The organism is Sphingobacterium sp. LZ11T8 (assembly GCF_024261425.1).
GTDB lineage: Bacteria > Bacteroidota > Bacteroidia > Sphingobacteriales > Sphingobacteriaceae > Sphingobacterium.
On the sequence record NZ_JANBZY010000005.1, the window covers coordinates 1 to 115,343 of the forward strand.

Here is a 115,343-nt window from a genome sequence, read left to right on the forward strand (position 1 = left end):
CATATCGCAGCTGTTGGAAAAACCATCAGCTGGGCAACCTTTGGCCCAAAGCAAGGGAAAGGGAAAGGAAAAACAACCATAGAGGCAAATAATCAAGAAAAAATTTGGAATACAACATAGAAGGGGCATATCGCATACGCCCGCCACAAGCAGGCACATATGATGGAGATCAATAAGCCTCTTCCAAATCACTTCGATTCCTTCATTAAGCATCAAAAAAAATGGTTTCCTCATCTTGCGATTTCGGAATGATTGGCATCCTAAAAAACAACAATAGATTCTTCGCTGCGATCTGAATCCCTCTCTGGGAATATTTGATTCTGAACGATTAGTGAAGAACCTGTTCGCCAATGATGTCATTTTCTATTTAGTTCCGAGATTCTTCGTGCCTACTAATGACATTTTGGTAGAACTGTGTTTCTAGCTATTCAGGCGCATATCTATTTATCAAAGGAATATTTTTATACGCCATATATCCCCAGCGGGGATAAATTATTTTAGCATGGATGGGAACAATATAGGGTTTATGCAAAAACGATGTTCGATTAATCGAACATCGTTTTTGCGCGACTTCCAGGCTAACGTGCCATGTCTGCTAAAATAATGGAACCCCAAAAGGGGTTCTATATTTAAAAAATAAAAGAGCTAATTTATTTTCATCGCCAACATGCTGTCATCACCTTCCAATAAATTTAGCTCAAATTTTTACTTCTCAGATGGCCGCGGAAATGAAACGCTTGCCTTTTCCACAAATATTCCACCCCCCTGGGGGTTCTTGTATCCTCAAACAACCCACCTCCTCTGGAGCTAGTATTTCTCTTTCTCAAAACCCTGTTACCTTGCTATTTATAATGATTCAAAATAACAAAAAGCCGAGCTATCCGGTTGTCCCTCACTTTTTTTATTGACATAAATTGTTATTTTTGCTAGACTACTAATAGCAATAAACTAAAGATATGGAAGGATTAGCAGGGCAAAGTGCACCTATAGATTATATTCCTATATTAATTCAATTGGCTGTGGCCGTTGGTTTCGGTGTTACAACAATTATCGGCACCCATTTAATTGGTCCAAAAGTGCGTACAGAGAATAAATTGAGCGCTTTTGAGTCTGGGGTTGAGGTTGTAGGGAATGCTAGGCAGCCGTTTTCCATCAAATATTTCTTGGTAGCAATCTTGTTCGTCATCTTTGATATCGAGGTGATCTTTATGTATCCATGGGCAGTTAATTTCCGTGAATTTGGCGTGCAGGGGTTGATTGAGATGTTTGTATTCATGGGCTTATTGCTTTTAGGGTTTATTTATGTCATAAAGAAGAAGGCATTGGATTGGGACTAACCTTTGGTTAATTCCTTGAAGATCACTTTAATAAACAAAGAGATGAGTAATATAACCTTATCAGATGCGCCTCCAGGTGTAGAAGGAGCAGGATTTTTTGCAACAACATTGGATAAAGCCATAGGCTTGGCGAGAGCCAACTCCTTATGGCCATTGCCATTTGCAACCTCCTGCTGTGGAATTGAGTTCATGGCAACGATGGGATCTACCTATGATTTAGCGCGATTTGGTGCTGAGCGTCCAAGTTTTTCACCGAGACAGGCGGATATGTTGCTTGTGATGGGAACCATTGCCAAGAAAATGGCTCCAGTATTGAAGCAGGTTTATGTGCAGATGGCCGAACCACGTTGGGTTATCGCTGTCGGAGCATGTGCTTCTAGTGGGGGTATTTTTGATACCTATTCCGTTTTGCAAGGGATTGATGAGATCATTCCGGTAGATGTTTATGTCCCTGGATGCCCTCCGCGTCCTGAAGCAATCTTAGATGGAGTGCTTAGGCTTCAAGATATTGTAAAGAACGAGTCTTTGAACAGAAGAAATACGCCTGAATATAAGGCTTTGTTAGAAAAGTACGGAATTGCAACAGATAATGGATAAGTTGACTAATCAAATGGTTATTGATAGTCTGAACGCTAAATTCGGAGAATCAGTAAACCATATATCAGAACCTAAAGGACTTCTAACAGTCGAAACCGATAAGGAAAATATCATAGAGCTGCTTTCGACCATCAAGAATGATGAGGCGATGCAGTTTATCTATTTGACTGATATTACGGCAGTCCACTATCCGGAGCGTGAAAAGCCTTTCGCTGTTGTGTACCATGTCCATAGTTTAGTTCATAATGTCCGCATTCGGATCAAGGTTTTCTTGGAAAAGGAAAATCCGAGCATTCCAAGTGCTACCGTTCTTTGGAATGGGGCGAATTGGATGGAACGTGAAACTTATGATTTCTTTGGGATCAATTTTGAAGGCCACCCAGACTTAAGGAGAATCCTTAACATGGATGACCTGGAAGTTTTCCCAATGCGTAAGGAATACCCGCTGGAAGATCCAAACCGTGTAGACAAAAAGGATTTTTATTTTGGACGTTAAGAGAGGATGTCATGAGTAAATCGATTTCAAGAATATCACATAATGCACCAGTCTTTGATGATAATGATCCTCAAGATGACTTGGTAACCCTAAATATTGGTCCTACCCACCCTGCAACGCATGGTGTGTTTCAAAATGTTGTGCAGATTGATGGTGAACGTATCGTCAGTGGTGTTTCCACCATTGGCTATATCCACCGTGCATTCGAAAAAATTGCAGAGCATAGACCTTTCTATCAAATTACACCTTTAACAGACCGCCTGAACTACTGTTCATCGCCTATCAACAATATGGGTTGGCACATGACCGTAGAGAAACTCTTGGATATTGAGATTCCAAAACGCGTTCAATATATGCGTGTCATTGTGATGGAGTTGGCGAGGATTGCAGACCACATTATCTGTAATGGTATTTTGGGGGTTGATACAGGAGCCTTTTCAGGATTCCTGTACGTAATGCAGGAGCGTGAGTTCATCTATGAAATCTATGAAGAGATCTGTGGCGCCCGTCTGACGACCAATATTGGTCGTATCGGTGGGTTTGAACGTGATTTCAACGAAGTGGCTTTTGAAAAGATCAGAGAGTTCTTAAAGAGATTCCCGCCAGTTTTGAGGGAGTTCCAAGAGTTGTTTGACAGAAATAGAATTTTTATCGAGCGTACCTCCAACGTAGCCGCGGTTACCCCAGAGGAAGCATTAAGTTATAGCTGGTCAGGTCCTATCTTACGCGCAACAGGCGTGGATTATGATGTGAGAGCGCATTCACCGTACTGTTCATACGAGGAATTTGATTTTGATATTCCAGTAGGGACAAACGGCGATGTTTACGATCGATTTATGGTCAGGAATGAGGAGATGTGGCAATCTCTTCGAATCATCGAGCAGGCCTTGGAGAAAATAGACAAAGATCCGAAAGGCATTTTCCATGCGGATGTTCCTGATTTTTACCTGCCACCAAAAGAGCAAGTATATACAAGTATGGAGGCCTTGATCTATCACTTTAAGATTGTGATGGGAGAATGGGATGCTCCAAAGGCTGAGGTTTACCATGCCGTAGAGGGAGCAAATGGTGAATTAGGTTTCTATATGGTTCATGACGGCGGAAGAACTCCGTATCGTTTACATTTTAGAAGACCATCATTCATCAATTATCAGATGTTTGCCCCGATGAGTAGCGGAATGTTGATTTCAGATGCGATTATCAATATGAGTAGTTTAAACGTAATAGCTGGTGAATTAGATGCTTAGTGTTAAAGAAAATATGATTGTCGAGTTTTCGACAGAACTTTTGGGGAAATTCTCCGAAGTGGTAAGTCGTTATCCAGAAGGTAAACAGAAATCAGCTTTATTGCCTATCCTTCACCTTGTGCAGGAAGAATATGGCTGGTTAAGCGTGGATGCCATGGAAAAAGTGGCGACCTTCTTAAGCATAGAGCCAATTGAAGTGTTTGAAGTAGCGACATTCTATACCATGTATTTCTTACAACCGCAAGGTAAGTTTGTCCTGGAGGTTTGCCGAACGGGTCCATGCTGCCTAGTAGGAGCAGAAAAGATCATGGCTCATCTTGAGGAAAGGTTAGGCGTAAAAGAAGGCGAAGTAACTGCCGACGGGATGTTTTCATGGCGTGGCGTCGAGTGTTTGGCGGCATGTGGATTTGGCCCGGTCCTTCAGATCGGTCCAAGCTATACCTTCTATGAGAACCTGACAGCAGAGAGTGTCGATCAATTGATCGGCGATTTAAAGAATAAATCAAAAAGCGAGGCTTAGTAATATGGGACGTAAGTTATTATTAGAACATATCAATGTGCCAGGAATCAACACCTTCGCTGTTTATCGGGAGAAGGGTGGTTACCGAGCTGTAGAGAAAGCCTTGAAGAGCATGTCTCCTGAGGATGTCGTGGAAGAGGTGAAGAAATCAGGTCTTCGTGGCCGTGGTGGAGCAGGGTTCCCTACAGGCATGAAATGGAGCTTTTTGGCGAAGCCAGAAGGTGTTCCACGTTATTTGGTCTGCAATGGGGATGAGTCGGAGCCGGGAACATTCAAGGACCGTTACTTAATGACCTATATTCCGCATGCTTTAATAGAAGGAATGATCGTTTCCAGCTATGCATTAGGTGCGCATACATCATATATCTATATCCGTGGCGAGATGATGCCTCAAATCCGTATTATGGAGAAGGCCATCGAAGAAGCAAAAGCGGCTGGATTTTTAGGTAAAAATATCTTAGGGACAGGTTACGACCTAGAGATCTATGTACAACCAGGAGGTGGTGCCTATATCTGTGGCGAGGAAACTGCCCTGTTGGAATCCCTTGAGGGAAAAAGAGGTAATCCTAGGATTAAACCTCCATTTCCAGCTGTTGCCGGTCTATATGGCTGTCCGACGGTGGTAAACAACGTGGAATCCATTGCAGCTACGGTACCAATTGTCAACGACGGTGGTGAGGAGTATGCAAAAATTGGAATTGAAAGAAGTACGGGAACTAAATTGATTTCAGCTTCAGGCAATATTGCAAAGCCTGGTGTTTATGAAATTGAGATGGGGCTTCCAGTAGAAGAGTTTATTTTCTCTGATGAATATTGTGGAGGTATGGCAAATGGAAAGCGATTGAAGGCCGTTGTTGCCGGAGGATCGTCCGTTCCTATCCTTCCAGCAAACCTGATCGTAAAAACCATGAAAGGCGAACCGCGCCTGATGACCTATGAGTCATTGGCAGATGGCGGTTTTGTCAGTGGTACCGCAATGGGTTCCGGCGGTTTTATCGTTTTTGATGAGGATCAATGTATTGTGAGGAATACCTATAACTATACACGTTTTTACCGTCATGAGAGCTGTGGACAATGTTCACCATGTCGTGAAGGTACGGGCTGGATGGAAAAGATCCTGAACAAGATTGAGACGGGTCATGGCGATATGTCGGACATCGACCTATTGTGGCAAGTGCAACAAAAGATTGAAGGCAATACCATCTGTCCACTTGGTGATGCAGCAGCATGGCCTGTTGCAGCGGCAATCCGTCACTTTAGGGATGAATTTGAGTGGCATATCCTTCATCCAGAAGAAGCCCAGAAGAGAAACTACGGTTTAGCACATTATGCAGATCCATTGGTTCCAGTAACGGAATAATTAGGGTCATTTTAACAAAAAGCAACAATGGCAGAAGAAGTTCAAAATTTTAAAGTAACGATAGACGGAATAACAATTGAAGTTGCTCCGGGTACTACGATATTAAATGCTGCTAGGCAGATTGGTGGGGAGATCGTACCTCCGGCGATGTGCTATTATTCTAAGCTGGAAGGTACAGGCGGGAAATGCCGTACCTGCTTGGTGAAAGTAAGCAAAGGATCAGAAAAGGATCCAAGACCAATGCCTAAGCTGGTTGCATCATGCCGTACAACGGTCATGGACGGAATGGAGGTGCTGAATATTACCTCTCCAGATGTCGTGGATGCAAGAAAGGCGGTCGTGGAGATGTTATTGATCAACCACCCGTTAGATTGCCCGGTCTGTGACCAGGCAGGCGAGTGTAAGCTTCAGGACTTGAGCTATGAGCACGGTGCTGAGAAGACCAGATATGAATTTGAGCGCAGGACATTTGAGCGAATTGATATTGGTGAAAAGATCCAGCTGCACATGAACCGATGCATTTTATGCTATCGCTGTGTATATGTTGCGAATCAATTGACAAATAAAAGGGAACATGGGATTTTGTTCCGTGGAGACCATGCAGAAATTTCAACCTATATCCACGAGGCCTTAGATCATGATTTCATTGGGAATGTGATCGATGTATGTCCAGTTGGAGCATTGACAGACAAGACATTCAGGTTTAAGAACAGGGTTTGGTTTACCAAGCCGGTGGATGCGCACCGCGATTGTCCAAAATGTTCTGGCAAGGTTACATTGTGGTACAAAGGACCCGATGTGATCCGAGTGACAGGAAGAAAGGATGAGTATAATGAGGTTGATGAGTTTATCTGTGATACCTGTAGGTTTGAGACCAAACGTACGGATGAGTGGATTTTAGAGGAGCCGACCAAGATCAGCTATCAATCGGTTATTGCTTCCAACCACTACCATCAATTTGATCCTCCAAGTGTCATCAAGGACAATCCTGTATTGCAGGAAGCCAATGTGGAGCAGTTAGCAAGATCTGAAAAATTAAAATAGAAAATAGGGAAGATGGAAACGGCCTTTATTTTAGAGAAATTAATCTTAGTTGTCATCATATTCGTGGTTACCTTGGTCATTGCCATGTATTCCACGTTAGCTGAGCGTAAGATTGCGGGTTTTATGCAGGATCGCCACGGTCCGGATAGAGCTGGAGCATTTGGTATCTTACAGCCTTTATGTGATGGTGGTAAATTCTTTTTCAAAGAAGAAATCATTCCTGCGGGAGCACATAAAACCTTATTTATTTTAGGGCCGACCATAGCCATTATTACAGCCTGTATCAGTTCGGCGGTAATTCCTTGGGGGCAAACCTTGACCATTGGTGACAAAGCGATCAGCTTACAGGTTGCCGATGTGAATATTGGAGTGCTTTACATCTTTGGGGTTATTGCTCTTGGTGTTTATGGGATCATGCTTGGTGGATGGGCATCGAACAACAAGTTCTCGTTAATGGGAGCTATTCGTGCGGCTTCACAAAGTATCAGTTATGAGATTGCCATGGGACTTTCCTTGATCGCCTTATTAATGGTGACCGGAACGCTATCCATTGGAGAGATCGTAGCACAACAATCAGGATTTGTAAACTGGAATATCTGGGTTCAGCCTCTTGGATTCCTGATCTTTATGACCTGTGCATTTGCGGAATGTAACCGTGTACCATTTGACTTGCCAGAATGTGAGACTGAATTGGTTGGGGGATACCATACGGAATATTCATCCATGAAATTGGGTCTTTATATGTTCTCTGAGTACATCAATATGTTCGTGTCCTCTTCATTGATGGCAGCCTTGTATTTCGGGGGCTATAATTTTCCATTTATGTATGATCTAGGTCTTTCAGAAAACTGGATCACTATCATTGGAGTATTGGTATTCTTTGCGAAGATATTTGGTTTCATCTTCTTCTTTATGTGGGTAAGATGGACCTTGCCGCGTTTCAGATATGACCAGTTGATGAATTTAGGCTGGAAAATGTTGATTCCATTGGCCATTGCCAATATCGTTTTGACAGGAATCATTACCATTGTTAAAGATACTTACTTTTAATCGGGAGAGATATGCAGTCGTTATCAAATAGAAAAAAAGTATTAGAACAGAAGCCGATGAACTTTTGGGAGCGCATTTATTTGCCTGCTATCGCCAAAGGTTTATCGATTACCATAAGACACTTCTTCAAGAAGATCCCTACGATCAAGTATCCGGAGGAGATCAGGCCTTATTCAAAGAACTTTAGGGGACAACATTCCTTAAAGCGTGATGAACAGGGAAGGGAGCGTTGTACAGCTTGTGGCCTATGTGCCTTGTCTTGTCCTGCAGAAGCCATTACGATGACTGCTGGAGAGCGCCAGAAAGGGGAGGAGAACCTGTACAGGGAAGAGAAATATGCAGTTGTTTATGAAATCAACATGTTGCGTTGTATCTTTTGTGGACTATGTGAAGAAGCATGTCCGAAAGAGGCGATCTATCTAGACGGGAAACATGTTACTGCAGATTATTTACGCAAGGATTTCATTTACGGTAAAGACAAATTGTTGGAACCAAAGTTTGATATCACCAAATTATCTCAAAATCAGCAAGCATAACCTATGACCATATTTTATTTTGTAGCGTTTCTATCGATATTCTTTGCGTTGATGACCATCTTCACGAAGAATCCTGTACATAGTGTACTCTACTTAGTTATTACGTTTTTCACCTTTACCGTGCATTACATTCTATTGAATGCGCAGTTTTTGGCCGTAGTTAATTTTATTGTTTACATGGGGGCGATCATGGTCTTATTCCTGTTTGTCCTGATGTTGTTGAACCTGAACAAAGATTCCGAGCCTATGAAATCCCATCTCGTAAAATTTATGGGAGCAATTGCTGGGATGTGCCTATTGGCAGTGTTCCTAGGTGCATTTAGGGTGCTGGAAACCAATAATGAGTTTGTAAAGAGCCATGAGGATATAGGTCTGGTAAAGAACTTGGGTAAAGTATTGTTCAAGGACTTTTTGTTGCCCTTTGAACTGTCCTCTATATTATTGTTAACAGCCATGGTCGGAGCAGTCTTATTGGCAAAGAAAGAAACACGAGCGAAACAAAATGGGTAGTTTAATTGAAAATATGCAGGGTATTCCCCTGAATCATTATTTGATATTCTGTAGCATCATCTTCGTGATCGGTGTTATTGGGGTATTGATTCGCCGAAATGTCATTATTATCATGATGTCGATCGAGCTGATGCTTAATTCGGTGAATTTATTGTTGGCTGCGTTCTCGGCATACCGTGGGGACCCAAGCGGACAGGTTTTTGTGTTTTTTATTATGGCTTTGGCTGCGGCAGAGGTTGCGGTCGGACTAGCGATAATTATTATGGTTTATAGGAATACCAAATCAGTGGATATTGATTCCCTGAATAAACTGAGGTGGTAAAAATAGATAAGAATTTTAGAGAGAATTGTATATGAAAGAATTCATTTGGATGCTCCCCTTACTTCCTTTATTAGGGTTTCTAATGATTGGATTGCTGAGAAAAAGCACACCAAGACCATTGATTTCAATAATTGGATGTGGAACAATCCTCATTTCATTTTTACTAAGCTGTGGTATATTCAAGGAAGTTTATGATGCAAGGCAAGCTGGTGGTGACGGTGTTATTTTCCAAGAAGTATATAACTGGTTTACAGTAGGAAATTTTAGTTTCAATATAAGTTTTTTGGTTGACCCATTGAGTTCAATCATGTTATTGATCATTACCGGAGTAGGATTTTTGATCCATCTATACTCTGTTGGTTATATGGCAAATGATGAAGGTTTTGGCAAATACTTTTCGTATTTGAACCTGTTTATCTTCTTTATGTTGCTATTGGTATTAGGATCCAATTACCTTGTCATGTTCATTGGCTGGGAAGGTGTTGGATTGTGTTCTTATTTATTGATTGGCTTCTGGTTCAAGAACAGCAATTATGCTAAGGCAGCGAAAAAAGCTTTTGTCATGAACCGTATCGGTGATTTGGGATTCTTGATCGCCATGTTCTTTATCTTGGTCAATTTTGGGTCGTTGGAGTTTCAAGCGGTATTCCCTGCAGCAGGTCAATTGGCCATGGGTGACTCGACCCTATTGGTCATTACCTTATTGTTATTTGTAGCAGCCACAGGTAAATCGGCCCAGATTCCATTATTTACTTGGTTACCAGACGCGATGGCTGGTCCGACACCGGTTTCGGCCTTGATCCACGCTGCAACGATGGTAACTGCGGGTATCTATATGATTGCTCGTTCAAATATCATGTTCACATTATCTCCTGTTACCATGGAGATCATTGCGATCATCGGTGTGGCAACGGCTTTAGTGGCAGCATTTATTGCCATTACCCAAAATGATATCAAGAAGGTTTTAGCCTATTCAACGGTGTCGCAATTGGGATATATGTTTTTGGGATTAGGTGTAGGTGCCTTTACAGGCGCATTTTTCCATGTATTGACCCATGCCTTTTTCAAAGCATTATTGTTCTTGGGTGCAGGTTCTGTAATCCATGCAATGAGCGAGGAACAAGATATGCGAAAAATGGGTGGTCTAAAGAAATACCTACCTATCACGTATGCAACGATGTTGATCGGTACGATAGCTATTTCTGGGATTCCACCATTGTCGGGTTTCTTTTCAAAAGATGAAATCCTTGCCCATGCATTTGTGGCGAGTCCAATTTTTTGGGCATTAGGTTTTATTGGGGCTTTATGTACGGCGTTCTATATGTTCAGGTTGTTGTATCTGACGTTCTTCGGGGAATTCCGCGGAACAGAGAGCCAGAAACATCATCTACACGAATCGCCAAGTTCAATGACCATTCCACTGATCGTACTTGCCGTACTTTCGGTTCTAGGTGGATTGATCAATGTTCCAGAGGCACTACACGGCGGAGCATGGTTGGCTAACTTCCTGAGTCCAGTATTTACCCAAACCAACCAGGTTGTAGAGCCGTTCCACTTATCGCATAGTACAGAGTTTATCTTAATGGGTGCATCCGCATTGGGTGCAATTATCATGGCTTTTGTTGCTTACAATAAGTACATCAAAAAATCAGATATTCCTCAGGCAGATGGTTCAGCCGAACAAGGCGGACTATATAACCTATCTTACCATAAAATGTACATTGATCAATTGTATGATACATTATTTGTTCGTCCGTTGAATGGATTGTCCAAATTCTTGCATACCGTTGTTGAGAAGTCAGGTATCGATGGTTTGGTCAATGGAATTGGTGAATTGTTTGTTTCTTCAGGGAAAGGCATTCGTCAAATCCAGAGTGGGAATGTTGGGTTTTATATATTTATGATGGTGATCGGAGTTATTGCTTTCATGCTTTATGGATTATTTACAATCTAGATCAGAATTTAGGAATCAATGGACAACCTTTTTATACTGCTAATTTTACCTGTAATAAGTGCTATTATTTTAGCCTTTATCAAGAACAGCTCTGCTAAATGGGCTGCATTGGTCTTGTCACTTATTCAATTAGGCTTAACAATTCCTTTCGTCTGTAATTTTGTGCCTGATGCGAGCATTCAGTTTTCGCAAAGCTGGAACTGGATTTCAAGCTTAGGGATTCAATTCCAGATCGGTTTGGATGGTATTAGCCTTCCTATGTTGATCTTAACCAACGGCTTGGTCCCTTTAATTATCTTGGCAAGTTTTGGCCATGAGCAAAAGGGTGGATTCTATGGTTTAGTTTCCTTTATGCAAGCTGGATTGGTATTGGTGTTTATCTCTTTGGATGCTTTTTCATTCTATGTTGGGTGGGAAGCTGCCTTGATCCCAATCTACTTTATCTGTGCATTGTGGGGAGATGGAAACCGTATCAAAATAAACTTGAAATTTTTTGTTTATACCTTCTTCGGAAGTTTACTGATGTTAATTGCGATTATCTATTTATATCAGCAAACCGGAGGGAAGGATATGTCATGGGCGACCTTGACTAAACTGGATCTTACAGATGCAGCCCAACGTTGGGTTTTCTGGGCATTCTTTATTGCTTTTGCAATCAAGATCCCTTTATTTCCATTCCATTCATGGCAACCCGATACCTATACACATGCTTCCGTAACTGGAACCATGCTTTTGTCAGGTATCATGTTGAAGATGGGTCTGTTTGGTCTATTGCGTTGGTTATTGCCATTGGCACCGGAAGCGGTTTCTAGATATGGCAATGTTGCCTTGATCATGGGAATCATCGGTGTCGTTTATGGAGCGATCATCGCATTCAAGATGAAAGATGCTAAACGCTTGATCGCTTACTCTTCCATTTCTCACGTAGGTCTTATTGCTGCAGGTATTTTCTCCTTGACACAGGAGGGAATGCAGGGGGCGATTCTTCAGATGATCAACCACGGTATTTCAGTTGTCGGACTGTTCTTTGTTATCGACGTTATTCAGCGTAGAACAGGAACAAGGGATCTAGCTGATTTAGGCGGATTGGCAACGAGAATGCCTTTCCTAGCGGTGACTTTCTTGGTCATCATCATGGGTGCGATAGGATTACCACTAACAAATGGTTTCATTGGTGAATTCTTGTTGTTGAAGGGTATCTTTGGTGCGACAGGAAGCGGCGTTTGGTATGCTGTGATCGGTGGTACAACCTTGATTTTTGGAGCGGTGTACATGCTTCGTCTTTATCAAAAAACCATGTTGGGCCAGATCAACGACAACCATGTTCAAGTAAAAGATATTGCTGGATATGAGGTGATCTTATTATCGATCATTGTCATTCTAGTTATTTTAATAGGTGTCCTTCCGAATGGTTTATTGCATCTTTCAGAGGCATCAGTTTCACAGTTATTACAACAAATTAAATAGTACAAGTTTAAAGATATATTATGGGTGCGATTATTACGCTTTCTTTGTTAGGTATTCTGCTTTTGTATTTAGGCTTGTACAAAGCTAAAAATGCATTACTGCCTGTTAGTATATTAGGCTTGTTGGTTGCCTTTGGATTTGAGGCCTATTATTGGAACGTCCAGGCTGAGCCTTTATATAGAGGAATGGTTATTTTTGATCATTTTTCTCTTTCTTTTTCGATGCTATGTATAGCATTGACCATTCTGATCCTGTTATTGTCGAAAGAGTACTTTAAGTCCATTTCCGATAATATCGCAGAATACTATTCGTTGATCTTATTCTCCTTAACGGGTGCCATTTTAGTTTGTTCATACCATAATTTTGCCATGTTATTTATTGGCCTTGAGATTATGTCGGTGGCCTTGTATATCTTGGCTGGTATCAGAAGGACGGATAAGGCATCAAATGAATCTTCCTTGAAATATTTCTTGATGGGGGCTTTCTCAACGGGTTTCTTGTTGTTCGGTATAACCCTGTTATACGGATCGACCGGATCTTTTGATTTGGCTGTAATCAAACAATATATTATTGATAATCCAACGGGTATTTCTCCAATGTTCTATGGTGGTATCTTATTGTTGTTGGTTGGGTTATGTTTCAAAGTTGGTGCTGCACCATTCCATTTCTGGACTCCAGATGTTTATGATGGTGCACCGATCCTGATTACGATCTTTATGAGTACCGTAGTGAAGATTGCTTCATTCGCTGGTTTCCTTAAATTGTTTAGCACAGTCTTGGTTCCTTTGAACGAATTCTGGACTCCGGTTCTATTGACCGTAGTGATCATTACCCTCTTTATTGGAAACGTGACTGCTTTGATGCAGACAAGCTATAAGCGCATGTTGGCATACTCTAGTATTTCACATGCTGGATATATGCTTTTTGCCATCCTTTCCATTGGGCCCAATTCTACTTCCGGTATATTAACTTATTCAGCTGCTTACGGATTGGCTTCGATTATTTCCTTTGGCGCTTTGATATTGGTGAAACGCCAGGCTGGATCTGATAGTTTTGAATCCTTCAATGGTTTAGGAAAAAGAAATCCATGGTTAGCTTTCTGTATCACGATTTCCATGCTTTCATTAGCTGGTATTCCTTTGACTGCAGGTTTTATCGGTAAGTTCATGATGTTCTCTAATGTTATGAATGATTACCATACCGTATTATTGGTATTAGCCGCAATCAATGCTGCTGTAGGTGTGTATTACTATTTGAGAGTGGTGGTACATATGTACTTCATGAGCTCGAAGGAAGATACAACAGTAAGCATGCCGATCAATTTCCAGATTGTATTTGTGCTTTCCGTAATCCTGACATTTGTGTTGGGAATCTATCCAGATGCATTGATTTGGTTCGCGAAATAGACATTAGACAATAGGCATGAAACCTAGATAAAGGTTTTGGATGTTTTATTGAAGATATAAAGAACAAAGGTCAGGATTGAAAATATCCTGACCTTTTGTTTTGATGTGTAGTTGTTAAAATCATTTTAGGCTTTGCTGTTCCAAAATTCGTCTTCCCACGCCATTTCGCTTATTGGATGATCATGTTTTAAGTTGATGTATTCCATTTGTTCATCCGTTGCTATGCTTTGGATCAAAGGGAAGAGATGCCTTTCTTCCATCCTGATATGGGACTCTAGCTTTTCTTCGATTCGGTTTAATGATTTGACCGTGTGAGGCTCATTCAATATTAACCTTTTTATTGCCCTATGCTCAGAAATGGCATCGGTTGCAAGTTTGTTTTCAGAACCTAGGATAGGAAAGACATATTCTTCTTCGATATCGAAATGATGGGAGATCTGTTGATGCCAAGCATTGATCAAATAATTTCCAATTCGCTCAGGAGCGATATTTAGTTCTAAGCCGCGTCTTATTTTCCAACATATCAATAGCGAGAAATGATGTTCTTTACTAAGAGGTCTTAATGCTGGATGTCTTTTCAAAGGTTTAGTTTCCATAGTTCCAGTTTTAATGGTTATTCTGTAGGAATTAAGGCATCCAGATAATCCGGATGCCTATTTCAAGATGAACTCTTGGCTACAGATTAATTAATTTAATGACAGGGAAGCTGGTCCAAATTCTTCAAAATGGATTGCTTCAGTGTCCACTCCTGCATCTTTCAGGAATTCGTAATGTTTGCGGATAAATCCTGCTGGGCCACATAAATAGTAATTGGCACCATTTAGCAAGACCTTATCCTGAATCTCTTCAAGATTGACAACGCCTGAGGTTGCATCTGCGGTTTCTTTTTCTAATTGTTCATAGAACAAATGATTCTGTAAGGCTGGGTTGATAGCAGAAAGTTCCTGTAATCTGTCTTTAAAAGCATGAACCTGCTCGTTTCTACATCCATGAACCCATACAATAGGTTGGGTACTGTTCTTATTTAGAATCAATTCCTCTAGCATTGCCAATAGGGGAGTCTGTCCGATCCCACCACTGATAAATACCTGTGGATTGTCGGTTTCCTTTTGGTTCAAGACAAAATTCCCCGACGGAGAACTAAGTTCGATCTTGTCGCCTACTTGGATATGGTCGTGTAGTCTATTGCTGATCATGCCATCTGGGTGTTGACTTCCTTTTTCCTTCTTTACAGAGATACGGTAATACTTGCCATTCGATGAACTTGAAATACTATATTGACGCGGTTGGATCAGGTTTAATTCAGGCAAGAATAACCTAACACTGATGTACTGGCCAGGTAAGTGGGCAGCGATGTCGCCATGATCGGTTGGATAGAGATAGAAAGAAGTGATCTCTTCTGATTCCAGCACTTTTTCCCTGACTTCAAAAGGTCTCCAACCGGTCCATCCCCCCGGTCTGTTTACTTTTGCTTTGTAAAGTGAAGTTTCATGGCCACTCATGATATCTGCCAATTGGTTATAGGCAATGGTCCATGCTTCCAATAACTTATCAGAGGCAGCTTCTCCTAATACTTCTTTTATCGAAGATATAAGATGATTTCCTACAATCTGATAATGTTCTGGACGGATGTCTAAACTGGTATGTTTGTGACCAATATGGTCCACAACTCCTAAAAGGACGGACGGATTTTCAATGTTTTCAGCATAAGCCAAGACTGCCATGGCTAAAGCGGTTTGCTGTTTCCCTGATTGTTGGTTTCCCATGTTAAAGACATGCTTAAGTTCAGGGTTGTGCTTAAACATACGGTCGTAGAAATAGCTTGTTAATAACACTCCGTTCTCTCTCAATACTGGTACTGTCGCTTTAATTAATGCTATTTGATGCTCTGTCATTACGTTGATTGTTTTCTAGTTTTTTAGTTTAAATGGAATTAATTTAAACAAAGATAAAAAGAATAAAAGAGGTTTTTATCCTTTATTAAGTTTTTGACATAAGGATGTTGCAAAGGAGGGAGGATAAAGAATAGGGTTTATTGTCAATTTTTATCCCTAATTTTGAAGAATGGGTATGTTTTCAAAGTCAGCGGAGTATGCCATTCGAGCCGTCTTTTATATTGCTAAGTCCACGCACCTAGGCAAAAAAGTTGGTATAAAAGAGATTGCCAGCAATATCCAATCACCTGAGCCCTTTTTGGGGAAAATCCTTCAGGAGTTGAGTAAAGGTGGTATTGTGAAATCTGTAAAAGGTCCGAACGGCGGATTTTATCTGACTGAAGTAGAGATGAATAAGAAGCTATCGGAGGTGGTGAAAGCAATCGATGGGGATGATATTTTTATTGGTTGCGGAATGGGTTTGCCGCAATGTTCTGAAGAACATCCATGTCCTTTGCACAATGAATTTAAAGCCATTCGGTCGGAACTGACTAGGATGCTTAACAGCATTACTCTGGGTCAGTTTAATGATGAGCTCATTTTGGGGAGCTTAAAACTTAACCGCGTTGATAAGAATTAATATTAAATTCATAGGTCTACAACATATTTTGACTCCTTTTTTCGTTTAATAATTTGAACTTTCACAACAAATTGTATCTTTATAAAGTTCAGGTTTTATTATGAGAAGTGTCCCTTTCTTCTATTTTTTGTGCGCATTTGTATTAGTTTTTTGCTTAACGGTTAACCTTTCGTTGGCCCAATCTGTCATTTCCGGAAAAGTATTGGATAAGGATAATAAGCAGGCCATTGCAGGCGCGACCATTCTGGACCTAACTACCAAAAAAGCAACTTCAGCAGATAATAATGGGAACTTTAGTTTGAGTTTGGAGTCCAGATCCAAACAGATTGAAATCCGTGCGATGGGCTTCAAGACTTTGATTGCCAATATTCCTGATTCACTATCTAATCTCGTTTTTGAATTGGTTCATGATGCCAACAAAATTGAGGCGGTTTCTATCAGCCATAAGTCTAAATATAGGAACAAGAACAATAAGGCTGTTGAACTGATAGACCTGGTCATTCGACATAAGCATCAAAATAGGTTATCTGGAAAGGATAGTTTAGAGTTTGATCAGTATGATAAGCTTAAATTCGGGTTCATAGATCCAAAGGTTTCCAATAAGCAAGGAATGTTGGGTTTGAACTTTTTGTTCAGGAATATCGATAGTACCAGTTATGAAGGTAAAAAGCTGCTTTCTCTGTATTTAGAAGAGAGTAATGCCAAAGTCTATGGAAAAAAGGACCCATCGAAGTTTAAAAAGATAATTACCTCTCACCGAAAGACTGAATTTGACCAACGCTATATCAACAATCCGAATATCCAGGAGTTCCTGAACTATATGTTCCAGCAGGTCGATGTTTATGATGAAAGTATCTATATCCTGAACAAACAGTTCTTGAGTCCCATTGCCGACAACGGAAAGTTGTTTTATAAGTATTACATAACAGATACCATCTTCAATGATGAAGGGTATTTTATCCAATTGAAGTTTGAACCAAGAAATAAAACGGACCTTTTGTTCAATGGTATATTACAGGTCAGTATGGATGGGACCTATGCTGTTAAGAAAGCAAACCTCAAGATCAATGAGGAAACCAATCTAAACTGGGTAAAGGAGGGTGAAATTGCTTTTCATTATCAGAAGGATCAATCTGGTGTGATGCTAATGGACAGCACAAGGACTTTTCTGGCTTTTGGTATCCGTAAAGGTGAGACGATCTTTGCTGATCGGGTTAGTATCAACAACAATTATCATTTAGGAACGAAATTCCCGAATGATGTCTTTTCAGGTCCACCGACGGAAATCTTGCCTCAAGCAAATATTACCATTCCCAACAGGCCTATTGCATTGAATAATGCGGAACAGAATACCTACCGGAATATTGAAACCCTAAACCAGAAGAAAAGCTTTAAGACGATATTGGCCGTAGGTTATCTTTTGTCCCAAGGGTTTTATAACCTGGGGATGTTTGAAATCGGTCCATTGGAATATCTGTATAGTCAAAACAATATCGAAGGGAACCGATTCAGGATAGGGGGGAGAAGTACGCAAGCCCTGACGGACAAGGCCTATTTTGAAGGTTATGTGGCCTATGGACTGGATGATACCCGATTGAAATATTTTTTAAGATCCGCAGTTTCTTTAAATGGAAGTTCTGTGGTAACTTTTCCAGCCCATTATTTAGAAGGGTCGATCCAGAATGATATCATGGAGCCTGGTCAACAGATTGGTTTCTTAAAAGGCGATAGTTTCTTCAGGTCAATCCGGAAGAATAGGCCTACAAAATGGTTTGATACGAGGGCTTATCAACTGCAACATGTAATTGAGTTTGGCAACCACTTTAGTGTCACCACAGGCATAACTCATAGAAATCAAAATACGGTCGGCGACTTACGCTTAATTAATTCTGGAAATCCAGATTTATTGTTGACCCATATCCAAAGCAATGAGGCACATGTGGATTTGCGATGGGCACCATTTGAGAAATTCTATTATCGCAACTTAAATAGGAAGACCATTATTGAAAAACATCCGGTTTTCAATCTGACCTATACCCATAGTCTGGATGGTTTCTGGAATACGACCTATGCCTATGATAAACTGACTGCTGCTGCATCCAAGCGTTTCTTCTTGAATCAACTTGGTTTTGCAGATCTAAGGGTAGTCGGTGGTAAAATTTGGGGAACACTTCCATATACCATGTTGGAATTGCCGAATGTTAAACAGCGCGAGGACCGTCATGAAATTGATTTTGATATGATGAACCCGATGGAGTTTGTGGCTGATAAGTATGTAAAGGTTGGAGTCTATCATCAGTTGCAAGGTTTCCTGTTCAATAAGATTCCCTTGATCAAGAAGTTGAATTTGCGTGAGGTCTGGGGAGCCCAGATGTTCTATGGCAAGCTAAGTGACCAAAATAACCCGTATATTAGTAATAATGTGGTTGAATTCGACCATAATAAGGAAGGTGAGATATTGACGAATGTTCCAAACGGTCAACCCTATTGGGAAGGTACAGTGGGCATTGACAATATCTTAAATGTGTTGAAGGTTGAATATGTGAGAAGATTGACCTACAATGGCCTTCCAAATGTCAGGAATGAACGCGTAAGATTTTCCATCAATATTAATTTCTAATATGAGCTATCAAAATATTACCCTCGAAATCAAGAACAAGACAGCATTAATTACCATTAATCGCGAAAGCAAATTAAATGCTTTGAATCGAGATACGATTGCTGAATTAAAGGATGCAGTGAGTCAGGCTGAAGCTGATGAATCCGTTAGAGGGCTGATCTTAACTGGCGCTGGACAAAAGGCCTTTGTTGCTGGAGCGGATATTCAGGAGTTTCTGGGAAAAAGCAAAGAGGAAGCACAGGCTATGTCGCAATTTGGGCATGAGCTGATGAATAAAATAGCGAATCTGTCAAAGCCAGTTATTGCTGCAATCAATGGTTTTGCATTGGGTGGAGGATTGGAATTGGCATTATGCTGCCACATTCGGATCGCTGCGGCTTCTGCAAAAATGGGACTTCCCGAAGTTTCTTTGGGGTTGATTCCTGGTTATGGAGGTACCCAGCGCCTAACTGACCTAGTTGGAAAGGGAAAGGCTTTAGAAATGATCCTAACTGGTGATATGATAGATGCCCAAGATGCCTATCAATGGGGATTGGTTAATAAAGTTGTAGAACTATATGAGTTGGAAGAAACTGCTCAAAACATCTTGGATAAGATATATTCCCGCTCGAAATCAGCGGTCGCTGTTGCTATTCAAACTGTGAACAGTGCTTTGGATAAGCAGCAGGATGGCTATAAAGTTGAAATCGATAATTTTGGAATATGCTTCGGTTCCGAAGACTTTAAGGAAGGCGTGAATGCTTTTTTAGAGAAGAGAAAGCCGAATTTTTAAGAAATCCATTGCTCTAAGAAAATATTAAATAAGCCCGTCCAATTCTGGACGGGCTTATTATTGTTTAATACCCTGGGTTTTGAGTAAGATTTGGTTCTACTTTAAGGGAACTTTCATGGAAAGGCCATAAGTATTGATTATGTGCTCATTTTCTGGTAATCTGACAGCAATTTCTTACGGCATTGGGAACAATTTATCAAGGATTTCCTCATCTAAAAAAACTATAAATCAAATGGATTGGAAGAAACTATTTTAAGTCCTTGATGCTGATTAGATCCCCTTACAGATTGTGAAATAGAAGAATTACTGAAAAATTTTAAAGAAGTTTCTAAACCAAATCAATAATTTGTTGTTATCTTATTTTAAAATCAATTATGAGCAACAACGATGTTTTTTCGCAGAAGGAACGTAATGTGATCATCCTAATTATTGTCGTTGTATTAGGAGGAATTATATTATATGCTACTTCGGGAATATTTGGGGCATTTTTAGGGACCATGGTCATGTATACCCTATTTAGGAACCTAAATATCTTCCTGATCGAGAAATGGCATTGGCCTAAGCCGGTATCTTCCATTTTTATCATTATCCTTTCCATCTTTATCATCGTCTTACCTTTTGTAGGGATAGGAAAGATGCTTTTTGATAAAGCTATCGAACTGCAACAGAATCCACAGTGGGTGAAAAAGATCATGGATGCCATCAACCATTTTGTGGGAGATAAGCTCGGACAGCCTGATCTGATTGAAAAGCAACTGGAAGCAAGTTCAACCTATTTAGGAGGACTGCTGACTTCTGCCTTGAGTGGTGCGGCTAATGTATTCCTGGAGATCACGGTGATGTATTTCCTGCTGTATTTCCTGTTTGTCAATTATAAGGGCTTTGAGGGCGGATTGGTTCATTATCTTCCTTTTGATGATGAAAATGCGGTCACTTTTGGGGAGGAATTGAAAAACATTACCTACTCGAACATTATCGGGCAAACGATCATTGCCATCATACAGGGGGCATTTTTGGCAGTAGGATTTTGGATATTCGGAGCAAGGGATCCCTTATTTTGGGGCGTAATATGTGCCATCCTCTCTTTTATTCCACTTTTGGGACCTCCGTTGATATTTGTGCCTGCGGCAGTCATTTTATTGGCCGATGGACATAATTGGCAGGGGATAGGATTACTGGCTTGGGGATTCGGATTAGTGATCAATATCGATAATGTACTACGATTGGTGATCGCCAAGAAACTAGGGGATATCCATCCGATCATTACCGTTGTCGGTGTGATTATCGGGTTGCCTTTATTTGGATTGATCGGCTTGGTTTACGGACCATTGTTGTTGGCCTATTTCTTAATTGCCGTTAGGATCTATAAATCAAATAAAAGGCTCTCCTTGAAACAGGATTTATTGCAGGATGGTCAGACATAGTATTTAGTAGTAAGTAATTAGTATTTAGACCGGTGTCCTTCCTTAAATAGGGTTGAACTATTCAACGACGTAGCCTAACATATATTCATTAAATCTTTCATAGAATACATCAAAGGTTCTCGTCGAATCATCCTTGCTGAGGATCACTTTCATGACGCCTTGCTGTGTATAATGAAAGGGCTCTATGCTAATGTTATGGTAGAATGATACCCCTTTATTGCCTTGTAGCTTATAGACCGCTTCCTTGGCACACCAGCACGCATATAATTGATCGACCGCTTGTTCCTCTTCGATAAAAGCCAGTTCTTCAGGTTTCAGAAATTTGTTTTTTATCCTGACCACTTTTTCCTTTACAATTTCTAGGTCGATTCCACAGGCGCCAGCAGAACTCAACATGACCCCTGCATAGTCAAAGGAGTGGGTCAATGAAATTTCGTAAGGAAAGTCTGGTAAATAGGGTTTCCCATTGGCATCGGAAGGACAACTGATATAGTCAGGTGTCTGCAATAGATAGCGCAGGAGAACTCTGGTTGCCAGCCAGTGTAAGCTTCGTTTTCCCTTTGCCAGACTTCTAAGTTTTGCAAGTTCAGATTCATCAAGCTGCAGCATGGCAACCAATTCCTCTTCAGTTTCTTCAATTTTCCACAAGGCAATGCGACTGTGCGCATCCAATTCTTTGAGATATGCTAAAGCCATAATCAAATTTAGTGTTTAGTAACTAGTATTTAGCTTTAGATATGTTTTTTATTTATTTTTAATGTATTTTTGAATCCTGCTAATCAGCAGTAGTTTAGCTTCAGAATATGATATTATCAGATAAGAGAATTTTAGAAGAAATCGATAAGGGAATGATCGTAATTGAACCTTTCGACAGAAAATGTTTGGGAACAAATTCATACGATGTTCATTTAGGCAAATATTTAGCAAGGTACAAGGATGAGGTTCTAGATGCGAAGAAACATAATGAGATCGAACATTTTGAGATTCCAACTGAAGGCTATGTTCTCCAACCGGGAACCTTGTATTTAGGGGTGACCTTAGAATATACCGAAAGCCACGGGCATGTCCCTTTCTTGGAAGGGAAATCAAGCACAGGCCGTTTAGGGATTGATATCCACGCAACAGCAGGAAAAGGCGATGTAGGTTTTTGCAATACTTGGACTTTGGAGATTTCCGTGGCACAGCCAGTCCGAGTATATGCAGGAATGCCGATCGGGCAATTGATCTACTTCGTTGTGGAAGGTGATATCGAAACCATGTACAACAGTAAGGGAAATGCGAAATACAATAACAAAACCATTCGCCCTGTTGAGAGTATGATGTGGAAAAACGCTTTTTAAGCAATTATTATAGAAATACAAAAAGGGTTGGAATCATGATTCCAACCCTTTTTTATATTCTCAATTTCAAAGTCTTTATTAACCTCCAAATTCCATCAGGTACGATTTCAGGAATTCATCCAGATCTCCATCCAGCACGGCCTGTGTATTTGAGGTTTCCGTGTTGGTCCTTAAATCCTTGATCAATTTATAGGGATGCAGGACATAGTTACGGATTTGGGAACCCCATTCAATCTTTTTCTTAGATCCTTCAATGGCTGCGGTTGCTTCCTGGCGTTTTCTCATTTCAATTTCATACAATTGAGATTTCAATAAACGCATCGCATTTTCCTTGTTCTGCAATTGCGACCTTGACTCTTGGTTCTTGATAATGATCCCGGTAGGTTTATGGTGTAACCTCACTGCAGTCTCCACCTTATTCACGTTCTGACCGCCGGCACCTCCTGAACGGAAGGTATCCCAATCGATTTCAGAATCCTTCACTTCGATTTCGATATTGTCATCTACCAAGGGGTATACATATACCGATGCAAAAGAAGTATGTCTCTTGGCATTGGAGTCGAAAGGGGAGATTCTGACCAAACGATGTACGCCATTTTCACCTTTTAGGTATCCATAGGAAAAATTACCAGAAAACTGTAGGGTCACTGTCTTTATCCCGGCCACATCACCTTCTTGATAATCCTGCTCCGTTACCTTACAGCCATGTTTTTCGCCCCACATGATATACATCCGCATCAGCATGGCCGCCCAATCACAGGATTCAGTACCACCAGCACCGGCTGTGATTTGCAAAATAGCATCCAACTGGTCCTCTTCGGCACTAAGCATGTTCTTGAATTCCAATTCTTCGATTTCTGACAGCGCAATCTGATATTGATCTTCTAATTCCTTTTCAGAAGCGTCTCCGCTTTGAAAGAATTCATATAAAACACCGGTGTCTTCAACAGCAGCAAATACATGATCGAATTGATCGGTCCAGATTTTATGGTTTTTGATGGAATGTAAGACTTTTTCTGCGGCTTTGGGATCATCCCAAAAGTCGGGTTGCAGGGTGATTTGGGTTTCACGCTCTATCTCTTCCTTTTTGACATCAATGTCAAAGATGCCTCCTCAGGGAAGTAATTCTGTCCCTCAAGTCTTGAATTTGTTCTTTGGTCATAAGAACAAAGATAAAATAAAATTAAGGATAGAATAGGCTGTATTCCTTATATTTGAACAAAAGTAAAGATATATGTTACCAAAAATTGATTTCACAACAACCCAAGCCTTCAAATATTTAGCCGATCATTTTATAACCATCAACGAATCCAGCATCAAAGAACTTTTTGCTAATGATCCGGAGCGTTTCGATAAGTTTTCCATCTATTTGGGCGATATCCTATTGGATTATTCTAAAAACCGCATAAATGAGGAAACTATGGCATTGTTGATTCAATTGGCGCGCGAGTGCAAATTGAAAGATGCAATCGAAGCCATGTTCAACGGCGAGAAAATTAATGAAACAGAAAAACGTGCGGTATTGCATACGGCATTGAGAAATAGATCTGGCAAGCCTGTCTTTACTGAAGGAAAGGATGTAATGCCTGATATCCAAGCTGTCTTGGAAAGGATGAAAGACTTTTCAGGACGTGTTATTTCAGGAGACTGGAAAGGATTTACTGGAAAAGAGATCACGGATGTAGTGAACATCGGAATAGGTGGTTCTGATCTTGGTCCAGTGATGGTCACAGAGGGACTTAAAGCATATAAGACTAGATTGAACATGCATTTTGTTTCGAATGTAGATGCAACCCAAATTGCTGAAACCCTAAAAGAACTAGATCCTGAGACGACTTTATTCCTGATTGCATCAAAGACCTTTACTACCCAGGAGACCATGGCAAATGCAAATTCTGCCAAGGAATGGTTCTTGAAGGCAGGTGCAAAAGAGGCCGATGTTGCCAAGCACTTTGCAGCCTTGAGTACCAACGAGTCTGGCGTATCAGCATTTGGTATTGATACCAAGAATATGTTCGAATTCTGGGATTGGGTAGGCGGTAGATACTCTTTATGGTCCGCTATTGGACTATCGATCTGTTTAGCGATAGGTTTTGATAAGTTCGAGGAACTATTGACAGGAGCATACGAAGCGGATGAGCATTTCAGAAATGCCGAATTTGAAGAAAACATCCCAGTTATCATGGCTTTATTGGGCATATGGTACAATAACTTCTTCGAGGCGGAAAGCAGTGCCATTCTTCCATACGACCAATATTTACATCGTTTTGCAGCTTATTTCCAACAGGGAGATATGGAAAGCAATGGGAAATATATCGATCGCAACGGCAAGCGAGTTGATTATGAAACCGGACCTATCATTTGGGGAGAACCTGGAACCAATGGTCAGCATGCCTTTTATCAACTGATCCATCAAGGAACCAAATTGATCCCTTGTGATTTTATAGCACCAGCTATTTCACATAATCCATTGGCTAAGCATCATCAAATGTTGCTTTCCAACTTTTTTGCACAGACTGAAGCTTTGATGAATGGAAAATCAGAAGAAGAGGTTGTTGCTGAATTGAAAAAAGCAGGCAAATCAGAAGCTGAAATCAAGGAACTGACTCCTTTCAAAGTCTTTGAGGGCAATCGTCCGACCAATTCATTCTTGATTAAAGAAATTACACCTAAGACCTTAGGGGCACTGATCGCGCTTTATGAACATAAGATCTTTGTTCAAGGTATTATCTGGAATATCTTCAGTTTTGATCAATGGGGAGTGGAGCTAGGAAAACAATTGGCAAATAAAATCCTTCCAGAGTTAGAGGGAAATGCTGCAGTGGAATCTCATGATTCATCCACAAACGGATTGATCAATCAATACAAAAACTGGAGAGCATAGGTTTTACGGACGTAGGTCCTTACATGGATTGAATGTCTGATACCATATAAAAATTTGATAGCCTGAGTATAGCTCAGGCTATTTTTTTGCGGTCTGCATATGTTCAATTGAGATTGTCGCATTCTAAAAGTATATGAATGCCCCCCTTATACTGACTTATTAGGCTACATTTTCTTCCTTTTGACAAATTTTGCCGTACTTTGGGATTACCTAATTAATAACTAAATAATTACTATGAAATTCAAGGAACAAACCATTTGTCGTTTCAGGAAATTAGCCTTTTTAGTACTGTCCACTGGGATTGCTTATGCTCCAGTGCAAGCTCAACGCATGGGACCAACTACAGTAAAAGCAGTTGATCCCATTGTAGAACAGATTGTGAAAGAGGCAACCAATAATTCTGAACTGGAAACTTTAGCTTTTGAATTACTGGATGTTGTAGGGCCAAGATTGGTTGGTACTCCTCAAATGACCAATGCCAATGAATGGGCATTGAAAACTTTCCAACGCTGGGGAATCTCGGCAAAAAATCAACAATTTGGAGAGTGGCACGGCTGGGAACGAGGTATTTCCCATATTGACATGACCCATCCAAGACAGAAAACCTTAGCAGGTACTCAATTAGCTTGGAGTCCAACTACCAAAGGTAAAGCGATCGAAGCGGAGGTCATTGCATTACCCGATTTCAAAGATTCACTTTCATTCAGGTCTTGGTTACCACAGGTAAAAGGTAAATACGTCATGGTATCCATGCCCCAGCCAACAGGTAGGCCAGATGCCAACTGGAAAGAATATGCAACTCCTGAATCCTATGCCAAGATGCAAAGACAGAGAGATTCAATTGGTGCCATTTGGAACAAACGTATCAAAGCAACTGGATTAGCTCCTAACTCCATTCCATCTGTTCTAGAAGATGCAGGTGCCGTTGGTGTTCTGAGCAGCTATTGGTCTGGTGAGTTTGGTGCTAACAAGATTTTCGGTGCTAGGACCCACAAAGCTCCTTCATTGGATATCTCTTTGGAAGATTATGGAATGTTGTACCGTTTGGCTGAAAAAGGCTATGCGCCTAAAATCAAAGTAGAGACTTCTTCTAAACATTTAGGAAATGTTCCTTCATTCAATACCATCGCTGAAATTAAAGGTTCTGAGTTTCCAAATGAATATGTAATCTTATCTGCCCATTTAGACTCTTGGGAAGGTGGGTCAGGTGCAACCGATAATGGTACAGGGACTATTGCCATGATGGAAGTAGCTCGTGTATTGAAAAAAGTTCTCCCTAATCCTAAGCGTACGATTCTTATTGGATTGTGGGGCAGCGAAGAGCAAGGCTTAAATGGATCACGTTCATTTGTCTTGGATAACCCTGAGGTCATCGAAAAAACCCAAGCGGTATTCAATTTAGACAATGGTACAGGTCGTGTTGCCAACATCAATGGTTCAGGCTTTGTACATGCCTATGATTTTATGGGACGCTGGTTAGATGCCGTTCCTAGTGAAATTACAAAAGATATCAAGACACAATTCCCTGGCTCTCCAGGAGGCGGTGGTTCCGACCACTCATCCTTTGTAGCAGCAGGTGTACCGGGCTTTATGCTGAGCTCCCTATCATGGGGCTATTTCAGCAATACATGGCACACCAATCTGGATACCTACGATAAATTGGTATTTGATGACCTATTGTCCAATGTTATCCTTACTGCGGTGTTGACCTATAAAGCTACTGAAGAACCTCAATTGGTGAACAGAGAAAAAAGGGTATTGCCAGCGGATGCCAGTGGAAAACCAGCTTCATGGCCAGCAATTCGCCAACCTAGAAGGTCTGGTGTAGGGTATTAAGAGACATAAGACAATAGTCATAAGACATTAGACCTGTTTGAGTGTTTAGGTGGGTTTATATCTTATTTAAGCTAGGGTTTTACGCCGTTCACCCAGCTAAGATAGAACAAGATTATCATCCATCTAGAAAGCTGTCCAATATTGCTAGGGGCGAATCACATTCGCCCGCCGGATAAAGGTAATATGGGCGTTAATGGAATAGGTTACTGAATAGTTGGTTTAGCGCAGGCTATTCCATTTTTCAGTAACCTATTTTTTATTGGATAACTTGCATCCTCATTAACAGAGTATCGCATTTGTGCGACATGAAAAGAATGCCTTGTTGTCGGTGGTACCTTTCCATAAGATCACCTCCTTTTGATGGGATGAACTTTTAAAAGCATTTTAATGCCAATCCCATCGCACAGGTCAACGGCTTTCTTTCCATTTTTCCGCCAAGGAAATGAGCCGGAAGCTAAAGGACTTCCTCCGGAAGGATGATTTTTGTATTGAGAAACCTCCAACGGGGGTGAAATGTTTGTAGAAATTAGATGTTTGTAATGGCGAACCCACAGCGTGGGTGAAATGTTTTTCTATACCTTTCTGTGTCACCCTGAGGGCTTGCCGAAGGGTCTCGGAACTATCCATACTTAACTTGAAATAGTTTGTTCATCTTACGATTCACAATGACAACATTCCAATAAAAAAAACAAAAAATAGATTCTTCGCTTCGCTTCTGAATCCCTCTCTGGAAACTTCCAATTCTTTACGATAAGTGAAGAATCTGTACGGTTCTTTTCTCCACAATGCTGTCTTCGTCCATCGAAGATAGAGAACCTGTACGCCAATACAATCTGGGATATTTCTGATTTTGATTTTATGTTTCTCCGAGATGCTTCGGATGAACCTTAGCATGACAAGTCTGTTAGAACTGCGGTTCTACCCATTGATGCCCAGATTTATTTATTAGAAGAATATTCTTTTGCAGGAGATGTTGGGCCTGTTTCAATAGCATATATTCTTTTATTTTGTTTAGGGTCTTTAATTATTACTATTATCCGCCATACATCCCCAGCGGGGATGAATTATTTTAGCATGAATGGTATTAAACAATATAGGGTTAATGCAAAAACGATGTTCGATTAATCGAACATCGTTTTTGCGCGACTTACAGGCTAAGGTGCTATGTCTGCTAAAATAATGGAACCCCAAAAGGGGTTCTATACTTAAAAAAATATAAGAGCTAATTTATTTCATTGCCAACTTGCTGTCATCACCTTTCGATAAATTTTGTTCAAATTTTTTATTCGCAGCATAACACGAGAAACCTTTCTGTTCATAGTTAAAACAAGACCAAAGATTAGATATCTTATAAAAAAAGCAGCCGTGACATTCAATGTCCCGGCTGCTTTTTGATTTATTTTCTTAGACCAGAGTCTTATGTCTACCTACTTCTTAAGCCTAATATAATCGGTCAACACATTCGCGCTTTCATCAAGTACAAAATCGTAGTCCAATTTAGGCTGCGGCTGGCCTTCTTTCCAAAGAGGCTCGCCTAAGAAAGAAAGTTGCTTATTGATACGTTCGCGTTGTTTCAATCTGCTTTTTTCGCGTTCCGCTTTCAGTTTATCCTCATTTAGAGAAATTGCAGGCATGGTTTCATTTTTACTGAACTCTGCGATGTCTTCCAGTAAGAAAGAATAAGCAGGAGATTTTTGCATACGTTTCTTATGGATATCTTCTAATTGAGCACTGATATCAGTCAAAGAACCAATCTTCGAGAATTTGGTCGGTTTGATCTGATCCCAAGGCAATGCCGACGGTTCTGAACTTTCTCCAAATTTCTCTGCAGAATATTGCGTAGGGAATATGACGTCTGGATCAACACCTTTATGTTGCGTACTGCTACCGGTTACACGGTAGAATTTACCCATGGTAATATTAATCTGTCCAAATTCTGGAGCACCATTCGGGGTATCAGGATCTGCTTCACCTGAAGCTTTGATTAAAAGCTTGTTGGTTGCGCTGATAAAACGTGACATATCCACCGCATTTTGAACGGTTCCTTTTCCGTAACTAGTAGAACCAAGGATAATACCTCTACCGTAATCTTGGATGGCACCAGCGAAAATCTCAGATGCAGATGCAGAGAACCTGTTGATGATCACACCAAATGGTCCTTCCCATGCCAAACCTGTTTCCTGATCGCTATCTACCTGAACACGGTTTCTGGTGTCCCTTACCTGTACTACCGGACCTTGATCGATAAACAAGCCTGTCAATTCAATTGCTTCCTGCAGTGAACCACCACCATTGTTTCTTAAGTCCATCAATACAGCATCTACGCCATCTTGTTTTAAGCTGTCCAATAACAACCTAACATCTCTTGTGGTACTCTTATAGTCCTTATCTCCACGACGAACCGCTTCAAAGTCTATGTAGAATTTAGGAAGATTGATCACACCAATTTTGTATGTTTTACCATCTTCACCTTTAATGTTCCTGATTTCGCGCTTAGCAGACTCTTCTGCAAGGATGATTTTCTCACGGGTCAGTTTTACGATTTTTGGGGCCGCTGACAATTCTGCTCCAGCTGGAAGGATTTTCAAACGAACAACCGTTCCTTTTTTACCCTTTATCTTCGCAACCGCAGCATCCAGTCTCCAGCCAATGATATCTTCAAACTCGCCGTCATTGCCTTGTGCAACAGCTACGATTCGGTCATTGATATGAAGGGATTTGTCCTTGAATGCAGGTCCACCGGCAATAATCTGCTTGATGGTCACCATTTCATTCTCCATTTGCAGCTGTGCTCCAATTCCTTCTAATGTATTCGACATGCTTTCATTGAATGCTTGAGCGAACGAAGGATTGTAGTAAGTCGTATGGGGATCAACAGCATCTGTTAACGCCGTCATGATCATTTGGAAAGCATCATTCGAATTGGTTTTCTTGGCTTGAGAGATCAAGTTATTGTACCTGTTGCGTAGGGTTTCCTTGTTTTTTTCTTCATCTACCTTAGCAGAATCACCTGCAGTCAGTCTTAGGTTCAATAGATCATACTTAACACGTTTTCTCCACTGGTCTTTCAATTCCGCTTCTGAGGTAAACCAATCTTGTTTCTCGCGGAAGCTGGTGTAGGTTTCATCCTTAGTGAAGTCATGTTTCGCATCGATCTGCTCCAAGGCAAAGTTCATGCACTGTAAATATCTGTTTGTGTATTTATTGAAGATATAGAATGCACTGGAAAGGTCACCCTCTCTAAAATCTTGGCTGATGCTGTTCTTAAATTGTTGAAATTCGTCAATATCTGATTTCAACATGTAATTCTTCCCTTGATCGATACCTTCCAACAGGTTGTTGAAGACGATGTTAGAAAGGGAATCGCCCATAGGGACTTTTTTATAGCTGAAATTCTCCAATAAATTGGCTACTTCCTTAGCAATGATTTCATGTTGCGTAGTAGGCTTTAATTCTAAGCCTTCTTGGTCCAGGTTGATGCGTGGTTTTGCTCCACATGCCACAACCGATATTAACGCAAGACAGAAAATGAGATGTTTAAACATATATGTATAGTTCTTGAATTTGTTCATTAATTGTTCTATCAGGAAATTGCTCTTTTCAAATAGTAAGCGAGTATTTTATTAGCGCTAAATTTAGTTAAAAATTAAGTCAATGTTAGGATGACAACGTAAAATATTCATTTCAATTGTTGTTTCCCAGCCATTTTAAGGTTTATTAACTTTTACCGAGATTGCCCTTTGACGGGGGATTTTAGAACAGTTCGTTTCTTAATCTCCAATAACTCGAAAGTTCCTGTTCGGCATCTTCAAAGTTACCCATCATCAAATAGATATCTCCTAATTTATCCGCAATGGCCAGTTGTAAAACCTTGTTGTTTTCTACATCTGCCAATGTTTTTGCCTTTTCAAATTCCAATTGTGCGACTTTATAGTTTTGTTGGATGTACTTGGAAAAAGCTAACATATACTCAATCTCAGGCAATTCGTTGTCAATCTTTCTCAAGTTAGCAAGATCCTTGGCCTGGATTAAAAACCATTGAGCCTCGGTATGCTTATTTTGCAGCTGATAGATTTTTGCCAGATTAATCAAAGCATATACTTTGCCAAAATGGTTTTTTGTCCTGTTATACAAAGGGAAAGCACGTCTGATAATCGTGTTCTCCGCATCGAGATATTTCTTTTGATAGGCTTGTACCAATGCGATACGGACCAATGTGTTTGCCTGATCTACCTGTTCCTTTTTCTCCACGGCAGATTGCAGAAATGTTTCCTGCATGGCCGCTGCCTCTGAAAGATTTCCATTGAATAGATATGCATTTGCTAGATTATGTTCCAGGACAAATTTTTCTCCTGAGCCCGATGATCTTGCTGCATTTAGGCCTCTGGTCAATAGAGCGATCGCCTTATTGATATCGCCTTTTTTCAGGAGATCAAAGGCATACTCATTGGCCATCCCTGCAGCCAAAGGTAAGTTCCTGTTGTTTTCAAGTTTTGTGATCAGGTTATTCCAATCCTGCTCCGTTGCTGGGAATGGATTGAAGCTCTGTTTCAGATACGAAGCGTTTGAAGTAGGCTTGTAATCTTCAATGATGGACTGATACTCCAATTGACGCGAAATGGAATCAAAGAATCCTTTTTTCTCTTTATAAGAGTCAACCAATTCCTCTTCCTTTGTCCTTGGAGGAGGGAGTACATATACTTTAGGTCCGATTCCGGCAAATGAACTGTCATATTTTGTAACAAATCCAGACGGGTCTAAAGGTTTATTATTGGTTTGAGCCTTTAAGCTTACTGTTGATATAATTAAGCCGAAAGCTAAGATAACACGCACTTTATCAATCATTCGCAAATTCATTTTTTTCAAAAGTATTAAATAATTTGAAATATAAGATAAATGGTTAGTACCAGAAAGGTAGAATAATTACTAAAAAATGTTAAAATTTTCCGTTAACGGAACTCATTTCTGGGCAAGTGTTCAAATCATAGATGAAATGCCACATTCCTAATGCCAATTCATATTTACATTGGCTTTACTCTGAAAAATCAATAGCTTTGTGAATTATGGTTACTAGAGTACCTTTGGCAGAAAGGATGCGTCCCAAAAGTCTTGCTGAATATGTCGGGCAAAAGCATATTATAGGCGAGGGGGCTGTGTTGTGGAACGCCATTGAACAAAAGTCCATTCCTTCCATGATTTTCTGGGGACCTCCAGGAGTCGGCAAAACAACATTGGCATTATTGGTCGCTAAGTCTTTGGACAGGCCTTTTTATAGTCTCAGTGCTATACAGTCTGGCGTGAAAGACGTGCGTGAAGTAATTGACAAAGCAGAACAGATGCGTCAATTCAATCAAGAACAACCCATTCTCTTCATCGATGAAATCCATCGCTTTTCCAAATCACAGCAGGATTCACTGCTGGGAGCCGTGGAAAGAGGAACGGTTACCTTGATTGGAGCTACCACGGAAAACCCTTCTTTTGAGGTGATTTCCGCACTGTTATCTCGTTGTCAGGTCTATGTTTTGCAAGAGTTGACTAAGGAGGAGCTGATCCAGATCATTGAATTGGCATTGAACCAAGATGAATTCCTGAAGGATGAAAAGATCTCCATAAAGGAATATGATGCCATGTTGCAGCTTTCTGGTGGAGATGCCAGGAAACTTCTGAACATCTTAGAGCTTGTAAGCCAGGCTGCATCTCATGGGAAACAGGAAATAACGAATGAATTTGTTGCCAAACATGTTCAACAGAACAGGGTGCGATATGATAAATCTGGAGAACAGCATTACGATATCATTTCGGCATTCATAAAATCGATTCGTGGGAGTGACCCGAATGCTGCGGTCTATTGGTTGGCCCGGATGATCGAAGGGGGTGAGGACCCTAAATTTATTGCCCGAAGGCTTTTGATATTAGCCTCTGAGGATGTGGGAAATGCGAATCCGAACGCCTTGCTGCTGGCGAATAATTGTTTTCAGGCTGTTAACGTAATCGGATGGCCAGAATCAAGAATCATTTTGTCGCAAACAGTTATCTATTTGGCTTGTTCTGCAAAAAGTAATGCTTCATACGAAGCTATCAACAAAGCTCAGGCAATCGTGCGCAAATCAGGAGATCTATCGGTGCCGCTGCATCTGAGGAATGCGCCGACCAAGTTGATGAAAGAGCTGAATTACGGAACAGAGTATATGTATGCCCATGCTTATAGCGGAAATTTTGTCGATCAGGAATATATGCCAGAAGGCCTACATGAAGCAAAAATGTATGAGCCCGGTAAGAATCCTGCCGAAGAGAAACTAAGACTTTCACTTCGAGATAAATGGAAAGGAAAATATGGGTATTGAGTTTAATTTTTTTTACTTTTATATAAATGTCTAAAACATTTACAACTATAGACTTTGAGCTAGCCACGGCAAAATACAACAGTGTGTGTGCCGTTGGTATAGTAGACGTTGTTGACGGCGAGATCGTAAGTGAATTCTACAGTTTGGTACAACCACCACAGAACAAGTATATGTGGCAAACTTCAAGGGTTCATGGGATTAAACCAAAACATACGGCTGAGGCTCCGACCTTTATTGACCTGTTTCCAAGTATAAAAGAATTGTTGGTTTCCAAACATATGGTTGCACATGATGAATTGTTAGATCGTTCCGTATTGAAGGAAACGATGAATTTCTATAACCTTCCATTCGAGGAGCTTGGTCTAGACCCAGTTTGGGAATGTACCAGCAAGATCTATCGATCCTTAGGTTTTGAACGAACTAAATTAAGTATCTGTTGTGATTTAATGGGTGTGGAATTAAAGCATCATGATGCATTGTCTGATGCCAGAGCTACTGCCGAATTGTATCTTAAAGTAGACGATGCAATTGAAATGAAAAAATTAGGATAATAATGGGGAAAATAATAAATGTAATATTATCTGGTGGTGTAGGCTCAAGATTATGGCCTTTGTCCAGGAAATCTAAACCAAAGCAGTACCTGCCGATATTCGAAGGTAAGACTTTGTTTGAATGGACGCTAGCCAGAAATCAGGAAATTGCATCCAAGGTGATCTTGGTAGGGTCGGCATTGAACAAAACGATCGCGGAGCCTTACTTGAAAGATTATAACCATGATATCATTGCAGAAGCGGCTCCTCGGAATACAGCTGCAGCAATAGCCTTTGCTGCCTTCCACGCGGATCCGGACGATATATTGATCGTTACGCCTTCAGATCATTTGATCGAAGGGCTGAAAAACTATCGCGAAGCAATCAATCAGGGCATTATGTATGCCCAAGAAGGATTTATCGCAACTTTCGGAATTGTTCCAACCAGACCGGAGACCGGTTACGGATATATTGAGCATGAAGGCAATACCGTGCTTTCATTCCGGGAGAAACCCAATGAAGATACCGCAAAGGACTTTCTGAAAAAAGGGAACTTCCTTTGGAACTCAGGGATCTTCTGTTTCAAGGCAGGGGTTTATTTGGAAGAATTGATGCGCTTTGAACCCAAGCTGTACAATGCTGCAGAGGTAGCATTTGAATATGCAGAAGACTTGGTTCTTGACGAAGCACATTCGAAATTGATTCCTTCTAAAAGTATTGACTATGCAGTAATGGAACGAAGTGACCTGATCAAGGTCGTTCCGGCAAGGTTTGAGTGGTCCGATATGGGAGCATTCGATTCCTTATATGAGTATTTTAAAAGCAAAGGACATCCAGTGGACGAGAATGGCAATATTGTTGTAGGTACTAATAAACATACAGTTTTTGTAGGTTTAACTAATTGTATGTTAGTTAGTACTGAGGATGCGGTTCTAGTTTTGGATAGAAATAGAGCGCAGGATGTGAAGCAGGTTTATGAACAGTTAGAAAAAGACAATTCTGCGTTAATTTAAGATGTTTTGTAGCAAATAAGATTTATTGAACGTATACATTAAACCTTATGGAATAACAGGACATCTAATATAAAATTAGAAACCTAATTACCAAACAACTAATATTTTGAGAAGCTATGGGATTTTGGAGTAATTTATTTGGGGGAAGTAAAAATGACCAACCTGCGTACCTGGACCAATTGGCTTGGGTAGGCTGGGATATTCACAATCATATTCTACCTGGGATTGATGATGGAAGTCCAAGTGTTGAAGAGTCTATCACTTTGATCAATGGATTGAAAGCCTTAGGTATTCATAACAGTGTGTCTACACCGCACGTTATGGCAGGAGTACATAACAATACGCCTGAGACCATCAAAGGAGCGCACGGCAAATTAACCGAACATTTGCAGGCTAATGCTGTGGATTTTAAACTGAACTTTAGTGCTGAGTATATGATCGATGACCAAATCGATCAGTGGATTCAAGCGGATAAGTTATGTTTGATTGCTGATAAGTACATGTTAATTGAAATGTCTTACCTATCGGAGTCAAAAGCATTATTTAACGTTATTAAAGATATCCAAGATAGGGGTTATCAGCCCATTCTTGCCCATCCTGAACGATATAACTATTACCACAACAATTTCAAGATCTTTGAGGAAATCAAACAGGCAGGATGTTACCTGCAATTGAATTTACTTTCCATCAGTAAATACTACGGTGAAAATGTAAAAACTTGTGCTTTGACCCTGATCCGTGCCGGAATGTATGATTTTGTAGGCACCGATATGCACCATACGCGACACTTAGAAGCTTTGAAAGCTGTAGTTTCAAAATATGATACCAAAGAATTGTTGAAAGGAAATCCTATCAAGAATCATAAATTATTTGAATCAAAAAGTGAAAAAAAAACGGCGTAATCTATTTGGTGAAATAGCGCAGTTTATTTAATAATATTGGAAGCGGGCATCCTGAAGGTTGCCCGCTTCTGTTTTTAGCCATCCATTTTTATCACTTTACTTGCTGAAGAGAAATCTTAAAAATTGGAACTATCTTCTAGGTTTTGCTTTGACCTTATTCGAGACATATTCGAGAAATCCGAACTGGATAGAATTCTTCTCGAACATGCCTCGAATGAATCTCGAATAAGGTCAGAATAATTGCTAGTATGAAACAGGATCCAAAGGATTGGAGGATGGGTCAAGAACTGGGAATGAACCAGAATGTGGAGAAAGAGAGGATGGACCAAGAATATTTGGCATTTATTTACTAGAAAGGACTTACGCGTGGTTAATAAGAACTCGTATCCGTAAAACCTTCAGCTTATTAAAGAATGCACAGCAATATTTCGTTTAGAGAATAAGAAAGCCCAACTGTTTTGATTTCTTTGCCGGATTCTTTTAGCCAAACAACTACAAAAAATATTTAAAAGATGCCCTAAATGCTAAATGTTGCAGATGTTAAGGAACTTTGCACTTATTGAGTTCTAGTTACACAAAATTATGGCTAAATTATACTCAGTAACTAAGTCAAGTAATTAAGAATTTAATTGTTAACCATATATGAAAGATAAGAACAAAGAGGTAAAAGATCCTAAACACCATGATTATAATCCTGGTCCTCGCGTAGGCATAACATTTTCAACCTTTGATCTTTTGCATGCAGGCCATATCATGATGTTGGCTGAGGCAAAACGTCAATGTGATTATTTAATCTGTGGTTTACAGATGGACCCTACTTTAGACCGACCTGAAAAGAATGCGCCAACGCAGACCGTGGTGGAACGCTATATTCAATTGAGAGGTTGTGTTTCAGTGGATGAGATTGTTCCTTATTCAACCGAACAGGATTTAGAGGATATTTTAAGGTCCTTTAAATTGGATGTGAGGATCGTAGGTGATGAATATAAGGACAGAGACTTTACGGGAAGGAAATATTGTGAGGAGAAAGGGATTGAGCTTTATTTTAACAGTAGAGATCATAGGTTTTCGAGTAGCGGCCTGAGAAAGATCGTGGCGGATAAGGAAAACCAAAGGAATGGGCATAAGTAAGGGCTAAACGTTGAGCGATTTTATTGGAAGCTGATCGTGGTAAATGCCTAAGAAGATATTTAGCTTAAAAATTTTAAAGATAGAACTCCAGCGGAGCTCTGTTATTTAATAAAATAGGGAAAGCTTAGTATTAGCAAAAAAACGATGTTCGATCAATAGAACATCGTTTTTTCGCTACCCACATTTTTTCTTGATTTTTTAAAATTATCCAAGCTCCCTAGTCAGGTTTATCGTAATTCAAGATATTCTTTAGGGAAATTAGGATTTCTGGTCGGATGCACAGTCCTATAAAACATGTCATTGGTAATTTATAGCTGAACGATTGAGAAAATTGAATTGTATGAATAATCAAATTTATGTAGTTCGAATTTTTTGGTTAGGATGAAATTGAGGTTGGGATTAAATGCTGACCTTTAAAGTAAAAATAGAAAAAACTGGAATATCACCCCGAAAAAAGGATTGGTTAGCTTATTTTTCACAGTCTGATCAGGGTGTTTGAAAGTATAATAATTTAATTTTTGGTAAAAACCATTTTTAACTGATTAATAATTAGCATTTCAACTACAATTTAAATGAATTTGAAATTCACTATTATCAGTAACTGGTTTTATTTATTTAATTTGTAGCATGAATAAAACAATTCTTATCACTGGAGGCGCAGGTTTTATAGGTTCTCATGTAGTTAGGCACTTTGTGCTTAAATATCCTGAATATCAGATCGTGAATTTGGATGCATTAACCTATGCAGGAAATTTGGAGAATCTGGTGGATATTGAGGATCAGCCTAATTATACTTTTGTGAAAGCTGATATTCGTGATGAGAAGGCTTTGGAAGAGATATTTTCTTCATTTAGACCAGATTCAGTAATCCATTTAGCGGCAGAATCCCATGTGGACCGATCGATTACCGACCCGATGGCATTTGTAAATACGAATGTGATAGGTACAGTTAATCTTTTGAACGCTGCCAAAAACATCTGGAAGGACAGTTTTGAAGGGAAAAGATTCCATCATGTTTCAACAGATGAGGTTTTTGGGGCATTAGGAGATACTGGATTTTTTACTGAAGAAACCAGTTATGATCCCCATTCCCCTTATTCGGCTTCAAAAGCAGCATCGGATCATTTTGTAAGGGCATACCAAGATACTTATGGGATGCCGGTAGTGATTACAAACTGTTCAAACAATTATGGTCCAAACCATTTTCCCGAAAAATTAATTCCTCTCTGTATCTTAAACATTATCAATAACAGACCTTTACCAATTTATGGAGATGGTAAATATACCCGGGATTGGTTGTTTGTAATTGATCATGCACGAGCAATCGATACCGTATTCCATGAAGGTAAAAATGGGCAATCCTATAATGTGGGAGGTTTTAATGAATGGAAGAACATTGATTTAGTGAAGGAGCTTTGCAAGCAAATGGATGAGAAATTAGGGCGTGAACCGGGAACTTCGGAAAAGTTGATCCAATTTGTAAAGGATCGTCCTGGTCATGATTTGAGATATGCAATTGATGCAAATAAGATTAAGAATGAATTGGGTTGGGAGCCTAGTGTAACTTTTGAACAAGGATTATCAAAAACAATCGACTGGTTTTTAGATAATCAATCTTGGTTAGAAAAGGTCGCTTCAGGAGACTACCAGAATTATTATGATAAACATTACAGTGGTATTTAATCCTGTCTTGTTGAGAAAGTGAAATTATATTTATGAATGCCGTAGAAACTGGTCTTAAGGACTGCTATATTTTAGATCCTCGTGTTTTTGGTGACAACAGAGGGTATTTTTTTGAGAGTTACAATCAGGCTGTTTTTAAGGAACTGACTGGGTTGGATGTAAATTTTGTTCAGGATAACCAATCTTTTTCTTCAAAAGCTGTTTTGCGTGGTCTTCATGCACAGGCAGGGGAATTCGCCCAAGCAAAATTAGTCAGGGTCCTGCAGGGAGAGGTATTGGATGTTGCCGTTGACGCGAGACCAGATTCTGAAACCTTTGGGCAGCATTTCTCCGTTTTATTGTCAGCTGAAAACAAAAGGCAGCTATTTGTACCTAGAGGGTTTTTGCACGGATTTATAGTGCTGTCAGAAACCGCAGAGTTCTTTTATAAATGCGATAATTTATACAATAAGGCTGCTGAATGGGGCGTGTCGTATAAAGATGAACAATTGAATATTGATTGGAAGCTACCTGTGGATGAGCTTATTGTTTCAGAAAAAGATCAAGTGCTACCTTCCTTTAAGGATGCGGTTGCTCAATTGTTTTTAAAATAGGAGTTCAATGAAAGCCAGCAAAATATTGGTCACGGGAAGTTCAGGACAGTTAGGTTCAGAGCTTAAGGATATTTGGCCTTCTAATGAATCGGTTGAAATGATTTTCTTAGATCGCCAAGGACTGGATTTAGCTCAACCTGAATTGGTCCAATCTATTTTGGAGACCTACCGGCCAGATACAATAATACATTCCGCGGCGTTTACTGCAGTTGATTTAGCTGAGACCGAGGTTGATTTGGCTAATAAGGTCAATCATCTTTCGACCTTAGAAATTGCAAGATATGCAGAGAGCAATGGTTGTAAATTAATCTATATTTCCACGGATTATGTTTTTCAGGGAAATGTAGATCAAGCTTTGGATGAGAATTATCCTACAGATCCGATCAATGTATATGGAGATACCAAGCGCAAGGGAGAATTGGCCATTGAGCTTCATTGTCCCGATGCAATCATTATTCGAACTGCTTGGGTCTATTCAACCTTTGGGAAAAACTTTGTGAAAACGATGTTGAACCTGATGAATAGCAGGGATGAAATCAGTGTTGTTTCCGATCAGATTGGTACCCCAACTTATGCCCGAGACTTAGCAGAATTGATAAAACACATCGTTGAGTCTGGAAATTGGGTGCCTGGGATTTATCATTATTCGAATGAAGGGAGAATCAGTTGGTATGACTTTGCAGTCAAAATAAGAGATACTTGCGATCTTGATTGTAGGATCAATCCGATTCCAAGTTCTAGTTTTCCAACACCCGCTAAGCGACCACATTTTTCACTTTTAAATAAGGAAAAGGTCAGAAGGACCTTTGGAGTGGATGTCCCGAAATGGGAGAATAGCCTGGAAAAAATGTTAGGAAAACTTTCCGCTCAATAAAGAATATAACATTAAAAATTTAAAAATATGAAAGGAATAATTTTAGCTGGAGGTTCTGGGACAAGATTGCACCCGCTTACACAGGTTGTTTCGAAGCAATTGTTGCCAGTGTATGACAAGCCAATGATTTACTATCCATTATCCGTTTTGATGTTGGCAGGAATCAGAGAAGTTTTAATTATTTCAACCCCTCAGGATCTTCCGAATTTCGAAAGGTTATTTGGAGATGGCAATCAATTGGGGATTTCAATCAGTTATGCAGAACAGCCTTCGCCAGATGGACTTGCTCAAGCGTTTATCATTGGAGAGGAATTTATCGGCAGTGATGATGTTTGCTTAATCCTGGGAGACAACATTTTTTATGGAGCTGGTTTGCAACAGCAGCTTCAGGAAGCCAGAGCCAAGGTAGAGGAGCAAAATGCGGCAGTTGTATTCGGGTATTATGTAGATGATCCTGAGCGTTATGGTGTGGCTGCTTTTGATGAATCTGGTAGGGTTTACGATATCGAAGAAAAGCCGAAAGAGCCAAAATCGAATTACGCCATTGTAGGCCTTTATTTTTATCCTAACTCTGTCATCGAGATCGCTAAGAATGTGAAACCTTCGGATAGGGGTGAGCTTGAGATTACTACGGTAAACCAAGAATATTTGAACCAAGACATTTTACAACTTCAACTTTTAGGACGTGGATTTGCATGGCTTGACACTGGAACCCATGAATCACTTTCTGAAGCAACAGAATTTATTAAAACTATCGAAAAAAGGACTTCCTTAAAGGTTGCCTGTTTGGAAGAAATTGCCCTGTCTAAAGGCTATATAGAAAAGGAAACTCTATATAACCGTGTAAAAGACCTAAAGGGTGTGTATTTTGATTATTTAAAGAAAATAAGCAAGTAAGGGGTTCTATTTGAATTTTTTATTTTTCGCTGAATTACCACATTTCAATAAAGGATAAAATCCATTATCGATATGTGGTAATTTTCGTTAGGGGGAATATGAAAGCTTGTTATTTATCTTAAATTTTCCCGAGATTTAAGCTGATGATTTTCAAGCCAAGAACGTTAACCGTTTCCTCCTTATTTCTACTGCTTTTATTGAGTTTCTCAAGTGGCATTACTATGGCTCAATCGCAAAGAGCGAAGGATTTTGCCGAATTGGAGCGGGTATTGAAAATTGATGCCAATTTCAGGAAGGACACGCTTGCATTGATCAATCGGTTGGATTCAGTGAAGATGCTTGCCGAAGGAAAAAGAAGCATTCCTCTGAAATGGGCTTATTATATGTTGATGGCTGATGGTTTTTCGATAGCCTTTGACCGAGTAAATGATCGAAGCAATCATTTTTTTGAGAAGGCCAGTGAACTGATCGAGCCTACAAATGAGTATGAGCTCAAGCAAATGGGCTTAATTCGTCAAGGCTACTATTACTATGTTTACAGGAAGATTAGGGAGGCTTTTCCCTATTTCCTGCAAGCCAATGATCTAAAGGAAGAGGTCAATGTTAACAGAATACCTAGGTTGGCCTATCATTATGGATTTGTTGCCAATTTCTACAGTTATATAGGAGATCAAAAGAGAGCCGCAGAATACCTGAAACTAGCTTTGCCCCATACAGAACCCCTGAGCCGTAACCGGATCGATATGGTCAATGCCATTGGGGTTTATTATAAAAAGGATTCTTTAAATAGGGAAGCCAATGATTATTATAATCAGGCCTTGCATATAGCCAAACTGGCCAAGGACTCTGTCTGGATCGGAATTATCTCTGGTAACCTGGCCGATATTGAATGGGAAGCAGGTAGACGAGAGAAGGCTATTGAATTGGTAAAAAAGAATATTGAATATTCCATGAAGTTCAAGGAGCCATTGGATGCCATGAGGGCTAACCTTATCCTTGCTGAAATGTATTGCAAGCAAAAAGACTATAATAAGGCGGCAGAACATGTGGCAAAAGGACTGGACCTTATGGAGGACAAGCCTTATTTCCTGAGATTTAAGACGGATGCCAATAAGATCCTTGCTGAAATATCAAAAGGCAAGGGCGATTCACAAAGTGAACTGTATTACCTGAATCAATATTTACTTTTTAAGGACAGTCTGGATGAAAACTTGGGCTATGAGAATTTGCAGCGGGTTTCTTGGCAATGGGAAGCGGAAAAATATCAACAGTCCATTGAAAACTCAGAACTGAAGAGAAAACAGGTCAATCAAACCTATTTTTATGTGATTACCTTCTTTGCATTGCTCTTTGTGATCATCCTGCTCCTGGTAAACCGTTCAAAGAACAAGATTATGTTCAAGAACGCTGAGCTTGAACGAGAACAATTGGAATTATCCTATGAAAAGCAATTGGTGGATCGAGAATTGGTCATCCTGAACCATTCCCTGCAGGATTTTACTTCCACCATCAAACAAAATGACCTTACCATACAGCGCCTTCGAAACGAGGTTATACAAAACCTCGATCACTTTCCAGATAGACAGGAAATCTTCAATGACAGTTTAAATAAGATGCTGGAGAATCATGTGATGACGGAGGAACGCTGGTTGAAATTCAACCATATTTTTGATCGGGTCTATCCCGGATATCTGGCTAGTGAAAAGGAAGCCTATCCTAAACTTACGGAGTATGACTTCCGCTTAATTTCGTTGATGAAGCTTGGTTTGAACAATAGGAGCATGGCTGATTTACTTGGTATTACCTTGGAAGGGGTGAAGAAAGCCAAGCAGCGATTGAAAAAGAAAATGGAAGCGGAGTAGTTTATTATTAAATTGTTAATTCTTTCCTTAAATTATTATATTCTTGATATTACGGAAATCGTTGAGTACTTTTGTTGCTCACTTTCTATGATATGTTAGATTCGTTAATCACGTCAAAGACCCGATTAAAACTCCTGATCAAGTTTTTCGTAAGCTCGACCAATAAGGGATATTTGAGGGGCATTGCTGAAGAATTTAATGAATCAACCAACTCAATCCGAAAGGAGCTCAATCAGCTTTCTGATGCCGGATACCTGATCAAATCCCAGGAGAACAATAAAATCTATTATCGTGCGAATGTAGAGCATCCTCTTTTCCAGAGTTTGCAGAACTTGGTGCGTACGTTTCTGGGGATTGACCAAGCGATCGACCATGTCCTGGAAAGGACAGGTGATGTGGAGCAGGTAGCTTTGTTGGGGGACTATGCAAATGGAGTTGATTCGGGTGTTATTGAAATATTGATAACTGGAAAGGATATTGATTCGGCATATTTATTGCAGGTTAGCGGCAAAACCGAGAAGCTGTTGGGCAAAAAGATCAAAATATATCTTGAAAAGCCAAAAGAAGTGAATCAGCAGATAATTTTATATCAGAAAGAAAATTGAAAACTGTAAATTGGTGTAGGCCAATTATTACTCGGTAATTCAACAATGGAAATCAAAAAGATTGCATGTATAGGAGCAGGATATGTTGGGGGTCCAACCATGTCGGTTATTGCTCAGAAAAATCCAAATGTACAAGTTACAGTCGTTGACTTAAATGCAGCGCGTATTGAGGCTTGGAATTCAGATAATTTAGAGGATCTTCCAGTTTATGAGCCTGGGTTGGATGCGGTAGTGGCTGAAGCCAGAGGCCGTAATCTGTTTTTCTCGACTGAAATTGAAAAAGCCATCTCTGAGGCTGATATGATCTTTATTTCCGTGAATACCCCTACAAAAACGTACGGGAAAGGAAAGGGACAAGCTGCCGATTTGAAATTTATAGAGCTATGTGCCAGACAGATAGCGGATGTGGCAACAACATCTAAAATCATTGTTGAAAAATCAACTATTCCTGTTAGAACTGCTGCTACCATCAAAAGTATATTGGACCATACTGGTAAAGGTGTTCAGTTCCATGTTTTGTCGAACCCTGAGTTTTTAGCTGAAGGAACGGCTATTCCAGATTTGCATAATCCGGATAGGATTTTGATCGGCGGAGAAGATCCGGAAGCTATCAATGCCTTGAAGTCTATATATGAAGCTTGGGTGCCTTCTGAAAGGATAATCAGTACCAATCTTTGGTCTTCTGAACTTTCCAAATTGGTAGCCAATGCCTTTTTAGCGCAACGAGTTTCATCGATCAATTCGATTTCGGAACTATGTGAGGTGACAGGAGCGAATGTGGACGAGGTTGCACATGCCATAGGACAAGATTCCAGGATTGGTTCAAAGTTTTTGAAGGCATCTGTAGGTTTTGGGGGATCTTGTTTCCAGAAAGACCTGTTAAACTTAGTTTATATCGCTCGTTCCTATAATTTGAACGAAGTCGCTGATTACTGGGAACAAGTGATCTTGATAAACGACCATCAAAAGACAAGATTTGCAGAAAAGATCATCCGATCGATGTATAATACGGTTAATGGCAAGAAAATTGCTTTCCTCGGATGGGCTTTCAAGAAAAACACTAATGATACAAGAGAATCAGCCGCCATATATGTTGCAGACCATCTATTGGATGAACAAGCCCAAATCGTAGTCTATGATCCTAAAGTGCAAGAAAATCAAATCTATAAGGATTTGGATTACTTGGCTACAAGGTCAAATGATGAAAACAAGGAGCTGTTGTCCGTTGTGGAAGATCCATATGAAGCTGCTAAAGATGCCCATGGTCTTGCTATTCTTACGGAATGGGACGAATTCAAGGATTTGGACTGGAAAAGAATCAAGGATTCAATGAAAAAACCTGCCTTTGTATTTGATGGCAGGAAGCTTTTGAACAGAAAGCAGATTGAAAGCCTGGGATTTGTGTACTATGCTATAGGTGAATAAGCAAAAAATCATTAACCATATATGAAAGAGAAGATTAAAGAGGTAAAAGAAGTTAAACATCAGGATTATAATCCTGGTCCTCGCGTAGGTATAACATTTTCAACATTTGATCTATTGCATGCCGGACATATCATGATGTTGGCAGAAGCAAAACGTCAATGTGATTATCTGATCTGTGGTTTGCAAATGGATCCAACATTGGACCGCCCTGAAAAGAATGCGCCTACTCAAACTGTTGTTGAGCGCTATATTCAATTAAGAGGTTGTGTTTCAGTGGATGAGATTGTTCCTTACTCAACCGAGCAGGATTTAGAGGATATATTGAGGTCCTTTAAACTGGATGTGAGGATTGTTGGGGATGAATATAAGGATAGAGACTTTACGGGAAGGAAATATTGTGAGGAGAAAGGGATTGAGCTTTATTTTAACAGTAGAGATCATAGATTTTCGAGTAGTGGCTTGAGGAAGATTGTTGCGGAGAAAGAAAATCAGAAGAACGGAAAAAGTAAATAATCTCGAAAAGGAATAACTCAGCGAGGAAAATGAAAAAAGAGGCAAATCTTGAAAACGCTCTTGATCGAGTAAAAATTGCAATAATAGGTCTTGGTTATGTAGGACTTCCTCTTGCTATTGAATTTGCCAAAAAGTATAAAGTTGTTGGGTTTGATATTGATAAGGGAAGAATAGAAGAGCTAAAAAAGGGGAAAGATAGGACCCAGGAGGTTAATGAGAGTGATTTATTAGGAATTTTAAACCAAGATTCTAATGATTTTGGGATAGGATTAGATTTTTCTTCATTAGTTGAAAATATTAATGAATGTAATACTTTTATAGTAACAGTACCTACCCCGATTGATTCTTTTAAGCTCCCTGACCTAAGTTTTCTAAGGAAAGCTTCTGAAATGGTAGGGTCAGTTTTGAAATCAGGTGATATTGTTATTTATGAATCCACCGTATATCCGGGCTGTACCGAAGAAGAATGTGTTCCAATATTAGAGAAAATCTCAGGATTGAAATTTAATCAGGATTTCTTTGTGGGTTATTCACCAGAGCGCATTAACCCGGGGGATAAAATCAGGACTTTACCTCAGATACAAAAAGTTACTTCAGGCTCTACCCCTGAAATAGCCAATCGTGTGGATGATCTGTATCGTTCCATCATCTTGGCTGGTACTCATAAAGCTCCATCGATCAAAATCGCTGAAGCCTCTAAAGCCATCGAAAATGCTCAACGTGATGTAAATATTTCATTTGTAAATGAATTGGCGCTGATATTCGATAGGCTTGGTATCGATACCAATGATGTGATAGAAGCTGCTGGAACGAAATGGAATTTCTTGAAATATAAACCAGGATTGGTAGGAGGACATTGTATTGGGGTCGATCCCTATTACTTGACCTACAAGGCTCAATCAGTTGGGTACCATCCGCAGGTTATTTTGTCAGGAAGAAGAGTTAATGATAATATGGGGTCCTTTATTGCAAATAAAGTAGTGAAGATGATGATCCAAAAGGATATTCCTGTAAAGAACTCCAAGGCTTTGATTTTAGGAATTACATTCAAGGAGAATTGCCCTGATATTAGGAATACGAGGGTTGTGGACATTTATGAGGAGTTGGTTTCGTATGGGGTGAAGGTAGATGTTTGTGATCCTTGGGCGGATAAAGAAGAGGTGAAGAGGGTTTATGGGATTGAGTGTTTGGAAGAAGTTAGTTATAGTAGGTACTCTGCTATAATTTTGGCAGTTGCGCATAATGAATTTCTAAATTTGAATTTTGGGAATATAATAGATGATAAAGGAATAATATTTGACAGTAAATCTTGTTTAAAACGAGATATAGTTGATAGTAGATTGTAAAACAGCAAATATATATATGAAAAGGAATCTAATTGTGTTTGGAACACGTCCTGAAGCTATCAAAATGGCTCCCTTGGTAAAAGCATTTCAAAGTCAAACAGATTTTGATACTAGGGTATGTGTGACTGCACAACATCGTGAAATGTTAGATCAAGTACTTGAGTTCTTCGACATCAAACCTGACTATGATTTGAATCTAATGAAACCAAATCAGAATCTATATACGTTGACTGCAGATATTATTACAGAATTAAAACCTGTTTTGGAGGATTTCAAACCTGATTATGTTTATGTTCATGGTGATACCACAACCACTATGGCAAGTAGTATAGCAGCTTTTTATTCAGGAGCTCAAGTCTGTCATGTTGAGGCTGGACTAAGAACCCACAATAAAAGATCACCTTTTCCAGAAGAGATCAATAGACAGGTGGCTGGTCGTATATGTGATTTTCACTTTGCGCCAACTGAGGCTTCTAAGGAAAACCTTCTGCGAGAAAACATTCAAGAAAAAGACATTTTAGTTACCGGTAATACAGTAATAGATGCTCTTTTTGATAGTTCAGAAAGGGTGAAAGACCTAGATAACGCTGAAATTGAACAATTGAAAGGTATCGTTGATACCAGCAAAAAGTTAATTTTAGTGACTGGACATAGAAGGGAAAATCATGGACAGGGATTTATTAATATCTGTGAGGCTTTAAAGGAAATTGCATTAACAAATCCTGATGTTCAAATAATCTATCCAGTTCATTTAAATCCGAATGTTAAGAAGCCAGTTTATGAGATCCTATCTGGAGTTGATAATATTCAATTAATTGATCCTTTGGCATACCCAGCCTTTGTCTGGTTAATGAATCAATCTTATTTGATTATTACTGATTCTGGAGGTGTTCAAGAAGAGGCACCTAGTTTAGGTAAACCAGTTTTGGTAATGAGAGATACAACTGAACGACCGGAAGCCGTGGATGCAGGAACCGTTATCTTGGTAGGTACCGATAAAAATAAAATCGTTTCTGAAGCGCAGAGTTTGATCGAAGATACAACTAGGTATAAGGAAATGTCAGGACTTCACAATCCATATGGAGATGGAAAGGCCTGTGAAAGAATTGTTAAATTTATTTTAAATCAATAGAATTATAACTTTCAATCGAAATTCTAATTACTTTTGCTGCACAGAAAAACTAATTATTAATTTTTATTGAAAGTTAAAAAATGAAACCAAGAAAACAATTTTTACATTTTCTATTTCTAGTGATATTTTTTACAGCCACTAGTTGTAAAAAGGAGTTTAAAGTTGAGGAAATCCCGCCGGTTACAGGGTTTTGGGAATTAAATGGTAAAAGTAGTATTGATTTAAGTAAACAGTTTGATATTGTAATTTATGGAGGGACCCCTGCTGGAATAATGGGTGCTATTGAAGGAGTTAGAAGTGGAAAAAATGTGCTCCTTATTAATCACACAGAAGGGGCATTGGGGGGAATGTTAACTAATGGCCTTGGAAATACTGATGTTTTGCACCCAGAAATTTTAGGGGGATTGTCAAGAGAATTTTTCAAAAGAATAAAGGATTATTACTCAAATCAAAGTAATTGGTTTGTTAAAAATTCACCAAAATATGGATGGGATCCAAGTCTAGTTGATATAATGGTGAGATTTGAACCTCGAGCAGCCCAAACGGTTTTTAAAGATTTAATTATGACACATTCTCTCCCTATTCTACATAAAGAACGAATAAAGTTAAAAAATGGGGTTGGGAAAAGAAATGGAATTATCGAATGGATTGAAATGGAATCTGGTAAACGTGTGAAAGGCAAAGTTTTTATTGATGCATCATATGAAGGTGATCTAATGGCTGGTGCTAAAGTTTCATATATTGTAGGTCGGGAAGCTAATTCAGTTTATGGAGAAAGTTTTAATGGCATATATGTGGCGGATAATACCAATCGAAATCAAATTCCGGATGGCGTAAAAATTAACGTTTCCAATTTTTCTTCAATACCATTTGGTACTAGAGGAGGGGGAGACTCAAAGGTTCAAGCTTATTGTTATAGGATGTGTTTAACAGATGTAGCCGATAATATGGTGAAAATCGAAAAACCACACGATTATGATGAATCTAATTATGAGTTACTTTTTAAGTATTTAGAAAAACACAATGGTACAGATTTCTTTGATTTAAGCTTGATACCGAATAGAAAAACAGATTCAAATAATTCTGGCCCTGTGTCAACTGATTTTGTTGGCGCGAATTATCAATATCCTGAAGGTGATTATGTTTTAAGGGAAGAAATAAGACGAAAGCATAAAAGTTATCAATTAGGATTAATGTGGACTCTGCAAAATCACCCCGCTGTCCCTGGGAAAATTAAAAATCATTGTATAAGATGGGGATTGGCAAAGGATGAATTTAGTGAGAACAATAATTGGCCATTGCAATTATATATTAGGGAAGCGAGAAGGATGGTTGGTAGTTATATTATGACGGAACATAATTGTAATAATTCAGTAGATGCACCATATTCGATAGGCTTAGCTGATTATCCAATGGATTCTCACATAGTACAACGATTTACTAATGAATTTGGCCATATAAAAAATGAAGGTCAGATAATGGCTAGAGTCCCAAATCCATACAAAATAGATTTTCGATCTTTAATCCCTAAAGAAAATGAATGTAAAAATTTGATTGTTCCGGTTTGTCTTTCAGCTTCTCATATTGCATATGGTTCAATTCGAATGGAACCAATCTATATGACATTGGGACAGGTTTCTACTATTATTGCTATTAATTCAATATTAGAGAAAAAGCCAGTTCAAAAAATTGATTATATAAAACTTAAAGAATCAATGTTAAAAAGAGGCATGGTGTATTAAATTATTGAATGGAAGAATCTTCAAAAAAAATAGCTAAAAACGCTGCATTCTTATATATAAGGATGTTTTTTATAATGGGAATCACCTTATATACGTCCAGAGTAATTATTCAGGCTTTAGGAATTTCTGATTTTGGTATTTATAATATCGTTGGTGGAATTGTAGCTATGGTTGGATTTATTAATGGGGCTATGGCTGCAGGAACACAGAGATTTCTTTCATTCGATATAGGAAATGGAGATGAGGAGAAATTAAAGTTAACCTTCAATACTGCAATAATAATCCATTTATTTATTGGTGCAATAGTCTTATTAATTGGGGAAACAGTAGGTTTATGGTATATAAATAATATATTGGTTTTCCCTAAGGAAAGGATTCTTGCGGTAAATTTTGTTTATCAATTTTCACTTTTCACTTTATTTGTTAATATTACTCAAGTTCCATATAATGCTTTAATATTGGCCAAAGAAAGGATGAATATATTTGCATATTTTTCCATTATAGAAGTTATCTTAAAGTTAGTAATAGCATTTTCAATTTTGTTTATTGATTTTGACAAATTAATTATTTACTCATTATTTATTCTTATCGCCTCAATAATTGTACGGATTTCTTATCAAATTTATTCTGAAAGTAATTTTTTAGAATCAAAAATTAAAATAATCTACAATAAGAGTAAGTTTTTTGAAATTTTGACGTTTTCAGGATGGAATATTTTTGGAGCAATATCCTTAGTTGCGAAAAACCAAGGTGTAAATATGATTTTAAACTTATTTTTTGGCACCGTAGTTAATGCAGCATATGGATTAGTTATGCAGGTTAATTCTGCAGTTCTTCAATTTGTAAATAGTTTTCAGGCAGCAATTAATCCACAAATCATTCAAAGTTATGCCAATGATAATAAACAAAAATCTTTGAAACTAATATTTTGGGGTTCAAAATTATCCTTTTTTGTCATGCTTATTATCGTTGTGCCTCTTATGGTTCACACAAATTTGCTTCTTAGCATGTGGTTAGGTCCAAATATACCTCAATTTACGGTGACATTTTTAAAGTTGAGTATGATTTCTGTTTTGATTGATTGTATTTCAGGGCCATTAATGACAGGTGTCTTAGCAGTAGGATTGATGAGAAATTACCATATTATTATCGGCGGCTTTAATATGATTATTCCTGTTTTATCTTATTGGTTGTTATCTATAGGTTATTCTGCTGACATTGTGTTTTTATTAATGATTTCATTTAGTTTATTATCATTAATTTTTCGAGTATTCTTTATTAAAAGATATTACAATTTTGAGCTTAAAAAATTCTTATTTGAAGTTATTTTGCCAATTATTTCAGGGATAATTTTAGTGTTTCTTATATTATATATTTTAGCCTCTTTATTTGATGTGAATAATTTTTCATTATTTATTATATGGTATTTTCTATTCCTATTGCTATACTTCTTTGGATTGTTTTTTGTAGGACTAGAAAGGGAAATGCAAAATACCTTAATTTTTACAATGAAAAAATTTATAAAACGATAATTGAGAAGAAAATATGTTTAGTTTAATATATAATAAAATCCAAAAAGTTGTTTTAAACAGGAATCTAAAACATTTAAAATCTTTTGGTATCAATAATGACATTTCAATTGGATGTAGATTTTTATTTCCTGAAAATATTCAATTAGGAAGTAATATTTATATTGGCCCAAATGCAGAAGTTAATGGATTGGGTGGAATAATAATCAAAGATGGAGTTATTATTGGACCCAACTTAATAATACATTCTGCCAATCATAATTATAAAGATTCCAAGTATTTACCTTATGATGAATTATTTGAGTTTAGGAAAGTAATAATAAATGAAAATGTCTGGATTGGAGGAAATGTAATTGTTGTTCCTGGTGCTGAAATAGGAGAAGGGTGTATAGTTGGAGCTGGAACAGTGGTTTCTGGTAAAATACCGCCTTTATCAATAATTGTTGGGAATCCGTGTAAGATAATTAAACAAAGAGATTCTGAACACTATTTTAAACTTAAAAATAATAATCAGATTTATATGAAGTATAAGAAGGAAAATCTGATCATAAAATAAAACTTTTAATATGAAAATTGGAATAAAAGGAGCATATGGGGAAACAAACTTTGGTGATGATTTGTTAATGCGGGTTTTTGAGGATTATTTCATTAAAGAATTTCCAGAGGACGAATTGAACTTTGAAGGTGAGTTTCAACCATATGTTTCAGAATTGTTAAAAAAGGGAACTTATTTGAACCCGAATTTTGATGCTGATTTATTGGTTTATGGAGGGGGAACACAATTTTTTTCCTTTTCAGAACAAAAACCGATTACCTTAAAAAGTAGGTTTATCTCTCTCTTAAAAAATCCCAAAAGGTTAATTGAAAAGCTTAATGAAAAACCCATAAAGCATAATATTCCAAAAGCATTCCTAGGATTTGGAATTGGTCCTTTTTTCTCAGAAGATAGTTCTCAGCAACTCGCCAAGCAAAAGGTATCTGAAGCGAAATTCGTGGGAGTAAGAGATAATGTTTCTCTCTCTTATTGCAAGAAATGGGATGTTAAAGCGACTTTAGGTGCAGATGTTGTTTTTTCTTCCTACTTCAAAGTTCCTGAATATTCAAAAACGAATAGGCAGAAGAAAAAGATCGGGATAATAGTCAGGGATTGGAAATGGGAGTCTTCTGGTGCTAATTATATTAATAAGTTAAAAGAAATATATTATGAGAATTCCACAGATTTAGATCTTGAGTTCATTGTGTTTGCACCCTTAAAAGATAAGTATTGGATGGATGAGCTGAAAGATGAGAAAATCCAAATATGGAATCCTGAAAAACATAGCATTGATGAGTTTTTGGCTATACTTAATAATTATGACGGATTTATCAGTGCTCGATATCATGGAGCAATTATTGGAGTCTTATTAAACAAACCAGTAATATGTATCGAAATAGAACCTAAATTAAGAATTCTGACTGAACAAGTTAAAGAGCTGTTATTATGGGGAAAACCATTTAATAAAGAAAACTTATATGATCAATTGAATAAACTTGATTATTCAATTGATTATTCAGCTTCTATCAGCGTTCTTCGTTCACTTGCAGACGATATGTTAATTCAATTTAAGCATTTAATCAATGGAAAATAAAGAATTCAAGCCTAAGGTTCTGGTTTTAGCGCCTTTTCCTAACGAGCAAAATTCTAATGATGGCTTTATTCAACGGGTAAGCAAAATGGACCGATTCATGGAAAACTATGATCGTGTATATATACAAACTTCCTTAAAATCTTTTTTTAAAAAAAGCCGCATTCAATATGATGAATCAATCGTTGCGTATAAGATTAATTTGATTCTACATTGGCCAATTTTATTAAAATATGCATTGAATGTAAAATTAATTTATGCTCATACTATATTTAATTTATTATGGTTGAAATATTTTTTTAAATTCATTAAAGCACCAATCATTTTAGATGTTCATGGCACAGTCCCTGAAGAAATAAAAATGACCGGTAACATTAGTAGAGCCGAAAAATTTGACTCCATAGAAAAAGAATGTTTTAATAAAATTGATACAGCTATTTATGTTACTGATGCAATGGCTGTGCATTTTTCAAATAAATACCCTGGATTTAATTTTAATAATATTATTTACGGAATTATTCCAGATCATATTGACAATAAGAATAAACAGATACCTTTGAATGAATTATCTAATTTGAAAACTAAATTAGGAATTAAAGAAGATGATACTGTTGTTATTTATAGCGGGGGCTTACATATTTGGCAAAATATAGATGAAATGCTTACAAACATTAAAGCTAAAGTTAATGATGAAAATATTGTCTATATTTTTTTAGTTAGTGATCGTGATGCGATGAATAAGAAAATTCAATCAATGGATTTAAAAGATAAGCGAATTATCCTTGATTCTGTGCATTCATCTGAATTAAAATATTATTATTCAATTAGCCATTATGGCTTTGTATTGAGAGATGATATAGTTGTAAATAGAGTAGCAAATCCAACCAAACTTATCGAATATTTGTTTTTTGGCCTAACTCCAATTGTAAAGTTGGTTGAAATTGGGGATTTCAATAGTTATGGCTACCAATATATTACTTCGGAAGACTTTATTAATAACAAGCTTTCAAACAATAAATCCCCACATAATGAAGAAGTTGTGGAGAAAATTTTTTCTTCATATGATGATCATGAAGTTTCAAAATTATTTGAAAAAATCAAGAGATGAAGGTAGTTGCGTTTTATGGTGGTAATATTACTAATCTTGCAGGTACGGAACGAGCTATGTTCTCAGTGGCCAATGGATTAGCGGAAACGGGTAATTATAAAGTTATTATCATTTCAACGATTGGCATTCGAGAAGATGTTAAATATAATCTTCATCCGTCAATTGATGTAGTTTGTCTAAATATCAACAATTATAAAAAACAATTTCTAAAACTGGGGCAAAGATTGATAAATGTTGTAAAATTCAATAAAATTCAATATTTGATTTCGGTTGAAGCCATTTCCTTTTTATTTACCTTTTATCTTAAATTCATTTTTGGAAAAGACCTACAGTTGATTCTGTGGGAGCATTTTAACTTTACAGTCAATTTAGGGTTGCGGTCAAGGGATTATGCAAGAAAACTAGCCGCAAAATTTGCAGACGGTATTGTTGTCTTAACTCAAAGAGATAAAGAATTGTGGAGTAAAAACTTGAATATAAAAGGAGGAATTACCAGTATTAATAATCCTTCCCCTTTCGAAATAACACCTTCACCATATAATAAGGAGAGCAAATCAATAATAGCAATTGGAAGGTATACTTTTCAGAAAGGTTTCGATAAGTTAATTGAGATTTGGAATCAATTTGTAAAGGAATATCGTATTCCAAGTGGTTGGAAATTACAAATTATTGGTCAAGGAGAGGATCAGGAATTACTGGAAAGGTTAATCAAAAAATACGAATTAAAAAATGTGGAATTAGTTGGCCCAACTTCAAATATAGGATTGTATTATTCAGAGGCTAGTTTTTTAGTAATGACCTCTAGGTTTGAAGGGCTACCAATGACTCTAATCGAGGCCCAATCTTATGGATTGCCTATTATATCTTTTGATTGTTTAACAGGGCCTTCAGAGGTATTAAATAATAAAAATGGATTCTTAATTCCGATGGATGATAATGAAAACTTTTGCAAGTCGTTGAATATCATGATTTTAAATATGGACTTAAGGGGGCGAATGAGTGATGAGTCTAAAATCAGATCTCAAGACTTTGCTGTACAGCCAACAATTAAAAAATGGGAACATTTCTTAGAAAGTATATAAATGAATGTTTTTTTAAATAGAAATATTGGGACCATTTTTATGGCGATGTTAATAAGTGTTTTGTATGCATACTTGTTATCTTCTATGCCGCATTATCTTTTTAAGGATAGAGAAAACTATATAATAATTTATGGGACTGACTTTGATTATTATTTGAGCCAAATGACTGATGTGAAAATGCTCTTATTTAATGAACCTCTTTTTTTCTTGGTAAATAAGGCATTAAGTATCTTCAATGACCCAGAATTTTCTGTCAAAGCGATAGTCTTTTTTATTTGTTTTTCAGCTAGTTATTTTTGTTTGACAAATTTTAACAATTTGTTCTTTGGCATTTTATTCTTAATAATATTGTTTTTTAATACCCAGTTTTTTGCCTTACAGGTTATTGCGCTAAGGCAAGGTCTTGGACTTGCTTTAATATTTCTAGTTTTGCCAAGAATTCCAAAAATTAAATTTCAATTATTGTTTTTTATTGGTTTAGGGTTAATCCATAATTCATTTTATTTAATTTTTGCCTTCCTAGGAATTAATTATATTTTAGAATCCTATTTAAAAATCCAAAATTTTAGAAAGAGAATTATTCTCTTATTTGTTATTGGAATAATAATAAATGGTTCGATGTTATTAATAGCAAATATTTTAGGAAGTAAACAAGCTTATGACAGTTTTGATAATACATCATCGGGCTTAATGTTTGTTATTTGGGCAATTGTTTTCATTGTATTATACATTCAAAAACATTCTTGGAAAGGTAATACACAAAATTTAAATCCCTATATAATTTCTATTGTTGGTCTTATTTTGTATTTGACTTCTTACTTTTTATCTCCTGTTGCGGGTAGAATTATTGGTACTTTTATTCCATTTATCTATTTGAGTCTTTTCAAAAACATGAAGGAAAAGGAATTTATTCTATTAATATTATTGACTTGCATTAATACATATATCTTTTTCAATGGTGGAGCTGAAAGCTTTTTAAATGCAGATTTAAATGAATTTTGGAAACAACTTTTATAAAATTTAATGAAGGTTTTACATGTAATTAATAGCCTCGCAACAGGGGGGGCTGAAAAATTATTAATAGATACAATCCCCTTGCTGAATAATCATGAAGATATTAAGGCAGAGGTTATTTTATTAAATGGGTTTAATTATCCTTTTCACGAAAAACTAAAGGAGTCAAATGCCAAGATTCATTGCTTAAATTACCATAATTTATATAATCCTTTGGTTATTTTTGACTTAATAAAGATTATTAGAAACTTTGATATAATTCATGTTCATTTATTTCCGTCACAATATTGGGTTGTTTTTGCAAAACTGTTCTCTAGGTCAAAAGCGAAATTGGTGTTTACTGAGCATAGTACCTATAATAGAAGGATAAATAATCCAATTTTATCTAAAATTGATAAATTTATCTACAAACAATATTCCGCAATAATTTGTATCACGAATGAGGTTCGCAATATGTTGATACATAATTATAATATTCCCGAGAAAAAACTTTTTATAATTAATAATGGCATTAACATTGATGAATTATCTAAATCAATGGAATTAAATAAACAGTCATATGGGTTTAATAATTCTGATAAGTTATTAGGAATGGTTGCCGGTTTTCGAGATGAAAAAGATCATAATACAGTTATTGAGGCTTTGTATCATTTACCTGATTATTATAAGCTTTTATTAATTGGAGACGGTAAAAACAAACTTTTGATTGAGAATTTAGTGATTGAATTAGGTTTAACTGATCGTGTTAAATTTTTAGGAATAAGAACTGATGTTGGCTCAATTTTAAAGAGTTTAGATATTGCAATCTTAAGTTCAAGGCATGAGGGGTTTGGGATATCAGCAGTGGAATCAATGGCATTAGGTATTCCAACAATCGGAACGAATGTTCCTGGGTTATCAAATGTATTAAATAAAGGGGGGTTATTATTTGAATACAAAGACATTAATGGACTGGTTGATAAAATTTTATCATTAGAGGATAGAAATTTGTACAATAATGTAAGCTTAATGGGAATTGACAAATCAAAGCTTTATGATATTAATACTAAAGTTTTGGAATTAATAAAAATATATAAATCTCTGGTATAATGAATATCATGAAAATTACTATTTCAGTTGTTTTATTATTGATTACTTTTCAAAGTTGTATAGGGAAAACTTTGAATGTTAAAGATTTTGGTGCAGTAGGTAATGGAAAAGTGGACGATACACAGGCCATTTTAAATTGTTTTAAGCAAGTAAAATCTGATGGAATAAATGAAGTTGTATTTCCTGCTGGAAATTATTTAATATCAAAACCAATCGATGTTTTTCTTTCAAGTGGAAGTTTAATAATTACCGGAGAATCTAAATCTTTGACGAAGATAAAAAACATTAATCAAGGTTCCGTAATAACAATTAGAGGCTTTTACAGCTTGCCCTCTATGGGGGAATTTAAAATGTCTGATTTAACCTTGGCTGGTGAATTTCCGATTTATTCAAGCTCGAATAGATTTATCAATAAACCGAAATTCTATTATGGGGTAATGGTTTCTGATTTGAAATCAGTTACAATTACAAATATTAAGGTTGAAGGTATATATGGGGAGGGAATTTCAATTTTTACGACGAAGAGCGTTGGTTCAGAACTTTCTTCACGCTTTCAATCAGTTAATATAAGTAATAATGAAATTCTGAATTGTTGGGGTTATGATCCGAAGACTGATAGTTACGGCGATGGAATTTATATTGCTAATGCTTCAAAAGGAACAATAAAGGGGAATAAAGTTTTAAATGATTTTTCTAAAACTAAGCAATTTGGTAGAAGTGGTATTGTAGTGGAATATTATTGTTCAAATATTAGTTTATTAAATAATAGGATTTTTGGATATGATAGAGGGATACATTTTGAGGGAGATTTTGGTGGTCACTTAATTGAAGGTAACAATATCGGAGGAAGTGATTTAGGACTGGTTTTTTATAATGTAAATAAGAATGGGAATAAGCCAGTAGTTGTAAAAAATAATATTATTTCAAATAATGGATTAAAAAAAGGTTTGGCCCTAAAAAGGACAAGAGGTATTGATGATGGATCAGGTCGGTCATTAATGAATTTTTATGCCCCCAATGGACAAAGATCTGGAAGTATAATTGAAAACAATCAATTTATTGTCGATGGCAATTATGATTTTAATTCTAACTCTATCATGAATATTTATTCAAATGGTGTAAAATTCAATAATAATGTTTTTACCGTAAAAAATTCTACAAAACATATTGTAGTTAATTATAATTCATCTGTAAATGTTTCAAATGAAAATTATAATGGGGTTAAAACTATTAATTTAAAAAAATCAAATAGTAATTTGAATTTCAATAAAATAAATAAATTGAATTCTGCTTTAGTGAAATACAATTAGCGATGATTAAGATAATTCGAACATCTACAGTTCCTGAATCTTTATATTTACTATTAAAAGGTCAATTAAAATATCTTTCTTCCTATTTTGATGTTGTTGCAATATCTTCTGATGGTGAACTTTTAGCAAAAACCTCTTTACGTGAAGAGGTAAAAGTGGTTCCAGTTGAAATGTCAAGAGGTATTAATATTTTTAAGGATGTTATTTCGTTAATTCAATTATATTATAGATTTAGAAAAGAAAAACCAATTATAGTTCATTCCATTACACCCAAAGCGGGGTTGTTATCTATGTTAGCTGCTAAAATGGCAGGTGTCCCCATTCGTGTTCATACCTTTACTGGATTAGTTTTTCCTTCAAAAAAAGGGATATTAAAATTGATTTTGATTTATATGGATAAACTACTTTGTTGGGCCGCGACTAATGTCTATCCAGAAGGAAATGGTGTAAAAGAGGATTTAGTGAAATACTTAATAACATTAAAACCACTAAGGGTTTTAGGAAATGGGAATGTTAATGGTATAAATTTAGATTTTTTCAATCCCTCTTTGTTTTCAAATCTAGATAATGCTAATTTGAGAAAAAGTTTGTTGATAGATGACGATGATTTCGTGTTTGTCTTTGTTGGACGACTTGTTAGTGATAAAGGCGTGAATGAATTAGTTCAGGCATTTTCTGAATTGAATTTGTTTAAAACAAAACTGTTATTAGTTGGCAAGGAAGAAGAGAAACTAGACCCCCTTCATGCGGAAACAAAAATAGTCATTGATAATAATCCCAATATTATTAAGCTAGGTTTTCAAAATGATGTTAGACCATATTATGCAATTTCAAATGTATTGGTTTTCCCAAGTTATAGAGAAGGGTTTCCTAACGTAGTGATTCAAGCAGGTGCAATGGGTTTACCTAGTATTGTTACAGATATTAATGGAAATAATGAAATTATTAAACATCGCGAAAATGGGATAATAATTCCTGTAAAGGATAAAGGTGAAGTATTGAAAAGTATGAAATTAATTATGGAGGATAAAGTTCTATGTCAATATTTAACTTTAAATGCTAGAAAGTTAGTTTCAGAAAGATATGAGCAAAATTATGTTTGGGATTGTTTATTAAAAGAATATAAGGAATTATTAAAAATAAATGGTTTTAACAATGATTTATAAGAATTTTGGAAAACGGAGTTTGGATTTTACTCTTTCTCTTATTGGTTTTATTATTCTATTTCCAATATTTATTACAATTTTAATCTGCTTGTTTTTTGTAAATTCTGGCAAACCATTTTTTTTGCAATCTAGGCCTGGATTGAATGGTAAAATATTCAAAATCATCAAGTTTAAGACAATGACTGATCGCAAAGATGAAGAAGGGAATCTTCTACCTGATGCACTTCGCCTAACTTCTATAGGATCCTTCGTCAGGAAAACGTCAATAGATGAAATACCCCAATTAATTAATGTTATTAAAGGAGACATGTCCTTGATTGGTCCTCGACCATTATTAATTCAATATCTTGAGCTTTATGATGATTTTCAGAAACGTAGACATGAAGTACGTCCTGGTATTACTGGGTGGGCTCAAGTGAACGGAAGAAATGCATTATCTTGGAAACAGAAGTTTAATTTTGATGTGTGGTATATAGATAATTTATCATTTGCGCTAGATGTAAAAATTTTTTTTCTGACAATAAAGAAAGTTTTTGTTAGAGAAGGCATTTCTGCCGATGGACAAGCAACTGTCGAGATGTTTAAAGGAAATGACTATGAATAAAATTTCAATAATTGGTGCTAGTGGACATGCTAAAGTAATAATTGATATTATTGAGGAAAATGGGGGAGTTGTAGGTGAGGTTTATGATCAAGATGTTCTGAAAAAAGAAATTCTTGGAAAAAAAATAAGTCATAACCTTAATGTTCTTCCAAAGGAATCAGTAATTGCTATAGGGGATAATTTTATTAGAAAAAAAATAGCCTCCTCAAATTTCTTTGATTTACAAGCTCTGATTCATCCTAAAAGCTCTATATCAAAATATTCTGAAATTGGCACAGGGACAGTAGTTATGTCTGGAGTCTCTGTTAACGCTGGTACGAGTGTAGGAAATTTTTGTATTTTAAATACTAATTGCTCAATTGATCATGATTGTAAAATTTCAGATTTTGTACATATTTCTCCTAATGTTGCATTAGCTGGGAATGTTGAAATCGGAGAATGTACACATGTAGGAATTGGAGCTTCAATAATACAAGGAATTAAAATTGGGCGGAATTGTATAATTGGAGCAGGAGCCGTAATAATTAGAGATGTCCAAGATGGGATGACTATTATTGGTAATCCGGGAAGAGAAATAAGAAAAAATTAATGATATATTTTTTATAGTTAATAAGATTATGGTTGATAAAATATGGCTTTCTTCGCCTCATATGGGTGGAAATGAGTTAAAGTATATTCATCAAGCTTTTGATGAAAATTGGGTGGCGCCTTTAGGTCCAAACGTGAATGAATTTGAGAAAAGCTTAGAGCAATTTTTAGATGCTGATGTTCGTGTTGCTGCACTATCTGCTGGTACAGCTGCTCTTCATTTAGCATTAATCGAATGTGGAGTTGGTTATGGTGACGAAGTTATATGTCAATCTATGACTTTTTCGGCTTCAGCGAATCCAATCGCCTATCAAGGAGCCATACCTGTATTTGTGGATTCTGAACCAGACACTTGGAATATTTGTCCAAAGGCACTTGAGGAAGCGATTGTTGATCGAATCTCTAAAGGTAAGAAACCTAAGGCTATTGTAGCTGTACATTTATATGGGATGCCATTTAAAGTTGATGAAGTTATGGCAGTTGCCAACAAATATGATATTCCTGTTATAGAAGATGCTGCTGAAGCTTTAGGCTCAACATATAAAGGTAAAGCTTGTGGTTCATTTGGTCGTTTTGGTGTGTTGAGTTTTAATGGAAATAAGATTATTACCACATCGGGAGGAGGGGCATTAGTTTGTCATTCTGATGAAGATAAAAATAAAGCAGTATTTTTAGCAACGCAGGCAAGGGATAATGCGCCACATTATCAGCATTCGCACATTGGATATAACTATAGGATGTCAAATATCTGTGCAGGTATTGGCCGAGGACAAATGGAAGTTTTGCGAAAAAGGATTGATGCAAGAAGGGCGATGTCAGCATTCTATGTAGAAATATTTAATAATATTGATGGCGTTGAGGTTTTTGTAGAAACCAATTCAGATTATTTTTCAAATCATTGGTTGTCGGCTATTTTAATTGATGCAGGTGTTGCTGGGATTACAAGAGAAGATTTGAGGTTAGGTCTGTTAGAATTTAATGTAGAATCTCGCCCTTTGTGGAAACCTATGCACTTACAACCTGTTTTTTCAAAATCGCCTTATTATGGAGGAAAAGTAAGTGAAAAATTGTTTAATAATGGGCTATGTTTACCATCAGGTTCAAATTTACAGGACTCTGAACGTGAATATATTAAAGAAAATATTTTACGAATTTTTAAAAAGTAAAATACACTAGCAATTGTAGGTTTTATAGTATATAAAAATAATTTAATGTTATTGAATGTAAAATCCTACATTTGTGGTTTGAAAGTTGATTGTGGTTCAATTTTTGCCTATTTATAGAAATTTTAAAAATATGAGAATACTTTTAAGTTTAGTGATTATGCTTAGCTTGCTCAGCTCCTGTGCATCTAAAAAAGATTTGATTTATTTTCAATCAGATTCTACTGCATTAAATACTTCTTATGAATTAAATGCACCTAAATTACAGCCAGGGGATATTTTGGCAATTTCTATAACTTCAGATGATGTGAGGGCAACTATTCCTTTTAATCAAGTTTCACCATATAATAACTCAGGAACAACTCAAGATACTAATCCATTTACTCCAACTTATGCAGTTGATGTGAATGGTGAAATTGATTTTCCTAAATTAGGTAAAATTAAACTTGCTGGAAGGACTAGGACAGAAGCAATAGAATATATAAGGAAAGAAGTTGAGCGATTTATCATTAATCCTGGTGTAAGTGTTGATATAAGAAATTTCAAAGTTACAGTGTTAGGTGAAGTGAAATCTCCAGGTTCCTATCCTATAAAAAATGATCGGATTACAATTCTAGAAGCATTAGGAATGGCTGGTGATTTAACAATCAATGGGGTTAGAAAGAATGTTTTAGTAATAAGAGAACAGAATGGTCAAAAATCAGAATACAGGGTTGATTTAACAAAAAGAGAGGCTCTAAATTCACCAGTTTATTATTTGGCGCAAAATGATGTTGTGTATGTTGAACCTAACGGTGCGAAAATTCAATCTTCAAAATATACTCAAAACACCTCAATTTTTGTGTCAATAGCAAGTTTAATTATTACAATTGTTGCAGTTGTAGTTCGTTAATTTAACAAATATTCATACATGAGTAATTTGCAAAATCCACGTTCCCAAACCACAAAGGAACAAGAAATTAATCTTAAACAATTATTTGAGCAATATGCTTATTATTGGAAGTGGTTTCTTGTTTCAATTTTAGTGTTTTTAATAGGAGCTTTTGTATATTTTAGGTATGCTGATAAGATTTATAATATTACTGCAAAAATACTTCTTCAAGACGAGAATAAAGCTTCTGGTGAATTATCTGGATTAACTGAACTTACTAATTTTGCTAGTGGGAGTCCAGCTTCTGCATTTGTTTTAGATCAGATTGATGTAATGAAATCTAGAAGAATTTTCAGAAAGGTTGTTGAGAATGATAGATTGAATGTTACCTATTTTGCAAAAGGCAATGTAAAAACCTCTGAACTTTTAGAGTCCGAATCACCGCTTAGATTAGTGATATTAGAATCAAAGAACCCAAGATTGGATTCTAATGAATATTCTATGACTGTTCAAAGAAAAGGTGATAAAATTTTTATCGAAGATGAGCATTTTGGCACGAGAGAATATTCAGTCGGGCAAAAAGTTAATAGTCCAATTGGACCAATTATGCTTTTACCTCAAGGGAAAAAGTCAATTTCTTCTGAGATTGTTATTTCATATATTCCCGTAGATCAATTTGTGGATGGCTTATTAAAAGCAATAGCGATTACTCCTAATAAGGAAAAGCAATCTTATGTTGTCAATTTTTCAATTAATTCTGGAAATATCTCAAAAGGAGAAAAGTTGATTAACTCCTTGATAGATCAATATAATAAGGATGTTACAGATGATAAAACAAAAGTTAGTAAGGCGACTACACAATTTATCGATACAAGATTAGATTTAATTTCAAAAAATTTAGCAAGTGCAGATTCGAAAGTCGCAGATTATAAGGACAGAAATAATTTAATCGATATGAGTTCGGAGGTGCAGTTGTATATGCAAAATGCATCTGAAAACGATCGGAAACTTGTTGAATACCAAACGCAACTTCGTCTAGCGGAAATGATGGGGTCAGCTGTAAACTCAAATACGGGCAATTTATTGCCGTCAAATATTGGATTAGAGGATCAATCTATCCAAGCCACTGTTAAGAGTTATAATGATTTAGTTTTGGAAAGGGATGAATTACTAAAGTCAGCGACACCTAATAACCCAGTTGTTCAAAATTTGAATAAAAATATTGAAGATCTTAATAACAATTTAAGAGTTTCAGTAAGAAATTATCAGCAAGGGCTCCAGAGTAATGTTAACTCTCTGCAATCTCAAAAAAATAAATTTGAAGGCAAATTAAATCAATTGCCAAATCAAGAAAGAGGTTTTAAAGATATTTCAAGAGAACAACAAATTGTTGAATCTTTGTATTTGTTTCTATTGCAAAAAAGGGAAGAGACTGAGATTCAGGCAGCTGCAACTCCGGCAATTCTTAAAGTTATTGATGAAGCATATGGATCAAAGATTCCAGTTTCCCCAAAAAAAGTATTGGTTTTGCTTGGGGCGTTAATTGCTGGTTTTTTAATCCCTTTTGGAATTCTTTATCTTAAATTCTTAATGGACAATAAAGTTCATTCACGCAAGGACATAGAAGAGAAATTCAATGCTCCAATTTTAGGTGAAATTCCAAGTTCTGATGATCCAGTGGTTAAAGATAATGACCGTTCATCGTTAGCAGAGGCATTCCGTATTTTAAGGACCAATATTTCCTTTATGCTTGGTGCTAAAAAAGATTCTGCAGTGATCTTTGTTACCTCTACAACATCTGGAGAAGGTAAATCTTTCGTCTCAACGAATCTATCTAGGATCTTGGCGATGTCTGGTAAAAGGGTTTTATTAATTGGTGCAGATATTCGATCGCCTAAAGTACTTGATTATTTGGGCTTGGCTCATTTGCAACATACAAATATTGGTATTACTCAATATTTAATTAATCCTGATATGCCAGTTGAAAATATCATTATCCGTAAGCCAGCGCCTTATGACTTTGATATTATTTATTCAGGTTATATTGCTCCAAATCCAGCTGAGCTATTAATGAATGGCCATATCAAGGAGGTAATTGACTATGGACGTGAGCATTATGATTATGTTATTGTGGATACAGCTCCAGTAAGTTTAGTAACAGATACCCTATTGATTTCTGAGTTCGCTGACTTGACCATGTATGTAACTCGAGCGAATTACTTAGACAAGCGCTTGTTGAATGTTCCTAAAGAACTATACGAACAAGGAAAGCTTCGCAATATGGCAGTTGTATTGAATGACGTTGATTTTGCTAGAGGATATGGCTATGGCTATGGTTATGGCTACGGTTATGGCTATGTGGATGCCAGCTCGGTTTCACTGCGCGCAAAAATGAAAAAGCAATTCAAAAAACTGTTTAAGAAAAAATAAAGCAATATTTATAAGGAGCATTTTAAAATGCTCCTTTTTTATTTTATAGTATTTTCTAACCTATTTAGTTCCCAATACCCAAACCTTTGAATGCATTAATTTAGTTTTATCAATTGATATTCATTTCATTAATTCTTACTTTTGAGGTATAAATTATAAACTCAAGCAAAAAAGAATAACTGTAATTTACCAATACCAACCTTTTTCGAAACAGTCGGTAATTTATAGTAACATTATGGCACCAACTTTGTTAATATTTGCTTGACGCACGAACCCGGACCTGTCCCTTTTTGGTTTGGATTTATATTTTAGAATATAATATTAATAGTTAATGGATATAGTTGGCCTGAGGAGATACTTCAAAAAAGACAGCCCAAGATGGGTTATCTTGCTTATAGATATGCTAATAGTGATTTTTTGCTATTACCTGTCGAATTTTGTGATCAATAGCTTTAAAGGGCGGTTTGCTGTAGAGATGATGGTTAAGAAATCCATTTTTGTGGCAGTAGTTTATTACATCTCATTCCTGTATTTTAAAACCTACAGAGGCATCGTTCGGCAGACTGGTTTCCGTGATGCTTGGGGTATTTTCAAGGCAGTTTTTGCAGCCTGGGCTATATTGATGGTAATATCCACCATTGTTCGCATGAACTTTGATCAAACGACTGTCATCAGCCAGTTCTTTAGGCCTTCCTATGCCGTACTATTTACCCATGCTTTCTTTACAACGGTTTGTTTGGTGGCTGCCAGGGTGTTTTACAGAACTATCTATGAAAACTTCTTTTTCGGAGGTCGTGAAGTTGAAAATGTTTTGATTTTTGGAGCGGGGAATATGGGAACCACTACCCTGAACCTTCTGAGAAATGATACCCGGAAAAAAGTTAAGGTCGTGGCTTTTGCTGATGATAATCCGAATAGGATTGGCAAGCTTATCAATGGCTATAAGATTATCAATATGGACCGGTTGACCAAGGAATTTGTTGAGAAGCTTAAAATTGATAGTATCATTATTGCACTTGATGACAATAATAAGGATCGCTTATCGAAGATTTCTTCTCAAATAGAGCCATTGCCAGTCAAGCTAAAGATTATGCCGACTTCCGCGAAGTTGATGAGCGGTAAAGTCGCGACCAGGCAGTTGAGAACCTTGAAGATTGACGATCTATTAGGTCGTGAGGCCATTAAACTAGAGAATCCTGTTATCCATGAAATGATGCGTGATAAGGTCATCTTAGTAACGGGAGGTGCTGGTTCGATTGGTTCTGAATTGGTTAGACAGATCAGTTTTACTGATTTTGATAAATTGATTGTGGTAGATCAGGCTGAGTCTGCATTGTACGACATTCAACAGGAGCTTAAGGCAAATTGCCTTAAGGATACCATTTTTATGGTGGGCAATGTACGGGATAGACAATTTATGGATTCTGTCTTCGAACATTACAGGCCGCATATTGTCTTTCATGCGGCAGCCTATAAACATGTTCCATTGATGGAGCAAAACCCATATGAGTCAATCTTAACGAATGTATGGGGTTCTAAGAACTTAGCAGACATGGCCGATAAGTATGGCGTCGAGAAGTTTGTCATGGTTTCAACCGACAAGGCTGTAAACCCTACGAATGTGATGGGAGCTACGAAAAGAGCGGCAGAAATCTATGTTTCTGCATTGAACAAAAACAGTAGGACCAACTTTATCGTCACCCGTTTCGGGAATGTGCTTGGTTCTAATGGTTCGGTTATTCCATTGTTTGAAAAACAACTGAAACGTGGCGGACCATTAACAGTTACCCATCAAGATATCACCCGTTATTTCATGACGATTCCTGAAGCCTGTCAATTGGTTCAAGAGGCAGCAGTAATGGGACAAGGTGGTGAGATTTACGTCTTTGATATGGGTAAGCCAGTGAAGATCATGGATCTTGCGATTCGTATGATACGCTTGAAGGGTTATAATTACCCCGATGATATTGGAATCGAAGTGACCGGATTAAGACCTGGTGAGAAGATTTATGAGGAGCTATTGGCTGATAATGAAAATACAACCAAGACTCACCATGAAAAAATCATGATCGCAAGGGTAAGGACCGAGGAATTGGATATGAATAAGAAAAGGATCGAACATCTTTGTTCTCAGGTAGCTGCCCAGGGAGCTAACCATAATCCAATGGTCCTTGTGGAATTGATCAAGGAAATTGTACCGGAATATATTTCTAAGAACTCGGTTTTCGAGCAGTTGGATAAACATGAGGTCCTGAAATAAGGAGCCTAATACATATTGCCAAGAGAGAAAGGACTAGAGTTTTTTCTCTCTTTTTATTTGAGTTTACCTCTGCCAACTCTTTATTCTTTTGTTAATTCTCTAAATCTAATATTATTATCTTTGTTAATCATGATCAAGAAGGAAACCATAGAGAAAGTCATCGATGCAGCTCGGATTGAGGAGGTGGTTGGTGATTTTGTCGATCTCAAAAAGAGAGGGACATCCCTAATCGGGAACTGTCCATTCCACAATGAGAAAACGCCTTCCTTCCATGTGTCGGTATCGAAAGGGATCTATAAGTGTTTCGGCTGTGGGGCAGGCGGAGATTCCCTCAAGTTTGTGATGGAGCATGAGAAGTATGCCTATCCCGAAGCCATTCGCTATTTGGCCAACAAATACAATATTCCAATCGAGGAAGTTGAGCGCAGTCCTGCTCAGCTTGCAGCACAAGATAAAAGAGAGAGTCTGTACGTCCTGAGCCAATGGGCTGGGAAATATTTCAAAACCCAACTTTGGGAAACGGACTTGGGCAAGAGCATTGGCCTGAGCTATTTTCGCGAACGCGGATATCGGGATGAGACCATTCAAAAGTTCGAACTAGGATACTCTCCTGAAGCCTGGACAAGTTTGGTGGATGCCGCATTAACAGAAGGATTTAGTAAGGAATACCTTGCAGAGGTAGGTCTAGCCGTTGAGCGGGATGATAAGTCTCTATACGATCGCTTCCGTGGGCGGGTAATTTTCCCTATCCACAACCTCACTGGGCGTGTCATTGGTTTTGGGGGAAGGACCCTAAAGACGGACAAGAACGTCCCTAAGTATGTAAACTCTCCGGAGTCCGAAATCTACCATAAATCCAATGTCCTTTACGGATTGCATTTAGCAAAGAAAGCGATCTCCGAGCAGGATGTGTGTTACTTGGTTGAAGGTTATGCAGACGTGCTTTCCTGTCATCAGGCAGGCGTAGAGAACGTCGTTTCCTCATCCGGAACCTCCCTGACAACAGGACAGATCAAGCTTATATCGAGGTACAGCAAAAATGTCGTTATTCTGTATGACGGTGATGAAGCAGGGATCAAGGCCTCATTGCGGGGAACAGATATGTTATTGGAAGAGGGCTTGAACGTCAAGGTCCTGCTATTTCCTGATGGGAATGACCCAGACTCCTACGTTCAGAAATATGGAGCATCCGCTTTCAAGGAGCATATCAATAAGCATCAGGAAGATTTTGTTTTCTATAAAACCAACATCTTATTACGAGACGCCAAGGAAGACCCCATCAAGCGAGCGGAAGTGATACGAGAGGTCGTAAACAGTATTGCCCTCATCCCTGATGAGATCAAGGTTTCTGTGTACCTCCGCCAATGTAGTGGTTTGTTGGATATCGAAGAGCGGGTTCTCCTTACCGAATTAAATAAGATCCGGATGGATAAGGCTAAGGCAAGGGATAGAAAGGCAGCAAGTGCCAGTCCTGAACCTAGTCCAGATTACCCAGCGGATGATTTTATTCCAGCAGAAATGCTGGCTGCGATGGCTGCAGAGGGAATAACTGTTCCTGAGCCTACGGTACAGCAGATAACTTCCGAAATCCTGATGGAAAGGGAACTTGTTCGCGTACTGTTAAACTATGGGCGTGAGTTGGTCGTTTGGGAAGGGGATGGCGATATTCCAGTTGCTCCGTATCTATTGGCAAGCATGGACGATGTCAGTTTTGAAGACAAGGCCAGCATCAAGATTATCGACGAGTTTAAAAAGCAGGCTGAAAACTTTGAAGTACCGGAAGCTAAATTCTTCTTCTCCCATGAAGATGAGGAAGTATCCAGGTTAGCGGTGGACAGCATTGCCACAAAATATGAAATCAGTCCCAACTGGAATGATGACAAGCGTAAGATCTTTGTGCCCGAGGAGAAAGATCAGTTGAAAGATCTGGTCAACCAATTGATCTATAGGGTGAAGAAGAATAAGATCGAACAGGAAATGCATAGAATCAGGGAAGAGCTTAAAAACTGTAAGGACCCTGATGATATGTTGCTCTTGATCGCCAAATATCAGAAGCTGAAAGAAGGCGAGAAGCTGTTGGGTGATTTTCTTGGAAATACAATCGTAAAATAACAAAAATGGACCGCAAGACCACTGGAACAAAAGGTGAAGAAATGGCGGTTTTATTTTTAAAAAAGATTGGTTTTCAAATTATTGAATTAAATTGGCGACATAAAAATCTAGAGGTAGATATTATCGCCCATGATAATGACGTTTTGGTATTTGTGGAAGTGAAAGTAAGGTCTTCTTCGGCGTTTGGAACCGAAAGGGATATGATCAATTCACAAAAACAAAATAGACTGAGTAGGGCCGCAGAAGCCTATATCATGCAAAAAGATCATCGTGGAGAAATCAGGTTCGATGTCATTACCTTTATAGACGGAAAATCAACATATATAAAAGACGCATTTTGGAATTATTAATATGAATAAGAAACTAAAGCTTAGCATTCAGGCACTAACTATCCTTTCCATTTCCTTGGTCATCGGTTGTAAAACCCAACAAAGCAAGGTTGAATTTATCAATCCAACCAATAACAGCAAGGTCCTGAAAGGGGAGAAGGTGCAAGTGAAGTTGAAATTTCCTGACGCAGCAGTAGACTCAGTGGTCTATTCGGTGGATGGTGATATTTTTGACCGTAAAACCGACACAACAGCGGTCGTGTTTGATACTGACGCCTATAGCTATGGAAATAAAAGATTGAGTGCAAAGGTGTATTCCCAAGGCAAAGAGGATATAGCATACAGCGAAGTCTTGGTCGTTCCGCCCGCTCCAAAGCAATACGCTTTTGAAGTAGTAAATACCTATCCGCACGATCAAGGAGCCTTTACCCAAGGGCTATTCTTCGAAAACGGAACTTTATATGAAACTACCGGTCAGTTAGGTGAATCTACCTTGCGGAAAGTGGAGTTAGCAACAGGCAAGGTCCTTCAGAAAGCAGACCTAGCGGCTGATGAATTTGGTGAAGGGATGACCGTAGTTGGAAATAACATGTACGTATTGACTTGGCAGAACAACAAGGGGCATGTATATGATAAAAATACATTCAAGCTATTGAAGTCCTTTGATTACCAGAACAGCAAAGAAGGCTGGGGCTTGACCAATGATGGCGAACAGTTCATCAAATCCGATGGATCCAACAATCTATATTTCTTAGATCAAGCAACATTAGCAGAAACAGGTTCCATTGCTGTTTTTGATGATAATGGTCCTGTAGAAAAGTTAAATGAATTGGAATTCATTGACGGCAAGATCTATGCAAACCTCTATTACGGCGATAAAGACGAAATGGTGATCATCGATCCTAAGACTGGAATCGTTGAGGGTAGGATCAACTTTGTTGGCTTATACAGCGATAACCGCGCTCCTTATGATAATGAGATGAACGGTATAGCCTATAAACCAGACAGCAAAACCTTATTGGTAACAGGAAAGCACTGGACTAAATTGTTCGAAGTCCGCTTAAAAGAGCGCTAGATCAATTTGTTCTCTGTCGTTATTTTAATCAACGACATCATATTTTTTGTTTTGAACTTGCTCATCATCCTTTTCCTATGGGTTTCGATGGTGAGCGGGGACAAAAACAACTCCTCCGCAATCTGAACTGAAGTCTTCCCTAATGCGATCAGTTTCAGAATTTCAGTCTCTCTTTTCGTAAGCTTGGGTAATAGGGGCAGATCTGAACTTATCGGATTGGCAATGATCTCCTGTACAGCAGAGCTGAATACCATCTGTTTGTTCACCGCTTGATCCAGGCATTTTTCCAATTCCACGATATCGATGTTCTTGAGCAGGTAACCTGAAGCACCATTTTGCATGAGCTGAAGGATGACACTACGCTCTGTATGGTTGCTCAAGCCCAAGATGATCACATTCGGAGCGATTCGCTTGATCTCCAAGCAGAGGTCTATACCGTTAATATCTGGAAGTGAAATATCTAGCAGGACAATATCTACGGGGTCGGTTTCAAGGTATTGCAAAAGTTCAGAACCCTTGGTAAATGTGGCGGTCACCTCATAAGATTTTATGCGGTCCAATAGGCTGACCAACCCTTGAAGGATTAGCGAATGATCATCGACAATAGCAATGCTATAGGCTGATTTGTACATGGTCTTTAGGAAAGTGGTTCAATATTAATCCTAAAGATAACCAAGTTTTTAGCAAAAAAATGGTCAATTTGAAATATCCCTGTTTACGGGTACAGCGATTTTTCTCCGCTATTAAGGTCTGATACTACCTTTTTGAATGAAAAAATCTGGCTTATCATTCAAAGACTCAAATTCTATCTTGTTTGATTCTTCTATACGATCGGGGAATAAAATACCGTAAAGATGGTCTACCTCATGCTGGAATATTACAGCTGTAAAACCTTCTATCAACTCCTCCTTCACTTGTCCTTTACGATCAATATGCTGTAATTTGATGGCATAGCTGCGCTTCACGTCCTGTCTTAGATCAGGAATGGATAGACAGCCCTCTGCACCTTGGCGGGTAAGCTTTGAACGCCAGATGATCTTAGGGTTCAGATAAAACTCAAAAGGTTCGTCCTTTTTATCCAAGCGCTGAACCCAAATGACATTTTTGTTGATGCCAACCTGTGGCCCTGCGATCCCAACTCCAGGATGTTCAGGGTCCTTGACCGTAAGTAACATCCTTGCCGCTATTTTATCCAATAAAGGGTCATCAAATTTAATGTCCTCAGATGGTTTCTTCAGGACCGCCAACTCCTTTTCATCTGTAATCTGGTAAACATGCATCAAGCTGTTTTCATCAGCGGTATTGATCAAAGATTTTTCAAAATCATTAAAGTTCTTTGCCGTACTCTTATTCACGTTTCTTTCGTTTTTAGGTCCATTGTACTTTTTCTCCCCAGCTTCGATGGCTGCATTCAAAATATTATCCTTTGGAGGCTGTGGGCATCGGTATCCATTGCTGTAGGCACAGTAAGGATTATACGCCCTATTGAAATCGATCTTGATCTTTCCATCCTTAATATCTGAAATGCTCAGATCCAGATAACGACCGCCCTCATAGGAGGTTTCTCCAGTCGTGTTATCCATGAATGGAACAAAAAGATGGTTTTTATAGGTAGCATTCTGGAATAGTGCCACCCTTTGGTAAGCCGTAAGCTTATATTTCTTCCCATTCAATTCAAAATTCAAAAATCCATACCTCTTGTACTCATTGGAGGTACCATCATATGTGGGCATCCTGAAGGTTGGTTCATTGAAAAGCTGTTCTACTTCTGCCGTAACGACATAATCTTGTTTTGCAGGGTAGAAGGTCACATATTCTACCTGATCTTTTCGCAAGGGACCAAATTCATCCTTTACCATTTCCTGGATCTGTTTGTCCCTATAGGACTGAATTTCCTGTTCCAAAGATTGGGCCATTAGAATTACCGGAGCAAAGAAGCTGATGAAGTAGATGAGTGCTTTCATTTTTTGAATTAATATCTATCAAATGTATAGATATTTTGCGATTATTGAATAGGGCTATTCTAAAGTTTAATTGTAAATTTGTGAAAATTGCAGAGACATGAGAATAATGGCGTTTGATTATGGGACCAAGAGAATTGGAATTGCTGTTTCCGACAGTATGCAGATTATTGCAAGCCCATTGACCACCATACACCCAGAGGAAATCTGGAAATTCCTGTCCGACTACCTTGCCAAGGAACAAGTGGAAACCTTTGTCATTGGCAAGCCCAAGCAATTAGACGGGACTGCCTCTGAATCTGATCAGCATGTGGTCGGTTTTAGTAGGAAGCTCTGCAAAACATATCCCAATATTCCGATTGTAGAGGTCGATGAAAGGTTCACCTCAAAAATTGCCTCCCAAGCTATTGCACAATCAGGGATGAAAAAAAGCAAAAGACAGGATAAACAATTGATTGATAAAGTTTCGGCAGTATTGATTCTGCAGACTTATATGGATAGCAAATCTTTTTAATATGGCATTGAAGGACATTCAGTTTTTTTCTGAAGACATCGATTTTACACTCAAGGAAAAACAAAAGGTTAGGGAATGGATTGGCGCAACGATTAAAGCCGAAGGTTTTAAGCGCGTAGGAGAGTTGAGCTTTGTGTTATGCTCTGATGCCTATCTTTTGGAAATCAACAAACAATACCTAGACCATGATACCTTCACTGATATCGTGACCTTTGATTCCTCCGAGGATGAAGACGTAATCGCTGGAGATATTTTTATTTCCGTGGAAAGGACCACCGAAAATGCCAAAAAATTCAATGTCTCCGAACGCGATGAACTTCATCGTGTTATCATCCATGGCGTACTTCACCTATGCGGTTATTACGACAAGAAGAAGGAAGATAAAACCCTGATGACAGAAAAAGAGGATCACTACCTTTCAATTAGAGGTTTTTGATAATTGACCATATTATTTAGAGGGTCAACAATATTGATAAACCGAAGATTCATTTAGTCCATTGATTTCCTTTCAGTAAGTGTTATTCAGAATAATATGCATATAATCAACTGGTGATAGCTGGGAATGATTTTTTTAATTAGATATTGATAATTCTTAAACTTTCATTTGGAACCTTTAGGTCTCTTCTTCTAGACACCCAAGGAACTGAAGCCACAAACACCTGTCAAAAAAAGATTAGATTTAATGATTTTCAGAGCTCCAAAATACGGAGTTTAGTTTTATTGGAATTATCGATATTTTCCTTCAATCCCTCTATAGCGGTCTTAAAGAATTCCTATTTACTTCATGGGAATGACAATGTTCGGTTTTCCACTTGATTCTGATCATAGCTGTCTTACCTATACGATTTTGTTAATCGCAAGTCTGAAAATCCATCTTTTAAATAGGCATCAACAATCCTACGCCCAGCTGAAAAATGGGAGGTTGCACTTCCCATTTGAAATTGGTAGCTCATTGGTTTACAGGAAGTTGGATTGGGAGCGCTGATATGTTAATAAAGTATTTCCTCCACTAGCCATTGAAAATGAAATAGGAAGAGGACTGTTCCAAATTAATTTACTTTATGAATTTAATAGATCTGTAATGCCTTCATTCTGTAGTTCATTCTCTGCCATCTTACGGTAATTGGCACGATAGTTCTTTGGTTGGCAGTTTTTGAACTTCTTAAATTGCCTATAAAAATACGTAATGCTTTCGTAGCCTGATGCATAACAGACTTCACTCACGTGCTTATCCGTTTCTATCAATAATTTACAAGCTTGATTGATTTTGTATTCATTAAGAAATTCAAAAAAAGGCTTTTTCATAGTTTTGCTGAAAAATCTTGAAAAATACTCTTCGCTCATATTTATCTTTGAGGAGATGTCCGCGAGTGTTATTTGCTGTAGATAGTTTTTTTGGATATAGTCGTAAACAATGTTTATCCGTTTTTTTTCAAGTTCATTTATGTCACAGGTAAATTCTTGTTCACAAAGAAATTGGTAGTCTGCGTTTGTTGCAAGATCTTGGAGGATTTGAAGTAAAATGATGAGTTTTTCAAACTCGTTCGCCTTTAGGAGTTCAAGAAACTTAGGCTTTAATTTCTGGGTGGACTCCTTGTTGACCTTTATCCCCTTATTCATTTCTGTTAGAAGTTTCTTGATCGCCTCAAATTCTATACTGTGCATCCATGCCTTTTCCAAGAATTCCTCTTTTATAAAGACCACGATTGCGGTTACAGGCTGTTCTTCCTCCATTTGGTTAGTCCAATTGTGCGGTAGATTTGATCCGATCAGCACCAATTCCTCGCCGAAAAAATTTTCCATAAAATTCCCTACATATCGGATACCCTTCCCACTGACAATAAAGGCTAGTTCCAATTCAGAATGATAATGCCAGGGATAATAGAAATCCTTTTGGTTTTCTTGGAATTCAACTTTGAACAGTTTGGATTCAGAAGATATAGGTTTATAATGGGGCTTCATGTAATAAAGATAGCATATTTCTTCAATCCGTTCAAACAGACTTGTCGCTCAATTGGATTTAACAAAATGTTTTCAATTGTTTTTTCAAAAGCTAACAATCCATCAAAATTATTGCAAAATCTAGAGAATGTCAAATCCCTGACCATATTCAGAATTACAAAATAGGATAATGTTTAAACAAGATTGTGTAATATATAGGCAAATGTTCCAAATATATTTGTGTTGAGGAATCTGGAACCATAGGATATCCCAGATTTATATTTTTAAATTTCACCACTCAAACCAATAACTTTATTATGAAATTAAAATACTTGCTTCTAGTCAATTCCAGGAAGATATTCCTGTTGTTGCTTTTTGTTTCCTTTTTGATTTCCAATGTTTCTGCTCAGAAGAAGTTGTCGATCAGAGGACAAGTTACCGATGGAAAAACTCCCTTGGTCAGCGCCTCAGTAATTATTCTGGAAACCCAGCAGGGCACCAGTACAGATTCAAAGGGCGAATTCGCTCTAGAGGTGGCAATAGGCCAGACATTAAAGGTCTCATACACTGGGATGGAGGAAATTACCGTACAGGTGATTACCCAGGAATTTTTGAGCATCGTGCTCAAAGACTCCCAAAGCGGAATCGATGAGGTCGTAGTCGTAGGATACGGAACACAGAAGAAGACGTCTGTAACTGCGGCCGTGTCAACAATGAAGGGGGAAGAAATTTCTTCAGTTCCGATTTCTAACCTAAGCAACGGTCTGGGTGGGAGATTGGCAGGGGTGATGGTCAAACAAGGATCTGGAGAACCTGGGAGGGATGGTTCAAATATATTCATTCGTGGTATCTCCTCCACGGGAACTAGTCAGCCATTGATTATTGTAGATGGGATACCACGCAGTTTTCAGCAGCTGGATCCAAATTCCATTGAATCCTTTTCGATTTTAAAGGATGCCGCTGCTGTGGCGCCTTATGGAGTGGCAGGGGCGAATGGTGTTATTTTGGTGACAACAAAAAAAGGTAAAATGGGAGCCCCGACCATGAGCTATAATGGCTGGGTTGGTTTTCAGAACCCTGTCGTTCTACCAGATTTCGTGAACTCTTTCCAATATGCTACCCTAAGAAATGCAGCCGCTAAGAATGAGGGACTTGTTGAACCTTACTCTGAATCTGATTTGCAGAAGTTCCAGGACGGCTCAGATCCTGATGCTTTCCCTACATTTAAGAATATATGGGGCGACCTGACCAACCCCAATGCTATACTGACCAATCATAATCTGGAGATTACAGGAGGTGCCGAGCGTGTAAAATATTACGCTTCCCTGGGGTATCAGTTTCAAGAAGGGATGTGGCCTACAACCAATACCGAGAGATTTAACCTAGCGATTAACTTAGAGGCTCATGTAACGAGCAGCACAACAGCTACTTTTACGCTCAATGGGCGAAAGCAAAATGATTTATATCCTCCGGTTTCAACGGGCCGGATATTCGAGCTAATCGGATATCTGCACCCTTTGTATGGCCCACTCCGCTTCAGTAACGGTTTGCCAGGTACATTTGTGACCGGTAGCCTTTTTGAAAGTGGTTACCAGAAACTAAATACGACCTCACTGTACTCCCAACTGTCCATTGAACAGAAGATAAACTTTGTCCCAGGACTGAAATTCAAGGGAACAGTTGCATATGACCCTTCTTTTATCTCCAACAAAACATGGTTGCTCCCGGTCCATAAGGCGAGCCTAGATAAGTCCCAAACTCCGTACGTGATTAACGATGGAATCTGGGGTCAGACCAAACCCTCGCTCCGCCATGCGACGGACCATAGTGCGCAACTTACTTACCAGGCTGGCTTGAACTATGACCGTGCCTTTGGCAAACATAACATCAATGTTTTGGGATTGTTTGAAGCTAAAAGCAATGACCTGGTAAGTTTGATGGCAGAGCGCAGAAACTTCAACTTGACAATAGACGAACTGAACATGGGCAGTTCTAGCCAGGCAGATATGAGTACCGGAGGTGCTTCAAGTGCCTCCCGGCAGATGGGGTTGGTTTACCGTGTTGCCTATGATTATGCACAAAAGTATTTATTGGAAGCAAGCGGTAGATATGACGGAAGTTATTTTTTCGCTCCAGAACAGAGGTTTGGGTTCTTTCCTGCTTTCTCTGCAGGATGGCGTCTGTCCGAGGAAAACTTCCTGAAGAATAAGGTTTCCTGGTTAGATAACCTTAAGATACGAGGTTCCTATGGTGAGGTTGGTGCCTTGGCCGGTAGTCCGTTCCAATACATGAGCACCTATAGTGTGCTTGGTACAAATTATGTCTTGGGGAACAGTGCTGTACAGGGAATCAGGGAAAAAGCTGAGCCAAACCCAAATATTACCTGGGAGAGGGCCAAGAAAACTGATGTTGGGTTGGAAGCAAATCTATGGAAAGGTCTCCTGAATCTAGAAATTGATTATTTCTATGAGAAAAGGTCAAATATGCTCATGAATCCAGATGTTATCGTTCCGGCTGAATATGGTATTGGCCTAAGCCAAGTAAACGCCGGAATCATGGATAACCGAGGGTTTGACATAACGGCTAGCTCGAGCTATAGTTTTTCTGATGACCTGAGAGTCTCTTTAGGAGCAAATCTAACATATGCGAAAAACAAGTTAATCCAGGTTTTTGAGACCCCTACAACTCTCAATAACCCTAATCGACGCCTTACCGGTAGACCCTTAGGAACCCAATTTGGATTCAATGCCCTGGGGTATTTTCAGCAAAGTGACTTTGATGGCAACGGAAATCTGAACCCTGGAATCGCAATACAACCTTGGGGCGCAGTCCAGCCTGGGGACATTCGGTATGAGGACATTAACAGTGATGGAAAGATCAACGATGACGATATTACCGTAATCGGGGAACCAACTGCCTCACCACAAATCATCTATGGCTTTTCACCAAGCGTACAATATAAATCTTTTGCCCTCGAACTGCTGTTCCAAGGAGCTGGTAAGACTGATTGGTACTATCACCCATCATCTATTATGCCTTTCTGGGACACAATGCTCCCATATGTACAGAACTTTGATTACTGGACACCGGAAAACACCGATGCATCAAACCCGCGCCTTACATCCGCTCCAACAGTAAATAACTCCCAAACATCTTCTTTCTGGATGGGAGATGCCAGTTACCTGAGACTGAAGAACGCTACGATTTCCTATAGCCTTCCTTCCCAAGTCCTAGAGAAAGTAAAGATGCAGAACATTCGGGTTTTCTTATCGGGTCAGAACCTACTGACATGGACAAATCTGGTGAACTATGATCCGGAAATAGGTCCAAATAATTCATGGATTCCAAATGGGAGTTGGGGATACCCCAACCAAAGAACGTTTTCACTGGGCCTCAACATTACATTTTAATAACGATAAATATATTCAAAATGAACTATATGTTAAAAATATCGCAAAAGGCATTGTTACTCATATTTATCACTTGTAGCTTAGTTTCATGTACAAAATATCTAGAGGTAACACCCAAAGACCAGGTATCCGATGGTACGCTCTGGTCGACCAGCTCAAATGCCGATCTATTCCTCAACAATATCTATGCGTCCATACCAAGCCTGGATATTGGAGATCCCTGGGAAAATTTCTCAGACAACTCGATCAATGGACAGGCAGGGCGTGTCAGTACGAACATCTATGGTCCTTCCATCTATACCCCGAGCAATGCGCCGAGTCAATGGGGCCAATATGCCAATATCCGTAAGTGCAACTTGTTCATTGCACGGGTAAGTGCTTCGGCCCTTCCAGAGGATTGGAAAAAGACAAGATTAGCTGAGGCACGTTTCCTGAGAGCTTACTTTTATTCGCTATTGTGGATGTATCATGGCGGAGTACCTATCATTATCGATGTACTTAACCAAAATGAACAGGGAGAGGATGTGTTCAGGGCACGAAATACTGCTGAGCAAACGGTTGAATTTATATTAAAGGAACTTACCGAGGCTGAAAAAGACCTGCTTCCAACTGCTGAATCGGGCAGGGCAACAAAAGGGGCAGCACTTACGCTGAAGGGGTCCTGTGAATTGTTTAAGGCAGGAGCTCTATACAATCCTTCAAACGATAAAGCGAAATGGGCAGCATCAGCGGCAACATTCAAAAAAGTGATGTCGCTCAATTACCGATTGTTCCCCGACTATGGTACTCTGTTCCTAGAGCAAAACAATAACAATGTGGAAGTAATCTTTAGCCGACAGCACATGGGGGGTACTTCATTGGCAAACTATATTGCGCAGACGGGACCCCGTTTTGTTAGGGGGAGTCTAACGGGCTGGGGACACGTAGGACCAACTCAGGAATTGGTTGATTCCTATTCCATGGCAAATGGACTCCCAATCACGGACCCAGCCTCAGGATATAATCCTCAAAATCCTTATGTAAACCGGGAAAAGAGATTCTATCAAACCATTGTTTACGATGGGTCTCAATGGCTTGGCGACATTATGGTAATGAAACAGGGGGTGGGGAGCCTGAACGCAACAGACTTGAACAACAGCAGTATTTCAACTAGGACAGGCTACTATGCCAAAAAACTAGTAGACCCCAAATATCCCGGTGCTATGGACAATGCCAACAGTGCAAATTGGATTATCTTTAGGTACGCTGAGGTTCTATTGAGCTATGCGGAAGCCCAAAATGAAGCGGTAGGCCCTGATATATCGGTTTACGAGGCCATCAATGAGGTAAGGAAAAGGTCCGAATTGCCGGATTTGCCAAAAGGTTTGAATCAGGCACAGATGCGGGCAGCGATCCACCGTGAGAGAAGGGTGGAACTGGCCTTTGAAGAAAAGCGCCTGCCTGACCTGCTCCGCTTGAAGCTTGCTCATGTCAACTTAAACGGCCCACTACACGCCATGAAGATTGAACAGAAAGGAGGAAAATGGGTCTATGAGGTCGTGCCAGCTGGTGGAGGGCAAAGAAAGTTCTATCCCGAAAAGAATTATTTGTTGCCGATTCCACAATCGGCGAGGGATAAGAACCCTAATTTGGAACAGAATCCAAATTACGATATGATATTTCAATGATAAAATTGGACATATAGATAAATTGTACAGTAGATAATAGAATAGAAATGATTAGAAAAAAAAGGGTGCGTTTGTTCGGTAAGATATTTATTTGTTTTGCAGGTATTCTGATCTTCAATGATGCCGTATTTGCTCAGCAGGAACAGAAAATCCAACACGTCAAAATTAAAATTTCATTTGGATTGAAGAACTCAGAAAGGGCAGTCCGAACGGTTTCGTTGATCAAAGGTTCTGAAGGCATGGAAATCAGCAAGCTCCAAGGAAAGAACTTGGAAAATGGTGAAAAAGTCAATGCAGCCACAACAGTACTTTATTGCGGAAAGGGGGATGTTGACGAGCTCGTTGCAACAGTAAAATGGCCAAAACCTACCGCTCCATTAAGAGAACTGGCCAAACATAGGGATGGTTATTCTTTAAATGGAGATGCAATGTGGGGATATTTAATGGAAAAAGGTTCTCCCGGCCAATCCGCTAGGCTGAAAGATGATTCCTGGAATAAGCCAGATGCACCAATACTTTCCATCCAATTGAACAAAGAAGGTACAGAGGGTTTTTCTTTAAGCTTGGAGCAATTGCTCAGGCATAGGGCCATGTGGCTACCAGAGCAAGATGTCTATATCACCCTTGCCGATCAACCAATAGATTTTCATTTACACCTGAAAAACCTAAAGGGGTCTCGTATTTTGCATGATGTATCCAAGAACCCCGATGCTACCCTTGAGGAATTCAAGGGTCTATGGCCTGACTTTGGAAATCCACTGGAATGGGACGTTTCATGGCAGACAAAATACATGGGGACCGTTGGGAACCTAACTGTTACAGCTGCCCAGCACGGTTCGGTCTACAAATTTGCGATTGACCGTTGGGCAAACATCAGACCTGATTTTGCTTCCCCCCACCGTTTCCAATTGGATTTTCAGTGGCCTGGAAGTAAATGGAAGAGCCAGAGGGTCGTCGATGGGCTACCTATCGTACTCACTGAACTTGAGCAGGGTGGTCAACTCGCCAAGGTGGAACAATTTGTCAGCACGCTAGATCCAGATGCAAAGGTGTTTAGGGGTGACATTCCGAGCGTATCACTCAGTAAAGTATTTATCACCGGCGATGGCAAGCCAGTCCAGTTCGACCTCAGCTTCACAAATGTGGTTAAGGGTAAAAGGATTGAGCTAAATAACACCTCAGGTGTATGGTCTGTTACTGATACACAAAGCGGCCAGGTTTTGTTGATCGTCGAGGCAGACCAAGGCCTTTCAATCGAGGGGGAAAAGGCTCCTTCAGTGGAAAACGGAGAAAGGGTTTCGTTCTCTGTGAGTGGTAATCTTCCCGCAGGAGTTACGAAAGGGTTTATGGTCAAGCTCCCATCTCCTGGGGTGCAAGGGAATGGTATATCCCTCTTAAAAGACCTAGAGTTCGATCTAGCAAGGAATCGAACGGTTAACTATTGGGAGCAATGGATAGATAGGGGAGCGCATTTTGAGGTTTCCGAGCAAGCAGTGAACGATCTATTTAGAGCCAGTTTATGGCATTCGCTCGTCTTACCACGCCATACCCTGGATAGCTTGGGACTTCCCCATATGGACTTACCGTATGCAAATACTGCCTATGGACAAAAAAATGCTGATTGGCCTATTAATCAAGCTGTCTATGTAGATTATATGATCTATGGTCTACGTGGGTATGAAAATGTAGCTGAACAGGAAATCGCCGCCATGTTCAAATCCCAACAACAGCCCGATGGTCGTATAGGCGGATTTGCAAATTGGGGTGTTTATTCACCAGGCCACCTATATGCTATAGCACAAAATTATCTGCTTTCGGGAAATACCAGTGAATTAGAGAGATTATTACCGAATGCCCTCAAAACCCTAGATTGGTGTATCGCACAAATCGATAAAGCCAACTCAGGAACAAATAAGACCGGTTTAATACTAGCTCCTTTGAACGATCTGACTACCGCCGAAAGGGAATGGGCATTTACCCAGGCATATTTCGTTGCAGGACTGGAATTGTTTGGTAAGGCATTAACCAAATATGGACATCCCAGAGCGCAAGAGGTCTTAGACATATCCTCTAAGATGAAAGCAGATGTTGTCAAGGAGTTTTCAAGAGCCAGTGTTAAGTCACCTATCGTACAGTTAGAGGATGGGACATGGATCAATTACGTACCGGCAGATGCCATGACGTTCCGGCGCCTCATGGATCAATGGTATCCATCTGATGTGGATACAGGCCCTCTGCATCTTTCAAGGTTGGAGGTTTTCGATCCTCACAGCTGGCTTACAACTGCGATGTTAAATGATCATGAGGATAACCTGTTCTTAAAAAATCAGGGGGCTGCAAATGAACCTGTTTATATCCAGCAGGCAAATACATACCTGTTGCGCGATAATCCAAAGGCAGTTATCCGTGCCTTTTACAGCCTAATGGCAAGTGGTTTTGCCCATGGACAGCTTACCTCATTAGAACATCGCTGGGCATGGGGACAATACTATGGTCCGCCAAGTACCGATGGTGCATGGTTTGAGATCTATCGTAAAATGTTGCTCAATGAAATCGGACAGGATACACTGTTCATTGCACAGGCCACACCTAGAAAATGGTTGGAAAAGGATAAAAAAATAACCGTAAAGGATGCACCTACTTATTTTGGACCGGTTTCCTATACCATAATTGGCCTGAATGAGAACCATATCAGCGTAGAGATTGAGTTATCCGAGCGAAATCCACCAAAGGCAATGCTGGTAAGGTTACGGCATCCCCAAGGGTTACCGATACGATCCGTATTGGTCAACGGAGAACCTTGGGAGAATTTCAATGTAAGCAGTGAATATATCCAGTTGGATCAACCTATTGAAAAACAATACGTGATAACCGCTAAATATTGATTCAATAAAAAACTTTAAATACTTAAATATGAGATCATTCTTTTTAATGGCCGTACTTTCATTGCTGCTCTATGCCAGTGCCTGCGGCCAAACTGCAAATATGAAAATAGATTTTTCCAAAGAATTGGGGCCAATGAAAATGGAGCAAATGTCATTAGGCCAGGGGGGATTGACCGAAGAGCCCATGCTCGCTGGCAGAATCGCTGAGATTCGGGCTCTTAACCCTGCGATTATTAGGTTATTTGTAAGTGAATATTATGATGTCCTCCCTCAAAACGGACAATACCATTTTGATACTTTGGACAGTATGGTAAACAACATATTGGAGACAGGAGCAAAGCCATTTATGAGCTTTTGTTTGAAACCTAAGGTATTCTTCCCTGTCATCGACCAAGATATCGTAGAGCCGAATGACTACAAGGCTTGGGAGGAGTTTGTGTATCAGGTCGTAAGGCATTTCGTGGATCGTAAGGTAGGTATACAATTTTGGGAAGTTGGCAATGAGGTAGATATTGGTGAGGATGGAGGGACACCTTATCGCTTTAAACCAGAAAGCTATGCGCGTTATTACAAACATACTACCTCGGCCATTTTAAGAGCTGATCCACAGGCAAAGGTCGGTGGACCTGCACTAGCGTATTATAAATCACCTATCCTGCCCGAATTGATGAAAGTCTGTTCCCAGCAGAAATTACAGCTCGATTTTGTTTCGTTTCATAACTATAACAATGATCCTTCTGCAATAAGGGCGCAGATCGAGTACGTTAAGAACCTATCTCGTCAGTTTACCGGTCTTCAGCCTCAGATTATAATGAACGAGTGGAATATGGATTTGTTTAACCCTCCTTTGGACCCAAGGTTTCAACCATGTTTCATAGCAGAAACCATTTGGCAGATGAAAGATGCAGGATTAGACTGGTCGTGCTATTATCAGATAAAGGACTGGTATGTAAATTACGACACTTTTGCCAAAGTGTTTTCTCCTTCTGGAGCTGCTTTCATGACCCGATGGTGGAATAGACAGGCACAGTTCAGTGGGTTAATAGATTACCAAAACCAACTTCGTCCCGCTTATTATTCTTTTAAACTGATCTCCAGGATGGCTGGAAATAAATTGAAAGTAAATTCGGACCACGAAAAAGTCCATGGTTTTGCTACTTATGACCCCAAGTTAATGATGCATAACATGATGCTGTGGAATTTTTCTGATCAAACGATTGAATTGAAGTTGGACCTCCGCGATCTGCCAAAAGAAATGCGAGTTCGACATATCGTCCTTGACGCAAGCCCAGGTGCAGTTGATGAGAACCAACGTTTACACCCTAATCCCTTCATCAAGCTCGAAAAAGGGAACCAAACATTATCTTTAAGATTAGAACCATGGGCCGTTCACTATTGGTCATTGGAGTGATTTAGGTAAATGATTAAAATATTTAAATTATGATTGTAGATTTACATACACATGTTTTTCGACCGGAGATTGATTTTGGGGTGAACCTTCTTGCAGATTTAAACAGGTGCGGAGTGAACCCAGCAGAATGGGGGGATGTAAAGCAGAGACATCTCGAAACAACAAAAGCTGCAGATGTAGCCGTGGTTTTTGGTCTGCAAGCTTTTAAAACTGGATGGAATATTTCCAACGATATGGTAGCAGAACATGTAGCTCTGGCTTCAAATCGGCTGCTATTCTTTACTTCTATTGACCCTACTCAACCAAATTATATGCAGGAGTTGGAGAGGACACATCAGGATCTGGGTGCAGTAGGAGTAAAAATGGCTCCTCTATACCAGAACATACATCCTACAGACAAACGATGTTTTGAGCTTTACCAATACTGCGTTAAACATAGTCTCCCAATTTTATTTCATGCAGGGACTTCCTTCATTAGCGGTACTTACCTAGATTATTCTCGTCCCATCCATTTTGACGCTGTTGCTGTTAAATTTCCAGATTTGCACATGGTGTTGGCCCATTTGGGACATCCTTGGGAAGGAGAAACAATTGCTGTGATCCGCAGGCATGCTAATGTATTCGCAGATATCTCAGCACTTTACTACAGGCCATGGCAGTTCTATAATTCAATGAGTCTTTTGGTTGAGTATGGAGCACAGGGCAAAGTGCTTTTTGGTTCCGATTTTCCTTTCACCACAACTGCTGATTCGATAGCAAATATACGAAACATGAATTCCATATTGGGGAATAGCAGTTTGCCGAGGATTTCGGACGAGATCATTGAAAGTATTATTCACCGTGATACTTTAAACCTTCTAGGTTTAAATCACCCAACTCCAAATGTACAATGAACATGACTGGAAAGACTATGAGGGCCTTACAGCTCATGGGACTCAATGAACTATGTGAAGTTGAGTTACCCGTACCTATCCCTGCAGCAGATCAGGTTCTGATTAAAACGCAGGCAGCGACTATTTGTACCTCAGATCTGCATGACCTGAAAAGTAACCCATTTGGCATTGTGTATCCGATAACAATGGGTCACGAAGGTGCGGGAATAGTTGTTCAATGTGGATCTGCTGTGGATGATTTTTCACCTGGTGATAGAGTTGCGTCTCATCCCGTGATCCCATGTGGGAACTGCGCAGAGTGCTTAAGGGGATTCGATCACATCTGCTCAAATATGGGACATCTAGGAATCGACAAGGACGGTTGCTTTGCGGAATATTATCTACAGCGAGCAGATCGTGTAAGAAAATTGCCATCAACACTTCCTTTTGATAGAGGTGCGCTGTTGGAACCGGTATCGGTTTGTCTGCAAGCCATTTCCAGGGCAGGAGAGATAAAAGGAAAACGGGTGTTAGTGCTGGGAGATGGACCTTTTGGAAATATCATTTCTCGTTTAGCAAATCGGGCCGGTGCTTCACACGTTATTGTGATCGGTAAGGAGCCATTCAGATTGTCTAGGATTCCGGATGTGGAGATTGCTGGCAACGTCGCGGACAAATCCGTAGATGTTGCTATTCTGGCGGTAAGCGCAAACGGAGCTTTGGAGACCTGCTTAAATGCCCTTCGTCCTCGAGGCAGGTTAGTTGTTTTCAGTAACATTATCGAGCCTGTGAGTCTGAACCTTTTCACCCTTCACGTGTCAGAACTTGAAATTGTCGGAGCATGCAACGACGAGCACAAGATGGATGAAGCTATGGAATGCCTGGCCGATCCAGCATTAGCTATAAATGAAGTCATAACACAGCATATTCCATTTGCAGACTGGAAACAGGCCTTTCGCCTAGTAGCGGAACATCACGATCAAGCCATCAAAGTCGCTCTAACTTTTAATCAATCAAATTTATGAAAATAACAAACGTTGAAGCTTTTATTCTACAATCTCCATATGAAATTAAGTCACCAGAGGGAAGTGATGAAGCACGAGGGGTAAAACACTGTCTACTCATAAAGGTCAGTACCGATGAAGGAATTTCCGGATGGTCGGATGTAGAAACAGCCCCTCATGTTGGGGAGGCTGTGGTCAATGCCCCAGAAAGTGGTGCTGGTGTATTTGAGGGATTAAGGTCTCTTGTCATAGGGGAAGATCCCTTTGAGGTTGAACGTCTCTGGGATAAGATTTACAGAGGAATGATCTATTTTGGTAGGAGGGGGGTAGCCATGCAGGTTTTGTCTGGATTTGATATCGCCTGCCATGATATTATGGGAAAGGCAATAGGAAGGCCGATCCATAAAATCCTGGGCGGTGCTCGAAGGGACAAGGTACGTGCCTATGCTTCCACCTTATTCCGGCCGACTACAGAAGCGATGAAGGAGGCCTGTGAATTTTACTTACAGCAAGGCTTCACGGCCGTGAAATTTGGATGGGGAGTATTTGGACAGAACCCTAAACAAGATATCAAACTAGTCCAGGCCGCTCGGGAATCCTTGGGTCCTGATGTTGAACTCATGGTGGATGCTGGCTGGATGGTTAATCGAAGTGCCTATGATGCCATTGAACTATGCCGCGCCCTAGAACCTTACAATATATTTTGGCTGGAAGACTTTTTAAACCCGGAATCATACGATGGTTATAATAAGGTTAAGTCAGCTGGTGTTAGGACGAGAATTGCCGCAGGAGAACAAGAGGCTACTGGCTGGGGATTTCGAGAATTGATCCAACGTGGTGGTATCGATGTTGTACAACCAGATCTTTCTCGCTGTGGAGGGTTCACTCAGGCTAGAAAAATTGTCTGGGAAGCAGAATATGCGAGTATTGATGTCTGCCCACATGCTTGGTTAACTGACCTATTGACTTCAGCAAGTCTTCACTTGAATGCAGTTCTGACTAAATCACTGTTTTTAGAATATAATGTGAGTGATAACCCAATGTTACGAGAGATTATCGAAAATCCAGTAAAAATGGATTCTGATGGGTATATCGCTGTGCCTAAAGGAGTTGGGTTGGGGGTTGAAATCAATGAAAAGGCAGTTAAGCGTTTCTGTGTCAATTTGTAAGATAGAGATTATGGAATCTATTAAAAATCAGAATCTCTTAGTGAATCAAGCTGCTATATGGTGGCTGGGGCAGGCAGGTTACGTTGCCCGTACAGGAAATTTAACCCTTGCTATAGACCCTTACCTTTCTGATTCTGCGGCACAAGGTGCCCCGGAATTTTCACGACTCTATTCTCCACCCATATTACCAGAAGACCTTGATGTAGATATCTATATCATAACGCATGATCATTTGGATCATTTAGATCCAAGCACCATATCAAAATATCAGAACAAGGACAGTACATTGTTCATTGCGCCAAGGCTTACTGCCAAACGCCTGCCTAATTTAGGCATTAGCAATCGACAAATTATAGTTTTGGATGTAGGGGAAACTTGGTCTAACGGTCAAATCAGGATTACCGGTGTATTTGCCCTGCCTACAGGTATCGATGTACTTGATACAACTGGGTATTTTGTGGAATTTTCCAACGGACGAAATTTCTATCATACCAGCGATACTCAGTATCACCCTTTGGTACTAGCCGCTGCACCAAAGAGCCCTGAAGTCATGCTGGTCCCAATCAATGGTAAATGGGGAAACCTAGGAGCAGAACAAGCTGCAGAGTTTGCAGGAGTACTGCAGCCAAAATATGTTATGCCGAACCACTATGATATGATGACCCTGAATACGGAAAACCCAGAGGTGTTCAAATGGTTCTGTCAGCATAATAATTTGGGAGAGCAATGTATCATCCCCGAAATAATGGTGCCATTTATTTGGTAGTCAGCTAGAAAACGATGGAAATCAATATGAATTAGTTTAATTATAAAAAAACAAAAAAATTATGGAATCAAGAGTAGATTTAATGGTTGATGAAGAAAAATTCAACTGGATTAAGAAAAATCTTTATGTGGCGATTGTATGCGATGTCCTTGACACTTTAGGTTATAGGAACCAAGCAATGCACCAACGGTTGCGGCCATTAGATCCAGATAATAGTGTAATGATTGGTCGGGCAAGAACACTCCGTTGGATGGATACTGATTACATCGACGAGAATCCATATGATCTGGAAATTGAAGCTGTCGATTCCTTGAGGCCTGGGGATGTAGTGGTCCATTCTACTGATTTTGCAGGTACTAACGCTCCTTGGGGTGAATTAATGAGTACCATTGCTAAGCGCAATGGGGCAGTTGGCTGTATTTGCGATAGCCTGATCCGAGATTGTCGCAAGATCATGCAGATGCAGTTTCCTGTATTCCATGGTGGCATCCGGCCGCTTGATAGTTTGGGCAGAGGCAGTGTGATGGCGTATGACGTACCGGTCCGTTGCGGTGATGTTGTTGTAAAGCCGGGCGAGCTGATTTTTTCAGACTTTGACGGAATTGTCGTTATACCCCTAGGATTGGAAAATGAAGTGCTGAACCTAGCGTATGAAAAGGTTTTCAAGGAAGATCAATCCAGAATCGACCTATTGAAAGGCGATTCACTAAGGACAGTGTACAATAAATACGGCGTCTTATAACCTCTAATTGACATGAATATTCTTTGTATTGTAGCCCACCCCGATGACATAGAAATCCTTTGTGCAGGAACGATGGTCCGCTATGCCCAACAGGGGCATCAATTAAACTTTGCCATTTTTACATCCGGGAATATGGGAGATGCTGTGATCGAACCTGGAAAGCTAGCAGAAATACGCGAAAAAGAAGCCCTTGATGCAGCCCAGATCATTGGCGCAAAGGTAATTTGGCCTGGTGTGATGGATGAACATGTTTTCCCGGATGTTGAACAGAGAAGGTTAATGATTGATATCCTTAGAGAAGCAGACCCAGACGTCATTTTTACCCATGCTCCTAATGATTATCATCCCGATCATAGATATGTGAGCCAATTGGTCTTTGATAGTTACTTTCAGAAAGGGCTGCCCCATATTCCAGGCCAAAACCTTGGAGCCTGTCGCTTCGGCCATTCCCAATTGTATTATATGGACAATTTGGGCGGTATCGGTTTTTCGCCAACGGAATATGTAGACATTTCGGATGTGTTTGAGATCAAAAAAGCGATGTTGGCCTGCCATAAGAGCCAATTTGAAGCGATGCAGAATCTTGCGGATACTCAGTTGTTCGATCTGATCGAAGTACAATCCCGTTTTCGTGGAATGGCCGCCGGATGCAAATATGCAGAGGGTTTTACCCGATTGGACGCATTTCAACGAGGTCTGACAAAAAGGATATTACCATGATCCTAGAACAAGGAACCTGGAAAAACTGGGAGGTTGTGACTTGCCGGACAGAGAACATAGAGCTGATTGTTGGTATTTCTCATGGCCCACGTATACTATCTTTGCGCCTTAATGAAGGAGAGAATCTACTTTATGAAGATACGACCAACTTTATGGTGGGTGATTGGCACATGTATGGAGGTCACCGTTTCACTATCGCCCCCGAAATTCCTGAGAGCTATTTTCCAGATAACGAGCCCTGCCAGGTAGTAATCCAGGGAATGGAGCTTTCTATTACTGCTCCTATTAGGCCTTCGGGGCTAGAACTCTCTCTGAAGATTGCCCAGGGTAGGGATACAGAAGGCTTTGATATCACGCATATCCTTACCAACAAGGGAACCAGGGAATGGATTGGTGCTCTTTGGGGAATCACCTGTGTCCCTCGGTCTGCTACGGTAATGGCAAGTTGCTATTCTGGTGAAATGAATTTTTGGCCCGGAACTGACCCTTCAAATTGGTGTCATTCAGACCGGCAAATAACAGTGAAACCAGGTGGATATAGGGGCAAAGCCGGCTGGCACCAAATACCCATCTCATTATCCGCATCACAGCCAGCAGGGGGACTGTGCATTCTAAACAACGAGCATTCCAGGGAGGAGGATTGTGTTGATAATGGTTCAAATACAGAAATTTTCATATGTCCAGAGTATATTGAACTTGAAACCCTGAGTAAACAGCATATCCTCGTTCCTGGACAATCCGCGGAGTTCATTCAAAACTGGAAGGTATACAATCCCTACAGCTCACTGGACTGTATTAACAAATTTTAACTTGTAAAATTCTATGGATAATTTTCATCTTTCCTTTCTAGATATTCTGATTATTGTTGGCGAAACCCTATTGGTAGTTGTCATTGGCTTTATTGCCGCACGTAAGGTAAAACGAACCACGGAAGGTTATTTTCTAGCATCGGGAAATATGCCTTGGTACTTAATTGGAGCTGCTTTTGTGGCAACTAGTGTTTCTAGTGAACAGATCGTCGGAACAATTGGGGCGACCTATAAAGGAGGTATGGCTATAGCGAATTGGGAATGGTGGGCTCTTCCCACATACCTTTTGATGATGGTCTTTTTTATTCCTTTATATCTGCGAAATAAAATCATGACAGTACCAGAACTACTCAACAGAAGGTTTGGCCCACTATGTGGTGGAATTTATAGTTTCGTGATACTTTTTGGGTACCTTTTTGTTTTTTTACCCCCAGTTATTTATGGTGGGAGCCTCACTCTAAGTGAACTTACCGGATGGGACCAAAACTACGTTATGGTCGGAATGGTCCTTGTCACAGCTAGCTATACTTTAATTGGTGGGTTAAGTTCGGTGATGTGGACTGATGCAATTCAATGTGTCATGCTCATTGGTGGTGGAGTTGTATTTTTCTTCATCGCCTTAGATAAGATTCCCGGAGGTTGGGATGCCATGGTAGCTGCTGCGCCAGAGCGTTTTCATCTCTACCAATCTCCTTCAGATCCGGAGGCACCGTTCGCTGGTCTGATTTTAGCCTCTTTTGGTGTATTTTTATTTTATCAGTCTTCAAATCAGGTTATGATCCAGCGAATTCTTTCCGCAAGGAGTACATGGGATGGAATGATGGGACTTATCTTTTCTGGTTTTATCAATATCATTCGTCCCTTAGTTACCTGCTTGATTGGGCTTGTTGTCTATCATTGGCTGGACGTACTGGGTCAGGGCCCTTCATTATTACCAGACAACCAGGATAAGGCTTTTCCACTAGCACTGCATACATTTGCCCCTTCAGGTCTACGTGGTGTAATTTTAGCTGGATTTTTTGCCGCTGTAATGTCGACTATCAGTGCACTTTCCAATTCAATTGCAACAATTTTCTCTTTAGATGTTTACAAAAAAATCATACGGAAAAAGGCATTGGACCGTGAACTAATCATCACAGGACAACTATCTGGCGGAGCAGCCCTGCTGATCTCTTCCCTCATAGCTCCACTGGTGGGTAGCATTGGTCTTTTTAAATATTTTCAGACCGGAGTTACCTATATGGCAACTCCATTTATATCGGTGCTATTGTTGGGCGTTTTTTGGAAAAGGACAAGCAATATAGGGGCAATATCCGGATTAATCGGCGGAGTAGTATTACAATTGTTGCTAGCCGGCTCGTTAGTTGCTTTGCGTATTGATATCCATTGGTTATATGTAGGAGCTATTGCTCAAGCGCTAACCATGATGTTAATTATAGGGGTTTCCCTAGTCACAGAGGGCCCCTCAGAAGAGGTCGTAAAAGCTTATGTTTGGAGACCTTCTTGGGTCCGCGAACTTGAAGGAGGAAATGCACACCGTCCTTGGTATAAAAGCGTTAAGTTTTGGCTCCTTTTATATGCTATTGGTTGGTGCTATATCTACTGGCGATTCTGGTAAAATTGAACAAACAATACCTAGACCATGATACCTTCACTGATATCGTGACCTTTGATTCCTCCGAGGATGAAGACGTAATCGCTGGAGATATTTTTATTTCCGTGGAAAGGACCACCGAAAATGCCAAAAAATTCAATGTCTCCGAGCGCGACGAACTTCATCGCGTTATCATCCATGGCGTACTTCACCTTTGCGGTTATTACGACAAGAAGAAGGAAGATAAAACCCTGATGACAGAAAAAGAGGATTTCTATTTAGCTAAACGCGAGTTCTAGAAATCCTCATCTCAACTCTTATTTCTTACTGAATTTCTGAAAGGCCGCATTGGCCTCGGCATCATTTAATGGTGTTCCCGATCTGATGATGACTTTATATCTGAAGGTTACGGATTCGCCTGCCTTCAAATTGAAGTTCAAGGTCTCCTTTCCTTTGCTGAATTCTTTCTGTCCCAGTGGGTTTGCAGCAAACAAACCATAGCCTCTAGCATGCCAATAAGTGGGGTAACCTACATTTTTTGGGTTGTCTAAAATCAAAATTGAAACCGGTTCATCCCCAATTTTCCCCATCAGATTAACCCATTTCCCTCGGGTTCCCCAAACATCGTCTCCTTCTATGCCTTCGCTGCTGCGGTATTTTCCTGTTACTCTATCATTGTTCAGGGCAGCTACGCTAGTTGGATTCCCATTCGCATCGGTGAATATCTCTGGCTTATCGGACGGATGTTCAAGCTCTCGCGCTATCCGGATCCCAATCAAACCTTCTTTATTATCTGCAAAGGAAACGTCCTGGTCTTGTGCAGTCAAGGTTGTTGTCATCTCTATCGATCTTTGTGAGCCTTCTTCGGAAAACACATACAAAGTATTTTCCTTTAACAGGCTTCTCCCTTCTGGGCTTTGCCAATCTTTTTGCACGGCTAATTCAGCATTTTTGTTATTTGACTTTATTTTCTCAACGGCCACATGTTTGATCGTTCCAAAATCCTTTTTCTTTTCAGGCGGTATCGCGGTAGAATTATTCCAGAAATCCAAACCATTGACATTTCCATAATTAAACCACATACCGACATGATGCGGATGGTCCACACGTTCCTCAGGCCTAGGATCCAAAGGCCAGCCTCTGCTGACCAATGTGCCTTTTGTCGTCCGAAGAGGATAGAGAACCGGTTTCATCAACACATCGGGATAGATATAGGATGTAAATGGTTTTCCGTCGACAGTAATATCGATCCGCTTTTCAGCTTTATTTTCCACAATGGAATACTTTGTCTGTGCATTTGCCTGAATCAGCGAAAAAGCCAATAGCAGCACAGGGAATGTTTTCATTAGCATAATCCTTCATTAACTGGTTATCACTTCTTGCTTTCCATCATCAAAGGTTACCCTTTTTCCGGTTTCCATGGCAGTTCTGGCCATAATGTTAGCGACAGAATGGTTGTAACCAGCTTCTACCGATGCATTCGGCGTCTTTCTATTACGGACACAGTCCATCCAATTGCGCATATGTAAGGAAGTCATCGGGTCACCACCTGTATTGGCCGAAGTTTCCATTTTTGCTGCATTATCAAGTGTAAATGGAGTCAATAAATTCGCTTTCATCCCCATTTCAGCAGCCGATCGCTCGCTCAATCCTCCTTCTGCACTTACCTGATTGGTATCCAGGTTCAGCATGCCAGCATTGGAATAGTACAACTCTTTGATCCCACCGGCAGAATTGGTGAACCGAGAGGAGTACAGTACCTGAAAACCTTTGCTCTTATCATGCTCAGGGCCATAGTCCATTACTGCCGTTACGGTATCAGGGTTCTCCCGACCATCTTTCCAGGTATAGATCCCGCCATTGGCCACAACACTCCTAGGATGGTCCAAACCTGAAAACCAATGCACCGTATCTATCTGATGGGCCATCCATTGCCCCCAAATACCCGATGAATAGGGCCAGAATAATCTAAACTCCAGATATTTCCTAGGATCCCAAGCAACCTTCGGCCGGTTCATTAAAAATCGGTTCCAGTCCGTATCCTCTTGACGGATTTCCTTGACCAATTTCGGTAATCGCCAGCGGCCGGGCTGATTCACATTCCAGGTCATCTCTACCATATTGATATCCCCAAATTTACCAGACTTGATATATTCATCCGCCGCAATATAGTTTGGCGCACTTCTGCGCTGTGACCCAACTTGTAGTATCTTGCCCGTTTCCTTTACAGCTTTCAACAGTATCTTGGCATCTTCCAGGGTTTCCGCCATGGGTTTCTCGACATATACATCCTTGCCATTTCGGACAGCTTCAGCAGCCATCAATGCATGCTGGAAATCTGCTGTACTGATGATAACGGCATCAATTCCCTTATCCGCATAGAGTTCATCATTGTTACGATATTTCTTGATGGTATTATCCGTTTTCTGCTTGATATAGGCCTCAGCCTCATCGCGCCTCCGGTTCCAAATATCCGATACCGCCACAAATTCAAAGTTGAGTTCTTTGGAGTGGTTCAGGAAAGAGGGAACTAGGGAATCCTTGAACCGATTTGAAAATCCTATAATGCCGACCTGAACCCGATCGTTTGCACCCATAATGCGGCCATAGCTCTTGGCGTCGATCCCCATCGCCGTCAGACCGATTACACCGGCTCCAATGCTTGCTTTTTTGATGAATTCCCTTCTTGAATAATCTGAATTAGCCTTTTCCATAATGCTTAAGTTTTATGTTCGTTAATAAAGCTGTTTTTTGTTTAGGTTTGCTAAGGGTAGCTGCTTAGTTCATAGTAAGTTACGATTTTGATTTATAATTGTTAGAAAAACAATTGTAAAAAGTGAAATAGCTGTTTAACCTTTTAATAAAGCTCCAAAATCGGTAACTTGTTCAAAAAAAGTCCTAATTATGAATTTCAAGTTGTTTTCAGCATACAGAGTATGGCTCCCAACCGTCTTACTTTGCTCTATAAGTATTTCCGCAATTGCCCAACGAACCCAAAAACCTCCACTTCATGGAAAACATTGGATGGCAATCACCGGCAAACCTCTGGCAGCCACAGCTGGCGCACAACTTTTCCAACAGGGAGGCAATGCAGTCGATGCAGCTTGTGCCATGTTGGCTGCGACCTGTACCATGTGGGATGTCCTGAGCTGGGGCGGAGAGACCCAGGCCCTTATTTATCACCCAAAACTTAAAAAGGTCATTGCCATCAATGCCCTCGGCGTAGCACCTACAGGAGCAACCGTCTCTTTTTTCAAGGGAAAAGGTTATGATTTCCCGCCAGAATACGGCCCCTTGGCCGCATTGACGCCAGGTACACCGGGAGGACTTTGCCACATGTTGGCAGAATATGGAACCAAAAGCCTTGCTGAAGTTCTTGCTCCAGCCATGGAAATGGCAAAAGGATACCCTATTGATGCGCAGACTGCCAATAGTATAGAACGCGGAAAAGATAAGATCAAACAATGGCCTTACAGTAAAAAAGTTTTCCTAGTGCATGAAGGTGAGGAAAGAGAAGCCCCAGAAGCCGGAGAAATCTTTGTCCAGACCGATCTATTGAATACCCTGACCAAGATGGTTGAAGCCGAGAAACAAGCCTTGAAAGCCGGAAAGGGTAGGAAAGCAGCGATCATGGCTGCCAACGACAGATTCTATAAAGGTGATATCGCCGATGAGTTTGTTCGTGGAAGTCAGGAGCAAGGCGGTCTGATCACGAAAGAAGATTTGGTAAAATGGAAGCCTATTGAAGAAGAACCTTTGAAGATCAATTATAAGGGAATCGATGTTTATAAATTGCAGGAATGGACCCAAGGCCCATCCATGCTCCAAGCTTTGCAGATCTTGAAGAATTATGATCTTCCTAAAATGGGTTACAATTCAGTGGACTATATCCATACCGTTTACCAAGCCATGAATTTGGCTTTTGCTGATCGCGATTTTTATTATGGTGATCCTTATTTCAGCCGAAATATTCCAATGAAAGGTCTTCTGAGTGAGGAATATGGTAAACAAAGGGCAGGAGAGATCGATCCTAAAAGAAATAATCCAGCCACAGCTCCAGGAGATCCCTATGTTTTTGAGGGGAAGAAAAACCCATTTGAAGCATTGTTGCAAGAGCGTCAGGAAAGATTTACTCCGACTGAAAAAAATAAAGGTGAATTTGTTCCTAAGCATGATGTAACCACCTCATCAACTTTTGAACAATCAACCAATCCATTAGATGAAGAATATATGGACCGCTTATGGCGTGGCACAACCACGGTCGAAGCCGCAGATGCGGAAGGTTGGGTCGTTTCTATTACCCCTAGCGGTGGCTGGCTACCGGCAACGATCGCTGGAAATACCGGGGTGGGAATGAGCCAAAGGTTACAGAGTTTTGTTCTGGACTCCTTGATCAACCCCTTCAATGTTGTTGAACCGGGTAAAAGACCTAGGGTGACTCTCACACCTTCCATGGCCCTAAAAGATGGCAAACCATACCTTTCCTTTGCTGTTCAAGGTGGTGATACCCAAGACCAAAATCTACTGCAATATTTCTTGAATATGGTAGAATTTGGTATGACTGCCCAACAAGCAAGTGAAGCTGCAAATATCAATAGCAACCAATTGTGGCTTTCACTCGGCGGGACCAAGATGGAAGACCGGAAACCTCGTGCCGGTAGTTTACTGTTGGACCGTAAGACAGATCCAAAAACTATTGAAGCACTAAAAGCTATGGGCTATTCCATTCAATTAGGCGACCGAACCAGTGGTCCTATCAATGCCATCTATTTTGACGAAAAGCATGGTAGTCTATGGGGTGGAAGCAGTAACAATGGCGAAGACTATGGCATTGGCTGGTAGTTCGAGATTATTTGATAAATTGTTTAATATTGTAGGAAGATCAGGAATCGGTAAGATTGACCGACGATCTAATCACAAAAATTATTATGCCGATGGTAAATAAATTATTCGCTTCCGTACTTCTTTCTACGTGTTTTGTGGCCTCCTCATCTGTACTATTTGCGCAGACAGTGCCCGTCATCAAAGAAGGCGAAGCTCAGATTGTAGAAGGTTTCAATACACCAGATAAATGGATCCGTGAGGACCTTTGGGTGGAAACTGAGTTTGACACCGATGGAGATGGAAAACCGGACCGGATGCACGTCGATGTCACTCGTCCCTTCCAGACGGAAACCGAAAAACTGAAACTCCCTGTCATCTACGAAACCAGTCCCTATTATGCTGGTACTGCTCAGATGGTCGATGGGATCATGTGGGATGTGAAACATGAAATAGGAGAAAAAGCGCCTACTCCTAGGGTACATCCCGAGGTTAAAAGAACAGGTGAAAGACCTATTATTTCCAATAGCCTTATTCGTGAATGGGTAAAACGTGGTTTTATCGTTGTGCATTCTTCATCGCCAGGTACTGGATTATCTGATGGTTCGCCTACTATTGGTGGCCCTAATGAATCCCTTGCTCCGAAAGCTGTCATCGAATGGCTGTCAGGCAAGGACAATGGGTATACCAGCCGCGATGGAAATGAAAAAGTGAAGGCCTATTGGTCAACGGGAAAGGTAGGAATGACCGGAACTTCATTTAACGGTACACTACCTTTGGCAGCTGCTACAACTGGTGTGGAAGGCTTAAAAGCCATTATTCCCGTTGCACCCAATACCTCTTACTACCATTATTATCGTTCTAACGGATTGGTTCGCAGCCCAGGAGGGTATTTAGGTGAGGATATCGATGTATTATATGATTTTGTCCATAGTGGTGATGAAGCAAAACGTGCATATGGCAATAAGGTAATCCGTGATACGGAAATGGCAAATGGTTTAGACCGTGAGTCTGGTGATTATAATGATTTTTGGAAAGGTCGCGATTATCTGAACCAAATGTCAGGCATGAAAGCCGCGCTATTGATGTCTCATGGATTCAACGATTGGAATGTGATGCCTGAGCATAGCTACAGGATCTATAAAGCTGCAAAGGAATTGGGAATTCCGACTCAAATCTATTACCATCAAGATGGTCATGGTGGACCGCCACCCATGAAAATGATGAACCGTTGGTTTACCCGTTATTTATATGATGAGCAAAATGGAGTTGAAAAAGACCCTAAGGCTTGGATCGTGCGTGAAAATGATAGACAGTTCAATCCTACTGCCTATGCCGATTATCCAAATCCTGCCGCATCCAATGTGAAGCTTTTCCTAGCTTCAGGTGCTCCAAAACATGGTAGCTTGTCAACCAAACAAAACTCAGGAAAAGTTAAAGAGACTTTGGTTGATGATGTATCCTTTAGGGGTGATTCATTGGCACAATTAGAAAATTCTAAACATAGATTGCTTTATCTAAGTCCAAAACTGACTAAAGATCTCCATATTTCGGGTTTGTCCCGGATCAATATCCGCTTAGCAAGCAGTAAACCAGCAGCAAACTTGTCGGTTTGGTTGGTTGCATTGCCATGGGAAAAGGGCAAGGATGTGAAGATCACGGAAAACATCATTACCCGTGGATGGGCTGATCCGCAAAACTATGAGTCATTGACGAAAAGCAATCCGCTGAAACCAGGCAAGTTCTATGATTTGGCTTTCGACCTGCAACCCGATGATCAGATCATTCCTGCTGGGCAACAGATTGGCTTAATGATATTCTCCTCCGATCAAGAGTATACCCTCTGGCCAGAAGCCGGAACGGAACTGACGCTTGATCTAAGTGGAACTAGTTTGACCCTGCCAGTGGTAGGCGGAGTTCAGGCATTTGAGGCTGCGGTAAAATAAATTATTTATGTAAATAGCAAACCCGTATCTGCCTTTTGATAGATACGGGTTTGCTATTTTATATCAATGCCTGTAGAACAAACGAAATGCATAAAGCATTTAAAGCCTATTAATTCAGACTCTTCTGGTCAATGAATTTCTGAAAGTCAGCCTTATAGGAGGGACCAATAGGAATATTATGTTGATTTCCAGCAGAAGTAAATATCAGATGGTTGTTTTCTACCTTTTCAATATTGGATATTGAACAAATAAAGGATTTGTGAACTCTTACAAAATTACTTTTAGGCAATAAGTTGTCCAGCTGTTTTAGGGATATTAAGGACAAGAATGACCCTTCTTTGGTGTAAATTTTCGAATAGTTCTGTAAACTCTCAATGAACAGAATGTTTTCGAACTTTAAATTCACATAATTGCCACGGTCGGTTTTCAAAAAGAAATTATCCTGCTTTACATCCGAATTTAATTCTTTCTTTAATTTAATTACGGTTGCCAGAAATCGCTCTAACTTAAAAGGTTTTGCCAGAAAATCTATAATATTTAAGTTAAACCCTTCAATTGCAAACTCAGTGTAGGCGGAGCAGATTACGATTTTTATGTGTTTTGGCAATAATTGCAACAACTGAAGGCCTGAAATTTGGGGCATATTGATGTCCACAAATACGCAATCGATGTCATCCGTACAATGCTGTATAGCTTCAATCGGATTGGTAAATTCACCTTTAATCTGCAAATCTGGTATATTCTCGATGCATCCTCTCAAATAGTCCAAACAATGCTGTTCATCATCAATTATCAAACAATTTATCATGATCACTAAATTCTAACTGGATGAAATATTTGCCTTTTATAGCCTCTGACTTAAATATATACTTATTATAATTCCTTTCCAATGCTGAAGCTATATAAGTACTTCCCAATTTTGATGACTGCAACTCTTTTCCGATATCGGCCTTGATAGGGTTTTCAGATAAATATATTAATCGATCATTTTCAAGTTTAATCGAAATATGGCTAGCATCAGGAATGGAAATATCCCCATGTTTATAAATATTCTCGATCAAGGTCGCTAAAAGTAATTTTGGGATAAGAATATCCTCAGATGAGTTGAGCTCAATATCGAGGGTGATAAAGATATTAGGGTTCCTAAGCTTATTTATTTCTATATAATCCTTAATGTAATTCAACTCCTCCGATAATTTTGAGAAACTACTGTCATTCGCTAAGGTATGCCTTAATATAGTCGTCAAAAGATATATAGAATCAGAAACATTGCTGTTTAATTTATGGGTACTTGTATATAAATAGCTTAGGGTATTGAAGATAAAATGTGGGTTAATCTGAGCTTTCAACAGCTTGTATTGCAATGCTATTAGGTCCTTCTCCGAATTTATTTCGTTTTGTTTATAAAGGTTTATTTCTGAAATCAACTTTAATTTTGCCTCATGCATCATCTCGGACTTTTTATAGATTCCATATCCTATACCCATTAACAGAAAATGAAAACTTCTCATTACTTGCCCGATGATACTGAACCTTAATTCAAAAAAATATTCTAAAAGTGTTTTCAGAACAATAAAGAGTGCCACAAAAGTGATAATACCCACGAATAGTTCCAGCTTTTCTTTTTTTAGGATCAGGTTGGAAATTCCATAGACAAAGAAAATGTTTATGCTGAAAAAGATGATTGTTTTAAAGAAGGGTATTGGGATGCCGGAAAAATATAGCAATGAACATTCATAAAAAATATATGCAGTCCAGAATAAAATATGTTTCCAATATTTTGAGAATATCCCTTGAAAAGCAGCCTTCATCAATTTAAAATGTTTCTTTATCCTTTTAGTTTTTAAAGTTTTGTTTCATAGCTCATCTTTGAACCACATAACTAAAGATAGGCATGACATGAGGATTTTGGTACTATTATTTGTTTTTCTTCCAAGTTTAGTGATTGGACAAAAATCTGTCGGTCTAAAATTCACTGATCAAAGGGATAATTTACCTCTTATTTCTGCCAGTCTAAAAGTGGTTGAAAAATCTAATATCAGGGTTTATCTTACAGATACTTTAGGGAAGGTTGAGTTTGCAACAAGTTCAGATTCGATAAAAATTGTTCTTTCCCATACCTCCATGGAAGGAGAATTCATAAAAGACCTCTTACTGGATAGTAAGGATTCTGGAAAGTATTACAGAGAGATTATAGTGAATACAAAGGTCTTTGGGCTGGACACTTTGCTAGTGACCAAAAATATTAATCCCGTGCAGTATTCAGAAGGAAAGATCTTGTTTAACCCCAGTCTAGATCCTTCCTTAAAAGGTAGAGCTACCCAGGATGTCTTAAATAGAGTTCCTTTAGTGCAGGTTGATGCTAGCGGTAATATCTCCTTGAGGGGTAATTCGAATGTTCGGATTTTATTGAATGGGAGCGATATAGCTGATTTAGGATTAAATCAAAAGGATATTGTAAAAATTATCGGATCAAGCAATATCGAAAGGATTGAAGTTAGTACCATTTCCGGTGCAGAATCAGATGGTGAAAGTTCAAGTGGATATATCAATATATTGACCAAAAGTAAATTTGGATTAGGCATGAAGTCTGAGCTCGGTGTCCATGCTAAACTTGGTAATTCTTATGAAATATCACCAAATGCCAATTTTTCCTACGGTCTATCAAAATTGAACCTGTATCTATCTGCTGGCAATACCTTATTTGAAACCAAAGGTTCTACTGCAATTAGCAATAACTTTATTCCAGAATCTTCCCAGGTAAATCAAGTTGGTGAACTTAAGTACAAAGGCAATCCCTACTACATAAATACAGGAATATTTTATAACCTTGGAAAAGGGAATAGCATAAGGTATAGCGGGGTTTTTAATAACAACGCATTCGATTATAAAACGGTATTGAATGCCTTGGTTGAATCCCATGGTAATAAAAATGAGTATGGTCTTTCCAATACAAATGCGTATCAAACTTCCAATCTTGCGAATAGTGTTGAGTATAAGAAAGAATTTGAAGAAGGGGGCCTATTGAAAATATCTGGAACCTATTCCCAAGCGAATTCAAAAATTGAAGGATTAAGTCGGCAAGAAAATCAAACAGATTCGAATAATTACAATAATCTGCAAAATGTATTTATTGCTCAGGCAGATTATTCGGTCAAAAAACAAAATTGAACTACTATACTGGGCTTAAGTTAATTGAAAGGAATTTTGAAGATAGGGTAAATGGAAACTTCAACAATAATAATCGGATTTATTCTGGTTACTTTCAAACTCTATTGAATCTCGGAAAAATCTCCATTATCACTGGGATAAGGAATGAATATACCCAAGTGAAAGGATCCGAATTTGAAAGCAATTATAATAACCTGTTGCCGAATGCTGGCTTGTATAAAAAAATAAATAATGGACAAATCGGGATTGTTTATGCCAAGAAAATCTTTAGACCTGGAATCAATGTCCTTAATCCTAACAGGCAAAGGGTTACTGATATTGTTTTTATAGAAGGTGATCCCAACATAAGGCCAGAAACTAACCATGCAGTTGCATTTAATTTTCAGAAATATTTTAGCGAAAGATTCAATATTTACTGGGATATAAAATACAGTATCAACAAGGATTTTATTGCAAGGGAAACCAAATTAGAAGGAGAAAAGACAATTTTGAGCTATACCAATTTAGGTCAGATTGAAGAATGGTCAAGTTCCTTGAATAGCACTTTTAACCTTTTAAAAGGATTAGATTGGACTGTACAGGCTAATGTTGATTATGCAGACATCAAGGCCACAAACCTTAGCTTTAATAAAAAATGGCACTTCAATTTAAGTAATGAATTGAGATATACTTACAAAGGGTTTACCGCTGAGCTAAACTATTATTATTATACAGCAAAGTATTTCTACCAAAACAAGTTTGTCTCACCGGCCGTAAGTCAATTTACACTCCATAAATCATTCGGTAAGGTTGATGTTTATTTGGGTACCATCAACCCTTTTGCAGAGCGTGCAACTTATCAAAATGAATATAAGACCCAAGATATCATCAGCACGAATATTCAAAATATACATATCCGTTCATTTACTTTTGGGTTGACCTATTCTTTTGGTAATCTGAAGGTTAAAAATAAAACTGGCGATGTCATCAGGGATAATACGGTTAAAGAAGGAAATACAAATCCTATCGGAGGAAATTAAGGATAGACTACTGGGTCGCAATTGATTAATCAATACCCGAAAATATCATTCAAGATTTCCTTCTGTAAGGTCGAGAGTTGTGGTTGGATGGATAGTTTAATACTGCTCTTGCCATCTGCATTATTGCTCTTCTGATATTGAATTCCAGCCATAGCAAGATATTTTTGATAATCCAGATCGTCCAAATTCTGGATATAAGAGAAGATCTCATCAAGATTCTGGCCTGCAATGCTTTCGCAGGTCATTTTTATTTCTGCTTCTGTAGCCCCTCTTTCATTTTCCTTATAGAAATTGTAATAAAGCGCCCTCATCACATCATTGAGGGATTTTTCATTCTTGCTGGCATTCCGGATAGCAAGATCCAAGAACATCCCGATGATCGGACCCTTTTCATAGAAAGAGATCGTTTCGCCACGCTTACCAAAAGGGCCATCTTCCCATGTATTCCAGCTCGATTGCGCTAAAGTCTGTTTTTTCCGGCCCGCATTGTTCTCATATCCCTGAATGGTATTCTGCCAATCTTCCAAACCTTGTTCTGGTTTTAGAAGTCCAGAATTTTTTAAAATCAGGTTTTCGTAATAGACCGTTAATCCTTCGCTCAGCCAGAGACCATTGGTCCGATTAGGACGACTGTAATCAAATGGACCAAGTTCAATAGGTCGGATCCTTTTCACATTGTAATGGTGGAAATATTCATGCGCTATAAAACTTAAAGTTCGCAAGCGGTTATCGGGATTTTCCAATCCTTCGCCGGTAAAAGCAATGGCGGTGGAATTTAGCTGTTCTATGCCTCCATTCCCTTTTCCTAGACCGATAAAGGTGTAATGATCGTAGGGAATATCGCCGAAGAGAGAGGTAGCAGAAATTACAATGCGTTCAATATCTTTGATAAAAGAGTCTTTGTCAAAATCTGCAATTTGATAGCCTAAGAAGCGATGTACCTTTCCTCCGACATTAAATCTAGGGAGTTCCGTTAAGTTTCCGACTAAAATTGGGGAATCATATAGGATATCGAAATGCTTGGCGATATAGGTATTTGGAGCGATGGAATCCAATCCAGTCGCGATCTTATCCCATTGCCCCATCTCCTTAATTTTTACAATAACGATTGCATCCAAATTCTTGTCAGGATATATAAATACTCCGGTTGGCCTGATGAATGCCCTTTCAGCATCAATATAGGGGATAGCTACAAAAGGCCTATCGGTCGTGACGGTATAATTGGCGCGGATGGACTTGCTGTTTTTGCACGCAATCCGCCATTGGTCATCCCTCGTTTTTTGCCATGGCAATGCCGTATTGCTTTCATCTACCACTTCAAAGTCGGAGACCTTCTTCCCAAAATCCAATTGCTGGTAATAGCCAGGCGTCCAGACCGGCATATTGAGATCTAAGCTGGCAGCATTATCCTTTACCTTAAGTTCCATTTGCACCTTGAATTTATTTCCATTCCTCTCAGAGAGATCCACATGAAACAAAACAGTGTCTTTCTGCGCAAAGGCGTTCAGTTGTATGGAAAATAGGAACAGACTTAGGAATAAGATTGCTTTCATGGTTGTTAGATTTGAATGATTGGCAATGCTAAATTTAGTAATAAAAGTCAATTGTACATTTATATTGGATCAATTTTTGGATAAAATATTATTTAGGAAAAATTTATAGGCTTGATTTGTTTTGGGGTTTAAATCGCTTGTATCAATTTGGTTTCATTCGGGACACATTCGGAATTTTCGCAATGTGTCTCGAATAAGGTCAAAGCCATAGTCGAAGCGTGCTGATCGGATCACAAACAAAAAGAGGTTCTTAACATGGTAGTTAAGAACCTCTTTTGTAAGATATTTTTATATCCTTAGAATCTTTCGAATTGCGAGAAGAAGAAGTTTCCTTCGATATCAGCGTTTTCGTCAGAGTCAGATCCATGGACAGCGTTAGCTTCGATAGAGTCAGCGTATTTGTTACGGATAGTTCCTTCAGCAGCTTTAGCAGGATCAGTAGCACCGATTAAGGTACGGAAATCTTCAACAGCGTTGTCTTTTTCCAAGATCGCTGCCACGATTGGTCCTGAAGTCATGAATTTTACTAGATCTCCATAGAAAGGACGTTCTTTGTGTACTGCATAAAAGTTACCTGCATTTACTTCGCTCAGTTGAATGTACTTCATTGCAACGATTTTGAAACCGCCAGCGATAATGTCATTCAAGATAGCACCAGTGTGACCATTTGCTACCGCATCTGGCTTAATCATTGTGAATGTTCTGTTTGTAGCCATTTTACTCTAAAATTTTTGCAAAGGTAATAAAATAGTATTAAGTAATTAGTATTTAGTGCTTAGACTTATGGGAGAACTAACCTTAGTGATATTACTTGCACTCCAAGAATGTGCTTATTGAGACAAAATGTAAAGATTTTGAGACCCCTAGCTAATTCTCTTAAGCTAATAAAGTATATCTTGGGTCTGATCACTATCTTGCGCTTCTATTTATGGAAACACCTAGTCAACCTGCTGCGCAGCAGCAAAACCTTAGTACTTCAAAAGTTCATTTTGCTTCCTTGGATGGCCTCCGTGGGATTGCTGCCATCAGTGTTGTCCTATTCCATTTTATGGAGATTGCAGCCCCTGATTACAAAGATAATTTTGTCGCACACAGTTACCTAGCCGTTGATTTCTTCTTCTGTCTTTCGGGATTTGTGATTGCTTATTCCTATGATGACAAATTGGGTAAGATGGGTTTGAAGACCTTTTTTAAGCGTAGGTTGATTCGCCTGCATCCCTTAGTGGTCATCGGTGCGATCATCGGTTTTCTTGCTTTTGTGTTTGATCCATTCAGTAACCTCAAGGATTCCTTTTCCACTACGCAGATCGTTCTGATGTTGTTGAGTGCCTGTTTTATGGTTCCCTATGCCATCGTACCGCAGCGATATAATAATCTGTTCCATTATAACCCGCCTACCTGGTCGCTGTTCTGGGAATACGTTGCCAATATCGTCTATGCCTTCTTCCTGGTTAGGGCCAAAAAGCCTGTTCTGTGGATTTTGTTTGTGGTTTCAGCCGCATTATTGTTTTGGGAGGCTGATCGGTCAAAATATTTAGGTTTTGGCTTTGGTGGAGATAATTTTTGGTCGGGAGGTATTCGTTTGTTTTTCGCCTTTACGGCGGGGGTATTGATTTATAGGCTAAATATCCGGTTAAAGCGGACCTTCCCATTCTGGTTGTTGGCTATCATGTTGGCTGCGGTCTTTTTTATTCCATTTTCTTGGGAAACTAGTCCTATCATCGATCCATTGATCGTGGTGTTTTATTTTCCAGTCCTGATCATACTCGGAACTGGCCAAAAGGCAATGGATGCCAAGACCAAAGGAGTTTGTAAATGGTTGGGGGAGCTTTCATATCCATTGTATATGGTCCATTATCCCTTTATTTGGTTGTTCTTGAGTTATGTAGAGCAGTACAAACCAAACGGTACCCAGATGAGTTATATCATTGTTGTCGGGATGCTTTTGCTGATTTTATTTAGTTATTTGGTTGCGGAGTATATTGACAAACCTATTAGAAAAATGTTAAGTAAAAATCTCTAACTTTGTACTATGTCTAAGAATCTGCAAGTAACGATAGATAAGGACTCGGGCTTTTGCTTTGGAGTTGTTTATGCGATTGATATGGCAGAAGAAATCCTGGATCAGGATGGCTATCTGTATTGTCTAGGTGATATCGTACACAATGATGAGGAGGTCGCGAGGCTGAAAGCAAAAGGTTTGCGTATTATCTCGCATGATGAATTGCCAGGCTTGCAGAACGAGAAGGTGCTGATCCGTGCCCATGGTGAAGCTCCGGAAACTTATAAGACGGCATTAGAGAATAATATTACCTTGATCGATGCATCTTGCCCTGTGGTGTTGAAATTGCAGAACCGTATCAAAACTTCACATGATGACAATGAGAAAATCTTGATTTTCGGAAAGCATGGTCATGCCGAAGTTATCGGTTTACAGGGGCAGACCAACAATGAAGCGCTCGTGTTCCAAGATATCGATGAGCTTGATTCGGTTGAATTACCAGCTAAATTTACCCTTTACAGTCAGACCACCAAGAGTGTTGATCGTTTCTATGCGATCAAGGAAGAGCTTATCAAAAGAGGTTATGAGGTGAAGGCCAATGATACCATCTGTAGACAAGTGTCCAATCGATATGAGGATTTGGGGACATTCGCGCAACAATATGACAAGATCATCTTTGTTTCGGGAAAGAAATCTTCGAACGGGAAAGTACTTTTTGATGTTTGTAAACAGGTCAACCCAAACACCTACTTTATTTCAGATCCGGAGGAATTGGATGCCCATTCATTCGCAGACAATGAGACCATCGGTATCTGCGGAGCTACATCGACTCCAATGTGGTTAATGAAGAAAGTAAAGGAAACCATCGAATCCTATTAATCGTCATTTCAATTTAAAATTCATTGATTCAGGCCATTGAAATCTACCATTGCGCCTGTATTGCTATAAATATTGCCTAATTTTGTGTTTAGTATGAGTAAAAAAGCTAAAAAGGGTGTATTGTTGGTCCAGTTGGGTACCCCTAATTCACCGACTACCGGTGAAGTAAAGAAATACCTAACAGAGTTTTTAATGGATCCACGCGTGATGGATATTCCTTTTGTTTCAAGAACCTTGTTGGTCAAGGGAATTATTGTTCCTAAAAGAGCTTCAAAATCTGCTCATACCTATTCTACCATCTGGAGTGAGGAAACCGGATCCCCTTTAATGTACTACAGTGAATTGCAACAGCAGATGCTGCAGCAGGAACTCGGTGATGAATATCATGTGGAATTGGCCATGCGTTATCAGGAACCTTCGATTCCTAATGCACTGAAGAATCTGGAAAGTATGTTCTTGGATTCCATTATTGTCATCCCGCTTTTCCCACAATATGCATCGGCTACGACCGGTTCGGTCATCGACCGTGTCATGGAATTGATGCGCAGTTGGCAATACTTTCCGAAGGTAAGTTTCGTTAGTAGTTATTGCGACAATCCATTAATGGTAGACGTTATCGCAGAACATGCGCATAAACATGACTTGAGCGAATATGATCATTTCCTGTTCAGTTACCATGGACTGCCAGTTCGACAGTTAGGAAAAGTGGATCCTAAGGGCGAATTGAAGTGTCCTGATTTTGGGTGCGATTCTTGCAAGAAAGAATTGAACTCCTTTTGCTATTTGTCGCAATGTTATGCAACCACGCGTGCAATCGTAGAAAAGTTGAATATACCTGAGGAGAAATATACGGTTTGTTTTCAGTCACGACTAGGGAAGACCCCTTGGATTCAACCATATACTTCAGATACACTGCATAATTTGGCAAAAGAAGGGAAGAAAAAACTCTTGGTGTTCAGTCCGGCATTTGTTGCCGATTGTATTGAAACGTTGGATGAGATACAGGTTGAATACGCCAATGAGTTTAAAGAAATGGGCGGAGAAGAGGTCCACATGGTGGAGAGCCTGAACGGCAATCCGAAGTGGATCGAAGCCTTGAAACGAATGGTGTTGGAAAACGGAAATTAAGATGTTAAAATTAAATGCAGTAATATTATTCTTATTAGACTTCTACATATTTTTTGCGCTAAGGGCAACGAATATTAGATTTATCAAGACAAGGTGGTTTACCATCCTATGGTGGGGCTATTCACTGTCTTTGCTGGTAGGATTATTTATTTCATTTCAATATAACATTCCGCTTTCTATCCGTTCCATAATATTAGTAGCCTTTTTCCTGACTGCCGTCAGCAAGTTTGTCTACGCTATCGTCTTGATCGTCGATGATTTACGAAGAGGGGGGATTTGGGTCGGACGTCTATTCTCTAGGGGCAAAGGCAAGGATCTGGAAGAAAGGATTGAGACTTTAGAAGAGCCATTACCGGAGGTGCCCAAAAAAGGGATATCCCGTTCAGATTTCCTGTTAAAATCAGGGATCATCGTGGCTGCCCTTCCCATGGTTCCTTTGGCTTGGGGCGTTATTTCCACTGCTTATGATTACCGGGTTAGACGCCAGAAATTGGTGCTACCGAACTTACCGAAGGAATTCCATGGAATGACGATCGGACAGATATCGGATGTACACTCGGGTTCTTTCTATAATAAAAAAGCCGTTATGGGCGGCGTTGAGCTTTTATTGGCACAAAAACCAGATGCCATCTTCTTTACAGGCGATCTGGTGAACAATGTAGCCTCTGAAATGCGTGATTACCAAGATATCTTTGCACATGTCAAAGCGGACCTCGGGGTTTATTCCACCTTAGGAAACCATGATTATGGCGATTATTACTTTGGTCCCGGTGATTCGCCAGCTAAACGTAAAAACCTGCAAGATCTGATCGAAACCCATAAAGTGATGGGTTGGGATCTTTTGATGGATGAGAACCGTACCTTGAAAATAGGTAACGAAGAGATCTCCATCGTCGGTGTGCAGAACTGGGGTACAGGTCGATTCCCCAAAAAAGGAAATCTTCCGAAAGCCTTGTTAGGTACAGAAGATAAGGCAGTTAAATTATTATTGTCGCATGACCCATCTCATTGGCGTGCACAGGTATTGGAAACCGATGTGGACGTTATGTTTGCAGGCCATACCCATGGAATGCAATTTGGGGTCCGCGGTGAAAACTTCCAATGGAGTCCAGCAAAATATATCTATAAAGAATGGGCGGGTCTCTATAGACAAGGAGCCTCTCAACTTTATGTCAATACAGGATATGGTTTCTTGGGTTACCCAGGGCGTGTCGGTATTGCGCCTGAAATCACCATTTTTGAACTGGTTAAAGGTTAATTGCCAATTTCTTAACCTAGAATCCTTGCAAAATGGTTGTTTAGGTGTTTTCTGATAGCATCTCGATAGGCTTCAGCATCCCTTAATTTCAATACTTGGACCAATTCTTTGTGCGAGATAAAATCTCCCTTCATGATGTCTTTTTCCAATAAGCCGCTTTGATGTACATACTGAAAAATAGGAAATAGCATTTCCTGCAATTCCAATAAGATCTTGTTTTTAGATATCTTGTACAGCTTCCCGTGAAAACGGATCTCATCCTCTACATGCCAAGGATTAGCGGTATCACCGGAAACTATTTCGTTCGCTATCTTTTCCAGTTCAACAATATCCTCATCGGTGATATTATTGACAATAAAATCAGCCATACCTACTTCTAGGGCCAATCTCATTTCAAACATATCCTTCAAGGTTTCATTATCTAAGATAGAAGGGTGGAATACCTTTCTCAATGAACCCAAGACATCGGGATTTCTAAGTACGGCACCTTTATGCTTGATGGATTCGATCAAACCAATGGTCTTAAGCCTTAATAGGGCCTCCCTAACAACTGTCCTGCTCACACCTAGGCTATCCGCCAAATCTAATTCCTTAGGCAATACATCGCCCACGTTCAACTTATTGTCCTGAATAAATTGAATAATCCTTACTTCCGCTTTATCGACGAGGCTTGAGGTGTCAATACTGCCTAATTTTTCCATTGAAGGGTTCTGCTGATCCATAGGTTTGCTATGAAGGTTTAATTTAATGTTACAATATTATTAAAAAAATGTTTGGTTGTAAAACATTATGTATTACATTTGAATAATTATTATGTATAACATAATCCAATTTAATTATTCATCTATTATGAAAAACCTATATGATCAATCTTTGCGGAGGGTCCTCTTGTTGGCCTTTTTGTGCTGCCTCAACCTCGCAGCATTTTCGCAAACTGCTTTAAATGGAACGGTTACAGACCCAGAAGGAAATCCACTTGTAGGGGTGACAGTTTCCAATCAAACCCAAGGACATGTTACAAAGACCGACGAACAGGGAGAGTTTAGCGTTCAAGCTAAAGTATCGGATGTCATAGCATTTTCTTCAATCGGATATCAATCACACAAACTAACCTTAGCGAACCTAGGTTCGGTAAGGATTTCATTAAACCCAACAGGAGAAGATCTAGAAGAAGTCGTGGTTTTAGGCTATGGTAGCATTAAGAAATCAAACCTGACGGGTTCTGTGTCCAGATTGGACAAGCGCGTTTTAGAGACTGGAGTTCGTTCTAACCCAGCATCGGCATTGGCAGGAACCATTCCTGGCCTACGTGTTCAACAGACTTCTGGTCGTCCGGGTTCAGTTCCAAACATCGTATTGCGTGGAGGAACAACCTATGGGGGCGGAGGATCCCCGTTGGTGATCGTGGATGGTTTGATCCGTTCGGGTTTCTCCGATATCAACCAAGATGACATTGAGTCCATCGACGTATTAAAGGATGCATCTGCCACGGCTATTTATGGTGCTAGAGCATCAAACGGGGTGGTATTGATTACCACAAAACGTGGTAAAGATGGCGTGTCCAATATTTCGCTGAAATCTAAGATCGGGGTCAATTCCTTGAATATCCCTTTTGAGTTCTTGGATGCCAAGGACTATTTGTACTGGTCGAGAAAAGGGGTGCAGACCTCTGGCATGTACCAACCCAACCAGTTGAACCAATTGACTTCAGTGGGTCCTTTTGGTACTGGGAACAAGTATAAGGATGATCAGGGCAATATATTAGATGGAAACAAGGTGAGCAATGCCGTTTGGAGTACCATGTTCTTGGATGATTCCAACAGGGAATTATTGGGCCAAGGGTACCAAACCATGATCGATCCTGTTACAGGGAAAGAATTGATCTATAAAGATTTTGATTATACCGATTATGCATTGCGCAAAAATGCCCTGACCCAAGATTATAACCTTGCCGTGCAGGGGGGAAATGATAAGAGTAAATACTATGCAAGTTTGGGTAAATACTATGAGCAAGGGGTGCCAATTGGAACCAATTATGATCGTTTGACCTTTATCCTAAATGGTGATTACAAAATCAAACCTTGGATTACTTCCAATTCAGGCTTGAATTTCGCGAATACCAAATGGAGAGATGCCATCAATGGGGAAGGTAATTATATGACCCGTGCTTTGGGGGCTCCTCCAACCATGCGTGGCTTTAACGCAAATGGAGATCTTTTGGTTGGCCGTGACTGGCAAGATGGTAACCCAGCGGTAAACAATGATCGTTTTATCCGCAATAACCAAAACCAGAAATTTACGATGTCCCAAGCTTTTGTCATTGACCTTTATGAAGGGCTGAGCTTGAGAACAAGTGGTAACTGGTTTATCAACCAAACCAACAATGAATCCTTCAACAGGGATTATTTAGCCAGTCCAGGTAACTGGGTGCGAACTCGAAACTCATCGGCAAGCTATGACAAGATTTTGAACCAAACCTATAATGCGGTTTTAAACTATAAAAACACCTTTGGCGAGAAACATAATTTTGATGCCATGGCAGGATGGGAATTCTTTGATTCCTACAATACAGGATTTTCAGCATCGGGTTCAGGTGCACCATCGGATGACTTCATGGATCTAGGTTTGACCAGTACCGAAGCAAACCGTCGTGGTATCGATTCTTACCATGTCCGTAATAGGATCACTTCGTTTTTCGGACGTTTGAACTATGATTATGACCAACGCTATCTAATGACCTTGACCTTGCGTCGTGATGGCTATTCAAACCTATTGAATAATCGTTGGGGAACTTTCCCAGGGGTGTCATTAGGTTGGAACCTTCATAATGAAGACTTCTTCGCCAATATTATGGGCACTGACCAAGTGGTCAACACCTTAAAATTAAGGGCTAGTTATGGTGCGAACGGAAATATTGGCGGCATTGGAGCTTATGCTTTGCAAGGGGTATATAATTCTTCGACCTATAACCCCAATGGATCCCTACTCTATAAACACAATTACGACAACCAAGTTGGATTTTTAATGACGGACCTAGCCGTGCCTAACCTGAAATGGGAGAGTTTGATTACCAAAGAAGTAGGTTTAGAAACCAGATTGTTAAATAGGTTAGATCTATCGGTATCCTATTATCATAGAACGACTTCGGATAAAATCGCAACCTTGTTGTTGCCAGCGTCAGCAGGATTTACTTCCATTACGACCAACAATGGTGACATGCAAAACCAAGGGGTAGAGATAGACTTAAATTACCAAGCGATCCGTGCAAATGATTTTACCTTGAGCTTCAACTGGAATACTGCCTACAACAAGAACAAGATCTTAAAGCTGCCATATAATGGGGTTGAGAACAACCGTCAGAATGGTTTCCAAGTCTATAACCCAAGTACCATGGAATTAGAATGGGTTGGAGGCCTACAAGAAGGACAGGATCCGAATGTGGCTTATGCATACGAGGCCTTGGGCATTATCCGTACTCAACAGGACCTGGATAATTATGCCCTGCAGCTAAAGGATTTGATCGGAGCGAGAACCTTGGTGCATCCGGATGTGTTCAATGCGATGACGGCTTCAGAGAAAGCCCTGCATTATCCATTGGCCTTAGGGGACGTGATGTGGAGAGATGTCAATAATGATGGCATCATCAATTCCTACGATAGGGTTTACATGGGGAATACCGTACCACGTTGGACTGGAGGATTTGGTCTTTATTCCACTTACAAGGATTTTTCCTTGAGTGCAAGATTTGATTATGCATTGGGCTATGTTGCCTATGATGGACCAAGAGCTTGGTTTTTGGGGATGATGCAAGGAACGTTCAATACGACCACGGAAGTATTGGATACCTATAGCCCAGAAAACACGAACGCAAAATATCCAACCTATTACTGGGCGGACCAATTGTTCAAGAACAATACCAGTCGAGAAAGTAGCATGTTCTACAATAAAGGTAATTATTTGGCATTCCGGGAGATTTCCTTGGCATATCGTTTACCGAGATCTTTGGCGAACAAGATCAAGATGGAAGATTTAAGTGTTTCAGTAACCGGACAGAACCTTCAATACTGGACAGCCAATACCCTGTTTTCTGCGGAAAGTGGGTCGATTGGACAGGGAGGGGGTGGTTACCCACTACCAAGAACGGTCATTTTTGGTCTTCAATTAACCTTTTAAAACTTAAGTCATGAAAAAGATATTAATAGCCTTAGCAATAGCGGCAACGAGCATAACATTTTCCTCTTGTAGCAAGATGGAATTGGATTTAACCCCAGAGGATTATTTCGCAAGTGGATCTTTCTGGAAAACACAGGATCAAGTAAAAGGAGCAATGGTTGGTATCCATAGCCAATTAAGAAATGCGCAGCAAACCTTATGGAGTTTTGGAGAGTTAAGAGGTGGAACTTTGCGAGATGGAACCAGTTTTACAGGTACTGCATCCCTAAACTCGAGTTCGATCATCATCCAAGATGTGCGTGAAAGCAGTCCTGGTTTTAGCAGCTGGGCCAACCTTTATGGACAGATCTTCCAGATCAATAACTTTATATTCCAAGTGGAATCGGCAACCTACCTGTCAGATGCGGAGAAAGGATATTATTTAGGGCAGGCCTATGGATTGCGTGCTTTCTATTATTTCAATCTGTTCCGGACTTGGGGAAGGGTTCCTTTGGTTGCTGAAGCGAAGGTAGCCAATCAGGCACCGAGTTCAGCTGAAGAGTTGTACACTTCCCGTAGTAAAACGGAAAAAGAAACCTTAGACTTTATTAAAGCGGACGTTGAAAAATCAGTTTCTAGTTTCAACAATGACTATAATATCCTAAGCCAAAAAGCGCAGTGGTCCTTGGCTGCGACACAGATGTTGAAAACGGAGGTGTATCTATGGTCCGCCAAGGTAAAGATTGACGGAAATGCTCCGGCAAGT

The 115,343-nt window shown here is 39.3% G+C and carries 95 protein-coding genes and 1 pseudogene (1 of these 96 running past the window's edge); 80 read left to right on the top strand and 16 right to left on the bottom strand.

What is annotated here, in order from left to right:
- The first annotated feature begins 956 nt into the window (after positions 1-956).
- Genes NLF99_RS12605 through NLF99_RS12670 form a run of 14 tightly spaced genes read left to right on the top strand, consistent with a single transcriptional unit; the run spans position 957 to position 13,846 of the window.
- The gene (locus NLF99_RS12605; RefSeq protein ID WP_093099584.1) at positions 957-1,337 is read left to right on the top strand and encodes an NADH-quinone oxidoreductase subunit A; all 381 of its coding nucleotides are present in this window, start codon (positions 957-959) and stop codon (positions 1,335-1,337) included.
- Positions 1,338-1,379: 42 nt separating this feature from the next.
- Positions 1,380-1,934: an NADH-quinone oxidoreductase subunit B gene (locus NLF99_RS12610; protein ID WP_093099582.1), complete on the top strand. Its 555-nt coding sequence runs from the start codon at positions 1,380-1,382 to the stop codon at positions 1,932-1,934.
- Complete coding sequence (locus NLF99_RS12615) at positions 1,927-2,430, top strand: NADH-quinone oxidoreductase subunit C (RefSeq protein WP_254528665.1); 504 nt, start codon at positions 1,927-1,929, stop codon at positions 2,428-2,430. The genes NLF99_RS12610 and NLF99_RS12615 overlap by 8 nt, the downstream gene beginning before the upstream one ends.
- A gap of 11 nt (positions 2,431-2,441) precedes the next feature.
- Positions 2,442-3,677 (top strand): NADH-quinone oxidoreductase subunit D, encoded by a 1,236-nt coding sequence (locus tag NLF99_RS12620; protein ID WP_254528667.1) that lies wholly within the window; start codon positions 2,442-2,444, stop codon positions 3,675-3,677.
- Complete coding sequence (gene nuoE / locus NLF99_RS12625; RefSeq protein ID WP_254528669.1) at positions 3,670-4,197, top strand: NAD(P)H-dependent oxidoreductase subunit E; 528 nt, start codon at positions 3,670-3,672, stop codon at positions 4,195-4,197. The genes NLF99_RS12620 and nuoE overlap by 8 nt, the downstream gene beginning before the upstream one ends.
- Before the next feature lie 4 nt (positions 4,198-4,201).
- On the top strand, positions 4,202-5,557 hold the full coding sequence (gene nuoF, locus NLF99_RS12630; RefSeq protein WP_254528671.1) for an NADH-quinone oxidoreductase subunit NuoF: 1,356 nt from the start codon (positions 4,202-4,204) through the stop codon (positions 5,555-5,557).
- A 27-nt stretch (positions 5,558-5,584) separates the two neighbouring features.
- Positions 5,585-6,601 (top strand): 2Fe-2S iron-sulfur cluster-binding protein, encoded by a 1,017-nt coding sequence (locus tag NLF99_RS12635; protein ID WP_254528673.1) that lies wholly within the window; start codon positions 5,585-5,587, stop codon positions 6,599-6,601.
- Positions 6,602-6,613: 12 nt separating this feature from the next.
- Complete coding sequence (gene nuoH / locus NLF99_RS12640) at positions 6,614-7,651, top strand: NADH-quinone oxidoreductase subunit NuoH (protein WP_093099573.1); 1,038 nt, start codon at positions 6,614-6,616, stop codon at positions 7,649-7,651.
- 11 nt (positions 7,652-7,662) lie between these two features.
- On the top strand, positions 7,663-8,187 hold the full coding sequence (locus tag NLF99_RS12645; protein ID WP_254528675.1) for an NADH-quinone oxidoreductase subunit I: 525 nt from the start codon (positions 7,663-7,665) through the stop codon (positions 8,185-8,187).
- A 3-nt stretch (positions 8,188-8,190) separates the two neighbouring features.
- A complete protein-coding gene (locus NLF99_RS12650) occupies positions 8,191-8,697 on the top strand; it encodes an NADH-quinone oxidoreductase subunit J (protein WP_254528677.1) in 507 nt (168 codons plus the stop codon).
- Positions 8,690-9,019 carry an NADH-quinone oxidoreductase subunit NuoK gene (gene nuoK, locus NLF99_RS12655; RefSeq protein ID WP_185218458.1) on the top strand — a complete coding sequence of 110 codons (330 nt, stop codon included), beginning with the start codon at positions 8,690-8,692 and terminating at the stop codon, positions 9,017-9,019. Before NLF99_RS12650 ends, nuoK begins: the two co-directional genes overlap by 8 nt.
- A 31-nt stretch (positions 9,020-9,050) precedes the next feature.
- On the top strand, positions 9,051-10,973 hold the full coding sequence (gene nuoL / locus NLF99_RS12660) for an NADH-quinone oxidoreductase subunit L (protein WP_254528679.1): 1,923 nt from the start codon (positions 9,051-9,053) through the stop codon (positions 10,971-10,973).
- An 18-nt stretch (positions 10,974-10,991) separates the two neighbouring features.
- Complete coding sequence (locus NLF99_RS12665) at positions 10,992-12,440, top strand: NuoM family protein (protein WP_254528681.1); 1,449 nt, start codon at positions 10,992-10,994, stop codon at positions 12,438-12,440.
- A gap of 20 nt (positions 12,441-12,460) precedes the next feature.
- A complete protein-coding gene (locus tag NLF99_RS12670; protein WP_254528683.1) occupies positions 12,461-13,846 on the top strand; it encodes an NADH-quinone oxidoreductase subunit N in 1,386 nt (461 codons plus the stop codon).
- A gap of 125 nt (positions 13,847-13,971) precedes the next feature.
- Here NLF99_RS12670 and NLF99_RS12675 read toward each other — a convergent pair whose 3' ends face one another.
- Both NLF99_RS12675 and hmpA read right to left on the bottom strand, forming a co-directional pair.
- Complete coding sequence (locus NLF99_RS12675; protein ID WP_254528685.1) at positions 13,972-14,442, bottom strand: hemerythrin domain-containing protein; 471 nt, start codon at positions 14,440-14,442, stop codon at positions 13,972-13,974.
- 90 nt (positions 14,443-14,532) lie between these two features.
- Positions 14,533-15,741, bottom strand: a complete 1,209-nt coding sequence (gene hmpA / locus NLF99_RS12680; protein WP_254528687.1) for an NO-inducible flavohemoprotein — start codon at positions 15,739-15,741, stop codon at positions 14,533-14,535.
- 169 nt (positions 15,742-15,910) lie between these two features.
- Here hmpA and NLF99_RS12685 point away from each other — a divergent pair, with 169 nt between their 5' ends.
- The 4 genes from NLF99_RS12685 to NLF99_RS12700 all read left to right on the top strand — a co-directional run bounded on the left by NLF99_RS12685 (position 15,911) and on the right by NLF99_RS12700 (position 21,176).
- On the top strand, positions 15,911-16,360 hold the full coding sequence (locus tag NLF99_RS12685) for an Rrf2 family transcriptional regulator (RefSeq protein WP_254528689.1): 450 nt from the start codon (positions 15,911-15,913) through the stop codon (positions 16,358-16,360).
- A 100-nt stretch (positions 16,361-16,460) separates the two neighbouring features.
- On the top strand, positions 16,461-18,980 hold the full coding sequence (locus NLF99_RS12690) for a DUF5686 family protein (protein WP_254528691.1): 2,520 nt from the start codon (positions 16,461-16,463) through the stop codon (positions 18,978-18,980).
- Position 18,981: 1 nt separating this feature from the next.
- Positions 18,982-19,752 (top strand): enoyl-CoA hydratase/isomerase family protein, encoded by a 771-nt coding sequence (locus NLF99_RS12695; RefSeq protein ID WP_254528693.1) that lies wholly within the window; start codon positions 18,982-18,984, stop codon positions 19,750-19,752.
- 374 nt (positions 19,753-20,126) lie between these two features.
- The gene (locus tag NLF99_RS12700; RefSeq protein WP_254528695.1) at positions 20,127-21,176 is read left to right on the top strand and encodes an AI-2E family transporter; all 1,050 of its coding nucleotides are present in this window, start codon (positions 20,127-20,129) and stop codon (positions 21,174-21,176) included.
- A 57-nt stretch (positions 21,177-21,233) separates the two neighbouring features.
- On the opposite strand, the gene NLF99_RS12705 is transcribed toward NLF99_RS12700, so the two are convergent.
- A complete protein-coding gene (locus tag NLF99_RS12705; protein WP_254528697.1) occupies positions 21,234-21,872 on the bottom strand; it encodes a 4'-phosphopantetheinyl transferase superfamily protein in 639 nt (212 codons plus the stop codon).
- A 107-nt stretch (positions 21,873-21,979) separates the two neighbouring features.
- Here NLF99_RS12705 and dcd point away from each other — a divergent pair, with 107 nt between their 5' ends.
- Complete coding sequence (dcd, locus tag NLF99_RS12710) at positions 21,980-22,516, top strand: dCTP deaminase (protein ID WP_254528699.1); 537 nt, start codon at positions 21,980-21,982, stop codon at positions 22,514-22,516.
- A 78-nt stretch (positions 22,517-22,594) separates the two neighbouring features.
- Here dcd and prfB read toward each other — a convergent pair.
- Positions 22,595-23,678 (bottom strand): peptide chain release factor 2 gene (gene prfB / locus NLF99_RS12715; RefSeq protein ID WP_254528701.1). Its coding sequence is split into 2 segments (ribosomal slippage): positions 22,595-23,617 and positions 23,619-23,678, totalling 1,083 coding nucleotides; the frame shifts between segments, so codons are not numbered across the junction.
- Positions 23,679-23,750: 72 nt separating this feature from the next.
- On the opposite strand from prfB, the gene pgi reads away from it, so the two are divergent.
- Positions 23,751-25,400: a glucose-6-phosphate isomerase gene (pgi, locus tag NLF99_RS12720; protein WP_254528703.1), complete on the top strand. Its 1,650-nt coding sequence runs from the start codon at positions 23,751-23,753 to the stop codon at positions 25,398-25,400.
- A gap of 234 nt (positions 25,401-25,634) precedes the next feature.
- Positions 25,635-27,236 carry a M20/M25/M40 family metallo-hydrolase gene (locus NLF99_RS12725; RefSeq protein WP_254528705.1) on the top strand — a complete coding sequence of 534 codons (1,602 nt, stop codon included), beginning with the start codon at positions 25,635-25,637 and terminating at the stop codon, positions 27,234-27,236.
- A gap of 1,427 nt (positions 27,237-28,663) precedes the next feature.
- On the opposite strand, the gene NLF99_RS12730 is transcribed toward NLF99_RS12725, so the two are convergent.
- Together NLF99_RS12730 and NLF99_RS12735 are read right to left on the bottom strand one after the other, a co-directional pair.
- Positions 28,664-30,781 (bottom strand): carboxy terminal-processing peptidase, encoded by a 2,118-nt coding sequence (locus NLF99_RS12730; protein ID WP_254528707.1) that lies wholly within the window; start codon positions 30,779-30,781, stop codon positions 28,664-28,666.
- A 208-nt stretch (positions 30,782-30,989) separates the two neighbouring features.
- Positions 30,990-32,081: a lipopolysaccharide assembly protein LapB gene (locus tag NLF99_RS12735; RefSeq protein WP_254528709.1), complete on the bottom strand. Its 1,092-nt coding sequence runs from the start codon at positions 32,079-32,081 to the stop codon at positions 30,990-30,992.
- A gap of 218 nt (positions 32,082-32,299) precedes the next feature.
- Between NLF99_RS12735 and NLF99_RS12740 the strand changes: the two genes are divergently transcribed.
- The 34 genes from NLF99_RS12740 (at position 32,300) to NLF99_RS12905 (ending at position 71,183) form a co-directional block, all read left to right on the top strand.
- Positions 32,300-33,580, top strand: a complete 1,281-nt coding sequence (locus tag NLF99_RS12740) for a replication-associated recombination protein A (RefSeq protein ID WP_254528711.1) — start codon at positions 32,300-32,302, stop codon at positions 33,578-33,580.
- A gap of 26 nt (positions 33,581-33,606) precedes the next feature.
- Positions 33,607-34,131: an exonuclease domain-containing protein gene (locus NLF99_RS12745; protein ID WP_254528713.1), complete on the top strand. Its 525-nt coding sequence runs from the start codon at positions 33,607-33,609 to the stop codon at positions 34,129-34,131.
- A gap of 2 nt (positions 34,132-34,133) precedes the next feature.
- Positions 34,134-35,123, top strand: coding sequence for a mannose-1-phosphate guanylyltransferase (locus NLF99_RS12750; RefSeq protein ID WP_254528715.1), 990 nt, complete (start codon positions 34,134-34,136; stop codon positions 35,121-35,123).
- Between the two features lie 116 nt (positions 35,124-35,239).
- Complete coding sequence (locus tag NLF99_RS12755; RefSeq protein ID WP_254528717.1) at positions 35,240-36,025, top strand: tyrosine-protein phosphatase; 786 nt, start codon at positions 35,240-35,242, stop codon at positions 36,023-36,025.
- 642 nt (positions 36,026-36,667) lie between these two features.
- Complete coding sequence (locus NLF99_RS12760; RefSeq protein WP_254528719.1) at positions 36,668-37,156, top strand: adenylyltransferase/cytidyltransferase family protein; 489 nt, start codon at positions 36,668-36,670, stop codon at positions 37,154-37,156.
- A 627-nt stretch (positions 37,157-37,783) separates the two neighbouring features.
- Entirely contained in the window at positions 37,784-38,839 is a 1,056-nt protein-coding gene (gene rfbB, locus NLF99_RS12765) for a dTDP-glucose 4,6-dehydratase (protein ID WP_254528721.1), read from the top strand.
- A 32-nt stretch (positions 38,840-38,871) separates the two neighbouring features.
- Positions 38,872-39,432, top strand: coding sequence for a dTDP-4-dehydrorhamnose 3,5-epimerase (gene rfbC, locus NLF99_RS12770; RefSeq protein ID WP_254528723.1), 561 nt, complete (start codon positions 38,872-38,874; stop codon positions 39,430-39,432).
- A 7-nt stretch (positions 39,433-39,439) separates the two neighbouring features.
- Positions 39,440-40,306, top strand: a complete 867-nt coding sequence (gene rfbD, locus NLF99_RS12775) for a dTDP-4-dehydrorhamnose reductase (RefSeq protein WP_254528725.1) — start codon at positions 39,440-39,442, stop codon at positions 40,304-40,306.
- A gap of 27 nt (positions 40,307-40,333) precedes the next feature.
- Complete coding sequence (gene rfbA, locus NLF99_RS12780) at positions 40,334-41,203, top strand: glucose-1-phosphate thymidylyltransferase RfbA (RefSeq protein WP_254528727.1); 870 nt, start codon at positions 40,334-40,336, stop codon at positions 41,201-41,203.
- A gap of 221 nt (positions 41,204-41,424) precedes the next feature.
- On the top strand, positions 41,425-43,065 hold the full coding sequence (locus NLF99_RS12785) for a lipopolysaccharide assembly protein LapB (RefSeq protein ID WP_254528728.1): 1,641 nt from the start codon (positions 41,425-41,427) through the stop codon (positions 43,063-43,065).
- A gap of 92 nt (positions 43,066-43,157) precedes the next feature.
- Positions 43,158-43,670 carry a winged helix-turn-helix domain-containing protein gene (locus NLF99_RS12790; protein ID WP_254528729.1) on the top strand — a complete coding sequence of 171 codons (513 nt, stop codon included), beginning with the start codon at positions 43,158-43,160 and terminating at the stop codon, positions 43,668-43,670.
- Positions 43,671-43,715: 45 nt separating this feature from the next.
- Positions 43,716-45,095, top strand: a complete 1,380-nt coding sequence (locus tag NLF99_RS12795; protein ID WP_254528730.1) for a nucleotide sugar dehydrogenase — start codon at positions 43,716-43,718, stop codon at positions 45,093-45,095.
- A 21-nt stretch (positions 45,096-45,116) separates the two neighbouring features.
- Entirely contained in the window at positions 45,117-45,608 is a 492-nt protein-coding gene (locus NLF99_RS12800; protein ID WP_254528731.1) for an adenylyltransferase/cytidyltransferase family protein, read from the top strand.
- 29 nt (positions 45,609-45,637) lie between these two features.
- Positions 45,638-46,954, top strand: coding sequence for a nucleotide sugar dehydrogenase (locus NLF99_RS12805; protein WP_254528732.1), 1,317 nt, complete (start codon positions 45,638-45,640; stop codon positions 46,952-46,954).
- A 16-nt stretch (positions 46,955-46,970) separates the two neighbouring features.
- Positions 46,971-48,086: a non-hydrolyzing UDP-N-acetylglucosamine 2-epimerase gene (gene wecB / locus NLF99_RS12810; RefSeq protein WP_254528733.1), complete on the top strand. Its 1,116-nt coding sequence runs from the start codon at positions 46,971-46,973 to the stop codon at positions 48,084-48,086.
- Between the two features lie 80 nt (positions 48,087-48,166).
- Positions 48,167-49,828 carry an FAD-dependent oxidoreductase gene (locus NLF99_RS12815; RefSeq protein WP_254528735.1) on the top strand — a complete coding sequence of 554 codons (1,662 nt, stop codon included), beginning with the start codon at positions 48,167-48,169 and terminating at the stop codon, positions 49,826-49,828.
- 8 nt (positions 49,829-49,836) lie between these two features.
- Positions 49,837-51,360 (top strand): hypothetical protein, encoded by a 1,524-nt coding sequence (locus NLF99_RS12820; protein ID WP_254528737.1) that lies wholly within the window; start codon positions 49,837-49,839, stop codon positions 51,358-51,360.
- A 13-nt stretch (positions 51,361-51,373) separates the two neighbouring features.
- Complete coding sequence (locus NLF99_RS12825; protein ID WP_254528739.1) at positions 51,374-51,913, top strand: acyltransferase; 540 nt, start codon at positions 51,374-51,376, stop codon at positions 51,911-51,913.
- A 10-nt stretch (positions 51,914-51,923) separates the two neighbouring features.
- A complete protein-coding gene (locus tag NLF99_RS12830) occupies positions 51,924-52,985 on the top strand; it encodes a polysaccharide pyruvyl transferase family protein (protein ID WP_254528741.1) in 1,062 nt (353 codons plus the stop codon).
- Positions 52,975-54,090, top strand: coding sequence for a hypothetical protein (locus tag NLF99_RS12835; RefSeq protein ID WP_254528743.1), 1,116 nt, complete (start codon positions 52,975-52,977; stop codon positions 54,088-54,090). The genes NLF99_RS12830 and NLF99_RS12835 overlap by 11 nt, the downstream gene beginning before the upstream one ends.
- Positions 54,087-55,172, top strand: a complete 1,086-nt coding sequence (locus NLF99_RS12840; protein ID WP_254528745.1) for a glycosyltransferase family 4 protein — start codon at positions 54,087-54,089, stop codon at positions 55,170-55,172. Before NLF99_RS12835 ends, NLF99_RS12840 begins: the two co-directional genes overlap by 4 nt.
- A 39-nt stretch (positions 55,173-55,211) precedes the next feature.
- Positions 55,212-56,189, top strand: coding sequence for an EpsG family protein (locus NLF99_RS12845; RefSeq protein ID WP_254528747.1), 978 nt, complete (start codon positions 55,212-55,214; stop codon positions 56,187-56,189).
- A gap of 6 nt (positions 56,190-56,195) precedes the next feature.
- Entirely contained in the window at positions 56,196-57,275 is a 1,080-nt protein-coding gene (locus NLF99_RS12850) for a glycosyltransferase (protein WP_254528749.1), read from the top strand.
- An 8-nt stretch (positions 57,276-57,283) separates the two neighbouring features.
- Complete coding sequence (locus NLF99_RS12855) at positions 57,284-58,585, top strand: glycosyl hydrolase family 28-related protein (RefSeq protein ID WP_254528751.1); 1,302 nt, start codon at positions 57,284-57,286, stop codon at positions 58,583-58,585.
- A gap of 2 nt (positions 58,586-58,587) precedes the next feature.
- Complete coding sequence (locus tag NLF99_RS12860) at positions 58,588-59,751, top strand: glycosyltransferase family 4 protein (RefSeq protein ID WP_254528753.1); 1,164 nt, start codon at positions 58,588-58,590, stop codon at positions 59,749-59,751.
- Positions 59,741-60,355 (top strand): sugar transferase, encoded by a 615-nt coding sequence (locus NLF99_RS12865; protein WP_302328335.1) that lies wholly within the window; start codon positions 59,741-59,743, stop codon positions 60,353-60,355. Before NLF99_RS12860 ends, NLF99_RS12865 begins: the two co-directional genes overlap by 11 nt.
- Positions 60,348-60,944, top strand: coding sequence for an acetyltransferase (locus NLF99_RS12870; RefSeq protein ID WP_254528755.1), 597 nt, complete (start codon positions 60,348-60,350; stop codon positions 60,942-60,944). Before NLF99_RS12865 ends, NLF99_RS12870 begins: the two co-directional genes overlap by 8 nt.
- Positions 60,945-60,972: 28 nt before the next feature.
- Positions 60,973-62,109 carry a DegT/DnrJ/EryC1/StrS aminotransferase family protein gene (locus NLF99_RS12875; protein WP_254528757.1) on the top strand — a complete coding sequence of 379 codons (1,137 nt, stop codon included), beginning with the start codon at positions 60,973-60,975 and terminating at the stop codon, positions 62,107-62,109.
- A 130-nt stretch (positions 62,110-62,239) separates the two neighbouring features.
- On the top strand, positions 62,240-62,998 hold the full coding sequence (locus NLF99_RS12880; protein ID WP_254528760.1) for a polysaccharide biosynthesis/export family protein: 759 nt from the start codon (positions 62,240-62,242) through the stop codon (positions 62,996-62,998).
- Positions 62,999-63,016: 18 nt separating this feature from the next.
- Positions 63,017-65,407, top strand: a complete 2,391-nt coding sequence (locus NLF99_RS12885) for a polysaccharide biosynthesis tyrosine autokinase (protein ID WP_254528762.1) — start codon at positions 63,017-63,019, stop codon at positions 65,405-65,407.
- Positions 65,408-65,807: 400 nt separating this feature from the next.
- Positions 65,808-67,667, top strand: a complete 1,860-nt coding sequence (locus NLF99_RS12890; protein WP_254528764.1) for a nucleoside-diphosphate sugar epimerase/dehydratase — start codon at positions 65,808-65,810, stop codon at positions 67,665-67,667.
- 129 nt (positions 67,668-67,796) lie between these two features.
- Positions 67,797-69,779, top strand: coding sequence for a DNA primase (dnaG, locus tag NLF99_RS12895; protein WP_254528766.1), 1,983 nt, complete (start codon positions 67,797-67,799; stop codon positions 69,777-69,779).
- A 5-nt stretch (positions 69,780-69,784) separates the two neighbouring features.
- The gene (locus NLF99_RS12900; protein WP_254528768.1) at positions 69,785-70,129 is read left to right on the top strand and encodes a YraN family protein; all 345 of its coding nucleotides are present in this window, start codon (positions 69,785-69,787) and stop codon (positions 70,127-70,129) included.
- A gap of 1 nt (position 70,130) precedes the next feature.
- Entirely contained in the window at positions 70,131-71,183 is a 1,053-nt protein-coding gene (locus NLF99_RS12905) for a glutaminyl-peptide cyclotransferase (protein ID WP_254528770.1), read from the top strand.
- Here NLF99_RS12905 and NLF99_RS12910 read toward each other — a convergent pair.
- Positions 71,180-71,815 carry a response regulator transcription factor gene (locus tag NLF99_RS12910; RefSeq protein ID WP_254528772.1) on the bottom strand — a complete coding sequence of 212 codons (636 nt, stop codon included), beginning with the start codon at positions 71,813-71,815 and terminating at the stop codon, positions 71,180-71,182. The two genes, NLF99_RS12905 and NLF99_RS12910, sit on opposite strands and share 4 nt — an antisense overlap.
- Positions 71,816-71,926: 111 nt before the next feature.
- Entirely contained in the window at positions 71,927-73,147 is a 1,221-nt protein-coding gene (gene def, locus NLF99_RS12915; protein WP_254528774.1) for a peptide deformylase, read from the bottom strand.
- A 97-nt stretch (positions 73,148-73,244) separates the two neighbouring features.
- Between def and ruvX the strand changes: the two genes are divergently transcribed.
- Both ruvX and ybeY (NLF99_RS12925) read left to right on the top strand, forming a co-directional pair.
- Positions 73,245-73,658: a Holliday junction resolvase RuvX gene (gene ruvX / locus NLF99_RS12920; protein WP_254528776.1), complete on the top strand. Its 414-nt coding sequence runs from the start codon at positions 73,245-73,247 to the stop codon at positions 73,656-73,658.
- Position 73,659: 1 nt separating this feature from the next.
- Positions 73,660-74,094, top strand: a complete 435-nt coding sequence (gene ybeY, locus NLF99_RS12925; protein ID WP_254528778.1) for an rRNA maturation RNase YbeY — start codon at positions 73,660-73,662, stop codon at positions 74,092-74,094.
- Positions 74,095-74,717: 623 nt separating this feature from the next.
- Here ybeY (NLF99_RS12925) and NLF99_RS12930 read toward each other — a convergent pair.
- The gene (locus NLF99_RS12930; RefSeq protein WP_254528780.1) at positions 74,718-75,620 is read right to left on the bottom strand and encodes an AraC family transcriptional regulator; all 903 of its coding nucleotides are present in this window, start codon (positions 75,618-75,620) and stop codon (positions 74,718-74,720) included.
- 296 nt (positions 75,621-75,916) lie between these two features.
- Between NLF99_RS12930 and NLF99_RS12935 the strand changes: the two genes are divergently transcribed.
- From NLF99_RS12935 to ybeY (NLF99_RS12995), 13 genes and pseudogenes are all read left to right on the top strand, one after another.
- Positions 75,917-79,009 (top strand): TonB-dependent receptor, encoded by a 3,093-nt coding sequence (locus tag NLF99_RS12935; protein WP_254528782.1) that lies wholly within the window; start codon positions 75,917-75,919, stop codon positions 79,007-79,009.
- A 29-nt stretch (positions 79,010-79,038) separates the two neighbouring features.
- Positions 79,039-80,676, top strand: coding sequence for a RagB/SusD family nutrient uptake outer membrane protein (locus NLF99_RS12940; RefSeq protein ID WP_254528784.1), 1,638 nt, complete (start codon positions 79,039-79,041; stop codon positions 80,674-80,676).
- A gap of 47 nt (positions 80,677-80,723) precedes the next feature.
- Positions 80,724-83,561: a hypothetical protein gene (locus NLF99_RS12945; protein WP_254528786.1), complete on the top strand. Its 2,838-nt coding sequence runs from the start codon at positions 80,724-80,726 to the stop codon at positions 83,559-83,561.
- Between the two features lie 28 nt (positions 83,562-83,589).
- Positions 83,590-84,972, top strand: coding sequence for a glycosyl hydrolase (locus NLF99_RS12950; RefSeq protein WP_254528788.1), 1,383 nt, complete (start codon positions 83,590-83,592; stop codon positions 84,970-84,972).
- A gap of 29 nt (positions 84,973-85,001) precedes the next feature.
- Entirely contained in the window at positions 85,002-85,865 is an 864-nt protein-coding gene (locus NLF99_RS12955) for an amidohydrolase family protein (RefSeq protein ID WP_254528790.1), read from the top strand.
- A 35-nt stretch (positions 85,866-85,900) separates the two neighbouring features.
- Positions 85,901-86,869 carry a zinc-binding dehydrogenase gene (locus tag NLF99_RS12960; RefSeq protein ID WP_254529101.1) on the top strand — a complete coding sequence of 323 codons (969 nt, stop codon included), beginning with the start codon at positions 85,901-85,903 and terminating at the stop codon, positions 86,867-86,869.
- Complete coding sequence (locus NLF99_RS12965; RefSeq protein WP_254528792.1) at positions 86,866-88,017, top strand: mandelate racemase/muconate lactonizing enzyme family protein; 1,152 nt, start codon at positions 86,866-86,868, stop codon at positions 88,015-88,017. The genes NLF99_RS12960 and NLF99_RS12965 overlap by 4 nt, the downstream gene beginning before the upstream one ends.
- A gap of 10 nt (positions 88,018-88,027) precedes the next feature.
- Positions 88,028-88,783, top strand: coding sequence for an MBL fold metallo-hydrolase (locus NLF99_RS12970; RefSeq protein WP_254528794.1), 756 nt, complete (start codon positions 88,028-88,030; stop codon positions 88,781-88,783).
- A gap of 61 nt (positions 88,784-88,844) precedes the next feature.
- Complete coding sequence (locus NLF99_RS12975; RefSeq protein ID WP_254528796.1) at positions 88,845-89,525, top strand: RraA family protein; 681 nt, start codon at positions 88,845-88,847, stop codon at positions 89,523-89,525.
- A gap of 12 nt (positions 89,526-89,537) precedes the next feature.
- On the top strand, positions 89,538-90,245 hold the full coding sequence (locus NLF99_RS12980; RefSeq protein WP_254528798.1) for a PIG-L deacetylase family protein: 708 nt from the start codon (positions 89,538-89,540) through the stop codon (positions 90,243-90,245).
- 35 nt (positions 90,246-90,280) lie between these two features.
- Complete coding sequence (locus NLF99_RS12985) at positions 90,281-91,054, top strand: hypothetical protein (protein WP_254528800.1); 774 nt, start codon at positions 90,281-90,283, stop codon at positions 91,052-91,054.
- 13 nt (positions 91,055-91,067) lie between these two features.
- On the top strand, positions 91,068-92,672 hold the full coding sequence (locus NLF99_RS12990; RefSeq protein WP_302328334.1) for an SLC5 family protein: 1,605 nt from the start codon (positions 91,068-91,070) through the stop codon (positions 92,670-92,672).
- Positions 92,666-92,947 (top strand): annotated as a pseudogene (gene ybeY / locus NLF99_RS12995) (rRNA maturation RNase YbeY); the annotation flags it as partial. The gene NLF99_RS12990 and the pseudogene ybeY (NLF99_RS12995), both read left to right, overlap by 7 nt.
- 18 nt (positions 92,948-92,965) lie before the next feature.
- On the opposite strand, the gene NLF99_RS13000 reads toward ybeY (NLF99_RS12995), so the two are convergent.
- Positions 92,966-94,000, bottom strand: a complete 1,035-nt coding sequence (locus NLF99_RS13000; protein ID WP_254528802.1) for a PmoA family protein — start codon at positions 93,998-94,000, stop codon at positions 92,966-92,968.
- Between the two features lie 9 nt (positions 94,001-94,009).
- On the bottom strand, positions 94,010-95,362 hold the full coding sequence (locus NLF99_RS13005; RefSeq protein WP_254528804.1) for a Gfo/Idh/MocA family protein: 1,353 nt from the start codon (positions 95,360-95,362) through the stop codon (positions 94,010-94,012).
- Between the two features lie 190 nt (positions 95,363-95,552).
- Here NLF99_RS13005 and NLF99_RS13010 point away from each other — a divergent pair, with 190 nt between their 5' ends.
- Together NLF99_RS13010 and NLF99_RS13015 are read left to right on the top strand one after the other, a co-directional pair.
- The gene (locus NLF99_RS13010) at positions 95,553-97,490 is read left to right on the top strand and encodes a gamma-glutamyltransferase family protein (RefSeq protein WP_254528806.1); all 1,938 of its coding nucleotides are present in this window, start codon (positions 95,553-95,555) and stop codon (positions 97,488-97,490) included.
- 92 nt (positions 97,491-97,582) lie between these two features.
- Positions 97,583-99,415, top strand: coding sequence for a Xaa-Pro dipeptidyl-peptidase (locus tag NLF99_RS13015; protein ID WP_254528808.1), 1,833 nt, complete (start codon positions 97,583-97,585; stop codon positions 99,413-99,415).
- Between the two features lie 109 nt (positions 99,416-99,524).
- Here the strand turns inward: NLF99_RS13015 and NLF99_RS13020 are convergent, their stop codons facing one another.
- On the bottom strand, positions 99,525-100,223 hold the full coding sequence (locus NLF99_RS13020) for a LytTR family DNA-binding domain-containing protein (protein WP_254528810.1): 699 nt from the start codon (positions 100,221-100,223) through the stop codon (positions 99,525-99,527).
- Positions 100,201-100,902 (bottom strand): histidine kinase, encoded by a 702-nt coding sequence (locus NLF99_RS13025; RefSeq protein WP_254528812.1) that lies wholly within the window; start codon positions 100,900-100,902, stop codon positions 100,201-100,203. Before NLF99_RS13025 ends, NLF99_RS13020 begins: the two co-directional genes overlap by 23 nt.
- A 412-nt stretch (positions 100,903-101,314) precedes the next feature.
- Between NLF99_RS13025 and NLF99_RS13030 the strand changes: the two genes are divergently transcribed.
- Together NLF99_RS13030 and NLF99_RS13035 are read left to right on the top strand one after the other, a co-directional pair.
- On the top strand, positions 101,315-102,586 hold the full coding sequence (locus NLF99_RS13030; protein ID WP_254528814.1) for a hypothetical protein: 1,272 nt from the start codon (positions 101,315-101,317) through the stop codon (positions 102,584-102,586).
- Positions 102,583-103,605 (top strand): outer membrane beta-barrel protein, encoded by a 1,023-nt coding sequence (locus tag NLF99_RS13035; RefSeq protein ID WP_254528816.1) that lies wholly within the window; start codon positions 102,583-102,585, stop codon positions 103,603-103,605. Before NLF99_RS13030 ends, NLF99_RS13035 begins: the two co-directional genes overlap by 4 nt.
- Positions 103,606-103,634: 29 nt before the next feature.
- Here NLF99_RS13035 and NLF99_RS13040 read toward each other — a convergent pair whose 3' ends face one another.
- Positions 103,635-105,158 carry a M61 family metallopeptidase gene (locus NLF99_RS13040; protein ID WP_254528818.1) on the bottom strand — a complete coding sequence of 508 codons (1,524 nt, stop codon included), beginning with the start codon at positions 105,156-105,158 and terminating at the stop codon, positions 103,635-103,637.
- 296 nt (positions 105,159-105,454) lie between these two features.
- Positions 105,455-105,874, bottom strand: coding sequence for a nucleoside-diphosphate kinase (locus tag NLF99_RS13045; protein WP_254528820.1), 420 nt, complete (start codon positions 105,872-105,874; stop codon positions 105,455-105,457).
- Between the two features lie 212 nt (positions 105,875-106,086).
- Here NLF99_RS13045 and NLF99_RS13050 point away from each other — a divergent pair, with 212 nt between their 5' ends.
- The 4 genes from NLF99_RS13050 to NLF99_RS13065 all read left to right on the top strand — a co-directional run bounded on the left by NLF99_RS13050 (position 106,087) and on the right by NLF99_RS13065 (position 110,425).
- Positions 106,087-107,181 carry an acyltransferase gene (locus tag NLF99_RS13050; RefSeq protein ID WP_254528822.1) on the top strand — a complete coding sequence of 365 codons (1,095 nt, stop codon included), beginning with the start codon at positions 106,087-106,089 and terminating at the stop codon, positions 107,179-107,181.
- A 9-nt stretch (positions 107,182-107,190) separates the two neighbouring features.
- On the top strand, positions 107,191-108,039 hold the full coding sequence (locus NLF99_RS13055; RefSeq protein WP_254528824.1) for a 4-hydroxy-3-methylbut-2-enyl diphosphate reductase: 849 nt from the start codon (positions 107,191-107,193) through the stop codon (positions 108,037-108,039).
- Positions 108,040-108,132: 93 nt separating this feature from the next.
- Positions 108,133-109,167 (top strand): ferrochelatase, encoded by a 1,035-nt coding sequence (hemH, locus tag NLF99_RS13060; RefSeq protein WP_254528826.1) that lies wholly within the window; start codon positions 108,133-108,135, stop codon positions 109,165-109,167.
- A 1-nt stretch (position 109,168) separates the two neighbouring features.
- Positions 109,169-110,425: a metallophosphoesterase gene (locus tag NLF99_RS13065; protein ID WP_254528828.1), complete on the top strand. Its 1,257-nt coding sequence runs from the start codon at positions 109,169-109,171 to the stop codon at positions 110,423-110,425.
- An 11-nt stretch (positions 110,426-110,436) separates the two neighbouring features.
- On the opposite strand, the gene NLF99_RS13070 is transcribed toward NLF99_RS13065, so the two are convergent.
- Positions 110,437-111,147, bottom strand: coding sequence for a FadR/GntR family transcriptional regulator (locus tag NLF99_RS13070; RefSeq protein WP_254528830.1), 711 nt, complete (start codon positions 111,145-111,147; stop codon positions 110,437-110,439).
- Between the two features lie 127 nt (positions 111,148-111,274).
- On the opposite strand from NLF99_RS13070, the gene NLF99_RS13075 reads away from it, so the two are divergent.
- Positions 111,275-114,598 (top strand): SusC/RagA family TonB-linked outer membrane protein, encoded by a 3,324-nt coding sequence (locus tag NLF99_RS13075; RefSeq protein ID WP_254528832.1) that lies wholly within the window; start codon positions 111,275-111,277, stop codon positions 114,596-114,598.
- Positions 114,599-114,608: 10 nt separating this feature from the next.
- A protein-coding gene (locus NLF99_RS13080; protein ID WP_254528834.1) for a RagB/SusD family nutrient uptake outer membrane protein crosses the window boundary here: on the top strand, positions 114,609-115,343 show its 5' portion. 837 nt of this gene lie beyond the right edge of the window; only the first 735 of its 1,572 coding nucleotides appear in the window; it begins with the start codon at positions 114,609-114,611; the stop codon falls past the right edge of the window.

Bases quoted from the DNA above. Each gene is read 5' to 3' on its own strand.
- NLF99_RS13015 (WP_254528808.1), top strand. From the start codon at position 97,583: ATGGTAAATAAATTATTCGCTTCCGTACTTCTTTCTACGTGTTTTGTG.
- NLF99_RS12635 (WP_254528673.1), top strand. From the start codon at position 5,585: ATGGCAGAAGAAGTTCAAAATTTTAAAGTAACGATAGACGGAATAACA.
- def (WP_254528774.1), bottom strand. From the start codon at position 73,147: ATGAAAGCACTCATCTACTTCATCAGCTTCTTTGCTCCGGTAATTCTA.
- NLF99_RS12730 (WP_254528707.1), bottom strand. From the start codon at position 30,781: ATGTTTAAACATCTCATTTTCTGTCTTGCGTTAATATCGGTTGTGGCA.
- NLF99_RS12695 (WP_254528693.1), top strand. From the start codon at position 18,982: ATGAGCTATCAAAATATTACCCTCGAAATCAAGAACAAGACAGCATTA.
- NLF99_RS12675 (WP_254528685.1), bottom strand. From the start codon at position 14,442: ATGGAAACTAAACCTTTGAAAAGACATCCAGCATTAAGACCTCTTAGT.
- NLF99_RS12665 (WP_254528681.1), top strand. From the start codon at position 10,992: ATGGACAACCTTTTTATACTGCTAATTTTACCTGTAATAAGTGCTATT.
- NLF99_RS12690 (WP_254528691.1), top strand. From the start codon at position 16,461: ATGAGAAGTGTCCCTTTCTTCTATTTTTTGTGCGCATTTGTATTAGTT.
- NLF99_RS12970 (WP_254528794.1), top strand. From the start codon at position 88,028: ATGGAATCTATTAAAAATCAGAATCTCTTAGTGAATCAAGCTGCTATA.
- rfbC (WP_254528723.1), top strand. From the start codon at position 38,872: ATGAATGCCGTAGAAACTGGTCTTAAGGACTGCTATATTTTAGATCCT.
- NLF99_RS12620 (WP_254528667.1), top strand. From the start codon at position 2,442: ATGAGTAAATCGATTTCAAGAATATCACATAATGCACCAGTCTTTGAT.
- NLF99_RS12820 (WP_254528737.1), top strand. From the start codon at position 49,837: ATGGAAGAATCTTCAAAAAAAATAGCTAAAAACGCTGCATTCTTATAT.
- NLF99_RS12885 (WP_254528762.1), top strand. From the start codon at position 63,017: ATGAGTAATTTGCAAAATCCACGTTCCCAAACCACAAAGGAACAAGAA.
- NLF99_RS12790 (WP_254528729.1), top strand. From the start codon at position 43,158: ATGTTAGATTCGTTAATCACGTCAAAGACCCGATTAAAACTCCTGATC.
- NLF99_RS12965 (WP_254528792.1), top strand. From the start codon at position 86,866: ATGAAAATAACAAACGTTGAAGCTTTTATTCTACAATCTCCATATGAA.
- NLF99_RS12605 (WP_093099584.1), top strand. From the start codon at position 957: ATGGAAGGATTAGCAGGGCAAAGTGCACCTATAGATTATATTCCTATA.
- NLF99_RS13000 (WP_254528802.1), bottom strand. From the start codon at position 94,000: ATGCTAATGAAAACATTCCCTGTGCTGCTATTGGCTTTTTCGCTGATT.
- NLF99_RS13005 (WP_254528804.1), bottom strand. From the start codon at position 95,362: ATGGAAAAGGCTAATTCAGATTATTCAAGAAGGGAATTCATCAAAAAA.
- NLF99_RS12850 (WP_254528749.1), top strand. From the start codon at position 56,196: ATGAAGGTTTTACATGTAATTAATAGCCTCGCAACAGGGGGGGCTGAA.
- NLF99_RS12860 (WP_254528753.1), top strand. From the start codon at position 58,588: ATGATTAAGATAATTCGAACATCTACAGTTCCTGAATCTTTATATTTA.
- NLF99_RS12955 (WP_254528790.1), top strand. From the start codon at position 85,002: ATGATTGTAGATTTACATACACATGTTTTTCGACCGGAGATTGATTTT.
- rfbD (WP_254528725.1), top strand. From the start codon at position 39,440: ATGAAAGCCAGCAAAATATTGGTCACGGGAAGTTCAGGACAGTTAGGT.
- NLF99_RS12845 (WP_254528747.1), top strand. From the start codon at position 55,212: ATGGCGATGTTAATAAGTGTTTTGTATGCATACTTGTTATCTTCTATG.
- NLF99_RS13050 (WP_254528822.1), top strand. From the start codon at position 106,087: ATGGAAACACCTAGTCAACCTGCTGCGCAGCAGCAAAACCTTAGTACT.
- hmpA (WP_254528687.1), bottom strand. From the start codon at position 15,741: ATGACAGAGCATCAAATAGCATTAATTAAAGCGACAGTACCAGTATTG.
- NLF99_RS12940 (WP_254528784.1), top strand. From the start codon at position 79,039: ATGTTAAAAATATCGCAAAAGGCATTGTTACTCATATTTATCACTTGT.
- NLF99_RS12890 (WP_254528764.1), top strand. From the start codon at position 65,808: ATGCTAATAGTGATTTTTTGCTATTACCTGTCGAATTTTGTGATCAAT.
- dnaG (WP_254528766.1), top strand. From the start codon at position 67,797: ATGATCAAGAAGGAAACCATAGAGAAAGTCATCGATGCAGCTCGGATT.
- rfbB (WP_254528721.1), top strand. From the start codon at position 37,784: ATGAATAAAACAATTCTTATCACTGGAGGCGCAGGTTTTATAGGTTCT.
- NLF99_RS12875 (WP_254528757.1), top strand. From the start codon at position 60,973: ATGGTTGATAAAATATGGCTTTCTTCGCCTCATATGGGTGGAAATGAG.
- NLF99_RS12880 (WP_254528760.1), top strand. From the start codon at position 62,240: ATGAGAATACTTTTAAGTTTAGTGATTATGCTTAGCTTGCTCAGCTCC.
- rfbA (WP_254528727.1), top strand. From the start codon at position 40,334: ATGAAAGGAATAATTTTAGCTGGAGGTTCTGGGACAAGATTGCACCCG.
- NLF99_RS12795 (WP_254528730.1), top strand. From the start codon at position 43,716: ATGGAAATCAAAAAGATTGCATGTATAGGAGCAGGATATGTTGGGGGT.
- NLF99_RS12725 (WP_254528705.1), top strand. From the start codon at position 25,635: ATGAAATTCAAGGAACAAACCATTTGTCGTTTCAGGAAATTAGCCTTT.
- NLF99_RS12870 (WP_254528755.1), top strand. From the start codon at position 60,348: ATGAATAAAATTTCAATAATTGGTGCTAGTGGACATGCTAAAGTAATA.
- NLF99_RS12700 (WP_254528695.1), top strand. From the start codon at position 20,127: ATGAGCAACAACGATGTTTTTTCGCAGAAGGAACGTAATGTGATCATC.
- NLF99_RS13040 (WP_254528818.1), bottom strand. From the start codon at position 105,158: ATGAAAGCAATCTTATTCCTAAGTCTGTTCCTATTTTCCATACAACTG.
- NLF99_RS13075 (WP_254528832.1), top strand. From the start codon at position 111,275: ATGAAAAACCTATATGATCAATCTTTGCGGAGGGTCCTCTTGTTGGCC.
- NLF99_RS12950 (WP_254528788.1), top strand. From the start codon at position 83,590: ATGAGATCATTCTTTTTAATGGCCGTACTTTCATTGCTGCTCTATGCC.
- ruvX (WP_254528776.1), top strand. From the start codon at position 73,245: ATGAGAATAATGGCGTTTGATTATGGGACCAAGAGAATTGGAATTGCT.
- NLF99_RS12705 (WP_254528697.1), bottom strand. From the start codon at position 21,872: ATGGCTTTAGCATATCTCAAAGAATTGGATGCGCACAGTCGCATTGCC.
- NLF99_RS13070 (WP_254528830.1), bottom strand. From the start codon at position 111,147: ATGGATCAGCAGAACCCTTCAATGGAAAAATTAGGCAGTATTGACACC.
- nuoL (WP_254528679.1), top strand. From the start codon at position 9,051: ATGAAAGAATTCATTTGGATGCTCCCCTTACTTCCTTTATTAGGGTTT.
- NLF99_RS12645 (WP_254528675.1), top strand. From the start codon at position 7,663: ATGCAGTCGTTATCAAATAGAAAAAAAGTATTAGAACAGAAGCCGATG.
- NLF99_RS12785 (WP_254528728.1), top strand. From the start codon at position 41,425: ATGGCTCAATCGCAAAGAGCGAAGGATTTTGCCGAATTGGAGCGGGTA.
- NLF99_RS12650 (WP_254528677.1), top strand. From the start codon at position 8,191: ATGACCATATTTTATTTTGTAGCGTTTCTATCGATATTCTTTGCGTTG.
- NLF99_RS12835 (WP_254528743.1), top strand. From the start codon at position 52,975: ATGGAAAATAAAGAATTCAAGCCTAAGGTTCTGGTTTTAGCGCCTTTT.
- NLF99_RS12905 (WP_254528770.1), top strand. From the start codon at position 70,131: ATGAATAAGAAACTAAAGCTTAGCATTCAGGCACTAACTATCCTTTCC.
- NLF99_RS12670 (WP_254528683.1), top strand. From the start codon at position 12,461: ATGGGTGCGATTATTACGCTTTCTTTGTTAGGTATTCTGCTTTTGTAT.
- NLF99_RS12930 (WP_254528780.1), bottom strand. From the start codon at position 75,620: ATGAAGCCCCATTATAAACCTATATCTTCTGAATCCAAACTGTTCAAA.
- nuoF (WP_254528671.1), top strand. From the start codon at position 4,202: ATGGGACGTAAGTTATTATTAGAACATATCAATGTGCCAGGAATCAAC.
- ybeY (WP_254528778.1), top strand. From the start codon at position 73,660: ATGGCATTGAAGGACATTCAGTTTTTTTCTGAAGACATCGATTTTACA.
- NLF99_RS12865 (WP_302328335.1), top strand. From the start codon at position 59,741: ATGATTTATAAGAATTTTGGAAAACGGAGTTTGGATTTTACTCTTTCT.
- NLF99_RS12830 (WP_254528741.1), top strand. From the start codon at position 51,924: ATGAAAATTGGAATAAAAGGAGCATATGGGGAAACAAACTTTGGTGAT.
- NLF99_RS12735 (WP_254528709.1), bottom strand. From the start codon at position 32,081: ATGATTGATAAAGTGCGTGTTATCTTAGCTTTCGGCTTAATTATATCA.
- NLF99_RS12960 (WP_254529101.1), top strand. From the start codon at position 85,901: ATGGGACTCAATGAACTATGTGAAGTTGAGTTACCCGTACCTATCCCT.
- NLF99_RS13010 (WP_254528806.1), top strand. From the start codon at position 95,553: ATGAATTTCAAGTTGTTTTCAGCATACAGAGTATGGCTCCCAACCGTC.
- NLF99_RS13045 (WP_254528820.1), bottom strand. From the start codon at position 105,874: ATGGCTACAAACAGAACATTCACAATGATTAAGCCAGATGCGGTAGCA.
- NLF99_RS12855 (WP_254528751.1), top strand. From the start codon at position 57,284: ATGAAAATTACTATTTCAGTTGTTTTATTATTGATTACTTTTCAAAGT.
- NLF99_RS12805 (WP_254528732.1), top strand. From the start codon at position 45,638: ATGAAAAAAGAGGCAAATCTTGAAAACGCTCTTGATCGAGTAAAAATT.
- NLF99_RS13055 (WP_254528824.1), top strand. From the start codon at position 107,191: ATGTCTAAGAATCTGCAAGTAACGATAGATAAGGACTCGGGCTTTTGC.
- NLF99_RS12750 (WP_254528715.1), top strand. From the start codon at position 34,134: ATGGGGAAAATAATAAATGTAATATTATCTGGTGGTGTAGGCTCAAGA.
- NLF99_RS12910 (WP_254528772.1), bottom strand. From the start codon at position 71,815: ATGTACAAATCAGCCTATAGCATTGCTATTGTCGATGATCATTCGCTA.
- NLF99_RS12900 (WP_254528768.1), top strand. From the start codon at position 69,785: ATGGACCGCAAGACCACTGGAACAAAAGGTGAAGAAATGGCGGTTTTA.
- NLF99_RS12745 (WP_254528713.1), top strand. From the start codon at position 33,607: ATGTCTAAAACATTTACAACTATAGACTTTGAGCTAGCCACGGCAAAA.
- NLF99_RS12975 (WP_254528796.1), top strand. From the start codon at position 88,845: ATGGAATCAAGAGTAGATTTAATGGTTGATGAAGAAAAATTCAACTGG.
- NLF99_RS12945 (WP_254528786.1), top strand. From the start codon at position 80,724: ATGATTAGAAAAAAAAGGGTGCGTTTGTTCGGTAAGATATTTATTTGT.
- NLF99_RS12825 (WP_254528739.1), top strand. From the start codon at position 51,374: ATGTTTAGTTTAATATATAATAAAATCCAAAAAGTTGTTTTAAACAGG.
- nuoE (WP_254528669.1), top strand. From the start codon at position 3,670: ATGCTTAGTGTTAAAGAAAATATGATTGTCGAGTTTTCGACAGAACTT.
- dcd (WP_254528699.1), top strand. From the start codon at position 21,980: ATGATATTATCAGATAAGAGAATTTTAGAAGAAATCGATAAGGGAATG.
- nuoK (WP_185218458.1), top strand. From the start codon at position 8,690: ATGGGTAGTTTAATTGAAAATATGCAGGGTATTCCCCTGAATCATTAT.
- hemH (WP_254528826.1), top strand. From the start codon at position 108,133: ATGAGTAAAAAAGCTAAAAAGGGTGTATTGTTGGTCCAGTTGGGTACC.
- NLF99_RS12615 (WP_254528665.1), top strand. From the start codon at position 1,927: ATGGATAAGTTGACTAATCAAATGGTTATTGATAGTCTGAACGCTAAA.
- NLF99_RS12815 (WP_254528735.1), top strand. From the start codon at position 48,167: ATGAAACCAAGAAAACAATTTTTACATTTTCTATTTCTAGTGATATTT.
- wecB (WP_254528733.1), top strand. From the start codon at position 46,971: ATGAAAAGGAATCTAATTGTGTTTGGAACACGTCCTGAAGCTATCAAA.
- NLF99_RS12610 (WP_093099582.1), top strand. From the start codon at position 1,380: ATGAGTAATATAACCTTATCAGATGCGCCTCCAGGTGTAGAAGGAGCA.
- NLF99_RS13030 (WP_254528814.1), top strand. From the start codon at position 101,315: ATGAGGATTTTGGTACTATTATTTGTTTTTCTTCCAAGTTTAGTGATT.
- NLF99_RS12935 (WP_254528782.1), top strand. From the start codon at position 75,917: ATGAAATTAAAATACTTGCTTCTAGTCAATTCCAGGAAGATATTCCTG.
- NLF99_RS12800 (WP_254528731.1), top strand. From the start codon at position 45,117: ATGAAAGAGAAGATTAAAGAGGTAAAAGAAGTTAAACATCAGGATTAT.
- NLF99_RS13020 (WP_254528810.1), bottom strand. From the start codon at position 100,223: ATGATAAATTGTTTGATAATTGATGATGAACAGCATTGTTTGGACTAT.
- NLF99_RS13065 (WP_254528828.1), top strand. From the start codon at position 109,169: ATGTTAAAATTAAATGCAGTAATATTATTCTTATTAGACTTCTACATA.
- nuoH (WP_093099573.1), top strand. From the start codon at position 6,614: ATGGAAACGGCCTTTATTTTAGAGAAATTAATCTTAGTTGTCATCATA.
- NLF99_RS12685 (WP_254528689.1), top strand. From the start codon at position 15,911: ATGGGTATGTTTTCAAAGTCAGCGGAGTATGCCATTCGAGCCGTCTTT.
- NLF99_RS12980 (WP_254528798.1), top strand. From the start codon at position 89,538: ATGAATATTCTTTGTATTGTAGCCCACCCCGATGACATAGAAATCCTT.
- NLF99_RS12755 (WP_254528717.1), top strand. From the start codon at position 35,240: ATGGGATTTTGGAGTAATTTATTTGGGGGAAGTAAAAATGACCAACCT.
- pgi (WP_254528703.1), top strand. From the start codon at position 23,751: ATGTTACCAAAAATTGATTTCACAACAACCCAAGCCTTCAAATATTTA.
- NLF99_RS13025 (WP_254528812.1), bottom strand. From the start codon at position 100,902: ATGGGTATAGGATATGGAATCTATAAAAAGTCCGAGATGATGCATGAG.
- NLF99_RS12990 (WP_302328334.1), top strand. From the start codon at position 91,068: ATGGATAATTTTCATCTTTCCTTTCTAGATATTCTGATTATTGTTGGC.
- NLF99_RS12840 (WP_254528745.1), top strand. From the start codon at position 54,087: ATGAAGGTAGTTGCGTTTTATGGTGGTAATATTACTAATCTTGCAGGT.
- NLF99_RS12740 (WP_254528711.1), top strand. From the start codon at position 32,300: ATGGTTACTAGAGTACCTTTGGCAGAAAGGATGCGTCCCAAAAGTCTT.
- NLF99_RS12760 (WP_254528719.1), top strand. From the start codon at position 36,668: ATGAAAGATAAGAACAAAGAGGTAAAAGATCCTAAACACCATGATTAT.